62 protein-coding genes, 4 pseudogenes and 1 riboswitch are annotated in these 89,356 nt (G+C 41.5%); of the genes and pseudogenes, 46 read left to right on the forward strand and 20 right to left on the reverse strand.

Annotated elements, in window-relative coordinates:
* Window positions 1-246: 246 nt before the first annotated feature.
* The 6 genes from N482_RS21290 (at window position 247) to nhaC (ending at window position 5,939) form a co-directional block, all read left to right on the forward strand.
* On the forward strand, window positions 247-618 hold the full coding sequence (locus tag N482_RS21290) for a hypothetical protein (protein WP_063378981.1): 372 nt from the start codon (window positions 247-249) through the stop codon (window positions 616-618).
* Between the two features lie 127 nt (window positions 619-745).
* On the forward strand, window positions 746-1,204 hold the full coding sequence (locus N482_RS21295) for a GAF domain-containing protein (RefSeq protein WP_063378982.1): 459 nt from the start codon (window positions 746-748) through the stop codon (window positions 1,202-1,204).
* Window positions 1,205-1,483, forward strand: a complete 279-nt coding sequence (locus N482_RS21300; protein ID WP_063373515.1) for a hypothetical protein — start codon at window positions 1,205-1,207, stop codon at window positions 1,481-1,483.
* 12 nt (window positions 1,484-1,495) lie between these two features.
* Complete coding sequence (gene proQ, locus N482_RS21305; RefSeq protein ID WP_063378983.1) at window positions 1,496-2,149, forward strand: RNA chaperone ProQ; 654 nt, start codon at window positions 1,496-1,498, stop codon at window positions 2,147-2,149.
* A gap of 10 nt (window positions 2,150-2,159) precedes the next feature.
* Window positions 2,160-4,193, forward strand: coding sequence for a carboxy terminal-processing peptidase (prc, locus tag N482_RS21310; protein ID WP_063378984.1), 2,034 nt, complete (start codon window positions 2,160-2,162; stop codon window positions 4,191-4,193).
* A gap of 297 nt (window positions 4,194-4,490) precedes the next feature.
* Window positions 4,491-5,939 (forward strand): Na+/H+ antiporter NhaC, encoded by a 1,449-nt coding sequence (gene nhaC, locus N482_RS21315; protein ID WP_063379037.1) that lies wholly within the window; start codon window positions 4,491-4,493, stop codon window positions 5,937-5,939.
* A gap of 11 nt (window positions 5,940-5,950) precedes the next feature.
* On the opposite strand, the pseudogene N482_RS21320 reads toward nhaC, so the two are convergent.
* Window positions 5,951-7,188: pseudogene (locus N482_RS21320) on the reverse strand (transposase domain-containing protein).
* Window positions 7,189-7,484: 296 nt separating this feature from the next.
* On the opposite strand from N482_RS21320, the gene pepN reads away from it, so the two are divergent.
* The 14 genes and pseudogenes from pepN to N482_RS21390 all read left to right on the forward strand — a co-directional run bounded on the left by pepN (window position 7,485) and on the right by N482_RS21390 (window position 31,774).
* Window positions 7,485-10,070, forward strand: a complete 2,586-nt coding sequence (gene pepN, locus N482_RS21325) for an aminopeptidase N (protein WP_063378985.1) — start codon at window positions 7,485-7,487, stop codon at window positions 10,068-10,070.
* Window positions 10,071-10,073: 3 nt separating this feature from the next.
* Entirely contained in the window at window positions 10,074-10,295 is a 222-nt protein-coding gene (locus N482_RS21330) for a DUF2835 domain-containing protein (protein ID WP_063378986.1), read from the forward strand.
* 237 nt (window positions 10,296-10,532) lie between these two features.
* Window positions 10,533-12,650 (forward strand): DUF1302 domain-containing protein, encoded by a 2,118-nt coding sequence (locus tag N482_RS21335; protein ID WP_063378987.1) that lies wholly within the window; start codon window positions 10,533-10,535, stop codon window positions 12,648-12,650.
* An 11-nt stretch (window positions 12,651-12,661) separates the two neighbouring features.
* A complete protein-coding gene (locus N482_RS21340) occupies window positions 12,662-14,029 on the forward strand; it encodes a DUF1329 domain-containing protein (protein WP_063378988.1) in 1,368 nt (455 codons plus the stop codon).
* A gap of 123 nt (window positions 14,030-14,152) precedes the next feature.
* Entirely contained in the window at window positions 14,153-15,145 is a 993-nt protein-coding gene (locus tag N482_RS21345) for a WD40/YVTN/BNR-like repeat-containing protein (RefSeq protein ID WP_419555060.1), read from the forward strand.
* Window positions 15,145-17,475, forward strand: a complete 2,331-nt coding sequence (locus tag N482_RS21350) for an efflux RND transporter permease subunit (protein ID WP_063378990.1) — start codon at window positions 15,145-15,147, stop codon at window positions 17,473-17,475. The genes N482_RS21345 and N482_RS21350 overlap by 1 nt, the downstream gene beginning before the upstream one ends.
* Before the next feature lie 202 nt (window positions 17,476-17,677).
* The gene (locus tag N482_RS21355; RefSeq protein ID WP_063378991.1) at window positions 17,678-22,513 is read left to right on the forward strand and encodes an NAD-glutamate dehydrogenase; all 4,836 of its coding nucleotides are present in this window, start codon (window positions 17,678-17,680) and stop codon (window positions 22,511-22,513) included.
* Window positions 22,514-22,594: 81 nt separating this feature from the next.
* Complete coding sequence (pyrD, locus tag N482_RS21360) at window positions 22,595-23,605, forward strand: quinone-dependent dihydroorotate dehydrogenase (protein WP_063378992.1); 1,011 nt, start codon at window positions 22,595-22,597, stop codon at window positions 23,603-23,605.
* Window positions 23,606-23,725: 120 nt separating this feature from the next.
* The gene (locus N482_RS21365; RefSeq protein ID WP_063378993.1) at window positions 23,726-24,256 is read left to right on the forward strand and encodes a cell division protein ZapC domain-containing protein; all 531 of its coding nucleotides are present in this window, start codon (window positions 23,726-23,728) and stop codon (window positions 24,254-24,256) included.
* Window positions 24,257-24,320: 64 nt separating this feature from the next.
* Window positions 24,321-26,432, forward strand: coding sequence for a bifunctional 23S rRNA (guanine(2069)-N(7))-methyltransferase RlmK/23S rRNA (guanine(2445)-N(2))-methyltransferase RlmL (gene rlmKL, locus N482_RS21370; RefSeq protein ID WP_063378994.1), 2,112 nt, complete (start codon window positions 24,321-24,323; stop codon window positions 26,430-26,432).
* A complete protein-coding gene (locus tag N482_RS21375) occupies window positions 26,425-26,679 on the forward strand; it encodes a glutaredoxin family protein (protein WP_063378995.1) in 255 nt (84 codons plus the stop codon). Before rlmKL ends, N482_RS21375 begins: the two co-directional genes overlap by 8 nt.
* On the forward strand, window positions 26,657-28,573 hold the full coding sequence (locus tag N482_RS21380) for an ABC transporter ATP-binding protein (RefSeq protein ID WP_063378996.1): 1,917 nt from the start codon (window positions 26,657-26,659) through the stop codon (window positions 28,571-28,573). The genes N482_RS21375 and N482_RS21380 overlap by 23 nt, the downstream gene beginning before the upstream one ends.
* Window positions 28,574-28,581: 8 nt before the next feature.
* Window positions 28,582-30,318: a DUF3466 family protein gene (locus tag N482_RS21385; RefSeq protein WP_063378997.1), complete on the forward strand. Its 1,737-nt coding sequence runs from the start codon at window positions 28,582-28,584 to the stop codon at window positions 30,316-30,318.
* 176 nt (window positions 30,319-30,494) lie between these two features.
* Window positions 30,495-31,774 (forward strand): annotated as a pseudogene (locus N482_RS21390) (IS4 family transposase).
* 71 nt (window positions 31,775-31,845) lie between these two features.
* Here N482_RS21390 and N482_RS21395 read toward each other — a convergent pair.
* The gene (locus N482_RS21395) at window positions 31,846-32,358 is read right to left on the reverse strand and encodes a DUF2062 domain-containing protein (protein WP_063378998.1); all 513 of its coding nucleotides are present in this window, start codon (window positions 32,356-32,358) and stop codon (window positions 31,846-31,848) included.
* Between the two features lie 24 nt (window positions 32,359-32,382).
* Here N482_RS21395 and N482_RS21400 point away from each other — a divergent pair, with 24 nt between their 5' ends.
* From N482_RS21400 to tcdA, 7 genes are all read left to right on the forward strand, one after another.
* Window positions 32,383-34,602, forward strand: coding sequence for a DNA internalization-related competence protein ComEC/Rec2 (locus tag N482_RS21400; RefSeq protein ID WP_331245825.1), 2,220 nt, complete (start codon window positions 32,383-32,385; stop codon window positions 34,600-34,602).
* Between the two features lie 63 nt (window positions 34,603-34,665).
* A complete protein-coding gene (gene msbA / locus N482_RS21405) occupies window positions 34,666-36,402 on the forward strand; it encodes a lipid A export permease/ATP-binding protein MsbA (protein WP_063378999.1) in 1,737 nt (578 codons plus the stop codon).
* Window positions 36,403-36,404: 2 nt separating this feature from the next.
* Window positions 36,405-37,388: a tetraacyldisaccharide 4'-kinase gene (gene lpxK / locus N482_RS21410; RefSeq protein WP_063379000.1), complete on the forward strand. Its 984-nt coding sequence runs from the start codon at window positions 36,405-36,407 to the stop codon at window positions 37,386-37,388.
* Window positions 37,378-37,575, forward strand: coding sequence for a Trm112 family protein (locus N482_RS21415; protein WP_063379001.1), 198 nt, complete (start codon window positions 37,378-37,380; stop codon window positions 37,573-37,575). The genes lpxK and N482_RS21415 overlap by 11 nt, the downstream gene beginning before the upstream one ends.
* Window positions 37,563-38,318, forward strand: a complete 756-nt coding sequence (gene kdsB / locus N482_RS21420) for a 3-deoxy-manno-octulosonate cytidylyltransferase (RefSeq protein WP_063379002.1) — start codon at window positions 37,563-37,565, stop codon at window positions 38,316-38,318. Before N482_RS21415 ends, kdsB begins: the two co-directional genes overlap by 13 nt.
* The gene (locus N482_RS21425) at window positions 38,311-38,976 is read left to right on the forward strand and encodes a TIGR01621 family pseudouridine synthase (protein ID WP_063379003.1); all 666 of its coding nucleotides are present in this window, start codon (window positions 38,311-38,313) and stop codon (window positions 38,974-38,976) included. Before kdsB ends, N482_RS21425 begins: the two co-directional genes overlap by 8 nt.
* 1 nt (window position 38,977) lies before the next feature.
* Window positions 38,978-39,772 (forward strand): tRNA cyclic N6-threonylcarbamoyladenosine(37) synthase TcdA, encoded by a 795-nt coding sequence (tcdA, locus tag N482_RS21430; RefSeq protein WP_063379004.1) that lies wholly within the window; start codon window positions 38,978-38,980, stop codon window positions 39,770-39,772.
* Window positions 39,773-39,794: 22 nt separating this feature from the next.
* Here tcdA and N482_RS21435 read toward each other — a convergent pair whose 3' ends face one another.
* The 6 genes from N482_RS21435 to N482_RS21460 all read right to left on the reverse strand — a co-directional run bounded on the left by N482_RS21435 (window position 39,795) and on the right by N482_RS21460 (window position 46,821).
* Window positions 39,795-40,202 carry a SufE family protein gene (locus tag N482_RS21435; RefSeq protein WP_063379005.1) on the reverse strand — a complete coding sequence of 136 codons (408 nt, stop codon included), beginning with the start codon at window positions 40,200-40,202 and terminating at the stop codon, window positions 39,795-39,797.
* 2 nt (window positions 40,203-40,204) lie between these two features.
* A complete protein-coding gene (locus N482_RS21440) occupies window positions 40,205-41,416 on the reverse strand; it encodes an aminotransferase class V-fold PLP-dependent enzyme (protein ID WP_063379006.1) in 1,212 nt (403 codons plus the stop codon).
* A 133-nt stretch (window positions 41,417-41,549) separates the two neighbouring features.
* Complete coding sequence (locus tag N482_RS21445; protein ID WP_063379007.1) at window positions 41,550-42,101, reverse strand: DUF4136 domain-containing protein; 552 nt, start codon at window positions 42,099-42,101, stop codon at window positions 41,550-41,552.
* 114 nt (window positions 42,102-42,215) lie between these two features.
* The gene (locus N482_RS21450) at window positions 42,216-44,993 is read right to left on the reverse strand and encodes a hypothetical protein (RefSeq protein ID WP_063379008.1); all 2,778 of its coding nucleotides are present in this window, start codon (window positions 44,991-44,993) and stop codon (window positions 42,216-42,218) included.
* Window positions 44,990-45,541 (reverse strand): condensin complex protein MksE, encoded by a 552-nt coding sequence (locus N482_RS21455; RefSeq protein WP_063379009.1) that lies wholly within the window; start codon window positions 45,539-45,541, stop codon window positions 44,990-44,992. Before N482_RS21455 ends, N482_RS21450 begins: the two co-directional genes overlap by 4 nt.
* An 11-nt stretch (window positions 45,542-45,552) precedes the next feature.
* The gene (locus N482_RS21460) at window positions 45,553-46,821 is read right to left on the reverse strand and encodes a hypothetical protein (RefSeq protein WP_063379010.1); all 1,269 of its coding nucleotides are present in this window, start codon (window positions 46,819-46,821) and stop codon (window positions 45,553-45,555) included.
* Between the two features lie 158 nt (window positions 46,822-46,979).
* On the opposite strand from N482_RS21460, the gene nhaD reads away from it, so the two are divergent.
* The 4 genes from nhaD (at window position 46,980) to N482_RS21485 (ending at window position 52,104) form a co-directional block, all read left to right on the forward strand.
* A complete protein-coding gene (gene nhaD / locus N482_RS21465; RefSeq protein ID WP_063379011.1) occupies window positions 46,980-48,227 on the forward strand; it encodes a sodium:proton antiporter NhaD in 1,248 nt (415 codons plus the stop codon).
* 120 nt (window positions 48,228-48,347) lie between these two features.
* Window positions 48,348-48,520: riboswitch (Lysine riboswitch) on the forward strand.
* An 88-nt stretch (window positions 48,521-48,608) separates the two neighbouring features.
* Window positions 48,609-49,955, forward strand: coding sequence for a lysine-sensitive aspartokinase 3 (lysC, locus tag N482_RS21475; RefSeq protein WP_063379013.1), 1,347 nt, complete (start codon window positions 48,609-48,611; stop codon window positions 49,953-49,955).
* 168 nt (window positions 49,956-50,123) lie between these two features.
* On the forward strand, window positions 50,124-50,654 hold the full coding sequence (locus tag N482_RS21480) for a DUF924 family protein (RefSeq protein ID WP_063379014.1): 531 nt from the start codon (window positions 50,124-50,126) through the stop codon (window positions 50,652-50,654).
* A 124-nt stretch (window positions 50,655-50,778) separates the two neighbouring features.
* Window positions 50,779-52,104 carry a sodium-dependent transporter gene (locus N482_RS21485; RefSeq protein WP_063379015.1) on the forward strand — a complete coding sequence of 442 codons (1,326 nt, stop codon included), beginning with the start codon at window positions 50,779-50,781 and terminating at the stop codon, window positions 52,102-52,104.
* 63 nt (window positions 52,105-52,167) lie between these two features.
* Here N482_RS21485 and N482_RS21490 read toward each other — a convergent pair whose 3' ends face one another.
* From N482_RS21490 to N482_RS21505, 4 genes are all read right to left on the reverse strand, one after another.
* A complete protein-coding gene (locus N482_RS21490) occupies window positions 52,168-53,145 on the reverse strand; it encodes a 2-hydroxyacid dehydrogenase (protein ID WP_063379016.1) in 978 nt (325 codons plus the stop codon).
* Window positions 53,111-53,626 carry a glutathione peroxidase gene (locus N482_RS21495; protein ID WP_063379017.1) on the reverse strand — a complete coding sequence of 172 codons (516 nt, stop codon included), beginning with the start codon at window positions 53,624-53,626 and terminating at the stop codon, window positions 53,111-53,113. Before N482_RS21495 ends, N482_RS21490 begins: the two co-directional genes overlap by 35 nt.
* A gap of 241 nt (window positions 53,627-53,867) precedes the next feature.
* The gene (locus tag N482_RS21500) at window positions 53,868-54,743 is read right to left on the reverse strand and encodes an NAD(P)-dependent oxidoreductase (RefSeq protein WP_063379018.1); all 876 of its coding nucleotides are present in this window, start codon (window positions 54,741-54,743) and stop codon (window positions 53,868-53,870) included.
* 135 nt (window positions 54,744-54,878) lie between these two features.
* On the reverse strand, window positions 54,879-56,216 hold the full coding sequence (locus N482_RS21505) for a dicarboxylate/amino acid:cation symporter (protein WP_063379019.1): 1,338 nt from the start codon (window positions 56,214-56,216) through the stop codon (window positions 54,879-54,881).
* 177 nt (window positions 56,217-56,393) lie between these two features.
* On the opposite strand from N482_RS21505, the gene N482_RS21510 reads away from it, so the two are divergent.
* The 5 genes from N482_RS21510 (at window position 56,394) to N482_RS21530 (ending at window position 67,533) form a co-directional block, all read left to right on the forward strand.
* Window positions 56,394-60,995, forward strand: a complete 4,602-nt coding sequence (locus N482_RS21510) for a hypothetical protein (RefSeq protein ID WP_063379020.1) — start codon at window positions 56,394-56,396, stop codon at window positions 60,993-60,995.
* Window positions 60,996-61,250: 255 nt separating this feature from the next.
* A complete protein-coding gene (topA, locus tag N482_RS21515; RefSeq protein WP_063379021.1) occupies window positions 61,251-63,884 on the forward strand; it encodes a type I DNA topoisomerase in 2,634 nt (877 codons plus the stop codon).
* A gap of 285 nt (window positions 63,885-64,169) precedes the next feature.
* Window positions 64,170-65,666 carry an alpha/beta hydrolase gene (locus N482_RS21520; RefSeq protein WP_063379022.1) on the forward strand — a complete coding sequence of 499 codons (1,497 nt, stop codon included), beginning with the start codon at window positions 64,170-64,172 and terminating at the stop codon, window positions 65,664-65,666.
* Window positions 65,666-66,400, forward strand: a complete 735-nt coding sequence (locus N482_RS21525; RefSeq protein ID WP_063379023.1) for an ATP-binding cassette domain-containing protein — start codon at window positions 65,666-65,668, stop codon at window positions 66,398-66,400. Before N482_RS21520 ends, N482_RS21525 begins: the two co-directional genes overlap by 1 nt.
* Entirely contained in the window at window positions 66,397-67,533 is a 1,137-nt protein-coding gene (locus N482_RS21530; RefSeq protein ID WP_081228157.1) for an ABC transporter permease, read from the forward strand. The genes N482_RS21525 and N482_RS21530 overlap by 4 nt, the downstream gene beginning before the upstream one ends.
* A gap of 64 nt (window positions 67,534-67,597) precedes the next feature.
* Here the strand turns inward: N482_RS21530 and N482_RS21535 are convergent, their stop codons facing one another.
* The 3 genes from N482_RS21535 to N482_RS21545 all read right to left on the reverse strand — a co-directional run bounded on the left by N482_RS21535 (window position 67,598) and on the right by N482_RS21545 (window position 74,026).
* Window positions 67,598-69,523, reverse strand: a complete 1,926-nt coding sequence (locus N482_RS21535; RefSeq protein ID WP_196765368.1) for a diguanylate cyclase — start codon at window positions 69,521-69,523, stop codon at window positions 67,598-67,600.
* Window positions 69,524-69,671: 148 nt separating this feature from the next.
* A complete protein-coding gene (locus tag N482_RS21540) occupies window positions 69,672-72,845 on the reverse strand; it encodes an efflux RND transporter permease subunit (RefSeq protein ID WP_063379025.1) in 3,174 nt (1,057 codons plus the stop codon).
* Window positions 72,846-72,850: 5 nt separating this feature from the next.
* Window positions 72,851-74,026 carry an efflux RND transporter periplasmic adaptor subunit gene (locus N482_RS21545; protein ID WP_063379026.1) on the reverse strand — a complete coding sequence of 392 codons (1,176 nt, stop codon included), beginning with the start codon at window positions 74,024-74,026 and terminating at the stop codon, window positions 72,851-72,853.
* 325 nt (window positions 74,027-74,351) lie between these two features.
* Between N482_RS21545 and N482_RS21550 the strand changes: the two genes are divergently transcribed.
* The gene (locus N482_RS21550) at window positions 74,352-74,954 is read left to right on the forward strand and encodes a TetR/AcrR family transcriptional regulator (RefSeq protein ID WP_063379027.1); all 603 of its coding nucleotides are present in this window, start codon (window positions 74,352-74,354) and stop codon (window positions 74,952-74,954) included.
* Here N482_RS21550 and N482_RS21555 read toward each other — a convergent pair.
* From N482_RS21555 to N482_RS21565, 3 genes and pseudogenes are all read right to left on the reverse strand, one after another.
* Window positions 74,938-76,782 (reverse strand): annotated as a pseudogene (locus N482_RS21555) (ABC transporter ATP-binding protein). The gene N482_RS21550 and the pseudogene N482_RS21555 sit on opposite strands and share 17 nt — an antisense overlap.
* A 144-nt stretch (window positions 76,783-76,926) precedes the next feature.
* Window positions 76,927-77,391 carry a DUF3010 family protein gene (locus N482_RS21560; protein ID WP_063379028.1) on the reverse strand — a complete coding sequence of 155 codons (465 nt, stop codon included), beginning with the start codon at window positions 77,389-77,391 and terminating at the stop codon, window positions 76,927-76,929.
* Between the two features lie 48 nt (window positions 77,392-77,439).
* Complete coding sequence (locus N482_RS21565; protein ID WP_063379029.1) at window positions 77,440-78,444, reverse strand: endonuclease/exonuclease/phosphatase family protein; 1,005 nt, start codon at window positions 78,442-78,444, stop codon at window positions 77,440-77,442.
* A 232-nt stretch (window positions 78,445-78,676) separates the two neighbouring features.
* Between N482_RS21565 and thrS the strand changes: the two genes are divergently transcribed.
* The 4 genes from thrS to rplT all read left to right on the forward strand — a co-directional run bounded on the left by thrS (window position 78,677) and on the right by rplT (window position 82,000).
* Entirely contained in the window at window positions 78,677-80,587 is a 1,911-nt protein-coding gene (gene thrS / locus N482_RS21570) for a threonine--tRNA ligase (protein WP_063379030.1), read from the forward strand.
* Window positions 80,588-80,647: 60 nt separating this feature from the next.
* Window positions 80,648-81,211, forward strand: coding sequence for a translation initiation factor IF-3 (infC, locus tag N482_RS21575; protein ID WP_081228162.1), 564 nt, complete (start codon window positions 80,648-80,650; stop codon window positions 81,209-81,211).
* Window positions 81,212-81,424: 213 nt separating this feature from the next.
* Window positions 81,425-81,625 carry a 50S ribosomal protein L35 gene (rpmI, locus tag N482_RS21580; RefSeq protein ID WP_023398350.1) on the forward strand — a complete coding sequence of 67 codons (201 nt, stop codon included), beginning with the start codon at window positions 81,425-81,427 and terminating at the stop codon, window positions 81,623-81,625.
* A gap of 15 nt (window positions 81,626-81,640) precedes the next feature.
* Entirely contained in the window at window positions 81,641-82,000 is a 360-nt protein-coding gene (rplT, locus tag N482_RS21585) for a 50S ribosomal protein L20 (protein WP_023398349.1), read from the forward strand.
* A gap of 121 nt (window positions 82,001-82,121) precedes the next feature.
* On the opposite strand, the gene N482_RS21590 is transcribed toward rplT, so the two are convergent.
* Window positions 82,122-82,949 (reverse strand): SDR family oxidoreductase, encoded by an 828-nt coding sequence (locus N482_RS21590; RefSeq protein WP_063379031.1) that lies wholly within the window; start codon window positions 82,947-82,949, stop codon window positions 82,122-82,124.
* A gap of 140 nt (window positions 82,950-83,089) precedes the next feature.
* Between N482_RS21590 and N482_RS21595 the strand changes: the two genes are divergently transcribed.
* The 4 genes from N482_RS21595 (at window position 83,090) to N482_RS21610 (ending at window position 87,704) form a co-directional block, all read left to right on the forward strand.
* Window positions 83,090-84,883: a M14 family metallopeptidase gene (locus N482_RS21595; RefSeq protein WP_419555059.1), complete on the forward strand. Its 1,794-nt coding sequence runs from the start codon at window positions 83,090-83,092 to the stop codon at window positions 84,881-84,883.
* A 1-nt stretch (window position 84,884) separates the two neighbouring features.
* Entirely contained in the window at window positions 84,885-85,526 is a 642-nt protein-coding gene (locus N482_RS21600) for an MBL fold metallo-hydrolase (protein ID WP_063379033.1), read from the forward strand.
* Window positions 85,527-85,573: 47 nt separating this feature from the next.
* The gene (locus N482_RS21605) at window positions 85,574-86,035 is read left to right on the forward strand and encodes an Lrp/AsnC family transcriptional regulator (protein ID WP_063355950.1); all 462 of its coding nucleotides are present in this window, start codon (window positions 85,574-85,576) and stop codon (window positions 86,033-86,035) included.
* 112 nt (window positions 86,036-86,147) lie between these two features.
* Window positions 86,148-87,704 (forward strand): SulP family inorganic anion transporter, encoded by a 1,557-nt coding sequence (locus N482_RS21610; protein WP_063379034.1) that lies wholly within the window; start codon window positions 86,148-86,150, stop codon window positions 87,702-87,704.
* A 40-nt stretch (window positions 87,705-87,744) separates the two neighbouring features.
* Here the strand turns inward: N482_RS21610 and N482_RS25955 are convergent.
* Window positions 87,745-88,664: pseudogene (locus N482_RS25955) on the reverse strand (IS4 family transposase); the annotation flags it as partial.
* Between the two features lie 202 nt (window positions 88,665-88,866).
* Here N482_RS25955 and N482_RS21620 point away from each other — a divergent pair.
* Window positions 88,867-89,283, forward strand: coding sequence for a cupin domain-containing protein (locus N482_RS21620; RefSeq protein WP_063379036.1), 417 nt, complete (start codon window positions 88,867-88,869; stop codon window positions 89,281-89,283).
* The last annotated feature ends 73 nt before the right edge of the window (window positions 89,284-89,356 follow it).

Here is an 89,356-nt window from a genome sequence, read left to right on the forward strand (position 1 = left end):
AAATCCCTATCTCTCCGCCATATTTAAGCCCAAGTTAGTTACTAGCTTGGGCTTTTTCTATGAGCATTGCTAGCCAAGCCGCCAACCAGTGAACGCCATCGCAAATACGCAAAAGTAATGGACAAAACACAAGCGAGTACCTTTTAATTATATGTTGCGGGATATTGTGCGCGACTAAAGTCTCATTGACCCAAACTTACTTTACTCAAAAACTAAATCAAGACTTAATTTTGTAAGGTATTTGAAATGAAAAATGTGGCGACGGCAATTGGCGTATCATTCCTTTCTCCGGTAATTATAGGGACATTGTTAGGTACCTATTTTTTCATTGGATATGGAGAGGCAGAGTTATTTTGGCAATTATTTACAACAGCCATCGCAAATGCACACATAGTTGGAATTTCGATGGCTGTTTGTGTCTTGCCAACATATCATCTTCTTTATAAACGCGACAAGGTTAGTTACTCAGCAGTAATGACTGCTGCAATGCTGGGAGGGGCGGCTTTAACCTATGTATTTTCTGTCGATGGTGGGCCTATTATTATCGCAAATTCAGTTATGTGCAGTCTCGCGGCGGCCTTGTTTTTGTACAGTTTAAGAAGGCGTAACGTAGCTTGATGAGCGTTAATTGAACAGTTGATTAGAGATTGATCGCAATTTCTTACTTTTTCTTAGTAAAAGGTTTCATTTGTTAGCGTGAAAGAGTACCTTTACTCCTTATATGTAAGAATGTTTAGTATTGAAAATGCAAAAGCAAAAATTTTATGATCTGTTAAACCAACAAGCGCAAGGGTTGATTGGTGGCGAAAATAACTTTATCGCTAATATGGCAAATCTAAGCGCACTTTTATTCACAAACATGGAAGACATCAATTGGGCTGGCTTTTATCTGATGGACTCAGATCAAGAGCTGGTATTAGGTCCATTCCAAGGTAATCCTGCTTGTATTCGTATCCCTGTTGGAAAAGGCGTTTGCGGCACAGCTGTTTCTGAATTAAAAACGCAACTTGTCGAAGATGTTCATGCATTCGAAGGACATATTGCTTGTGATGCAGCATCAAATTCAGAGATCGTAATTCCTGTTTATAGACAAGGTAAAATATTTGCGGTTCTGGATATTGATAGCCCAAGTTTGGCAAGGTTTGATGAAAAAGATAAACTGGGGCTTGAAGCCGTTGTGAAAAGCTTCGAGGAAACACTTTAAATGAAAGATATGCTTAATGTACAAGATTACCTGTTCTCAACTTTTGATGTGGGAGACTGGGAAGGTGATGAAGAGCAAGTTGCTGAAACGCTTAATGAGTTGATCCATTTTGCGTGGGAAAAATTGCCTGATGATCTTGGAACTGAGCAAATCGACCACATTATAAATGGTATTTGGGAACATTTACGCGGTGATATGGCACTCATAGATACCGAGTTAGATGAACTCTTAGACTGGGTTACACACTACATTAATTCATCATTAGATGAGAGTATTTAAATAGGTTTAGACATGGAAACCACAAACAAGCTAAAAGATATTAATGAGGTTCTAGAGTTTTTATACTCTGAGTTTCCTCAGTGTTTTAAACAAAAGGATGGTATAAAGCCTCTTAAAGTCGGGATCTTTAAAGACATTGCTGAAAAGATCGAAGGCTCTGAGAAGGTGAGTAAGACACAAGTAAGGCAAGCATTGAGAAAGTACACTTCAAGCTGGCGTTACTTAGAAGCTGTAACCAAAAATGAATTCCGCGTGAATTTAGAAGGTGCTCAAGCTGAAAAAGTAGAACAAGAACACGTCGAACATGCTCAAAAAGCTCTTGAAGAAAGTCGTGCGAAAATGGCTAAGCGAAAGAAACCGCAGAGACCACGCAATGACGGTGACACAAAATCTTACAAATCAAAGGGCCAAGGTCACCCTCGTCACGCAAATAAAAAGGCTAAAGTTAATAATAAGAAACCTGCGCCTCAGCAACAGCGAAGAAGTTCAGGAAAAGTTGAACCTCTTCCAGCAAATGAGGTCAAGGTAAATAACAAAGTTAAAGTTAAACTTGGCCAAGCGCTAGTAAATGCAACGATTACTGAAGTAAATAAAGACGAAGTACACGTTGAACTTGTTACTGGTATGCAGGTTAAGACAAAGGCCGATAGCCTGTTTATTTTATAAGGAGTAGTGTATGAGTAAAAATTTACCACTCATAGGGGCAGTTGCACTGTTTGTTTCCGGCGCTTGTTTGGCAGCAAATGGAGCTGTAACAGAAAAAGATATACCAGTGCTTAAACCTGAATTACAGCACGCGACCGCTACAAAAAGAGTGACTAGTAAATTTACTCGTGAACACTACAAGCGCTTCAAACTCAATGAGGCACTGTCTGAGCAGATCTTTGATCGCTTTGTTGAGAATATTGATTACAACAAGTCACTATTCTTGCAGTCTGAAATTGACGCATTTAAGCACCATAAAGCAAAGTTTGATGAAGCACTGGTAAGTGGTAAATTGAACTTTGCTTTTGAAATGTTTAATGCAAGTATGAAGCGTCGCTATGAGCGCTTTGAATACGCAATTTCATTATTAGATTCAGAGATGAAGTTCGATAAACCAGACGAATTTTACTTTGATCGTGAAGAGGCCAGTTTTGCCAAAAATCAAGCTGAGCTAGACGAGTTTTGGCGTCAACGAGTTAAGTCTGACGCGCTCAGATTAAAACTGACCGGCAAAGATTGGCAAGGGATTAAAGAAGTTTTGACTAAGCGCTACAAAAATGCGCAAAAAAGATTAGTCCAAACAAACAATGAAGATGCGTTTCAAATTGTGATGAATGCATTTGCACGTAGCATCGAAGCCCATACATCATATTTGTCACCTCGCAGAGCTGAGCAATTTAAGATGGATATGGAGCTTGAGCTCGAAGGCATCGGTGCTGTGCTTGGCTACGAAGAAGATTACACCGTTATTCGTAGTCTAGTTCCAGGTGGTCCAGCGGATAAATCAGAAAAGATTAAAGCAGATGACAAAATTATTGGTGTTGCACAAGATGGCGAAGATTTTGTCGACGTTATTGGCTGGAGATTAGATGACGTAGTCGACCTAATTAAAGGCCCAAAAGGCACTAAAGTTCGCTTGCAATACCTTAAGGGGAGCGACTCTCACGGCACTCCAAAAGTCGTCGAAATAACACGCGACAAAATTAGACTTGAAGATAGAGCTGCAAAATCCTCTGTGTTTGACGCGAGTTACTCGACTTTAACAAGTAAAATTGGCGTGATTGAAATACCCAGCTTTTACAATAACTTGTCAAAAGATGTACTCAAGGAACTAACGAAGTTAAAGGCTGAAAAAGTTGATGGTATTATTGTTGACCTGCGCCAAAATGGCGGTGGCTCTTTAAATGAAGCAAGAAACCTTACCGGCCTGTTCATTGATAAAGGGCCAGTAGTTCAGATCCACACGGCAAATAATCGTGTTGATATTCTAAAAGATTTAGATGGTGTGACACATTATGACGGACCGCTAACTATTTTGGTTGACCGCTACAGCGCATCGGCTTCTGAAATTTTCGCGGCAGCAATGCAAGACTATGGACGTGGTGTGGTTATTGGTGAGCAGACTTTTGGTAAAGGTACTGTACAGCAGCACAGAGGCCTGCGAAAAACCTATGACCTCTTCGATAACCCATTAGGTAGCATTACCTATACTATTGCCAAGTTTTATCGAATCGATGGCGGCAGTACACAAAATAAGGGTGTGATACCAGATATTCTACTTCCTTCGTATATTGATCCAGAAGACTGGGGCGAAAGCCAGGAAGATAATGCGCTACCGTGGGATAGTATTGTAAAGGCGCAGTTTCGTACCTTGGAAGACTTAACGCCAAAGATTAACTACTTAAATGAAATGCACAAGAAGCGCGTAAAATCAGAACCTGAGTTCTCTTATGTCATCAGCGATATTGCGCGTTATAAAGAGAAAGAGAATGAAGTATCTATCTCACTCGTAGAAGCTGAGCGTAAAAAAGAGCGCGAAGAGAGGGATGCACGAGCGCTAGCTAGAACTAATGAACGTCTAGCGCGCTTAGGCTTGGAAAAAGTAGAGTCATTGGATGATATTCCAGATGTGATTTCAGATTTGGATCCGTACTTAGAAGAGGCTGCTCTCATAACACAAGATGTTATTAATTACGGTAGATTAGTCAAAAATAATATCAAGTAATCACAACATTGTTTTGTGATATGAAAAAGGGTGCTTAGGCGCCTTTTTTCGTTACTAGTCTTCTCAAATTTGTTATCATCGCCAGTCGCAACAAGACAACATTGGCTAGTTTTACCAATCCGTATTAATAATTAAAGCCAAAATTTAGAGCCTGAAAGTAAACCTGAGTTGGGTTTTTGTGTTCGAATAGTGGCCAGAAACAATCAAGTATTGTTAAACCGGATTGGTATAGGAAGCGTGCTCTGCACCGAGCTGAATAATAATACGCACCGTGACGAGTGCGAGGGGTACAGTAATTTGAAACAACCTAAAGTCGCATCCTCTTGGGATGCTTTTATACCAATAATAGTATTAGTAAGTTTACTAGGCGCCGCAGTTTACCTATATGGCGATAACTCGTCTTCGGGTCCAAACCAGATCGCGCTATTATTTGCCACATTTACCGCGGCACTCATCGGTCTCAAAAACGGTTTTACATGGAAAACGCTTGAAGAGGCGATGATTAAAGGTATCACAATATCCTTAGGTGCAATCTTGATCTTACTCATGGTTGGAGCACTTATAGGCACTTGGTTGTTATCGGGCACGGTGCCAACACTGATTTATTATGGGTTACAGATTATCAATCCATCTTGGTTCTATGCCGCTAGCTGCTTGATTTGTGGCATAGTTGCGATGAGCATTGGTAGTTCTTGGACAACTGCAGCAACAATTGGTGTTGCTTTACTTGGGGTCGCTAATGGGTTAGGCCTAGATCCTGTGGTTACGGCGGGAGCTGTGATTTCAGGCGCTTATTTTGGTGATAAGTTGAGCCCGTTGTCGGAAACAACCAACTTGGCTCCAGCAGTAGCGGGCAGTGACCTATTTGACCACATACAGCATATGCTTTGGACAACGGTCCCAAGCTTTGTGATTGCATTGATCATTTTTATCGTTATGGGCTTTAACGCAGATGCTGCTAGTGATGCAGGCAAGATTGATGCGATTAGTTCTATCTTACAAGATAACTTCAATATCAATATCCTGATGTTAGTACCGCTGGTGATTTTATTAGGGTTAGCCATCAAGAAAATGCCAGCTTTTCCGGCCATCTCTATCGGAGCGGTTGTTGGAGCTGTTTGGGCACTATTGTTCCAGAGTGATTTGATTGCAAGTCAATTGGATGCTAGCCAAGGGCAACTTGTCGGGCAATTTAAGCTCATATGGGCAACATTTTTTGATGGATTTAGTGTGCAAACTGGTGACGCCAAAATGGATGATCTGCTCAGTGGTGGCGGTATGTCCAGCATGTTAACCACAACTTGGTTGATCATGACGGCGTTGATGTTTGGCGCAATTATGGAAAAAACTGGCTTGCTAGAAGTTTTTGTTCGTAGCATTTTAAAAATTGCGAAGAGCACAGGTTCACTTATTGCGTCGACAATTGCGACTTGTTTTGGCACAAATTTGGTAGCGGCAGATCAGTATATCGCGATCGTGGTGCCAGGCAGAATGTTTAAAGAAGAGTATAAAAAGCGAGGCCTTCAAAGCGTAAACTTATCTCGCACACTCGAAGATGGCGGGACGATTACTAGCCCCCTTATTCCTTGGAATACGTGCGGTGCCTACATGCAAAGTGTACTGCTTATTAACCCTCTAGATTATGCAGTTTATGCATTTTTCAATTTAATAAATCCACTTCTAGCAATAGTTTATGGTTACCTTGGAGTCAAAGTTCTAAGGCTAAAACCAACAGAGCAAGAATAAAGCAAAAAGCCTCACTGAGTTGGCAATGCTGTCCATTTTAGAGGAGCAGCTTTGCGATTAACAGGGTAACGGCTTTTATTCACCTTAACGACCCTAGGTCTACTTGGCCTAGGGCGTTTTTCTTTAAAGAACACTGTTAAGTCCCTTCTAAGTGCAGCTAAACGCTTGGGTGTATATTGCCTGGAGAGAGCATTCGCCATCACTTTAAGCTGACTTCCAATGAATTGACATGCATATTTGAAGCTTATCTCGTTCAGTGCCCTTTTGTGTGGTACTGCTGCTAAGTTCGCTTCTCTCCTGACTAAGTTGTACCCCAACATCAGTCCCCACAACTCTTGATACACAAGCTCAACTGTCTTACTTCTTAGCGTAATCACATTATGTTGCATGGATGATTTTATATTGCGGTAACGCTGCTCTATCTCCCAGCGTTCATGATATAAGTTGGCTATGTCGTTCGCGCTAAACTTATCTCTAGGCAGTGAGGTAAAGACGGTTTTATCTTTTCCGTCAATTTGATACGTAACCGCTCTAACTTGCCACTTCTTTGGTAAATCCGGATTTTTCTTTCTAGCCTTTAGGGATACGTTCATTTCGATAAGCTTGTCGTTACTGTCATGTTCATCAAGCAAGGTGTATTTTTGGCCTGTACGAGCAGGTATCAGTCAGTGGCAGTTATCTCCCAACAGGTTGATAAAAAGTATAAATCTGCGCCATAGAACCCTTTATCTAATAGTGTGACTAATCGAAGCACTAGAAAGGGGGTGTCTATTTTTGATTGTATTGCCACTGCCAAAATGCCCTCTTAACTCATCATTGTCATGTGTTTGAATGGAGCACCATAAACAGCGAATACTTGTAGCCCACTCCAGTTATTTTGCGGGTAACGCTCTAATCCCCATTTATGGCTACATTGCTTAAAAAGCCATGACATTGCATTTTTACCAAGTCTTTTACGCGCTTCAGTTAAAGCACTGTTGGCGAGTAATTTTTCATCTGCTAAGCCTTTGGCACAAATATTTAATCGCCTTGCCACTTCAGCAATAGGTTCATTGCGAAAGAATGCCATACCAACCACTAACCAAAGCACCATATCGCTGGGAAGTCTGCGTCTCTGATTGTCGCTTTAGTTGATAATTCTGCGGTGTGCAACCCACTCAACAGGAATGTGTTCACAAAATGTTGACAGTTGAGCCAACTCTAGTGATGAATCATCGATAACATCGTTGAACAAATAAGTGTTTGCCATAAAAAATCCGTAATCAGAAACTCATTACGGATTTTTCATGATCTTTTGGGTCGGTCAACTGATCATTTTCTTAATAGATCAGCATTGCCACTGAGTTGGGACATTTTTATAGTTTAAACCGAGACTTAACTGGTCTAAACTTGTTTACATGCAACTCGAGCCTAATTTAAAATTATTAAATCTTGTCCAATAATATAACTGAGTCGAGAAATCTGGTTTCAGGGTTTACATTACTCAAGCGAAAAGTCGAATTAATAAATCGTATTTGAGTATGCTTAAGTTATGAAGGAATTTAAATGACGTATAAACCACAAGCAAAATATTTAAAAGATTACCAACCGCCTAGTCATCAAGTTGAACATATTGATTTGACTTTTGACCTGTCACCTCAAAAAACAGTAGTGACAGCAAAATATCAATTAGAAGCAAACAACCAGTCGAGGTCAGTTGAATTAGATGGTGTGGATCTTAAGCTTACTTCTTTGAAAGTTAACGGGTTACCACATACAAAATACGAGGTAATTGATTCAAAGCTAATAATTGATAATATACCAAGTAAATTTGAACTAGAAGTTGAGACTGAAATTGCGCCAGAATTAAATACATCTCTTGAAGGGCTGTATTTATCTGACGGAGCGTATTGTACGCAATGTGAAGCAGAAGGATTTAGGAAAATTACGTATTTCTTTGACAGGCCTGATGTGCTCGCAACATATACAGTAACTGTCATCGGTGATAATAGTTTTCCATATTTGCTATCGAACGGTAATAAAGTAGAAGAAGGCAAACTTGAAAATGGAAAGCACTACGTAAAATGGCAAGATCCTTTTAAAAAGCCTTCCTATTTATTTGCTTTGGTTGCAGGGGAGTTCGATTTACTGGAAGACACCTTTAAGACTTGCAGCGGAAGAGACGTAAAACTTCAAATATTTGTCGACAAAGGTAATTTATCCAAAGCGCCACATGCCATGGAATCACTAAAAAAATCCATGAAGTGGGATGAAGAGCGCTTTAATTTAGAGTATGATCTTGATATCTATATGATTGTTGCTGTCGATTTCTTCAATATGGGCGCAATGGAAAACAAAGGCCTGAATGTATTTAACAGCGCTTGCGTATTGGCAAACCAAGAAACTGCTACGGATAGAGACTACCATGTTATCGAGTCTATTGTTGGCCATGAATATTTCCACAACTGGACGGGTAACCGAGTCACTTGCCGCGATTGGTTTCAGTTAAGCTTGAAAGAAGGTCTTACAGTATTCCGAGATCAAGAGTTTAGCAGCGATTTGGGATCAAGAGCTCTTAACCGTATTGACGCTGTGAATGCGATGAGAACGCATCAATTTGCGGAAGATGCAGGGCCTATGGCGCATCCAATTCGACCTGAAAAAGTCATTGAGATGAATAACTTTTATACTGTTACCGTGTATAACAAGGGCGCTGAAGTTATTCGTATGATGCATACTTTATTGGGCGAACTAGGCTTCCAAAATGGTATGAAACTGTACTTTGAGCGCCACGATGGACAAGCTGTTACGTGTGATGATTTTGTCAACTCAATGGCTGATGCAACAGGAACTGATTTAACTCAATTCAAATTATGGTACAGCCAGTTTGGCACTCCAAAATTGAAAGTACGAACTCAGTACAATAAAACGCAAGGTGAGTATCAAATCGAAATAGAGCAAGTTCATGCTGCGCAAGACTCGGTTCAAGTACCACTGCATATACCTGTTGCAATCGAATTGTTAGACAACCAAGGTGTTAGAATTAATCTAGAACATCCAGAAGTGCGTCAAGGTCGAGTTATTGAGCTAAAAGCAGCAACACAGACATTCACATTTGAAGGTGTGTCTGAAGAGCCTACACTGGTATTACTCGAAGATTTTTCAGCGCCGTGCTTATTAGAATACGATTACACCGTTGCTCAGTTGTGCCATATAGCGATGTTTGCATCGAGTGATTATGCGCGATGGGAAGCTCTACAGCAACTGTATACTCAGCAAATAAGAGAGTATGTTAAGGGACAAGAAGTGGATTTTGTGCTTTCTAAAGAGCTGTCTGCGGTCCTATTGAGCTTATTTGCAAATAAGCCGAAAGATCTTGCTATCCTAGCAGAATATATCACGATCCCTAATTTCGATACTTTGTCAGCTGGCTATGAACAGGTGCCAGTAGAGGCGCTGTGTAACGCTATTGATGAATTAGAAAATCAAATTGCACACGTATTAAAAGATGTACTTACACAGTTTTATAGGGGCACTCAAGAGAGTGGAAGCTTGAGTGCTGGGGATGTTGCTATTCGAGCACTTAAAAATAGAAGTCTGTACTATTTGGCACTAACTGATGCGGATGTGTCAACATCACTGAGCATGCAAGCCTCATCTACAAACATGACCAACAAACTGGGTGCACTACGAAGCGCTGTCAACGCCAATCACAGCCTGCAAAACGAGTTAATGGAGCATTTCGATAAACAATGGAATCACGACTTATTGGTTATGGATAAATGGTTTGCATTGCAAGCTGCGAACAAGGTTGATTCATGTATCGACAATATTTTATCTTTATACGAGCACCCTTGTTTCGATAAGTCAAATCCGAATCGCGTACGAGCACTTGTTGGTACGTTTGCTAGGAGTAACCCAAAACAATTCCACAGAGAGGACGGTGCCGGCTATAAACTTTTGGCAGATCTTATCTGTGAGCTCAACCAGCTCAACCCTCAAAATGCATCACGAATCATTACTCCACTGCTGTCGTTTAAGCGATTCGATGAGAAGCGTCAAGGCCTGATGAAAGCACAGTTAGATAGGCTTTCAAGCATTGAGAATCTGAGTGACGATCTGTTTGAGAAGATAGACAAAGCACTGAATTGATAAATGCAAGAGTATTACTTTTATTTAAAGCTAACACATGAACAGTGCTTAGCTTACTACGAAGGTGAAGTAGAGCATATACAAGTCATTGAAGACGGGGGAAAGCGTATTCGCTTTCCTGCTCAGCACATTCGTAGGTTTGTATCAACTATCGGAATAAGTGGCCGTTTTAGACTGCAATTGGATAATAATAACCGTTTCATTGCGTTAGAAAAGGTCAGTTAGCATACATATTGTCATAACGAGATAAACTATTTTTGTTAATTCGGTTTGTTTTAAACTTAAATTACGTGTTATAACTATTCTGGTAAGACGTCTTACCAAGGTTAAAATACGGGCTAAAAAGTTAAAAATGCACCGAACGAACGCGTAAAATTTGTAATTTTCAATTTTCGCTTCTATCGTTACGACAACAAAAAACAATAACTTGATTAGATTTACCCGCCACAAGGGGGAGAAATAATGATAAAAAAAGCGCGCTTTACAAAGAACAAGATTATGCTTGGGCTTGGAGCAGCCATTTTTGGAACTGTTGGTTTGCCAGTGCACGCTGCCAACTTTCAGGTCGGTGATTTTGAAATAACATTCGACTCAACGTTTTCATATGGTCAAAGCATTCGTGTAGAAGACCGAGACTTTGGCATTATTGGTAAAAGTAACCATCCTAAATTTGATTGGACTGGCTATAACGCTTCGACTGGCAATACACTGTACTCTTCTTCTCAGGTTTGGAATCAACCAGGCGCATACTCAAATAATGGCGATGCTGGTAACCTTAACTTTGATTCTGGCGATACCTTTTCACAGTTGCTCAAAGGCACGCATGAATTTGCAATCACAAAAGATAACTACGGTTTCTTCTCGCGCTTCATGTATTTCTATGACTTTGCAATGGAAGACGGTGATTTCGCATATCGTAATCCGGTATCTGGTCAGTCTGTAGATCCATGTGACGATGATGAAACAAAAGAGCAGGTGTGTTCAGATCTGCGTTTACTAGACGCGTTTGTGTGGGCAGATTTTGATCTTAACGGTGGTAACAATCCACTTTCAATTCGTCTAGGTCAACAAGTTATCAACTGGGGTGAAAGTACGCTAATTTCACACGGTATCAATGTAAACCCAGTTGATATTGACAGACTTAGGGCACCAGGCTCAGAACTCAAAGAAGCGTTCATTCCTGTAGGCATGCTTTGGGCATCATTGGGTATTACTGAGAACATTACACTTGAAGCATTCTATCAATATGAATGGCAGGAAACTCGTTTACCTCCGTCAGGAAGCTATTTCTCGACAAATGATTTCGCCTCTTCAAATGGTTATGGACAAAATGTGCAATTAGGATTCACTTCTAATCCAGATATTGATTTGCACCACTTAACAGATGCTTTAAATGGTTTGCAGGCTAATTGGTTAGGCGCGTTGTCTGCTCAGGGGCTAGATGTTACTGATCAAAACGTCTTGCAAAGCGCCGAAGCAAGGCAAATGCTTTCTTCAATGTATCTAGCATACCCTACGAGAGTTGCCTTAAAGGGTAAAGGCGATGTTGGTAAAACGGATGCAGATGATGGTGGTCAGTTTGGTATTAGACTAGGAGTATTTGTCCCAGAACTAAACGACACTGAAATTGCGTTGTATCACATCAATTATCACAGTCGTAGGCCGCTTATCTCTGGTAAAGCTTCTAACTTTACACAACAAGCTATTCAAAGCGACCTTCAACTTATCACGACTGAAGGCGTTACAACTGACAATATCACAGAGTTGAATGCATTTACTCAGGCTGTACTTGTTTACCCAGAAGATATCAAACTTTATGGTTTAAGCTTTAATACCGCGATTGGCGAAACTGCATTTTCTGGTGAGTTTGCATATCGTCAGGACGAGCCACTGCAAATAGACGATGTTGAGTTGTTGTATGCAGGTATGGTCGAGCAATTGGCTGCCGCAGGCATTCGTGATGACTTTGCTGGGTTCTCTCAACTCAGTCAGGGCAATGATGTTGCTTATGTTGAGCCTGGTCAAGTAGCGCAAGGTTTTGTTTTAAAGGACACCCTACAAGCTCAATTTACTGCGACACACTTATTTGGTCCATCTCTGGGCGCGGATAGCTGGGCAGTAGTAGGTGAAGTAGGTGCAGTTACGATCAAAGATATGCCGACTTATGATGAGTTGCGCTTAAACGTAGCGGGTACGGGGCGAAGCGGCACAATTGAAGGGATAGAAGGCCGTAACTATGATCTAATTCATCAGGCAGTTTCAAATGGTCCTGAAACCAATCCATTCCCTACGGCATCGTCTTGGGGTTACCGTTTAATCGCAAAAGGGGAATACAACAACTTATTCTCTGGTGTGAACTTTTCACCGCGTATCGTATTTTCTCACGATGTGAACGGCACAACGCCTGATCCGATGTATTTATTCGTTGAAGACCGCAAGTCAATGGGTGTAACACTTAACTTCAGTTATCAAAATGCTTGGTCATTTGACTTAGGTTATAACACTTTTTGGGGTGGCGGCGCGACGAACACATTCTCTGATCGTGATTTTGTATCGTTTAATATTAAGTATTCAATTTAAGGGCTTTCGTTATGTTTAGAAAACCTACTATGTTAGCAGCTTCAATAATGACAATAATGGCTGCGCCAATTGCTGTTGCAAAAATGACAGCTGAAGAAGTGGCGCGTTTAGGCAAAGATTTATCTCCAATTGGCGCAGAGGTTGCGGGTAATGCTGATGGTTCTATTCCAGCTTGGACTGGCGGGATAACTAAACCACCGGCAAACTTTAAGCCAGGTATGCACCACCCAGATCCGTATGCAGATGATAAAATTCTTTTTACTATCGATAAAAGCAATTTAGATAAGTACAAAGATCAATTAAGTCCAGGACAAATTGCGCTCTTTGAAACTTATCCTGATACGTTTAAAATGAACGTTTATCCAACTCGAAGGAGTGCTGCTTACCCACAGTTTGTATATGATGCGACGAAACAGTATGCATCTACAGCAGAGTTGATCGAGGGTGGTAACGGTATTAAAAATACCGCCATTGGTATTCCTTTCCCGATTCCAAAAAATGGTCTGGAAGCTATCTGGAACCACCTATTAAGATATCGTGGCTTGTCAATTGCGCGTAATGGTGGTCAAGCTATGCCTACAGCGTCTGGCTCGTATAACATTATTGGCTTTGACGAAAAGTTATTGGTGAAATACTCTGATCCAAGTGCAACGCCTGAAGAGCTGCAAAAATCGAACGTATTGTTTAAGTTTAAGCAGAAGGTCACCGAGCCGGCCCGCCTTGCAGGCACAGCATTGCTGGTACACGAAACAATGGACCAGATCTTAACACCTCGTCAGGCTTGGACGTATAACACAGGTCAACGCCGTGTTCGTCGTGCTCCTAATGTTGCGTATGATGCGCCAGGAACAGCGTCAGATAGTTTACGTACAACTGATGACTTTGACATGTTTAACGGCTCTCCAAACCGTTACAACTGGACATTAAAGGGTAAAAAAGAGTTGTATATCCCTTATAATAGCTACAAGTTGCACAGTGATTCGCTTAAATACGATGATATTTTGAAAGCCGGTCATATAAACCCTGAGCATGTCCGTTACGAAAAACACCGTGTTTGGGTTGTTGAAGCGAATTTAAAAGAGGGTACACGTCATATTTATAAAAAGCGTGTTTTCTTCATCGATGAAGATAGCTGGCAGATCCATGTGGCGGACTTGTACGACAACAGAGATCAAATGTACCGCGTAGCGATGGCACATGGTATCAACTATTATGACGTACCGACACATTGGAGTACGCTAGATGTATACCACGATTTAAATTCTCGACGTTATTTGGCAATTGGATTAGACAACGAAGAAGAAATGTACGACTTCACACAGTCTTTCCAAGACAACGAGTTTACTCAAAGTGCACTGCGCCGCGAGGGAAGACGTTAATCAACGTCTTTGAGGATCAAGTAATTTGATCTATCAAGTTTATACCACCAAGACTGGGCATACCGATGCCCAGTCTTATCCCCCCAAGTCATTCACGACTTTTTTATTCGAGAATTCATAATGATTAAGAAGTTAATTGCAACCTCCCTTGCAGTTTTCGTTATGCAAAGTGAAGCCGTTAGTGGTGAATCAGCAGCGCTTATGGTGGCGCATCCTGAAACGACTCTACTTACAGATATCACCTACAGTGGCGAAAACCTTGTTGCTGTCGGAAAGCATGGCACAATTGTATTGAGTAAAGATGGGAATCACTGGCACCAAGCCAGTGTGCCAATTCAGTCTCTTTTAACAGCTATAGATTTTACTTCACCACTGCACGGGTGGGCGTGCGGACACGATGCATCAATATTAAATACAACTGACGGTGGTAAATCGTGGTTAATTCAACAGCATTTACCAAGCGTTGAAAAACCTTGCTTAGATATTGAGTTCATAGACGAAAACAACGGATTTGCTATTGGCGCGTATGGCATGATGTACCAAACCAAAGACGGTGGTTCAACGTGGAATAAACGCTTTTTAAATGAGTTTGTTCATCCAGATGATGTGGAATACCTTGAAGAATTAAAGCAGGACGACCCACAAGCTTACGAAGATGAAACACAGTTTATCTTGCCACACTTTAATCGCATGGCGATACATGGAAACACAATCTATCTGGCAGGAGAGATGGGTCTATTTGCTGTGAGTGAAGACCTTGGTGCAACTTGGCAACGATTTGACGAGTTTTACTCTGGTTCTTTTTTCGCAATAAGCAAGCAAAAGGAGCGACTCTTAGTAGCTGGTCTAAGAGGAAATACCTTCCAAAAAAACACTCAAAGCAGGGAGTTTTCTCTCATAAAAGTTGATAAATCAGCAACGATAAACAGTATTGTCAGTTATAAAAACAAACAAATTATGCTAGCAAATAGTGGGTTTATATTTACTATCGAAGATGACAAGGTGACGACAACTCAGTTACAAAATGGCAAATCCATTATGGCTGGCGTGATTCACGACAATAAGTTAGTGCTCGCAACAGAGCAGGGTATTCAAATAATCGAGGTTGAGCGCTAATGCAGTCAATACTAAATCAACTGGTTTACGTTGTTTTTCGCCATCGTTTTATGATGATTGCGTTGTTTGCGTTGACAACAGTATTTTTGGGGTTTAAATCAACTCAGATCCAGCTAGATGCGTCGTTTAACAAAAATATCCCGCTAAACCATGACTATATGAAAGTCTATTTGAAGCATGAGAAACAATTTGGCGGTGCAAACAGTATATTGATTTCGGTGTGTGATGCTGACGGAAACATATTTAATCCTGAGTTTTTTACTCAACTGAAAGCAGTCCATGACCAACTTTACTTTATCCCGGGTGTTAATAGACCACTAGTGAACTCTATATTCGCACCAAGTGCGCGTTTTGTTGAAGTCGTAGAAGATGGTTTTGCCGGTGGTCCAATTATTCCAGCAAACTTTACCGCCGATGAAGCGGGTCTTGCGGTAGTAAAGCAAAACATCGAGAAAGCTAAAGTAGTAGGACGGATGATTGCAAGCGACTACTCGTGTGCGATGGTATCAGCTCAGTTGATGGAGACCGATCCGCAAACTCAAGAGAAGCTCGATACATTGGCATTTGCTAAAAAGCTTGAGTCAGAGATACGTGGGCCATTGAGCACAAATAAAGTCTCTATTCATATCATTGGTTTTGCGAAAATGGCTGGTGATATTGCTGAGGGTGCGAAAGACGTGGTGTTGTTTTTTGCAATCGCTATTTTATTTACGTTTATCATGGTGTGGTTATTCTGCAAGAGTTTTAAGCTTACGCTATTACCCATAGTTTGTTCATTAATTGCTGTGGTTTGGCAGTTGGGTTTACTGTCTGTGTTAGGTTTTGGTCTTGACCCAATGTCAATTTTGGTACCATTTTTAGTGTTTGCGATTGGTGTGAGCCATGGCGTACAAATGATTAACGCCATTGGTAAGAAAGTCTCTGAAGGTGTAAGTAGTAAAGTTGCCGCTGAAGCCAGCTTTAAGGCGTTATTGATACCTGGCGGCATTGCATTACTTTCTGACACGATTGGTTTTATGACGTTACTTGCAATAGACATCGGGATTATTCGAGAGCTGGCTATAACGGCAAGTTTGGGTGTGGCTGTTATTATCTTCACCAACTTAATCTTACTTCCGGTTTTGGCCTCTTACTATAAGTCGTCAAAAATGAGTCGAGTTGATGATGGTGACTCTTCAGCCAACAATATTTTTACAAACCTCAGAGAAAGTTTGGTGCTTGCCACAGACAAGCGCTATGCAGCTTTAATTTTGGCGACCTCGGCGGCACTGTTTGCATTTGGCTATTGGCAATCAAAAGACATGCGAATAGGGGACTTACATGCAGGCGCTCCGGCACTTCATCAAGATGCGAGATATAATTTAGACACTTTCCTAATCTCAGATCGGTACGAAATCTCGTCCGATATTCTGAAAGTACTCGTTGAAGCATATCCAGCAGCTTGTACTGAGCATGATACAATGGACCGTATCAGCCGTTTTCAATGGCGAGTTGAAAACTTAGCTGGAGTGCAATCTGCAGTGTCATTGAGCTCTGTAGCGCAAGCCGTCAATGCAGGATACAACGAGGGCAACTTAAAGTGGCAGACATTACCTAGAAACGGTGCGTCATTGGTACAGGCGACATCTCGTGTAGAAACAAGCACTGGACTGTTAAATGGTGATTGCTCGGTCATGCCAATTATTGTCTTTATGGATGACCACAAAGCAGAAACAATCGATCATGTTGTGGAACAAATTAAGTTCTTTGCCACGGAAGAGGGAACAGATCGTGTCAGCTTTAAACTCGCTTCAGGACCAATAGGTGTTATGGCTGCGACGAATGAGTCGGTAGCTGCTGCACAATTGCCAATGATGATCTATGTTTATGGTGCAGTGATTATTTTATGTTTAATTAGCTTTAGAAGCATACGTGCAACAATTGCAGTGGTGTTGCCACTTTACATCGTGTCGACGCTGGCTCAAGCTTTGATGGTTAAATTAGAAATCGGCTTAACAGTATCAACCCTGCCAGTAATTGCACTGGGTGTTGGTATTGGCGTGGACTATGGTATTTATATCTTGTCTTCGATGATGAATCAGTTAAAGCAAGGTGTGCCATTAAGCCATGCATATCGCAATGCGCTAGCTGAGCGTGGAAGCGCGGTTCTATTTACCGGGATCACATTAGCAATTGGTGTGAGTACTTGGATTTTCTCTGCATTAAAGTTCCAAGTTGATATGGGTATATTACTGACCTTCATGTTCCTAGTGAATATGTTAGGGGCTGTACTGTTATTACCGGCTATAGGGACTTTTCTCTGGCCAGACCAGAAAAAAAAGTGTGAATAATTGTGCTCTTAAATGGCCTTAATTGGCCATTTATATCTACAATTTGTGAATATATGACCAACTGGCTGAAAAGCCTCAAATGTTTTTGTCAAAAAAGCTTTTTATTAGCGCCAGAAAGGTTAAAATCCTCTGGACTCCACGCTAATAATTGGCTGTACAAATAATCTACCGTTCAAAGGTGGTATAGATTAAGGAACACATAATGACACAAAGTGAAGGTCCTGCATCGGTTATCCTTGATAACGTTTGCAAGTTGATCCATAAAAAAGTTCATGCCGATAACGTGTCGCTCGTTGAAACATTTGCCAAAGCCTTGTACAGCAACATGTCTAAAGAGGACTTGGCACATCGTAACGACAGTGACCTCTACGGTGCTGCTTTAAGTTTGTGGAATTCTCTAGAAAAGAATACCTCAGACAATGCAGTAATCCGTGTATTCAACCCTGAAGTTGCAAAAGATGGCTGGCAATCGTCTCATACGATTGTTGAAATCATTTCAGATGATATGCCGTTTTTGGTTGATTCAGTGCGTATGGCACTTAGCCGTAAGAATATTGCATCGCATTTGCTTTTACACTGCCCTCTCAAAATCAACCGTGACAAACAAGACAAAATTTCTGCCGTTTCAGGATTGAAGACCGAACAAGAATCTTCATCTACCAAAACTGTTTTCTTTATAGAAATTGACCGTCAGACTGGCGAGTCGGTTATTGCTGACTTTAAACAAGAGTTAGAGTCAGTGCTAAAAGATGTATCAGTAGCGGTTGAGGACTGGTTACTAATTAGAGACAAACTAGTATCAGTTGGAGAAGATATTCCAAGCCGTAAGCATAACGCTTCAAAAGAAGAACTAAACGAAGCCGTTGAATTCTTAGATTGGCTAGCACGCGATAACTTCACATTCATGGGCTATCGTCAATATGATTTAGTACCAGTGCAAGGTGATTATGAATTAAAACCAGTGGCTGGCTCAAGCTTAGGTTTAATGAAAAACTCGACTGAAAGCAGCAGATTACTATCAGAATTGCCTGAAGTTGCACGTCTTGAAGCTCGTAGTAAAAACTTGCTTATCCTAACAAAGACCAATTCTCAATCTCGAGTACATCGCCCAGCACATATCGATTATGTTGGCATTAAACGTTTTGACACCGAAGGCAATGTAATTGGAGAAGACCGCTTTATTGGTTTGTTCTCATCAAGTTTTTACAATAACAGTGCAGCAGACGTCCCTGTTTTAAAAAGCAAAATTGCTCGTATAATGGAGCAGTGTGATTTTGCAAAAGGCACGCATGCATACAAAGCCGTACTCAACATATTAGAAACATATCCTCGTGACGAGCTTGTGCAGGCTCGTGAATCTGAGTTGTTAGATGTGGCCACGGGCGTTTTGCAAACTCAAGAACGTGACATGTGTCGCTTATTCATTCGTAGAGATGTTTACGGAAGGTTCTTCTCATGTATGGTTTATGTACCGCGTGAGCGCTACAACACAGCGCTTCGCCGTGAAACTCAAAAGTTGTTAGGTAATGCTTTTGGTTCTAACGAAAAAGTTGAGTTCACCACATTTTTCTCAGAGTCTACGCTAGCAAGAACGCATTACATTGTTCGTGTAGCTGACAACAACATTAAGTATAACGTGAAAGAAATCGAAAATAACTTGGTAGAAGCTGCCCGTACGTGGGAAGACAAACTACAAACTGCTTTACTCGCTAGCGATGGTGAAGCGCGCGGCAATGATCTTAACCGTAAATATGCAACAGCTTTCCCACGTGCATATAAAGATGAAGTATTACCAAGTGCTGCTGTAGTAGATATTGAAAAGCTTGAGAAGCTGAGCGATGAGAACAAACTAGAAATGTTGTTCTACCGCCCGCAAGAAGAAGCAAACTCGCAAATTGTACGTCTGAGCTTATTCCACAAAGATGAGCCAATTCACTTATCAGATGTTATGCCAATGCTAGAGAACTTTGGTCTACGAGTTATTGGTGAAACACCATATGCGGTTAAAACCAGTGATGGCCAAGTTAACTGGATCATGGATTTCTCTATGCTACTTGATAGCAAAGGTCTGGCTGATTTTGATAAAGTGTCTGCGCGTTTCCGTGCTGCACTTATTAATGTATGGAACAACCGTTTAGAAAACGATGGTTTCAACCGTCTAGTGTTAAAAGCTGGCTCAACAGGTCGTGAAGCGTCAATTCTGCGTGCATATGCTAAATATATGCGCCAAATCGGTGTGACATTCTCACAATCATACATTGAAAATACATTTGAGCACTACCCTCACATAGCTAACCAATTGGTTGAGTTGTTTGAGAAGAAGTTCTGCCCACAAAAGAAAGTTACGCAAAAGTCTCTTGATAAGCTAGTTGAGAAAATCTATCACGAACTAGAGAGCGTAGCTAACCTTGATGACGACCGTATTATTCGTTTATATGTTGCAATGATTGACGCGACATTACGTACTAACTTCTATCAAAAAGAAGCGGATGGTACAAACAAGTCTTATGTGTCATTCAAGATCCAGCCAAGTGCAATTCCTGAAATGCCGCTACCTCTTCCTGCGTTTGAGATCTTTGTTTATTCTCCACGCATTGAAGGTGTTCATTTGCGTGGTGGTAAAGTTGCGCGTGGTGGTTTACGCTGGTCAGACCGTCGTGAAGATTTCCGTACAGAAGTATTGGGCTTGGTGAAAGCTCAGCAGGTTAAGAATACAGTAATCGTCCCAGTTGGTTCTAAAGGTGGTTTCGTATGTAAACAGCTACCAAATGATCGCGAAGGTTTCTTCCGTGAAGGTCAAGAGTGCTACAAGATCTTTATCCGTGGTCTGCTAGATATCACTGATAACATCATCCATGGTGATATTGTTCCTCCTGTTGACGTAGTGCGTCATGATGAAGATGACCCATACCTAGTAGTAGCTGCTGACAAAGGCACCGCAACTTTCTCTGACATCGCTAATGGAATTGCTGATGAATACAACTTCTGGTTAGGCGACGCGTTTGCTTCTGGTGGTTCAATTGGTTATGACCACAAGAAAATGGGTATTACAGCAAAAGGTGCATGGGAGTCAGTTAAGCGCCACTTCCGTGAAATGGACATTGACTGTCAAACAACCGATTTCACCGCTGTTGCGATTGGCGACATGGCAGGAGATGTATTTGGTAATGGTATGTTGCTATCTGAGCATACTCGCTTGGTTGCAGCGTTTAACCACATGCACATCTTTATCGATCCAAACCCAGATGCAGCAAGTTCATACAAAGAGCGTGCACGCATGTTTGAACTACCACGTTCTTCTTGGGAAGATTATGATACAAGCCTAATTTCAGAAGGTGGAGGCATCTTCTCTCGTGCGGCTAAGTCAATTAGCTTAACACCTGAGATTAAGAAAATGCTTGGTACGAAGAAGGCAAGCATGACACCAACTGAGCTTATCAAAGCACTATTAATGATGCCAGTTGACCTACTTTGGAACGGCGGTATCGGTACATACATTAAAGCTGCTAGCGAAAGCGACGCAGATGTAGGCGATAGAGCAAACGATGCACTGCGTATCAACGGCTCGCAACTAGGTGCTAAAATCTTTGGTGAAGGTGGTAACTTAGGTGCTACGCAACTTGGTCGTATCGATTTTGCAGCAAAAGGCGGCCGTATCAACACTGACTTCATTGATAACGTAGGTGGTGTTGCGTGTTCAGATAACGAAGTAAACATAAAGATCCTGCTTAATGGCCTTGTAGCTGAAGGTGACTTAACGAAGAAACAACGTGACGAATTGTTATACGCAATGACTGACGAAGTATCTGAGTTGGTATTAGCTGACTGTTATCGCCAAACCCACACGTTGTCAGTAACTAAGTCGAAAGGTCCAGCGACGCTAAAAGAGAAGATCCGCTTTATTCACGCCCTGGAAAAAGATGGCAAGTTGGACAGAAGCATTGAGTTCTTACCAAGTGACGAAGAACTAGCAGAGCGTGCAGCAGCTGGACTTGACCTAACTCGTCCTGAGCTTTCAGTGCTTGTTTCTTACTCTAAAATGGTATTGAAAGAAACGTTGGTTGTTGACGAAATTACTGAAAACCCGTATTACCGTCAGCTACTTGTAAATTCTTTCCCAGTACCACTACGCGAGCGTTTTAACGCAGCGATGGACGAGCACCCACTGCGAAAAGAAATTATTGCAACCAAGTTGGCTAACAATATTGTCAATGATATGGGTCTTAACTTCATGGTACGTATGCATGAAGAGACTGGAGCGACAGAAGCAGAGATTGCACTTTGTTATTCAATTGCAAGCGCTACGTTCCAAATGTCAGAGACTTGGACTGCGATTTCAGATCTTGATAACAAGATACCAGCAGCGGTTCAAACTGAGATGCTATATCAATTACGTCGTACAGTACGCCGTGCTACACGTTGGTTCTTACGTCATCGCAATAAAGCACTGACAATTGAGCAGACGATTGAGTTCTTTGCACCGACATTCGCTGATTTAAGTGCAAACCTTGATAACTACATGGTTGCTGATGAAAGTGCACGTCTTGCTGAGAAAGCAGAAGAGTTAACTTCAGAAGGTGTACCTGCTGAACTTGCACAGCGCATTGTTACTTTGTCTAGCTTGTTCTCAGTGATGGATCTAGCTGAAGTTGCAAATAACGCGAAACGTGATATCTCAGTAGTGTCTAATACTTACTTCAAGCTTGGCGCGAATATGGGACTGCACTGGTTCCTAGACCAAATCACAGCGCAACCAGTAGCAAACCACTGGCAAGCACTAGCTCGTGCTTCTTACCGTGAAGAGCTAGACTGGCAGCAGCGTGCATTATCTGAAGTGGTATTAAACAGCTTTGAAGGTAATGATGATGATGTTGATACACTGATTGAGCAGTGGATGGAAAACCAAGCTTCGTTGCTTCATCGCTGGCAACAGATGCTTGCTGAATTCAAGACATCTCAGAGCCACGACTTTGCGAAGTTCTCGGTAGCACTAAGAGAATTAATGCTACTAAGTCACAACTGTGACACTTCCAAATAAATATTAAAGCGTTACAATACCCCGGCAATTGCTGGGGTATTTTTTTGCCTCAAACTGTTACCAGGAACTTAAGGAGTCACGATGTTTTACGATTTAGCACGTCGTTATATGTTTAATAAAGATGCGGAGTGGGCACACGATTTTGCATTAGGCAATCTACGCCGCTTCAAAAATACCCCGTTAAGTCTCGCATGGTCACAGTCACTCCCTAAGAAGCCAGTTAATTTCTTAGGACTAGAGTTTGATAACCCAGTTGGTTTAGCAGCTGGTTTGGACAAAAATGCAGAATGTATTGATGCATTTGGTCAAATGGGTTTTGGGTTTATTGAGGTGGGTACCGTTACACCAAGACCGCAGGCTGGTAATGACAAGCCACGGATATTTCGTCTTCCGGACGCACATGCTGTAATTAATAGAATGGGTTTTAATAACAAGGGTGTGGATAACCTTGTCGCAAATGTAAAGGCGTCGAATTATACAGGGATCCTTGGGATCAATATTGGTAAAAATAAAGATACACCTAATGAGCAAGGTAAAGACGACTACATTCATTGTATGCGTAAAGTGTTTGAACATGCTTCGTATATCACTGTAAATATTTCATCACCGAATACGCCAGGGCTTCGAGATTTACAATATGGCGAAGCGCTAGACGATTTACTACAAAGCCTTAAAAACGAGCAAGTAGATTTAATCGCAAAACACAATAAATCGGTACCAATGCTAGTAAAAATTGCGCCAGATGTAGATGCTGTGCAATTAACGCAAATATCTGAATCTCTTTTAAATAATCGCATTGATGGGGTTATTGCGACGAATACAACACTGGCGAGAGAGGCTGTCGAAGGGCTTGAGTTTGCCAATGAAGCTGGCGGTCTTTCAGGCAGGCCTGTACGTGAAAAATCAACTCATGTTGTCAGTGAATTGAAGCGTTTAACTGATGGAAAATTGCCAATTATTGGAGTGGGTGGAATTGACAGCGCAGAAACTGCACAAGAAAAGCTAAATGCTGGTGCAGATTTAGTGCAAGTATATACTGGTTTTATATACCAAGGCCCGCAATTGATCAAAAGGATCATAAACTCTTTATAAGGATCAGATATATTGCGAAATGATCCTAAATAAAAAGTTATTATAAATATTTTTACACTTGCAAAAATCGCGATATACTACTGATTACTGTTAGTTTGGAGAAGTAGTAATTCGGAGGCGATTTTGCAAGCATCAAAAGAGTGGCGTTGGTTACAGTGCCGCACACAGAATCGGTTGCTTGTTGACCTCGGAGACGAGCTACAATTGTGTACGCCTTTTAGGTTACGTCAACTAACAGCTGATTCTGAATTCAGCCCAACTTTCAGCGTTGAAGAAGCCGAGTTTTATCAGAATGTGTTCGATTACTTGTGCACTTATGGTGTTTGGTCAGAAGCACAGTGCTGTCAAATATCACTAAACGCTACAGCTGTAAAATTTCATCTACTTCCTATGCAAGCCAAAAGCTGGTTTTTCAGTCTTTATACAGGTTCAGATGTTCTATGTAATGCGGTTATCACTCTAGAGTCTAAAGAAATGACAGGTGAGTGCTTAATCGTAGATCATGACAGTGAAGCCAGTCTGTGTGTTAATCTAACTGCTGATTTCAAACTTGATGAAAATATTGTGCTCGAACAATTTCAAGCAATCAAGGTTCTTAACAATCGTATATACCCTCTATTAGTCAGCAATAAACTCGTCAGAAGAGCGTAATCCAATCCCAGTCTGTAAACAGCTGTGTTATACTCGCGTCAATTGAAATTATAGGGTTATCACATTGCAGTTTATTGCACTTACGTCGATTGGTATCGAGAATTTATTAGTTGAAGAGCTTCAATCTTTCGAAATTAAAGTAACTAAGCAAAGTATTGGTTCAGTGCGTTTTGATGCTGATAATTTAACAGCACAAAAGTTCTGTATGATGACACGCTACTCAACACGCGTAATGTTGCTGATTGATGAGCACGAAGATATTAAAAATAAAGATGACCTATATAAATTTGCACGATTTCAGGGCTGGCAGGAATGGTTTGGTCCTAAGCAAACATTTGCTGTTGAGTTTAATGGCACCAACAAAGAGCTGAAAAACAGTCAGTTTTCTGGACTTGTTATTAAAGATGCTGTTGTAGATTATTTCCAAGATCTATATGAACAACGTCCTTCCGTTGATAAGCAAGATGCCAACGTTCGCATCATTGCAAAGCTAAATAAACAGAAACTCGCTTTATACCTTGATTACTCAGGCCCAAGGTTGTCAAATCGCGGTTATCGAACCAAGCAGGGCAAAGCACCTATTCGTGAACATTTAGCGGCTGCATTAGTAACTCGCAGTGGTTGGTTAAATGACACATCTAAACCACTTTTTGATCCTTGTTGCGGCTCAGGTACATTGTTAATTGAAGCTGCGAGTATGGCATTGAAATTGCCAACTAACCTAAATAAAGCTTTTGCTTTTAAAAGACTTCCTAGTTTCAGAGAAGCAAAATTTAAAGAACTGCAACAAACACTTAAAGCTGAAAAAAATGAGTCGAAATTGTGGCTAATTGGACACGATATTGATACGAAAGTCATCGAAACAGCACAATCGAACGCTAATCGAGCTGGCTTAGGTGAGCAAATTCAATTTAAAGTTGCTGATGCGGGCAAGTTACAATCAGTCGCTAAGCGTCCTGGAACCGTTTTAAGCAACTTACCTTACGGTGAGCGCCTTGGTTCAATGGCTGAACTAATTAGTTTATACCGTAATATGGGCGCAAGCTTTAAGAAACACTTCCAAGACTGGAATGCGGCACTTTTGGGGACTGACGATGAACTGTTCAGGCTGCTTAAACTTGCGTCTAAAAAGCGATATAAGTTTAAAAATGGCCCGATTGATGTGACATTGTATCTTTATGAGTTAAATGAGAAACAAGTTGCTCAAAATCAGCAAGCGTCCGAACTGCACTATGAGCAATCTCGTGCTTTTGCAAATCGATTAAAGAAAAACAAACAAGGCCTTAAGAACTGGCTTAAAAAAGAGTCGGTATATGCTTACAGATTGTATGATGCGGATATTCCGGAATACAATGTTGCCGTTGATGTGTACGGTGACAACGCGGTTATTTTTGAATATGCAGCACCTAAAGAAATCAATGCAGACGTTGCGGACAAGCGTTTACAGGATGTTATTTCGCTAACAGCTGAAACATTACAAATTTCTCCAAGCAATCTTGCTGTTAAAGTTCGTAAGAAACAACGCGGCGATGAACAATATACTTCTTATGAAAAGCAAAACCGTTCACAAGTTATTGAAGAGTTTGGCGCGAAATTTAAAGTTAACTTGTATGACTACCTCGACACGGGTCTGTTTTTAGATCATCGATTAGCACGCCGCTTTATTCAGCAAAATGCGCAAGACAAGCGGGTACTGAATTTGTTTGCATACACAGGCACAGCGTCAGTACATGCGGCGTTAGGTGGTGCGAAAGCTGTGACAACAGTTGATATGTCAAAGACTTATTTAAAGTGGGCTGAAGAAAACTTTGCTTTGAATAACCTTAAAAACCCTCGTTTTAGATTTGAACAAGCGGATTGTCTTAAATGGTTAGAACACGCGAAAGGTCAATATGATTTGATCTTTCTAGATCCACCGACGTTCTCTAACTCCAAGCGAATGAAAGATGTATTTGATGTGCAAAGAGATCACATTCAATTATTGACTTGGGTAAAGAATATCTTGAGTCCGGACGGCGTACTTTTGTTCTCTAATAACAAACGCGGTTTTAAGATGGACGAAGTTGCTTTAATGGGATTAGGTTTGAAGGCAGTGAATGTTTCTACGCAAACGTTGTCACCAGATTTCAAGCGTAATAAGCAGATCCACAACAGCTGGCTAATTACCCATGGTTAAAGTGGCCTTGTATTACACACCGGGGTGTCATTTATGTGAAGAAGCGCTATCGTTAGCGCTTTGTTGCGTTCGTGAAAGTGATATTCTTCATCAAGATATTTTGGAGAGTGAGGCTTTGGTTGAAAAATTTCAAACCTCAATCCCAGTGTTAAAAAGTATAACAACTGGTAAATTGCTATATTGGCCGTTTACCCAACAACAAATTCAAGAGTTAGTACAAGAAGATGGATTTAATAAGAATAGCTAAAGCGCAACTTGCTTTTGGTTCTCATCCGTTATTAGACAATGCAGATGCTCTCATCGAAGCGGGTGAGCGTGTGTGTATTGTTGGTAGAAATGGTGCAGGCAAGTCAACCTTACTCAAAGTATTAGACGGTCAAGTCGTGCTTGATGATGGTGAAATAAATAGATTAACTGGCTTAAAAGTTTCTCGATTGGAACAAGACCCACCTAAAGGCGCTGAAGGGAGCGTATTTGACTATGTGGCCAATGGTTTACCAGAAGTTGCTAGTTTACTTATTGAATATAATCACGTTAGTGAAGCTCTACAAACAGATCAATCTAACTCTTTGCTAAATCGCCTAGAGCGTCTATCAGCCAAAATCGAAGCGGCAGATGCTTGGCGATTTGAAAGTAGAATTAACTTAGTACTGAGCCAATTACAGCTGACTGCGCAAATGCGTTTGGAAAAGCTATCGGGTGGTTGGTTGAGAAAAGTTGCGCTAGCAAAAGCACTTGTTGGTGACCCTGATTTACTATTGCTTGATGAACCCACTAACCATTTAGACATGGCGAGTGTCGAATGGTTAGAGTCGTTTTTAAAGGACTTTAAAGGTGGCATCGTATTTATTTCACACGACCGTGCCTTTATTAGAGCTGTAGCAACACGTATTCTCGATTTAGATCGAGGCAAGTTAATATCTTATCCTGGAAACTACGCTAAATACCTAGAGCAAAAAGCGCATGACCTCAAAGTTGAAGAAACCCAGAATGCGCTTTTCGATAAGAAGTTAGCTGAAGAAGAGGCGTGGATACGTCAAGGCATTAAAGCACGTAGGACGCGTAATGAAGGGCGAGTTAGAGCGCTTAAAGCCTTGCGTGTTGAACGCAAGCAGCGAGTTGAGCAAGTAGGTAAAGCAGATTTTAACATTGAATCGGCAGAACGCTCAGGGAAGCTCGTATTTGAAGCTAACTTCGTTAACCATGCGTTTCAAGACAAACCTATCGTTAAAGATTTTTCGACTCTGGTTATGCGTGGTGACAGAGTAGGGTTAGTCGGTCCAAATGGTATAGGTAAAACAACGCTGTTAAAGCTGTTATTCGGTAAACTTTCTGCTGACAGCGGCAAAATTAAACAAGGTGTCAATATTGAAGTTGCCTACTTTGACCAATATAGAGAAAAGTTGGATGAAGAGATGACCGTGCAAGACAATGTTGCCGAAGGAAAACAAGAAGTTTCTATTGGTGGACGTAGCAGGCATGTATTGGGTTACTTACAAGACTTCTTATTTCCACCAGCAAGAGCAAGAACGCCTGTTAAAGCACTGTCTGGCGGTGAGAAGAACCGTTTATTATTAGCAAAATTGTTTTTGAAGCCTTCGAATGTACTCGTTCTCGATGAACCAACCAATGACTTGGATATCGAGACCCTAGAGTTATTAGAAGACATCATCACACAGTATCAAGGTACAATATTAATCGTTAGCCACGATCGTGAATTTATCGATAACACCTGTAACAGTGTTTGGGCATTCGAAGGGGATGGTGTTGTCACTGAAATAGTCGGTGGTTACAGTGACTTTGAGGCCTATAGAGAGAACAAACTCGCTCAGCAAAAAGCACTAGAAAAACTAGACAAAGAGAAGAAAGCTGAGCCAGTAGCTAAGAGAGAGACAAATAAGAACAAATCAAGCAAGTTAAGTTACAAATTAAAACTTGAATTAGAAGGCTTGCCAAGTAAAGTAGAGGAACTTGAGGCTGCTCTAGAGAGCCAGCAAGAATTAGTTAACTCTCCTGAGTTCTTTAAACAGGACTCTGAAGTAACACAGCAAGCGTTGAACCAATTAGCAGAACTAGAGTCAAAGCTCGAAACCGCGTTTGAACGCTGGGAAGAATTAGAAGCTTTACAGAATCAGCAGTAAGGATTGAAATGAAATATTCACTTTTAGCCGCCAGTATCGGTTTGTGCTTTTCAGGGCAGCTGTTTGCTGTCACTTATGATTTAACCGAACTACCAACGAATGAAAAAACAAAGCATACCTATATCATGGATGCGAATGAGTCCGGCACGATAGTTGGTCGCTCAACAGAATTATTCAATCTGCCAATCGATGTAAGTTACATTGATATTGATGACAGTGGTATCAAGAGTGCGTATGACACTTGGAAACGAAACATAGAGCTTCGCGATGAAACTATCGACTTTACACTTGAGCAGATCAAAAATGATAACGCAGCTGCGACAAACGCTGATGCCAATTTATTCATGCGTAACTTCCTCGCAGCACGGGCTGGCAGTGCAGAGTACCAAAAGTTAAATTCAGGTATTGCCTCAATCTTTACAGCTACGACCGCTGGTGAAAAAGTATTATTTGATGCTAACCGAGGCTATACAAATAACGAACTATCTCGTTCAACAATTCAGTTGTTAACAGCGGTTGCGTCTGACGGTACTGCCGTTGGTTGGGGGACTGCACCATACGACCAAATTCAATTCAGGAAGAAAGACGAAAATGAAGACACAACTTTTTTCCAAAGAGCGCATTCATCACGCGCTGTATTGATAAAGCCAAGCGGCGAAATCATGGAATTACCAGCTAAGTTTTCAGATGATTATGGTAGTTACACTATTGCGACAGATATTAAAAAGTTAGATGATGGCGCTTACCTTGTTGTCGGTCAAAGTGCTGTAAGTGTTGAAAAAGACGCCCAAGACCGATTTAATGATAACTGTAAAAATGAAGATGAGCCAACCGCTGTATGTGCATGGGAACTACAAAATGCTGGGTACTACGATCTGCGTGCCTATCAATGGAAGCTTGATGCCAACTTTAATATCATTGACTCAGACACGAATGAATTGGGGATTGGCTTAACTCGAAACGATGACGAAGAACGTATCCATATTAGTTCTGCGCTAGCCGTTAACAATGCGGGTATTGCAATCGGTAATTCTAATACGCGTGAAGGGGAGGACTTCATCGTTAGACAGCGAGCTGGTTATTACCAGAGCGGCACTTTTAAACCTGTGGTTGACCATGACAAAGGCTATGAGTCTAGTAGAGCTGTTGCTATAAATGATAATAACATTGTTGTTGGTTATCGCATGGATGAGTTCACTATTGGTACCAACTCTAACGTAAAGGGTTATTACTACGAGATTGACACTTCGAAGTATGTGGAAATTGAGTCCTTCTACGAAGGTTCGGATATGTATGTTAGAGATATCAACAATGCGGGGCAAATTATTGGTCAAGCAGAGGTTGAAAAGAACGTTGCATCTCCAAGAAGAGAGGCGTTTCTGTTTGATAAAGTTACTGGCAAGCTAAACAACGTCAATGACCTGCTACCATGTAAGAGTGCCGAGTTCCCATATGATGTTTCTGAAGCGATTAAGATTACTGAAAATGGTAACATTTACGCAATCGCTACTAAGACAGTCAACAGAAAAGATGCGCTAGGCAATAATATGAAAGACAGTAATGGCAATGACGAATTCGAGTCAGTAGCTATTCCAGTTCTTTTGATCAGAAATAATAATGGTACTCCAGCAGAGTGTGCGCCTGATGAAGCTGAAACTTACGAACGTGGCTCAGCATCATTTGGTATGCTTAGTTTACTGGCCGCACCTTTGGTCATGTTAAGAAGACGCAGAAAAGCGAAATAATAAAAAATGCCCTTAGTAGGCAATGATGATCTATTAAGAAAATGATCAGTTGACCAATCCAAAAGGCCATGAAAAATCCGTAATTAGTTTTCTGATTACGGATTTTTTTATGGCAAATACTTATTTTTTCAACGATATTATCGATGATTCATCACTAGAGTTCATGTTGTGAACAGTTGGCTCAACTGTCTACATTTTGTGAACACATTTCTGTTGAGTGGGTTGCACAGGCAGCAGAATTATCAACTAAAGCGACAATCAGGAGACGCAAACTTCCCAGCGATATGGTGCTTTGGTTAGTGGTTAGTATGGCATTCTTTCGCAATGAACCTATTGCTGAAGTGGCAAGGCGATTAAATATTTGTGCCGAAGGCTTAGCAGATAAAAATTGCTAGCCAAAAGTGCTTTAACTGAAGCGCGCAACAGACTTGGTAAAAATGCAATATTATTGCTTTTTAAGCTATGTAGCCATAAATGGGGATGAGAGCGTTACTCGCAAGATAGCTGGAATGGACTACAAGTATTCGCTGTTGATGGTGCTCTATTCAGAACATATGGCAATGATGAATTAAGAGCGCATTCTGGCAGTGGTAATACAAGCACAAATAGACACCCCCTTTCCAGTGCTTCGATTCGTCACACTCATGAATGTAGGCTCTCATGTTATCGTTGATGGCGCTATTAGTCCTTATCGCAAAGGCGAAACCCCGTTAGCCAAGAGTTTCATGGAGCAACTGCCAGATAACTCAGTCACACTATTAGATAAAGGGTTCTATGGCGCAGGTTTATTACTTATTATCAACCCATTGGGAGATAATTGCCACTGGCTGATACCTGCTCGTAAAGGACTAAAATACACCTTGCTTGATGAACATGACAGCAACGACAAGCTTCTCGAAATGAATGTATCCCCTTAGGCCAGAAAGAAAAACCCGGATTTACCAAACAAGTGGCAAGTTAGAGCGGTTACGTACAAATTGACGGAAAAGATAAAACCGTTTTTACCTCACTGCCTAGAGGTGAATTTAGCGCGAACGACATAGCCAACTTATATCATGAACGGTGGAAAATAGAGCAGGGTTACCGCAATATAAAATCATCCATACAACATAATGCGATTACGCTAAGGAGTAAGGCAGTTGAGCTTGTGTATTAAAAGTTGTGAGGGTTGATATTGGGGTACAACTTAGTCAGGAGAGAAGCGAGCTTAGCAGCAGTATCACACAAAAGAGCATCGAACGAGATAAGCTTCAAATATGTATGTAAATTCTTTGGAAGTCAGTTTAAAGTGATGGCGAATGCTCTCTTTAGGCAATACACCCAAGCGTTTAGCTGCACTTAGAGGGGACTTAAAGTACTCTTTAAAGAAAAATGCCCTAGGCCATTTAGACCTAGGGTCGTTAAGATGTATACAAGCCGTTACCCTGTTAATCGCAAAGCCGATCCTCTAAAGTGAACAGCATTGCCTTTGTAGAGCCTTTTTTATTTCCGTAAATTACTTTAAACCACAAGTAATTCAACAGTATCTTAATCTACCTGATTACGCGCTTCCCACGCTTTATTGACTGAGCGTCTCCACAAGTAATCAATGCCAAAAAAGCCAATTACAGCTGCAATACAAGCGCAGATAAGTGAGCCGACTATAAATGCAGGGCCAATAGTCGAGATACTTTCGCTTAACCATGCCCACGTCGGTTCGAAATGAAAGGGCTGTAACTCTTGACCAAGCGCAAAAACGCCGACAAGATAAGAGCAATAAAAAATAGGTGGCATTGTCAGTGGGTTAGTTATCCACACAAGTGCTATCGACAAGGGTAGATTAACTCTAAACGGTATGGCAAGGGCAGCCGCAAGTACCATTTGAAAAGGAACAGGGATGAACGCAAAAAATAGTCCAACTGAAAAGGCACCTCTGGCTGAACGTCTGTTTAAATGCCAAAGGTTCGCATCATGCAATAAATTTCCAAATATCTTTAACGATTTTTGTTCTTTGATCTTATTGTGATCAGGTAAAAAGCGTTGGATCGTTTTCTTCGCCATATAGAGCAACCATCTACTTCACTATTGATTTGCTTTGGCATCATTTTTGGGAGCCTAATATCCGTGTTTTATCTGGATTCTTGGCAGTTACCCAGCAGTATTGCCATGCTTGTTTTTGTTAGCAGCTATTTTAAGCCTTTTTCAAATGTTTTGGCAGGTTTAATTTTAGGTATTTTTGTTACATTTTCTCATTACCTTCTTTTCTACCATTTGGATTGGGAAAGGGAAGTCGTGAAAAAGCCAATTGAGATACGTGGCAAGGTATCAAAAATATTAAACCGTGGTAGCTACTCATACATCAAGTTAGATGTAGCTGCACTCGATAAGTTTCATGTGCCGCCATTTAAAACAGTTTATGCAAACGTGGCGATTGCAAATGGAGCAGAAAGCTTAGCGCAAGGAGATGAAATTACCGGTCATGGGAAAGTACGGCTTTTTCGTTCTCGTAAAAACTTCAACGTGTTCGACGCTGAGTTATACGCGTTTCGTAATCATATTCACTTTAAAGGAAAGATGAATATTGACTCAATTACACCCGTTAAAATTGGTTGGCAGGAAGCATACCGAGCTTTTATTTTCAAAGTGTTTAGAAATTATGAACTAGGTTGGTTGTACTATGTGTTACTCAGTGGAGATAAGTCTCATATAACATCACAGGACATAGAAAGTTTTAGAGAGCTGGGCTTAAGTCACATCATGGCAATTTCGGGTTTACATATAGGTATTTTGTTTACATTGGGCTTTGCGCTCCTAAAAACTGCTGTATTCATATTGCCAAAAAAAATACATCAAGGAATTAACATTAACATTGGCTGTTTAGTTGGCGCGCTCTGTTTGGCTGGAATATATGTGATTGTAAGTGGTATGCAGGTTTCTGCCCAACGAGCTTGGTTGATGGCTGCACTTGGGGTTTTGTGTTATTTCTTGGGGCTGCGATTAAGCCTTATAAGGACTATTGTTTATGTGCTTACACTTATTGTGTTTTTTTCACCATTCTCTTTGCTGAACATAGGTCTCTATTTTTCATTTAGCGCAGTGATTGCAATTCTCTGGTTGTTGTCACAGCAAAAACAATTATGCTCCCGAAAACATAGTGTGCTATTTAAACTTAAGTGGTGGGTATTATTACAAGGAGTCGTCTTTTTATTTCTATTGCCGTGGAGTGTATATACCTTTCAGGGAGTGAGTGTTTCTGGTCTGATTATAAACCTAGTTATGATTCCATTTCTGGGTATGGTTCTTTTTCCCGCAATAGTGGCGCAATGCTTTGTGTCACTGCTATTTGATCTTCAACTCATAGGTGGATTGGATAGTCTACTATCCGCGTCCTATTACGTTATAAAAAATTGGCAGTACAACTGGTTGTCTATGGGCAACATAACGCTTCAAGAGTTGGCACTAACGCTACTCTTCATTTTACTCGTTCTGAGTAGAATCACTGCACGCTACGCCTGTATACCTGCCTTTATTTTAACGGCTAGGTGGCTAACGTTGTCATCACCAGAATGGCAAGTAGATTTTTTCGACGTCGGTCACGGTAGTGCAGTACTAATATCTCGAGATGGTGAAGCAATTCTTTACGATCTTGGGGCCAATTACTTTGGGACATACTCTATTTTTGAAAATGTCATTTTGCCTTATGTTCGGGCGAATAATATATCCCTTGTTCACACCATAGTTAGTCATGACGACGGCGATCATGCAGGAGGACTTACTCATCTTATAAGTAACGGGTATAGTGATAGTTTACATGCATTTCACGGTGGTAAATATCAACAACCCTGTGTCAATGGAACAGTTCGATTTGGGAAGTTAACCGTCACTGCAATCTGGCCGAAGGAGAAACAAAATAATGATAACAATAGTTCATGTGTTGTTCGTATAAGTGATGATCAATACAGTTTGTTATTGCCAGGAGACATCGAATCTAGTTCTGAAAGTAAGCTAATAAAAATGAACAGAAAATTACTGTCTTCAACGTTCTTATTGGCACCCCATCACGGTAGTAAAACTTCATCTAGTATTGATTTTGTTCGATCAGTTGGTGGTGAAGTGGTTGTTTTTTCGAGAGGGTTTCATTCTCCGTGGGCGTTACCGCATCAAGAAGTCATAGCGAGATATGATCAGGCTGGTTATAAAATGTTTGATACGGCTTTAGATGGACACGTTCAAATTCGTATGTTTTCTAATCACTATGAAGTTTTCTTGGCCCGAGAAGCGAAAAATCTATGGTTTTTAAGATAATGCATTCAGTTTTCGCGTCATGGCGGATACAATACAAGGGTTTTGAAGTTTTAGAGTAACGCTATGCAACAGTCTGGAAAGCAAATTTATAAAAGGCTTTTGACTTACACTTATGAATTTAAAGTTGCGGCATTTTTTGCTGTGTTTGGCATGCTTGGGTATGCGGCAATGGATGCGCTTTTTATCCAGTTAATGAAACCATTTATGGACGATGGATTAACACAGGGTAATCAAGATGTATTGGCAATGGCCCCAATCGTGGTGATTTTATTGGTAATCGGCAGAGGTATTTTTAACTATATGTCCTCGTATTGTTTGAGTTATGTGGGTTCTCAAGTCGTACGTAAATTGCGTCAACAGTTGTATGAACATATGTTATTTATGCCTGTTTCATTCCATGATAAACACTCAAATGGCGAATTAGTTTCGAAAATAACGTTTGATACCGAGCAAGTTCAACAGGCGGTTACGCGAGCTTTGCAAGTTGCAATCAGAGAAGGGGCATTTGTGGTGTTCTTACTTTGGGGTATGTTTGCGATTAGCTGGAAATTGTCTCTTCTCTTTTTAGTGATAGTTCCGTTTGTTGCGATTGTTGTGAGTGTTGTTTCTAAACGATTCAGGAAAATCTCAAAAAAAATCCAAGATGCGATGGGCGCAGTCACAAGAGGCTCTGAGCAGATGCTTTCTGGGCACAAAGAAATTCATGGATTTGGTGGCCAAGAAAAAGAAATTAAACACTTTTCGATGGTGAATAATCACAATAGGCAACAACGTGTGAAAATGGATGCAACTCGCGCATTGAGCGTGTCTGTTATTCAGCTGATTGCAGCCAGTGCTATGGCGGTAGTACTAGCAATTATTGCAATGCCTGATGTACATGAGTCGTTGACTCCAGGCGTGGTCGCATCGCTTATCACCGCGATGGTGATGATGTTAAGGCCTCTAAAGCAACTGGCGAATGTAAATAGTGACTTTCAACGCGGTATTGCAGCAGCAACAAGTATATTTGAAGTACTAGACCAAGACAAAGAGAAGGACACAGGTTCCTACGAAGCAAAGGCGGTTCGCGGTGAGATTAGTGTTGAGAATGTGACATTTACTTACCCAACTAAAGACGAACCCGTGATCGAAAATTTATCACTGCATGTTGAAGCAGGTAAAAGTATTGCGTTAGTAGGGCGAAGTGGCTCAGGAAAATCGACTCTTTCTAACTTATTGCCGAGGTTTTATGAGCTTGATGCAGGAAAAGTGACACTTGATGGTGTTGAGTTAACTGATTACTCTTTGGCATCTCTTCGCAAGCAATTTGCTTTGGTCTCTCAACATGTAACCCTATTTAATGACACTATCGCTAATAACATTATGTATGGACTGGATGAGCCCCTTACAAATGAAGAGCTTGTAAACGTAGCTAAGCAAGCTCATGTTTGGGAGTTTGCTAAAGACCTACCTGATGGATTGGACACGGAAGTTGGAGAAAATGGCGTCATGTTATCTGGTGGACAGAGACAGCGTATAGCCATTGCCCGAGCAATCGTAAAAGATGCACCTGTACTTATTTTAGATGAGGCGACTTCAGCGCTGGATACCGAGTCTGAGCGTTTGATCCAAGAAGAATTAGAGCAGCTGATGAGAAATAAAACATCTATTGTGATAGCTCACCGCTTATCTACAATAGAGAAATCTGATCAAATTTATGTGCTAAATAAAGGAAAAGTTTTAGAGCAAGGCAAGCATGAGGAACTATTAGCAAAAGACGGTGCATATGCCGCACTTTGTAAAATGCAATATGGTGAATAAAATTGAACAAAATTGAAAAAAGCTGGTATCAACCTATCGGCATTTTAAATATTGCTCTATTGCCATTGAGTGCTTTGTTTTGGTTAGTGAGTAGTGTTCGCAGAGTGTTATTTAAGTTTGGTATTAAGTCCTCGTATAAAGCACATGTACCTGTTTTGATTGTCGGTAATATCGGTATTGGCGGCAACGGTAAGACACCATTTGTATTGTGGTTAGTGCCTTATTTAAATTCCCTTGGACTAAAAGTTGCCGTCATTAGTAGAGGCTATGGTGCTAAGCCGCCTTATACACCCTACCAAGTCAGTGAACAAAGCACGCCAGAGCAAGCCGGTGATGAGCCTCTGCTGATTTTTAATCGCCTTGGCTGTGATATAGTGATTGGCGGCGATAGAAAAGCAAGTATTGAGTATCTGATAGAACATAATGAGCCGGATATTATTATTAGTGACGATGGACTTCAGCATTATCAGCTTGCGCGCGACATTGAAGTGTGTATTGTGGACAATGAGCGCCGGTTTGGTAACGGGTTACTGCTTCCTTCAGGACCGTTACGAGAACTTCCAGGGCGTTTAAAATCAGTGGACTTGGCGGTGTATAATGGTTCTATAAAAGAAGACGGCTATTCACTATGTACCTCTGGAATATACAGTGTAAAGACAGGCGAAAAGCTCAAAGCACATGCTACAAAAGGGATCGCAATAAGTGCGATCGGCAATCCATCTCGGTTTGAAAAGTCATTGCGAGCAAATGGAATTACAATTACGCAAACAAAACACTTTGCCGATCATCACCTATACGGTGAACATGATTTCGAACCATATACAAATCAACCGGTGTTTATGACAGAAAAAGATGCAGTTAAGTGCCAAAAATTTGCAAAAGAGAATTGGTACTTCTTGCGTGTAGACGCCGTTCCATCAGATGCACTTATAGAAAAGTTACATCGTTTATTAGAAAAGAAGGGGATTATTGGCCATGGCATTTGATACAAAACTATTGGAAATCATCGCTTGTCCAGTATGTAAAGGCAAGCTGGCATATGATAAAGAAAACAAAGAGTTAATTAGCACCGCGGCTAAGGTAGCGTACCCAATAAGAGATGACATTCCAGTATTGCTTGAAAATGAGGCACGCGAATTGAGTCTTGAAGAGGTTGAGAAGTGGAATTCATAGTTGTCATTCCGGCGCGCTACGCCTCAACGCGTTTACCGGGTAAACCACTTGTAGATATCTGTGGTAAAACCATGATCCAACGGGTTTTTGAGCAAGCTGAAAAATCTGGAGCTAAGGCGGTTTACGTTGCGACTGATCATCAAAAGGTGTTGGATGAAGTAAAGACATTTACTGATAATGTATTGATGACTAGAGAAGATCATCAGTCCGGCACCGAGCGTTTGGCAGAAGTAGTGGACATTTTAGGTTTGGATGATAAGACACTGATTGTTAATGTCCAAGGCGATGAGCCTTTACTTGAGCCCGAAAATATTACCCAAGTGGCTCAGCTGTTGTTTGCATCTTCTGCACCAATGGCAACGTTAAGTGTTGACATTGAAAGTGTCGAAGAAGTGTTGAACCCTAACGCGGTTAAAGTAGTCAGTGATGCAAATCATAATGCGTTGTATTTTTCTCGCGCATCAATTCCATTTCAGCGAGATAGCATGATGGAATTAGATGAGAATAAAATACCTCTTGTGCATTTTAAGCGTCACGTGGGTATATATGCTTATCGCGCTGGGTTTATTAAAACTTATTTAGCGCTTAGCGTTTCGCCGCTTGAAGTCCAAGAGTCTTTAGAGCAGCTGAGAGTACTGTATCATGGCTACCCCATAAAAGTGACTAAGGCAGTTAAGCCTGTTCATGCAGGTGTAGATACGCCAGAAGATCTGGCACGTGTCATAGAGTACCTTAATGGTTAAGTTTGACATTATCGCCCATCACGCAGATTTTGTTGTTGCTTATAAGCCTAGTGGGATGAGTTTTCATAGTGAAAATGAAGCGGGTTTTGTCGCATTGCTTGAAAAACAGCTCGATACTAGCCTTTATCCTGTACATCGCTTAGATAAAGTCACCTCTGGTTTACTCGTTTTGGCAACTTCCAGCGATGCCGCACGTGAGCTAACAACGCTTTTTACCGAACGCTTGATCAATAAATTTTATCTGGCGCTTATCACCGATAAGCCTAAGAAAAAACAAGGTTGGATAAAAGGGGATATAGCTAAGTCTCGACGCGGTACTTTTAAGTTATTAAAAACTCAAGAGAACCCTGCAATTACAAGGTTTTATTCGGTAAGTGTGCAGGCAGGACTGCGAGCTTGTTTGATGAAACCTTTTAGCGGCAAGACACATCAATTACGTGTCGCGCTGAAAAGTTTGTCTGCGCCTATACTGGGTGATGAAAGCTATGGTGGAAGTGATTCTGATAGGGTATATCTTCACGCTTTTTACATCGCTTTTGATTGGCATGGTGAGCACATGAGCTATAGTGCGATACCAAAAGAGGGTGAACATTTCATGCATTTGTTAAAGCATGATGTATTTATTTCGTGGCAACAGCCAGAGCAGTTAGAGTGGTAATATGACAGAGCAAGATACATCACTACGATTTGGTGGTATTGGTAGGCTATATGGGAATGAACAGCTACTTTGGTTAAATGAAGCCAATTTTTGTGTAATCGGGATTGGCGGAGTGGGTAGTTGGGCAGCAGAAGCGTTAGCTCGAACCGGTATCGGACATATTACGCTGATCGACCTAGATGATATTTGTGTGACGAATATTAACCGTCAATTGCACGCTGTCACAGACACTGTGGGTGAAATCAAAGCTGAAGCAATGAAAGCACGTTTAGAAAGTATTAACTCAGCTTGTAGGGTCACAGTAATTGATGATTTTATTACGCTTGAAAACATTAAAGAGCATATTCAAGGTTTTGATTACGTCATTGACTGCATTGATGCTGTAAAAGAAAAAGCAGCTTTGATTGCCCATTGCAAACGCAATAAAATTTCTGTGATTACAACTGGTGGGGCGGGTGGCCAAACGGATCCGAGCCAAATTTGTTTTGGTGATGTTGCTAAAACAACGCATGATCCACTGTTGGCTAAAGTACGCTACTTACTACGAAAGCAATATAATTTCACATCAAATCCAAAACGTAAATTTGCTGTCGACTGCGTTTACTCCACAGAGCAGCTGGTTTACCCAACTGACGACGGCAGTGTGTGTAAAGCTAAGCAACAAGCTGATGGCAGTAAAAATATGGATTGCGCAACGGGGTTTGGCTCCGCAACCATGGTAACGGGAAGTTTTGGTTTTTTCGCTGCTGCGAAATCTATTCGTAAATATTTAGATAAGCGCGAGAGAAGTCGCTAATACTAAGCGCATTTCAGTTGTTTTACTGAAATGCGTTAACTTGCGCTTTTATACGCTCTATGATGGCTTTTACACCATTGCCACGAGATGGGCTTAAGTGTTTTATCAATCCCATTTCTTCAAATAATTCATATGCGTCGACTTCTTTTGCTTCGTGAGGTAACAGATTATTGTAGGTTGCCAATATTATGGCTAAAAGCCCTTTTACAATGCGTGTATCCGAGTCAGCAATGAGCACTAATCGCTCTTGATTTTCGTCTAAGTCTAAATGTAGCCAAACATTACTCTCACATCCTTGAACGAGGGCGTCAGGAGTCTTAAGCGCTTCAGGTAAAGCTGGTAGTTTTTTTCCAAGCATCATAATTTCTCTGTACTTGGCCTGCCATCCGCTTAAACTGTTTAGACGGTTTTGAATTTGAGTGATGTCCATGATTATTCTTCCAACATATCAATAGTATCTTTCAAAGCATCGATAAATGTATCGATGTCTTGGTATGAATTGTAAAATGCCAAGCTTACTCGGACAGTGCCCGACAATGATAAGTGCTCCATTAAAGGTTGAGTACAGTGATGGCCACTTCTGACCGCAACACCATAGGTATTTAAAAAAGTGGCGATGTCGAAGTGATGCTCGTCTTTATATGTAAAACTAACAACACCTATATTTTGCTTAATGTCACCCCAAATTTTAACGCCCCCAATATCACTAAGTGCATCAACTAAATAGCGATACAGACATTGTTCATAGTGAGCAAGCGCAGAATCATCAATTGCATTCAGATAATCGAGGGCTGCACCGAACCCTATAACTCCGCTGATATTAGGTGTGCCAGGTTCAAACTTGCCAGGGGCATCTCTAAACGTAGTGCCTGAAAAGCTCACTCGCTCTATCATTTCTCCACCAGTTTGGTAAACCGGCATGTCATTCAGTAGCTCATAACGACCGAAAAGGCCGCCAACACCGGTTGGTCCAAGCGCCTTATGGGCTGAAAAGACGAAAAAATCACAGCCTAAAGCTGTGAGATCAGGCCTTAGATGTAAAAAGGATTGCGCACCGTCTACAACTGTAATGGTCCCACATCGACTTGCTATATCTATCAAAGAAGCTACGTCATGAATGTTGCCTAGCGCATTAGATGCGTGACACACACTGAGAATTTTAGGCTGCAACGTTTTAATTAATTGCTTTGAAGCTTCTAAATCCAAAATTCCTTGCGGGCTAATGGGCAGAGTTTCGATTCTGGCTCCAGTCCTGTGCGCGGCTTGTTGCCATGGAACAATATTGGCATGATGTTCAAGCGGTGAAATTAGAATTATATCCTCTTTATTCAGCTTGTCAGATAAGCCATATGCAATAAGGTTGAGGGAGTCTGTTGCGCCTTTAGTCCATACAACTTCCTTTGCAGCTACATTTAAAAAGTCGGCAAGCTTTGTTCTGACAGCTTCATACTGCGTTGTTGCGGCGGCGCTGAGGGTGTGTGCGCCACGATGTACATTCGCATTTTCTTGCTGGTAAAATTTATTCACCGCATCTATTACACTCTGCGGTTTTTGTGTTGTCGCAGCGGAGTCGAAGTAACAAAGAGTCTGCTCATCGACTTGAGTGTGTAACAATGGAAAATCTTTACGAAGTTGCTCGATCAATGTGTGTGCTCTGCAAGGACTATAAACGGCAGAATTCTACCTAAATGTAGGGGCCTTGCAACCCTGTACTAAAAATTATGTAAAGCAAATGCAAAAAAGGCAGCTTGAGCTGCCTTTCTTAGCTTATTAGAGTTTAATGTTGAGGCTCTGGTGGGAAGTTAGCCAGAATGTCTTTAACTGTATTATTGACCGACTCAGTTCGTTTTTCTGGGGACTGATTTTTTCTTAAACGGCCTTCTTTGGCACCACGCCAAACAAGCTGATTTGAAACACGATCAACGATGTCTATGACTAACGTGCCCACTTCATACTCCCTCGCTTGAGTTTGGGTATGCCAGCCAACGCCCCAGTAATTCCATCTTGCTGTGTAACTTGTATTAAAGGTATCAACATCGAGTTTTGTGTCTACAGAGGCATGAAAGTTAACCATGACATCCGCTTGCTGCGCATCAACTAACTTAAAACCATGCTGGCTCATTTCAGATTTAATCGCGTTACGAACTCGCTTCTCCATTAACTCGCTGATTTGATAATTTTCGGCACCGTTATCAAAGTCAGTGTCTGGTGACCAAGCAAACGTTTTATAGTTTGCGAATTTAACAGATTTATCATAATCCCAATCGGGCGTGTTAGTGCATGCGGTTAATACAAATAAACTCAAAGCTACAAGCAAGTTGCGAGTCATTTTTTACTCCTTAACTAAGGCGTAATGCCTTTTTAAACAAATTGGGGCCTAAATTTATTAAATGTAATCACTAATTTAGCAATAGATAGACCCTAACTCTAAGACCAAAATTTATTACGAATGTTCCACTTCAATCCAATCTTTTTCATCCACCCAGTTTTGGCTACCCTGATTAACACTGCGTATCGGAACTAAATAGTCGCAACTGATCTGCGGCTTAACCGACGCAAAAATTGGCACGAACCCAAAACTTAGTGCAGTTTCAATTATCGCCTTTTGGTTCTGAGGGTCAATATCCGCAGCTTCATCAATATAAATAGGTATACGGTAAAGAGCTTGCTCTTGATCAGAAAGCAAGTATCTGATGAACAACATGCCACATAACAGTTTGATTGTAATACGCGTACCATTAGAGCCTGCCGAGTCGATTTTATCGAAGTGCTCAGTTTCTCCTGCACGATTCATGACTTCAAAACGTATATCAAACAAATCAGTCAGTGTTAGACCCGCTTTTTCACTGGCTAGCTTAATAATATGATCTTTGGCTTCATTAACCGCTTTTTCGTCTGCTGGAGCGTCACTCAATAGGTCAAAGCTCTCACCTTGCTCATATTGTTCAGATGTACTGATGATAGTATCAATACTTTCAACCAACATCTTTCTTGGAATAACATTAATTTTAAAAGCTTTCAAGTTGGAGATGCGGTGCTGACTGATGCCGCGATTAAAGCTATTCATTTCGCGGCGCAATCGGTCCAAATCTTCACGTAGTCCTTTAATGGTTGCAGCAACCTCCGTTAAAGCAACACGAGCTTGACGCTCTACGGCATCTCTCTCATTATCAATGTTGTGATACGCGCTGATGAGTTTAGCGTATTTGGTTGATTCATCCGTCTCGTTGTCAAACTTGGTAATACCTGCATTGTATATATGCAGGTAAGTGTTGCGTACATTGACGTCTAAATTTCTCAGTTCTTGGCAGTCTTTGTTAAATTGGTGAACAGTTTCAGACAAGTTATCAAAATCCATGGTCACATCGATAGGGTAGGGGGTCTGTTTCCCTTCATAAATTGATAAAGTGTGATCAATACGTTCAGACTTGACCTGCTTTAGCCTATCACTTTGCCTTACAATAAGATCTTGTTTGCTCTTAATGATCGAGCGGCGATCTGAAATAGATCCTGCGTTTCTCTGAACATCTTGCAAGTAATCATCTACTTGCTCTCGCTCTGCGCCCAATTGCTCTTTGAGTGCCGTTTGCGCATCGACAGATTGCTGCATTGTTTGAAACTGCTCAAATCGTTTCAACGCATCTTCGGTTGCCATCAGCTCTTGATATAGGCTATCTCGCTCTTGTTGTTTGTCTGCAACGTTGGCGGCAACTTCACGTTGCTGTATCAACTCACCAAGGGAGCGTTGTAATGCATCTAATTGAGCTTGCAATTGTGATTTATTCTCGCCACTTTGCATCTGCACTGGCGCTAGTTTCTTGAGCTTTATTGTAGCCCCTGGTAGCTGTAGTTCTCCCCCTTTTACAGCTGTTGAAAGCGAAGACAGAAAATCAGCAAACGCATCTTCATCGTGTATATTCACTTCACCTTGTGACGTGGTTGCAAACGACAATAGATCTGGGTTAAGGATCCGAGAGATCTCTTCGACTTCTTTAAGTGATAAATCTTCGCGCATACGAGTAAACAAATTAAACTCAAGATTCTTAAGCTGAAGTTTCAAGCTCTTAATTTGTTTTTGTGTTTCACCAATACGGTAATCAAGTGTATGTAGGCTTTGACCTTGCGCGCTATTTATTGAAAATGACAGCTGCTCGTACTCTTTCTTGAGAAGAGTGAGGTTTGTTTTGAGCGTAGCGTGATTGGTCAGTTCAAACTCAGATTTAAGTGCACTATAGCCTGTAAACCATTGTTCAATTTGAGTTTGTTTACGTTCGATATCTCGAGATTGTTGAACAAACAACTGTTGTTTTTGTTCAAACTCGCGTTTTTCTTGCTCAATGTTTTCTAGTTGTTCATTCAGCTCATCAATCTGGGAAGTCTGGTACTCATCGAATGCGATAATAGCCTGATCAATCTTTGGTGCGTAAGCCGCTAATTTACCTTTGATTGTAGCTTCACTTTCAATCATTTGTTCAAGCGCACCAATTGGCTCTTGCATTGACTCGAGTGCACTTAGCTCACGCTTTGAACGGTTAACTTTGTCAAATGCACGTCGCCAAACGTCGTAAAAATCCACTTTTGAGTTAGACATATGGCGCTCAAATACACGAAGCATAAAACGCTTTACGTCGTGTGCGCCAAGCTTGTGTAAGTTTAAGATTCGCCTGAATATCTCTTTATAAATAGCCGCATCTTGAACATTGTTCAATGGGATCATTTTAAGGTTTATATCGCCATCATAAGGCGTTGCACCACCAGTCAATAGTGCATTCAGCTCAGCAGCCTTAAGTTCAATGGCTTTGTAACCTTTGCTGTCGAGATGATTAAACAGCTTTGTGTATTTAATAATGCTTTTACCTTCGGTAAAGTCATCTAGATTCAGTTTACCGTTATAGCAAAAAAACTGATGTGCATATCCTGCTATTTTACCAAGCCCTGCCACGCCAATTACCACATCACCATGGGGGAGGTTGGCCTCAAGCAATATATATGATTGGTCACTAGAGAAGTAAAATTTGCGCGTTTCTTCTAAATCGTGTCCATCCCACTCAGTAAGGCGCAGATCATTGACTAAAGGAAATTGTAAGGCATTGATGACTGAGCTCTTACCTGTATTATTTGGTGCACAGATTGAGGCGCTTTTATCCAGTGGTATAACGCATTTTGCATAACCAGCTGTGTTTAACAATGCCAACTTACTTAAACCATACAATTCGCTCATACTTCTTCCTCTAGCGCATCAAAATTTTCTTCATTTACTTCCATCAACGCGTCGATGTATCGGTATAGAGGGGCAAGTAGTAAGAACCCTTGCTCGGCTTCTTTACATAGACCCAAACGCAACATACGTAGAAACACATCTTTACGTAGGTCCGACCCTGAAAATATTTCCAGCTGATCAAATAGATGTTTGTTCAATTGAATGAGTGTTTGCATTAGCTCTAAGTCAATGTGCTCATCGAATAGGGCTCTAAGTGGGTCTTTGCCTTGGTTAGCGTAATATTCGATTAGGATAAAAACAGTAAGCGCAATCGCACGGCTGATTTTGCCCATATTTGGTGTGCTCTCGTCACTTGCAAGGTAATAAAACCCTCGTCCATCGTGCTGTAAATCGTGACCTAAGGCTGCAAATAAAGCCTGATATGATTCAATGTGTTGATCGAGTTCTTGCCATAGCGTCGTATCTTGCTCGCTAATGTGATAGCCACTGGCAAGTTTTTTATTGATGACTTGCAGCTGTGTGAGTTCGTTAAGGTTAATATTCGTCATGTGTTTCTTACTTATCCTTTAGTGTGTTCAGCGTCGTGTACTTTATTGTTAGTGGCGCTAAACGGATAAAGTTTAATTCTTGCGTTAGCCAGTTGCATTGTTTCCTGAGAATCAGATTGAGCAACCTTTAATTCGGGATCACTAATGAGTTTCTGATAAAGAAACAGCATTTCATCAGCCTCTAAATTTGGATATGTATCGCTCAAAAAGCCGAGTAGTGCAGTACGCTTTTTACCACTCGAGGAAAATGACTTTCTGACGTCGTTATAATCCGGGATATTCGGACTTTGGTATGCTGGTATATCTTGATGATCTGGCAATTGATACTCTTCGTGCTCAAACTCAGCGAGACTCGCCATATATGCGACCATATGCCGCTTTTGTCCCAAATTAAAGCGCTGGATATCCGATACAAACTCTGGCTGAACAGGGCTGAGCATTCGGTCTACACCGTTTTTACGGATGAGGCCTAGCACCTTAGCAGCTTGCCTTGTAATTAGCGTGTTTCGCCTCAACTCTTCACGCAGAGGCATGAGCATGTCAGCACTTTTACCTAGGCTTTCACGGCCTATTAAATGCATATCTAGAATACGTGTTCTCAGTTGTTCCAGCATACGTTTGTCTTGTGCGCCGCGACCAAGCTGTTCTATTTGATCTATTTGCTCACTGATAGAAGCTTCAATTTTTGTAAAACAGGCGTGAAACGGGCCGTGAATATCGACCATTTCAAGCATGGGTTCGATATACTCATCAAATGCCTCAATAACGGCCTGATAACGGCGTTTGAGTGATAAGTTACTGTGATCAGACTTTGCTTGCTCAACAAGGTTGAGAATTGCGCTCTCGTTGTGTTGATAAAGCTTTACAATTTTTCTGACTCGCTCGTCCATAATTCGGCTAAACCTTCTTAGCTCGCTGTGGTCGCCTTCATTACCGGCTTCTGTTAGCCGCTCACCTAATCGTTGCAAATCTTTGACTAATACGGTGATTTCTTCGGCTAAACCCAAGTGCTCTTCTTGCAACAAAAAGCTCGCAAAATCAGCAACAGCACGGTTGATTTCAAGCTGTGATGACTTTGCAAGAGGAATAATTATTTCCTGATTTAACAATCTATTTGTTTCTCTAAAAACGCGCTCGCTTGACCAGTTTGGATTTTTAAGTTTTATGATGTTTTGTACATCTTTTATACTGAAATCAGCCATTTTAAAGCGCTTAAATAACAGCTCTAAAACGCTCCAGTGCTCATTTAGCGTACTCAGTACTTTTTTAGCTGGGATCATAACTTTCCAGTTTGTATCATTTTTGTGACAGTCTGCTATCACAATTTTGTCATAAAGTGTAATTACTGATAGCAGTCACTCGCTCATAGTGTTAGACTCCGCGCCGATTTACATCACCCTTTACAAAAATTACATTTTATTACAGGTTGTTTACGCGTATGGTCACTTCCATAATCCTAACCCTAATAGCGTTAGCTTTTGTGCTTATCGTTATAGAGGATATTATCCATGTAAACAAGGCCAAAACGACCCTTTTTTTTGGCACTTTATGTTGGATTATCGCTTTTATATCTCCAATTCATGGCGAAAGCACAGAAACTATACAACATCAGCTAGACCATAACATTCTCGAAATAGCCACATTATGGTTATTTTTGATGGCAGCTATGACCTTTGTTGCGTATTTGAACTCAAAAGGATTTATTCAAAACATAGTGCATAGGATCATGCCTGAGCAAATAAGCGAACGAAAACTGATGTTTTTAGTTGGCGCTTTTGCTTTTGTTTTTTCTTCTATTTCTGACAATATTACTGCGACACTGATTTCATTAGCTGTCGTTATGTCTTTGAAGTTAGACACTAAGAAGTTAGTTAAGTATGCCACTCTTATAATTTTTAGCGTAAATTCTGGTGGGGTTTCTCTTATTACGGGTGATGTTACTACCTTGATGATTTTCTTAGCTGGTAAAGTTACTATCCCAAATCTACTACTTTTAGTTGTGCCTGCCATGGTCAGCGTATTTGCGCTTGCCGCAATGCTTTCAATTGGCATGAATGAGCAGCTACATTTTGCAAAACAAGAAGTGCGTCGCATTGAGAAAACAGATATCACCATTGCGGTTATATTCATGTCGACTGTACTCGCCACGTTGTTTTTAAGTGTCGAGTATCAAGTACCACCTATGCTGACTTTTCTATTCGGGCTTTCGTTTATGTTTTTAGTGGCGCAGTTTTTAATGCGTAAAAAGGACGTAAATAAAAAAATCATTGATTACATCAGAGAGATAGAGTATGACACCTTGTTGTTCTTTGTCGGAGTTCTGCTACTAGTGGGCGCTCTAAAAGAGGTTGGTGTATTGAGTATGTTCACGGAGTTATACCAATACTTGGCACCTGAATACGCAAACTATTTAGTTGGTCTGTTGAGCGCAGCGGTAGACAATGTGCCTTTAACGGCCGCTTTATTAAAAGCACAAATCGAAATGACACCGCAGCAGTGGCTTACTTTCACCTATGCGACTGGTGTCGGTGGTTCAATGCTTATTATTGGCTCTGCAGCCGGTATTATCGCAATGAGTAAAGTGAAAGCTTTGACGTTTATGAGCTACCTGAAAATGGCGCTGTATTTGTTGATTGCTTACACAATTGGATATGGGGGCTCGTTTTATATGGGCCAATTGATATAAAAGTTTTTAATGTTTAGGTACAAAAGTACTTGACACCTAGACGTCTAAAAGATAATTTTTAAAAGCCTGCTCACTATAGCAGGCTTTTATTTTGCTAATGTTCATGTTTAAACGCGCAAAATAAACAGAAGAGGTGCGATGCTTAGGTAGCTTGTTTGAGGACACGATTTCCTTAGACGACAAGCGAGGGAAGTATTCGCCGAGGAAAGTAATTGGTCGTGACAATGACTTTTCGGTTTTAGAGGTTGAATCCTCTGAACTGTCACCGGTTTTGGTGGAGAGCTTCTGGCAGTGGTCTTACAATAAGTCATTTCTTCCTCTTGCCATGTTAGTTCTCCTTATTTTTAAGGGTAGTCTTGTTGATTATCTAAAGGAGAGAAAATGAATTCCCAGTATGTTGTTGCAAAGTTTGGTGGTACGAGTGTGGCCGACTTTACAGCCATGCATCGTTGTGCCCAAATAATTAATGATGATCAAAGTGTTAGAGTTGTTGTTGTCAGCGCTAGTGCAGGCGTTACTAATCACCTAGTAACCCTTGTACAGCAAAAGTCAGACGAAGCACAAAGACTTGAACTGGTTGAATCTGTCATGAAAATCCAGAGAAATATCCTAGCACATGTGACGCTTGATAACGATCTGCAAGAAGGATTTAACACTACGGCTGAGCAGTTTAAACAACTGGCTCAATTACCAGCGTTAGGTCAACAGCAATGTGACGAGGTTTTAAGTTTTGGTGAGCGCTTCTCGTCATTTATTTTTTCTCAGGTTTTACGTGACTTAGGTGTAAGTACACAGCGTTTTGATATAAGAGATGTTTTAAAAACAGATAGCAGCTTTTCAAAAGCAACACCAGATGTCGCTGCAACAGAGAAAGCTGCTGCTGAACTATTAACACCGTTATTAGAACAACATGTTGTCGTGACACAGGGTTTTATTGGCAGTGATAAATATGGCCATACCACCACTTTAGGGCGCGGAGGTTCTGATTACAGCGCAGCTCTAATCGCCGAAGCGATAGGCGCAAAAAGTGTGCACATTTGGACGGATGTGGTTGGTATATTTAGCACTGATCCTAGGCTTTGCACTAAGGCAAAGCCAATTCCGAGTTTGAGTTTTGATGAAGCTGCTGAGATGGCAACATTCGGTGCTAAGGTTTTACACCCTGCAACCATTCTACCAGCAAGTCGTAAGGGCATTTCGGTGTTTGTTGGCTCTAGCAAAGCGCCCGAGCAAGGTGGTACTTGGATCGAAAAGGAAACCCAATCTCAATCTGGGATCAGAGCAGTAACACAACGTAAGAATCAAATCTTGTTGACTTTGAAAAGCCCTGAAATGCTCTTGGCAAGCGGATTTTTAGCGAGAATATTCACAATTTTGAGCAATTATAATATTTCTGTTGATCTGGTGACCACATCTGAAATTAGCGTGGCATTGACACTGGATAATGCGCCAAATGCGACACGCCCTGAATTAGAGCAGGCATGCCTTGATGAGTTAGGTGCTTTTTGCCATGTAACAGTGGAAAATAATTTGACATTGGTTGCAATGATTGGCTCAGAGATACAATTGCAAGGTGGTGAAAATTGCCTCGTTGACGTACTTTCAGAGTTTGATATCCGATTGATCTGTCACGGTGCAAGCCGTCACAACTTATGTTTTTTGGTCGAGCAAAGTAAATCAGACTTAGTCGTACAATCTATCCATCAAAAGTTACTAGAAGCTGCTTAGCATTAGAAGACATTTATTATAAGGCCAAGCACAATGCGTTAGTGCTTGGTCAGCTCTTCTTTGATTGTGTTTATACATAAATTCATAACAAAAATTAGTGATAAAGTTGCAATAATTTTGGTCTGGTGGCAATCTAGAAATTAGACCAATATGAGTAAGGAAGAGGGAATGCAGTATCAGCAAGTATATGAATTTTGGTTTGTTACCTGTTGTGAAGGTGACTGGTGGCAAAAGTCGACAGTGTTTGATCAAAAAGTGACGCAAGAGTTTTCTACATTACATTCAAAAGCACTGAACGGCGAATTGGCTTCTTGGCGTCATAATCCATTAGGTGCGTTATGTGAAATTATCGTTTTAGATCAGTTTTCTAGAAACATATTTCGCAATACACCAAGTGCTTTTGCGAGTGACACGCTAGCGCTTTGTTTAGCACAACATGCCATTGAAAAAGGCTATGATAAAGAGCTCAATGATACCGAAGTGAGCTTCTTGTATATGCCTTTTATGCACAGTGAAAGTCGTTATATTCATCAGCAAGCAGAAAAATTATTTCGTGACCTTCCAAACTATGAGTTTGAAATCGCGCATAAAAAGATAATTGATCGATTTGGTCGTTACCCTCATCGCAATGAGATTTTAGGGAGAATATCAATAGATGAGGAGATAGAGTTTTTGCAGCAATCTGGCTCTAGCTTCTGACTATTGATAATTTGTGCATAGAAAAAATTTGGAGGGTTCTTAAATCGGAACCTAGCTACTCGCAATTTTCGTTCAACAGGGTATAATCGCGGACCTAAAACAATAATTATATTAGCGTTAAATTATGGCTCAGGTACGTGATGGTTTTCAAAGTCGACTTGGCTTTGTTCTTGCTGCAGCGGGCGCCGCTGTTGGACTAGGAAATATTTGGGGTTTTCCCACACAAGCCGCCAACCATGGTGGTGGAGCATTTTTGCTTGCATATTTTATCGTCATTTTTTTACTCGCATTACCCGCTTTGTATACCGAGCTATACCTCGGTCACCAAGCTCAGGCTAACCCTGTCAAAGCGCTGAAAATAGCATGGCAAGAGAGAAACCCTAAAATAGGCGCGGGCGCTGGTTATTTGGGCTTAGCTGGTGCGATTGTGATGCTCAGCTTTTATTCCATTGTTGCAGGTTGGATGCTCGCCCACTCAATTGAGCCCGTAACAACCTTTGTTGGACTAGAATCAGCAAGTCAATTTCTAACTGGCGACTCGATGGCACGTAACTTTGTTTTTACGCCGCTCATGCTGCTTTTAACCGCCGCGATTATTTTGAAAGGGGTTAAGTCTGGTATCGAGGTTTGGTCACGCCGTTTAATGCCTGTATTACTGTTACTTTTAGTTCTTTTGATTGCATATATGGCAACACTTGAAGGCGCAAGTGAAGGGTTTAGAGCTTATTTGATTCCCGACTTTAGTAAAATTACTGATCCTGACTTAATTATTGCTGCGATGGGGCAAGCATTCTTTTCGCTCTCATTGGGGGTTGGCTGCATGATGATTTATGGGTCGTATCTTAAACCCAATGAAAATTTACCAAAACTTACATTTAGCGTTGCAATGCTGGATACAGGCGTCGCGTTTTTAGCTGGGCTACTCATTATTCCGGCGATTTTTGTCGCTCAACAAAACGGCGTAGAAGTGTTCCAAGACGGTAAATTAGTCGGCGAGGGTAGGCTTATCTTTGCTATTTTACCTGAGTTATTTGCTAGCATGGGACAAATTGGAATTTGGGTTGGCCTGACATTTTTTGTGTTAATGTCAATCGCCTCGCTAACTTCAACCATCTCATCTACAGAAATTCCTGTGTCATTCTTAGTTGAAAACCATGGTATGGTGCGTAAATCGGCTACTTGGGTTGTGACTTTGGTAATTCTTGTCTGTTCGAGTTTGATTATACTGAACTTTGAATGGCTGTTCGGTTTAGTGATAAATGTATTCACTCGATATCAGTTACCGCTAATGGGTTTATTTTACTTTATTACCGTTGGCTGGATGTGGCGACGCGGCAATCAACTGCTTTTAGAGACTGGTGGTAAGCAATATTGGTTTGCACAGTATCTGAAGTTCGTGTGTCCAATATTAATGACATCCGTGTTTGTAAACGTTGTATTGAACAAATAACGGTTAAAGAGTGTGGTTATAAAGCGCAGCTTCTGATAGCTGCGCTTTTTTGCTTGATGTATCTTAAACGCTATTAGGTGAGGCTTGACCACAATCGAGTGCGTTCAAATTGCTGATGGTTATTGAGGCTATTTCGGTCAACGCTTCTTTGGTGAAAAAGCCTTGATGACCAGTGATTAAAACATTGGGGAAACCACTTAAGCGAATAAAGTCATCATCTTGTATGATATCCTCACTCCTATCTTTGAAAAACAGCTCTGACTCTTGTTCATACACGTCGAGTCCTAAATATCCTATCTTTCTAGATTTGAGGGCTTTAATACAAGCTTGAGTATCTATTAATGCTCCACGGCTGGTATTAATTACCATAACGCCAGTTTTCATTTTTTGAAAAGCATCGTCATTTAATAAATGTTGTGTGCTTTCGGTCAACGGGCAGTGAAGGGTAATAATATCACTTTGCTCAAACAGCATTTGTAAAGAAACTTTTGTATAAGAACCTTCACCGACATTGGGGTCAAAGACTAATGTGTGTGCACCAAAGCCATTTAGAATCGATACCAAAGATTGGCCTATTTTCCCGCACCCGATTACTCCGACAGTCTTGTTGTGAATATTAAAACCTAGTAGCCCATTTAGGTCGAAGTTTTCTTCTCTCACTCGGTTATAGGCTTTGTGGGTTTTGCGTGCCAGTGTCAAAATAAGTGCAATACAGTGCTCTGCAACCGCTTCTGGGCTATATGCTGGAACACGAACAACTTGAATACCCAGAGCATGTGCCGCGTCGATATCAACATTATTGAAGCCCGCGCAGCGTAGCACGATAAACTTGACATTTAACTCAGCTAATTCACCCAATACACATGCATTCGCGTCATCGTTAACAAATACACATACGGCATCAAAACCGGATGCTAAGTACACTGTTTCCATAGTTAACGCATGTTCGAAGTGCGTAATTTCTATGTGTGGATAAGCAGTTACGGCTTCTGTAAAAAATGCTCTCTCATACTTTTGCGAACTGAATAGTGCTACTCTCATGGTGTAACTGGCCCTCAATAATCTGTTTCAAGGATTCAGGCTTAGTGCGCGGTGCATAACGAGACAATAATTCTCCGTTGCGGCCGATTAGGAATTTAGTGTAATTCCACTTTACGGCGCGATTTTGTGCTATGCCGCGCGTATGTGATTTTAAGTAGTTGAAGAGGGGATGCGCATCAGGCCCATTTACCAGAACCTTTTCGGAGACCCTAAAACTCAAATTGAAATGAGATTGATAAAACTCCCGGAGCATTTCATTTTCCAAAGGTTCATTTTTACCAAACTGGTTGCATGGAAAAGCAATAACCTCTAAGCCGCTGTGCTTATATTTGCGATACATTTTTTCGAGTGCGGCTAACTGCGGAGTAAAGCTACACTTGCTAGCAATATTGACTATCAGTACAGGTCTGTCTTGCAGTGACTTAAGAGAGAATGTTTCTCCACTAAGTAGCTTAACGCTGTATCTGTAAATATTATCCATATTGAAAGGCTCCGTGCATAAAACGAGTTTTATTAATGTTATTCATCTTGGTTCAACTTCAGGTCTCGCCTCATATTAAATGAGGTAATAATCCCTCCATTGTTCAAGCATAGCAGCCATTTAGGACAATTTTATGTCAGCGTAGGTTTAAATTTAATCAAAGTTAAATAATGTTGTAGAAATGAAATAATTTTGGGAGCATTGGGTACTGATTGCGAGTACCCAATGTTTAAGTGGCGGGTTAAGCTAAGCGCTTTAGCAAGCTGGAAGTGTCCCAGCGGTTACCTCCCATCTTTTGGACATCTGCATAAAACTGATCCACAAGCGCTGTAAGTGGCAAAGTTGAGCCATTTTTCTTCGCTTCATCTAGGGCAATGGCTAAATCTTTACGCATCCAATCCACGGCAAAGCCGTGTTCATAGTGGTCATCAAGCATCGTTTTATGTCGATTTTCCATTTGCCAGCTTCCTGCGGCACCTTTTGAAATGACTTCGATTACAGACTCGCAATCAATGCCGGCATTTTGGCCAAATTGAAGTGCTTCCGCTAAGCCTTGGACAACACCAGCGATACAAATTTGGTTCATCATTTTTGCAATTTGCCCCGAGCCTACTGCGCCCAAGAGTTTTGAGAATCTAGCATAGGCAGCCATGATGGGTTCAACCGCTGAATATATGTCAGAATTGCCACCGCACATAATAGTTAATTGACCATTGATAGCACCGGCCTCTCCGCCAGACACTGGAGCGTCAATAAATCCAATTTGTTGTGACTCACACAGTGAATACAATTCTCTGGCGACATCAGCGGACGCAGTTGTGTGATCAACTAGCGTAGTGCCAGATTTCATGGTTTTTAGTACACCATTTTCACCAGAAGTTACTTGACGTAAGTCATCATCGTTACCTACGCAAATTAAAACAAGATCAGCGTCTTGGGCTGCTAACGCCGGCGTTGTTGCAGACTTGCCCGTGTATGATTCTAGCCATAATGCTGATTTGCTAGAAGTACGATTATAAACAGTTACATTGTAACCTGCGTTAGCGAGGTGCCCAGCCATAGGGAAGCCCATTACACCTAAACCGATAAATGCTACATTTTTTGTGCTCGATGTCATGCTTAACAATCCAATTGCCTTAAGTGCATATGATTGTATCTTAAGTAAAATATTTGTGTAGCAAAAAGTTTATGAGGGGTTGAGAAAAGATGATTTAAGAGATTTAGGGCAGCAAAGACTGCCCTAAAAGAAGGATTAAGAAGCTTTTGAAGTAGACAAGTTTTCTTCTAATTCTTTAGCCGCGTTAGGGTCGTTGAATACCGAGTGACTCAGTTCATTCTCTGACTTGGCTACCACACACGTGACCATACAGTCACCAGTAACATTAACCGCAGTACGTGTCATGTCTAATAACCTGTCCACACTCATGATGATGGCAATGCCTTCAACTGGTAAACCAACCTGATTTAATACCATAGCTAACATGATTAGGCCAACACCAGGGACGCCTGCGGTGCCAACGGAAGCCAATGTTGCAGTAAGGATGACCATGAGGTAGTCACTTAAGGTTAAGTCAACGGCAAATACTTGAGCGATGAATACGGTTGCCACGCCCTGCATAATAGCAGTACCGTCCATATTGATTGTTGCTCCAAGAGGTACTGTAAAAGAGGCCACCGTGTTGTTGGCACCTAGCTTCTTTGTAGCAGTCTCTAACGTAACAGGCATGGTCGCACTAGAGCTTGAGGTGCTAAATGCAAACATACATGCATCTTTCATTTTAGTTAAGAAAGTAACTGGGTTTAGTCCTGTCAGTACTTTCAACAGGATTGAATAATTTACTAGTGCATGGAAAAACAGTGCAGCAACCACAACTAGGAAATACTTACCCAGTTCTAAGATAAGCCCCATTTTTATGTCGGTGAATAGTTTCGCCATTAAACAGAAAACACCATAAGGTGCGAGGTTCATCAATAGCGTGACGAGTTTCAGTATCACAGTGTTTAAGTCGTCGAAAACAGCTGCAACGCGCTTCCCAGCCTCACCACTTAGGGCCATTGCAATACCAAATAGCAACGTAAACACAATCACTTGTAGCATATTGCCGCTTGCCATTGCATCGATTGGATTGGTAGGGAACATACCGATAATTACTTGTGCCAATGTCGGTGCTTCGTTTGCATCGAAGCTAGATGTTGTAGGCATATCTATGCCGGAGCCCGGGCTTACAAGAAGCGCCAAAGATATCGCAACAGTAATAGCAACCGCGGTCGTTGTTAAATAAAGAAGGATTGATTTACCGCCAAGGCGACCGAGCTTCTTTGGATCACTTAAGCTACAAGTACCACATACTAGTGAGATAAACACCAGAGGTACTACGAGCATTTTCAAGCTGGCAATAAAGATTTGTCCACCGACATGAAAAAGGCCGTCTACAAAAAAGCCTCTGATCGGTAAGTCGAACAGACCGAGTGGAATTAAAAACTCAGGCTTTCCACTGAGTGCAAATTGAAACATTAGGCCTATGGCAATACCCGCTATCATGGCAATCATGATGCGTGTTGTTAGGCTAAATTTATTATTATCTGTCATAGTTTTGGACACGCCCTAAAACTTCTTGTTGTTAAAATCGTTATAGCCTAACAGGATGGTTCGAAATGAACAAAAAAAAATGCTATAGACTACGAAAAAATTGTGATTTTTTGCCAAGGTTTGGGTTAACATTGTGAAGATAACTCTAATTTAAAATTGTGCGAGGGAGAACTGCGGATGCTTTCAATGCGTTGGTTTAGCACCATATTTATGATATTCCTTCTGACTGCCTGTGGCGGCGGGGGTTCAATCGAACAAGACTCTTCAGGTGATGGTAGTGGCAACGACACAGATGATTATGCGTTGGAGCTTAGCCTAGAGTCGCAAAGCGGCACATTAGAATTAAGTGTCGGTAATCCGATTCAAGTTCAAGCCAAAGTAACAAAAGATGGCCAAATTCTAGCAGACAAGCTCGTTAAATTTGTTGGGGATGAATTCTCTGAGTTTAATGGTGCTGATTCTGCATTGACAAATAGTCAGGGGATTGCAGTAGTTGGTATTGTTGCAAATAGTAACGCTGGTGCCGGTACAATCCAAGCTTCTATTGATGTTAATAGTGAAACCATTTCAAAAAGCATAGAGTATGCCGCGGCAGGGGATGGGGGGATCCAAATAGCCGTGGCTATGAAAGATAGTTCAGGCAACGACATAAACGCTCAAAACCCACTTTCAGGCGAATTGCCTGCAACAGTAATGGCAACGTTGACCGACAATGGGCAACCCATCGCAGACAAAATCATTACTTTTACATTTGACGAACTGTTGAACACCAGCAGTAACGGTAAGATTGTTACAAATAGTAATGGACAAGCGAGCTTTGAGGTTTACGCAACACAGCAAACTGGTGCCAGCGAAATCACAGCAGAATATGAAGGAACCACTCAAACTCTGTCATATGAATCAGATGGTTATGAGTTCTTTGGGCTTGAAGTTTACGAGTTGTTGATAGCCGGGTTAAACGCACAAGGGCAAGAAACCAGCGAGCTTTCATTTAATACTCCGATTTCCATCAGAGCTTCTTTGACTCTAAATGGCAAAGCCGTTGCTGATGCGCCATTAACGTTTGTTGTTGATAAAGCATTGCTGAGCTCTGCTACAAATGTATTGAAAACGAATAATGAAGGGATTGTTACTGTTGCTTTATTAGAAAATAATGTTTCTGGAACAGGTAATGTCATAGCAAACTATACGATAGAAAATGGCCAAGAGTTAAGCCGCACATTTACATTTAATAGTGCCGGTGATGGCGGACTACAAATGACACTAACCGTTAAAGATGATGCTGGTGAGGCTATTGATATCAATAATAAAATTGATGCTGACAAGCCTGGGCGAGTAGAAATAACGGTGACAAATAATAACACACCAGTGGCTAATGGCATCGTTACTGTAACAAATGGTGGAAAGGCAGTAACTGTTCCGGCAGATGGTGAAGTTGAAACGCAAGCGGATGGCAAGGCGAAGTTAGACCTCATTGCGACTCAGGAGACAGGTCTTGCGGAAGTTACAGCAACGTTTACAGACCCAACCACGAATGGGACGGTCTCTCAAAACTACATCTACCACACTAGTGGTGACCCATCCTACACACCGTCAGCATTTGGCTTAACGATTTCAGGCAAGAATACTGCAGGCGATGAGACCAATGAGCTATCGGGCAATTCGCCTCTGACTATAGAAGCCACCTTACTGCAAAACGGTCTACCTTTCGAGAATCAACGAATTCAATTTACTGTTAATTCGTTTGGTACACTTGATCCTACGTCAGGCTCCGTTTTGACTGATGCTGTTGGCGTGGCAACTATTATTCTGAGGGATAACTCTGTTAAAGGGGCGGGAACCATAACGGCGACATTTACCTCTTCTGCAGGTGAAGCGGTGTCTCGAGACTTTAACTTTGAGAGTACTGGAGATGGTGGCCTGCTACTAGTCATTGATTCTATCAAGGATGATTCAAACAATGATATCAATGCAGGTAATCAAATTTCTAGAATTAAACCCGGTACTGTCACAGCGACATTAACACAAGATGGTGCACCGGTGCCAAATGCTTTAGTGACTTTTACTGTAGATAACGTCGCAACGATGAACCCAGAAAGCGGTCGTGCGGAAACCAATGCTCTGGGTCAGGCACAAGTTGGCCTTTTGGCAACCACTGTAAGTGGTGTTGGACAAGTCTATGCTGAGTATGAAAGCCTGCGTACCAATGAAGTGATTTTCCACTCTGCGGGTGACGCAGTTGTGATAGACGGCAATTATAGTTTTGATATTCGACTCCTAACAGGTTGTAACGATGGGTGGGATGCAGTAAGAAATGACCCGGACAACGAAATTGACCCTGTTGAGGGCGGCTGTACAGAAGTCACCAGCGTTGACTCAAGTGTTATTCCTGAGCTGTTTATCAAACTAGGCAAAGTGACCAGCGACGGCAAAGAAATTGACAATCAAATCATTGAAGTTGTTAGTGATAAAGGCCAAGTATTACCGAATTCTGGAAAGGTATTGACTGATGTCAATGGCATTGCCTTGTTAAAGCTTCAGCCTGGCGACAGTGATGGTGCGGGCACAGTAACGGTGTTATTTGACGGAGAAACGGCTTCAGAAAACTTTACCGTGGGTATCCAAGAGCTATATTTGCAATTGACGGCTAACTTGCCAGCATCGACTACGCCAGGTCAGACGCTGCCTGAATTAGACTCAGGCGATAGCTTTATCATCACTGCAAAAGTTTTTACGCAAAGTGATTTTGCTGAAAGCTCGCTATATACACAGCCTGTTGATGTTGGCTTTTCATCTATCTGTGTCAGCCAACAGCCCACTGATCCACTAGCGACGTTGGATAATCCAGTACGTACGCAGCGAGGTCTTGCGAGCTCGACATATAGAGCAAGTGGCTGTAAAGGTAATGACACAATTACTGCGAGCATTTCAGCGGCGGATCCTGCGTCATATAACTTCTTCGTAAATGATGCACCAGTACAGTCTTTAAAATATGTTAGCGCGAGTAACCGCTTTATTGGTTTACCACCAGCAACTGGTAGTGTAGCGGTTACTTCTGAAATAATTTTTGAGCTGATAGACACTGACAACCGACCTCTGATGCAAAAGCAAGTGGAGTTTAGGTTTGCAGATTTAACCGGTCGTGCTGACTTGACCACGTATAAAGGTAACACCGACGGCGATGGACAAGTAAAAACCCTCATTGAAGGGGGGGTGATACCTGGGGCACTTGTTGTTGAAGCGTGTTACCTGCCAGATGATAAAATAGCAGAAGCGGCGTTGACCAATCAGTTTCCAACTTGCTGGCAATCTAAAATTACGCAATGTACAGCAGATCCAACGCTAAAGTTTTGTGAGTTACCCGACGGTATCAATGGATTTGTTTTAATCTCAGGGGACGAGCAAGTGAACGCTGTATCGTCTGGTGTAATTCTGTCTTCAGGCGTACCAGATCAGGACAGCTTTGATGCTGCGCCTGAGAATGCAATTATAAACGCACAAAACTATGTAGGTGTGTTCACTAACATTAGCGTCTTTTTTGGTGATCAGTTTAATCAGTTAACAAGAGATGATCTAGTTGCCAATGTCCTTGCTGAGAGCGGCGTTGTAGGTAACATAGATGGCACTGGTGGTGCAGAAACTTATCAATGTTTTGCAGAGCAAGGCGTGTGTAATGTGCAGTGGCGAGCGCAAGGCACACTCCCATTTACCGAAGATAAATGGGAAAACAAAATCAGTGATGTTTGTGACACCTATCAAGGTCAGCCAGCTCCATGTATTGGAGATTTCCCAACTGAGGTTGACTTGCCAGGAGGCGGGACTCGAAAGGTGGTAAGAGGTGCGCGCGTTACGATTTTGGCAACAACTAAAGGTCAAGAGAACTTCCACGATAAGCCGTCGTCGGACACTGTAACAAGAACAAACGGTATATTTGATATCGGTGAATTCCAGCCGCTTAACGATGATTTGCCTGAGGCTTTTATTGATTTTAATGAAAATGGTGTTTTTGACGCTGTAGAGTGTGATGCAAGCAATGGCGTGGAAAATGATCCCTGTGAACCAACCCTGAGCAATGGTGGGCACAATGAATCGTTCCTTGATGCAAATAATAATGGCTTATATGATGGTGTACCCGCAGATCCAACCACAGGCATATACAACGGATTGCTTTGCGGAGAAGCTGCTGAAGCCGCTGGACAGTGTAGCAAGGATTTAGTTGATATACGCAAGCAGTTTGAAATTGTTGCATCAAGTGATGAAGTTTATGCGCGATTTGTTGTAAATAAATCACACTTTGTTGATGAGCCTGATGGTGTAAACACCGCGTGTACGAACCCTGTGGGACCTGTAGGTCCAGATAATGAAATCAAGACATTACCTGTGCGCGGGTTACTCGGGTTAGAAGCAACTGAAAGCTCTGACTATTGTGACATAAACGAAATCGTACTAAGCGATTTTGATGGTGATGAGAATAATGAGACTGAATTAGTAACCGTCGAGATATACTACTCAGATATTTACGGAAATAGCTTACCCGTAGGCACAGAAATCAACATTACAACTGAGAATGGCCTGATTACTGTTCAAGAGTTAGTCGGCACAGTATACGCCAGTGGTGGCGTAGAGAGAGGCAAAGCTGTTGTAAGGGTGACGCCGGAAAACGCCGCAAATAACCTTACCGAAGGAAATTTGATTGTAACATTTACAATCCCTGATCCGTTAAATGATGGTGAAACTATTGTCAGGACAAAGACAATCACTATACGAGACAACGGTTAAGTTTGATAAATGAAAGGGCCTTTTTTAGGGCCCTTTTTTATTAACGCTTGAATTTCCTCACATATCCGCTATATTCGCCTTTTTAACAAGTCCAGAGATACAGTTGAATAAATTTAGAGCAAAAATTGCTTAATTAATCGCTGTTCAGATAAAAGTTAGAATGAAAAGCTTGTAACAATAGGTGTTTGTGGATATACCTATAAATAATAACGCCCAATAGGGCACAACAGACAGAATTAGTAAAAATAGGCAAATATGGGCAAATCGCTAGTAATCGTAGAGTCTCCCGCAAAGGCCAAAACTATTAATAAGTATTTGGGCAAAGACTACATTGTTAAATCCAGTGTAGGTCATGTTCGTGATCTACCAACGTCAGGGGCAGGTAAAACCAAAGGTGTTGCAACCAAATCTCCGGCTGAAGTACGCAAAATGTCTCCTGAAGCAAAGGCGGCATACCGCAAACAAAAAGACTACGCCAATTTAGTTGCAAGAATGGGTATCGACCCCGAAAAAGGGTGGGAACCACACTATGAGGTGTTACCAGGTAAAGAGAAAGTTGTTCAAGAGCTTACTAAGCTTGCGCAAGATGCTGACCACATCTATCTCGCAACCGATTTGGATAGAGAGGGGGAAGCGATTGCGTGGCACCTCGAAGAGATCATTGGTGGCGATGCATCAAAGTACAAACGTGTAGTCTTTAACGAAATAACCAAAAATGCGATCACTCAAGCGTTTGAAGCACCGGGTCAATTAAATACAGATATGGTGTATGCACAACAGGCTAGACGATTCCTAGACCGTGTTGTTGGCTTTATGGTATCACCACTGCTTTGGCAAAAAGTGGCAAGAGGCCTGTCTGCTGGACGAGTTCAGTCAGTTGCAGTAAGGCTTTTGGTAGAGCGTGAAAGAGAAATTAAAGCATTTATCCCAGAAGAGTTTTGGGACATTCACGCAGATACAAAACTAGCCACGACAGATGTCCGCTTTGCAGTGACCAAATTCCAAGGTCAAGCATTTAAGCCAGTAAATGAAGTACAGGCGTTAAAAGCAGTTTCAGAAATTGAAAATGCCAGCTTGTCTGTTGTTAAAGTTGAAGAAAAACCAAGCAAGAGTAAGCCGAGTGCACCTTTCATCACATCGACAATGCAGCAAGCTGCAAGTACGAGACTTGGCTATGGCGTAAAGAAAACTATGATGTTGGCTCAGCGACTATACGAAGCGGGTTACATCACATATATGCGTACAGACTCAACCAATCTATCAAATGATGCCGTTGAGATGTGTAGAGACTACATCCAAGGTAACTTCGGAGATAAGTACCTTCCTAATGCACCAATTAAATACAGTGCAAAAGGCAATGCACAGGAAGCACACGAGGCCATCAGACCTTCTGACGTTAATGTACTGTCAGGACATGTTGAAGGTGTCGATGCTGACGCTAAAAAGCTGTACGAGTTAATTTGGCGACAGTTTGTTGCATGTCAAATGACGCCAGCAGAATACGACTTGACCAACATTACTGTTGGTGCGAATGATTACACCTTAAAAGCACGTGGTCGTGTATTGCGCTTTGATGGTTGGACTAAAGTACAACCATCTGTACGTAAGAAGACTGAAGAAGAGCAAGCATTACCAGCTGTAACGGTTGGGGATAATGTCGATTTAGTTAACCTAGATCCTAAGCAGCACTTTACTAAGCCACCAGCAAGGTACAGTGAAGCGAGTTTAGTCAAAGAGCTAGAAAAACGTGGCATCGGTCGTCCTTCTACATATGCTGCAATTATTTCAACCATTCAGGAGCGAGGCTACGTTAGAGTCGAAAATAGACGTTTCTTTGCTGAAAAAATGGGTGAAATTGTCACCGATAGGCTTGTTGAAAACTTCAACGACCTTATGAACTTTGACTTTACTGCGAAGATGGAAGGTCGTTTGGATGATATCGCAGAAGGCGAGCGGGAGTGGACGCAAGTACTCGACAAATTTTATGCTGATTTTTCTGAGCAATTAGAACTTGCTGGAAAAGAAGAAGTCGAAGGTGGAATGCGTCAAAACGTAATGGTCGAGACTGACATCGACTGTACTACGTGTGGCAGAAAAATGGGTATCCGTACTGCGTCAACAGGTGTGTTCTTAGGCTGTACGGGTTACAGTTTACCGCCTAAAGAACGCTGTACAACAACAATGAACCTTATCTCGGGTGATGAGGCCATTGATAAGGATACAGAAGACGCAGAAACAGAAAGCTTGAGGCAGAAGAAGCGTTGTCCAAAATGCGAAACCGCTATGGACTCTTACTTAATCGATGAAACGCGTAAAATCCACGTATGTGGTAATAATCCAGCGTGTGACGGCTATATCGTTGAGCAAGGCACATTTAAAATAAAAGGATATGATGGTCCAGTTATTGATTGTGATAAGTGTGGTGCTGATATGCAGCTTAAGTCTGGCCGTTTTGGTAAATACTTTGGTTGTACTAATGAAGAGTGTAAGAATACGCGCAAGCTTCTTAAAAGTGGTGAACCAGCTCCACCGAAGGAAGATCCAGTACAGCTGCCTGAATTAGAGTGCGAAAAGTCTGATGCCCACTTTGTATTGAGAGATGGTGCGTCAGGTATTTTCTTGGCAGCGCACACATTTCCTAAATCTCGTGAGACGAGAGCGCCAAAAGTTGCTGAGTTGAAGCGATTTAGAGACCGTATTTCTCCGAAATTCTATTACTTAGCAGATGCGCCTGAAAAAGACAGCGATGGTAATCTGGCTGTTGTAAGATACTCGCGTAAAACCAAGTCGCAATATGTCATGACAGAAGTGGATGGCAAGGCGACGGGCTGGAAAGCGACATACGCTGAAGGCAAGTGGGTAGAAGAAGAAAAGAAACGCAAGAAATAAAACCAAGGGCCAGCTAAAGCTGGCCTTTTTACTTTTGTTAGTCAGGGTTACGCAGCAGTTTGCTTGCTGTCATCGACGCCTTAGACAAACGTTGTTTAGCTAAAACTCCCTCTAAGTTACTTAATTCGCGATAAAAATAGCAGTGTACTGTACTTGGGTACGCTTGTTATTGACACGTAAAAGCTCGACCTCTATCCTAACGCGCATTGTGTTAACTGATTAATACACTCATTTATCTACCGCTATCTAGTAGGTTTGCTGTAGATTTTATAAAGGAAACAATTAATGAATAAGTACGGCAAACCGCTCATTAAGCTTATGCAGTCTTGCTTAATTCCTCTTGCCATAGCGTGTTCAGGCCTAGCGCACGCACAACAAAATCAAAAAGTGCTTACACCTTGCTACGTTGACGGCCTAGAAGATAGGCTTATGTGTGGGGCGATAAGTCAGCCACTTTCAAAACAAGATGGCGAGGGGGTTATTGAAATTCACTTCGCGGTGATCCCGGCTATCAAAGAAACGAAACCAACAGAAGCTGTATTGGCTTTTGCTGGTGGGCCCGGACAATCTGCTATAGAAGTTGCCCCAATATTCGCGCGCAACTTACGTTATGCTCGTGAAAATAGGGATATTATTCTTGTAGATCAGAGGGGAACTGGTAAATCCAATCTACTCCAGTGTGATACTGACAATTTAAAAGAGCAGTTTGCTTTCGATGATCAAGCTGTATCTTTATTTAAGTTAGCGAAAGAAGAAACGCAGGCTTGTATCAGTAAACTAAACGCCGATTTATCTCATTACACGACCGTAGCTGCTGCAAGTGACTTTGAGGCTGTACGTATTGCTTTAGGTTACGAAACGTTGCATTTATATGGTGCATCTTATGGGACACGTATTGCCCAAGAATATATGCGCCAATTCCCAAATTCAGTTGCAACAGCTGTGCTTGACGGGGTAGTACCAATGCAGCAAAGTTTAGTTGCTATTGGCGAAGCCATTGACGATTCATTAGCAGCTTTGTTTAAGCGCTGTGCCGAAGATCATATTTGTAAAGCGCAGTACCCGGGTTTAGAAAGTAAGTACAATGCACTCACCTCTAAGCTGATAGAGAAACCTATTCAAGTTTCAGTCAGGCACCCTCGTACATTTGAATCAATTGATTTAGTGATTACAGAGAGCAAGTTACGCGGCGCTATCCGGATGGCTCTGTATGGTCATACTACACGGACGCTTGTTCCACTAGTTATTGATGCCGCACACCGAGGCAACTATGACCCCTTGGTTGGTTTACTTGGCAACGAAAACACATTTGGCTCGATTGCCATGGGTATGCATAGTGCAATTACTTGCGCAGAAGACTGGCCGAATATAACAGGTGAAAACAGATTAAAATATAGAGCATCATATTTCGGTCGACTTATGATTGATTCTCTTGATGCAAGTTGCCCGCTATGGCAGATCAAACCGGTTAATCCAGAATTCTATCAGCCGCTTAATACAAAAGTCCCGACGATGTTGCTATCGGGCGGTTTAGACCCTGCGACTCCGCCTAGTTGGGCGGAGTTAGCTATGGTGAATATGCAGAATGCCAAACACTTGATTGCACCAACAGCAACGCATGGTGTTGCTGCACAGACGTGCGCTAACAAGCTCATCGGTAAATTTATAGATACACGCTCCTTTGAAAACCTAGATATAGAGTGTCTTGAAAAAGACAATACGAAACAGTATTTCATGAATATCAATGGACCTGTTACCAGTCAAGTTAGCGAGGAGCTGTAATGATAGAGGTTACTGAACTTAAGAAAAAAATCGGTAATGTAGAAGCCTTGAATGGCCTAAGTTTTCGGGCTGAAAATGGTAAAATTACAGGCCTGCTAGGGCCAAATGGTGCGGGGAAAACAACCTGCTTACGAACAGTATTTGGATTGTTGCAAGCCGACAGCGGCGTAGCCTCTATCGATGATGTGAATGTAGCAAAAGAGCCTATGCTGGCAAAACAACAGTTGGGTCTATTTCCAGATCCTTGCGGTTTGTATGAGCGATTGACTCCAAGAGAATATATTCAATTTTTTGCTGAATTGAGTGGAATGAGTAAACACGAGGCCAAATCAGCAACACAAACAGTGCTCGATAAGTTACAAATGAATGATATTGCTGACCGAAAGTGTCAAGGGTTTTCTCAGGGGCAAAGAATGAAAACGGCACTCGCGCAAGCCATTGTTCACAAACCAACCAATATCATCTTGGATGAACCTACACGTGGCCTTGATGTAATGAGTACGCGGATCTTAAGAGAGCTTTTGTTAATTCTCAAAGAGCAGGGACACTGCGTTCTGTTCTCCAGCCATGTGATGCAAGAAGTTGCAGCACTATGTGACCATGTTGTGGTTATGGTAAAGGGCAAGGTTGTAGCGCAAGGTTCACCTCAGGAGCTCTGCGTAAAAACTCAAAAAGAAACGCTGGAAGAAGCATTTATTTCACTGATAGGTTCTGATGAGGGATTGGCTGCATGATGAACTTGGTTAAAGTCCTTTATAAAAAGGAAATGCTGGATGCAAGCCGCGATAAGCGTTCGGTTATGGCTGGCCTGTATTACGCCATTGGAGCACCGATTGTTATGTGTTTACTGTTTACAGTGTTATTAAAGCAGTTAAGCTCACCGGAGGCGCTAGAGATCACCATCGAAAACGCAGATTCGGCTCCTAATCTTGTTCGTTATCTGGAAGGGCATGACATAAGTCATGGTGAATCTAGTAGCGTAAAAGCGATTACTTTGATTATCAGCGAAAAATACCTGCGCAATATGTCGCAGGGAAAAAGTGCAGAAGTGACTATAGTTGCAGATAAATCAGATAACAAATTGATCAAGTCAGTACGAAGATTAGAAGGTGTACTTGCAAGATATAACTCAGAAGTTGCCGGTTTACGCTTAATTTCCCGAGGGATAGATCCAAACATTATGCGAGCCGTAACTGTGCAAACGCAAGATCAGGCAACGCCTGACTCAAAAGGCGGAATGTTTTTAGGTATAGCGACGCTGTCCATTATTATTGCACTGTTTTATTCTGCGATGAATTTAGCTATTGACACCAGTGCTGGGGAAAGAGAGCGTAACTCACTAGCTTTATTGCTTAGCCACCCGTTGAGCAGCACTCAAATAGTGCTGGCTAAAGTAGCTGCTATTGCAAGTTACTCTATGATTGGGTTGGTGTTGGTTTTGGTTGTATCAAAATTTGCCTATGGCATGGTACCTTGGGAGCAGCTTGGATTTAGTATTAATATTGACGTCATGTTTATCTTATTTTGCACGCTGTTGGGACTACCCATTGCACTAATGTCGGCAAGCTTACTGGTATTTGTGTCATTCATGGCAAAGTCCTTTAAAGAAGCGCAATCATATGTTGCGTTTGTGCTATTTGTTCCGATTGGCTTGAGCATGATGACAACGTATGACATTGGTACTGATTACGTTCAGTGGATCCCGATTGCCGCACAACAGTACGCGATGATTGAAGTCATTAAAGGCAACGAGCTACCTATATTGCAGGTCTTACTGTCTTCATTCAGTACACTGGGTCTTTTTGCTATTTTTGCAGCTTTGAGTAGCAGAATGCTAAAAAGTGAAAAGGTAGTCTTTGGGCTTTAATATTTATTACTTGAGCCAACCAAGTTAAGGCTTGGTTGGCTCACGAATACCGCTGAACTAAGTCTTAGGCCTTAACTACGCGGTTTCTCCCACTTCTTTTAGCGTCATACAGCGCAACATCAAGTTTACTATAAATTTTATTCAAATTACTTAAGTGATTTTGATAGGCCAACGTTGAAAAACTTGCGGTCACATTAAGCTTTTTCTTCATTTCGTTGGTTATTTCATGCGTGCTGAGATTTTCACGAAATTGGTTGGTGAGTTGATGTAGCTCAACATCCGAAACGTTAGGAATGAACAGCATAAATTCTTCACCGCCAAATCTCGCAAACAATGTTGTTTTGGGGAAGAAATTATTTACCAGCTCTGCTGTTTGCTCAAGTACTAGATCACCGGTTGGGTGGCCATACACATCATTAACTTGTTTAAAATGATCTAAATCGAATAGTACTAGTCCATGTTTCTTACCTAGCGCAGGCGCACCAAAACGTGTTACGCGGCTCACAAACGCTCCTCGATTCAATGCGCCGGTTAAGTTGTCGTGTTGTGCTCTATACTTATGTTTGCTATAGCCTCGCAGTGTCAAAAATAACAAAAATAACAAAAATAATGAGAATACTATAATAACAGCTTGATATTGTTGCCTTTCTTCTAGCCGAGAAATTTGCTGTTGCTGTAAATTATTGCTTTTTTCAAGGCGCACATTTTCTAACTGTTGGGCCGTAACCTCTAGCTCTGATTCTAGAGCGATCATTGCTTGCATACTCTTTTTTGCATTCAATTTCTCTTTTTCCATCAATAACTTGGTGTTGAATTGGTAAGCTTGCTCAAAGTCGCCGAGCTTTGCTGTGAGCTCAGAAAGCAACTCCAAGCTTTGAATTAGGTGTGCCTTGTCGTTGACGCTCATTGCTAAGTCATGTGCAATTTGTGCTTGTTTTATGGCTTCATCCACTTTACCTAGAGTAAGCATATTTTCAGCGGCATGAATGCGGATGTCTGTAATCAAGTTTATGTTGTCGGTGACGCTGATAAGTGACAAAGCTTGATCGATTGCGTTTGTTGCTTTAGTTGTTTGTTTTAACTTTGTATAAACCTTGGCTTTTTGTACCAATGTATAGGCTTTACGGTAAGCGTTATCAAACTCAACGTAAAGTTGGTAAGCTTTGTCCAACCAAGTCAGTGCCTCATCGTGTTGGTTGGCTCGGCTAGCAACTATTCCCAAGTTAAGCATCGTTAAAGCAATTTTAAATTGGTTGTTTTGTTGCTTTCTTAATTTCAAAGATTTCTTTAGGTACTTAGTTGCGTCTACAAAGTTGCCTAAATCTAGATACGTTAATGCCAAGTTATTGTAGTATGGTGATTTATTTTCTTCATGCACCGTGTTTGCGATGGCTTGTTGGTACATTTCGATGGCCATTGCATGATCACCATTAAAATTGGCATTGAGGGCTTTTACATTGTGTAGTGAATTGACTCCCCAAAAGAGGTTATTCATTTGCTGAATATTGCGTTCTACTTCTTTGATATGGTGCGTAAGTTGGACATAATTAGCGAGCGATATTTTTACATTGATGTAGAAAAGTTCTACGGTGGCAATCACGGCAGGGTCTTCTAATGTATAAGCCTTGGAAATTGCTTGTTTGAACTCGCCTATTGTCTGTGAATAGACATTCTTGCGGGCAAATAAGAGCCCAGAAATGATGTGCTTTAATATTTCGTCGTTGATGTCATTTGAATATTGGATACTGGTTGCAAGAGATTTACCTTCTTGCAGCGCTATTGCTGTTCTCGCGAGCGTTGCTCCTACATAGATGCGCTCAGACCCCGGTTTAAGCGTATTTACTTGCTGTTGCAAAAACTGAAAAGCAAGTCGAGTATCGTCAGCCCTTAATTTATCGTAAATTGGTTGCCAGCTACTTTCTGAGTGAGGCGAAGACAAAAGGGGAAGGGGAGCAATAAGGAGCAGTGATAAGACAACGAAAATGTGCAAAAACTCAGACCTAAAATAAAGATAATTGCGTATATTAACATAATCGGTAGGTGATTTTACAGTCAGTAAGTTGTTATGATTTGTAATCGAAAGTCGTGTTAATAAAAACGCCAGCAAAGCTGGCGTTTTTAATTTCATAGTTTACAAGTTATACAAGGTCTTCTTGCGTATCCGTATGGTCTGTTTTATGGTGTTCCGCGATTTCTTTTGAGAGCTCCTGTTTTGAGCGTTTTTCAGTGAACTTACGCGCAGTTAACCAATAAAAGAATAAGGGAACAAAGAACACTGCAAGGAAAGTAGCAGCCATCATCCCACCCATAACACCAGTACCTACACTATGCCTTGCTCCTGCACCAGCTCCAGAGCTTAGTACTAATGGAACAACACCTAATATAAAGGCTAGCGACGTCATAATAATAGGACGGAACCTAAGCCTTGCAGCCTCAAGCGCCGCAGTGCTTGCACTCCAACCTTGTTGGTATTTCATGAGTGCGTACTCAACGATAAGGATGGCATTTTTACTTGCAAGACCAAGTAGGGTAACCAAACCAATCTGGAAGTAAACATCATTGGTTAACCCCGCTATCCAAATCGATACTAAAGCACCAAACGTACCAAAGGGCAAAGCTAACAATACGGATATAGGCAGCGACCACCGTTCATACAGTGCCGCAAGAATCAAAAATACCATGACAACCGCTAATCCTAATGCTAACCCTGTAGTACCCGTGCTGCGCTTTTCTTGAAATGCTGAGGCTGTCCATTCAAAAGTCATATCGGGCGGTAACACTTCCGCTGCAATACGCTCGATTTCTGCAATTGCTTGACCTGAGCTATAACCCTGAGCCGCATTACCCATCAGCTTAACAGCAGATAAGTTATTGTAGCGATGCAAGCTTTCTGGGCCTCGTGCAAACTCAATGTCAGTAAAGGCTGAAATAGGTACCATATCGCCTTGGTTATTTTTCACGTAAATACGACCAACATCTTGAGGTGTCATTCTAAACTGCGCTTCAGCAGATAAAATAACTTGCCATGAGCGGCCAAACTTATTGAAGTCGTTGACATAGTAATTACCAAGATTTGCAGCTAACGCATTAAATGCCGAATTGATATTCACGCCCATCGCTCTTGCTTGCTCTCTGTCCATATGGACTTCAAGCTGAGGCGCATCTGGTCTCCAAAGCGTCTGTAACCCTCCCAAAATAGGGCTTTGTTGCGCAGCATTCATCATCAGTTGCATGCCTTGCTTCAGCTTCTCAGGATCGGCTCCTGTTTTATTTTGTAGGTAGAATTCAAAGCCACCAGTGGTGCCTAAACCAAAAATAGCAGGTGGACTAAAAGCTAAAACTAACGCTTCATTGATATGCGCCGTTTTCATAAATAGCTCACCTACCAGTGATTTGGTATCTACTTCACGCTCATCCCAATGAGTCTGAGTGATAAAAAGCGTCGCAGCATTATTCTTATAGCCACCTCCCAAAAAGTCGAAGCCGGTAAATGCAACCACGTTTTCGTTTGCAGGGTTAGATTGTGCCGCTTCTACAACCTGTTTAGTAACTTCGGTGGTTCTTTCCAAAGAGGTGCCGTCTGGCAAAAATACAGCGCTGATGTAAAACCCTTGATCTTCATCAGGGACAAGTGACCCCGGTGTTTTTTGCCATAAGAAGATTGTAGAGCCTATCATCGTCGACATTAAAATAAAGCCAAGGGCACCTCGGCGGATCATGAAGCTTACTGAGCCAACGTATTTAGCCGTTACACGGGTAAACCAATCATTAAACCATAAGAAAAAACGGGCAGTTTGTTTGTCCTCATGCTTTAAAATCAGCACACATAAAGCAGGGGTCATGGTGAGTGCAACAACACCAGATAAACTTACTGAGATAGAAATTGTAATAGCGAACTGGCGGAAGAGTTCACCTGTCAACCCACCTAAAAATGCAATAGGAATAAATACGGAACACAGCACAAGCACTATAGCTACGACCGGACCACTTACTTCTTCCATCGCTTTATAGGCAGCCTCTCGAGCACTAACATGTTGTTCATGCATAATACGCTCTACATTTTCCAGTACAACAATCGCATCATCGACCACAATACCTATGGATAGAACCATGCCGAATAGAGTCAATGTATTGATTGAATATCCAAGCATATATAAACCAGCAAACGTGCCTAGTAAAGACACGGGAACGGCTAAAGTCGGAATTAGCGTGGCTCGCCAATTTTGCAAGAACAGGTACACAACAAGGAACACAAGTACCATTGCTTCGCCAAGCGTTATTAAAACCTCCCTAATAGACACTTCAACAAAGCGCGTCGTATCATAGGAATTCAAATGGGCCAGACCTTGTGGGAACTGTGTTTTGAGTGCTTCAATTTCAGCTTCTACTTCATTGGCTACATCCAGTGCATTAGCTCCAGGTTGTAGGAAAATACCGAGAAGTACCGCGTCTTTACCATTTATGGTGCCGTTGAAGTTATAGTCTTTAGAACCCAGTTCAACACGTGCAATATCTTTGAGTCTCAAGGTTGAACCATCAGAGTTTGCACGAATAATGATGTTTTCAAATTCTTCTGGCGTTGAAAGTCGGCCTTGGGCCGTTACACTATATACTAGCTCTTGAGAGCTTGATGAAGTTGGTGTCGCCCCGATGCTGCCCGCTGCATATTGAGAGTTTTGCTCACGAATAGCACTCGTAACTTCTTCGACAGTGACCTTCAGTTGACTCATAATATCAGGCCGTAACCATATACGCATAGCGTAGTCTCTAGCGCCAAATATCTGAACATTGGTAGTACCAGGAATTCGTTTGATGTTATCCAAAATGTTCATGGTTACATAGTTAGATGTCCATAAACTCGAACGACTGTTATCGGGCGAATAAAAAGCGTGTACTTGCAAGAAGCTAGAAGACCCCTTGGCTACAACAACGCCTTGTCTACGAGTTTCTTCAGGTAATCTTGCCTCGACCTGTTTAACTCGGTTATTAACGTCAACAGCTGCTTGGTCAACATCTGTACCAATCTCAAACGTGACTGTGATGGTTGTTGCACCTGAGCTGCTGCTAATTGACTCCATATACATCATGCCTTCAACACCTGTGATGGCATTTTCTATTGGCGCTGCAACAGTTTGCTCTAGCACATCGGCTGAGGCTCCAGGGTACACTGCTGTAACTTGTACTTGAGGCGGCGAAATTTCGGGATATTGAGCGACTGGCAGGGTTCGCATTGCGGCTAAACCAGCCAGTACTATCACAATTGAAATTACAAAGGCAAAAATGGGCCTATCTATAAAGTATTTAGAAAACATAGGGCTTATTCTCCTTCAGCCGCTACGTTAACCGGCATACCAGGGAAGAAAATTCGCGCTATACCTTCAACGATGACAGGTTGTTGAGGTTGTAGCCCTGAGCGTATTACCCACATGTTCTGACCGTTAAGTTGTACCCATTCACCTACTTGAACGGGTGCAGGAAGCGCTACGGTCATACCTTTTTCGTTTTCAGTTGCTACATAAACAAACTTGCCAGTGCCATTGTCTAAAACTGCACGTTGTGGCACCACGATGGCTTCGCTTCTGACTGCGCCACTTAGTTGTACTCGAACGAACTGGCCTGGTCTTAATTCGCCATTAGGATTGGCAATACGAGCTTGTAGCTCAGATGTGCCTGTGAAGCGGTTCACTCTTACATCTGAGAAATTAACTTTACCTTGTTGAGCGTAAATCGAACCGTCTTGCAATATGATGGTCGCATCAAACTCATTGTTTTTAGGTAGTGTTAACATTCCTGATTCAACATCTTTACGCATGGCTAGCTGCTCTCGCTCAGAAAAACCAAAACGTGCTCTCATTGTGCTGGTATCTGTCAACTCTGTGAGTAAAACGGTAGGCCCTGAAACATAGCTGCCTTGAGACTCTCGCTCTCGACCAATAATTCCGGAAACAGGCGCTTTTACTTGTGCATAATCTAAATCAAGCTTGGCTTCGTTTAGAGCGATTTTTGCCGACTCTAAGTTAGCGAGTGCAATGTCGTACGTTGAGACAGCATTATCAAAGTCACGCTTGGACACGGAACGTTCATCTTTCAGTGTTTCTAATCTGTCTCGCTCCCTTTTAGCTTGCTTTACATTGGCTTCTGCTGCATGCAAGTCAGCTTGGGCTTTTTCTAGTTCTAATTGAAAAGGTTTTAACTCTATTGTGAATAATGACTGGCCAGCAGTAATGTATTGGCCTTCATCAAAGTTTCTGGACTCTATCAAACCAGAAACCCTAGTTCGAATTTCAACTTCTTTATCACCTAGTAATGTTGCAGGTAATTCAATGTTGAAGGGAACACTTTGCGTCGTCACGTGTGTGACGCTAACTTTTGCTGGTTGCATCCCAAACCCAGTCTGTTGCTGGGGAGCTTCCGAACAGCCACTGATAATACCTGCTGTAAGTAATGTCAGTGAAAGGTGTTTAAGTTTGCGTTTAAATGATGCTGGATACATGAACACTCCAAATCCTATTTTATCTCATGCTTTCTAAACTAAACAGCAAAGACGATGCGTCTTTGTTCAGTTTAGCGTACTGCCTTGCATAAACTAGTTCACTGAGTATGAATTAGTGGGCACTTTGTCATTTGATACCTTCCTCACACCAAAGTAAAGGCTAAAAAGTCGACAATTATACAAGTAAACGCTAGTGTATACTTGTTAAGTGGAAAGGTAAACGGTATCGTATACTTTTATTTTTATTAATAAACGCGAGGGTTTACTTTTTATTGTCCCGAATATTGGTTAAACTTATGTTAATTGATAAATAAGAGAGAGATTGATGACACAATTATCAGCCAAAAAGCAGGCGATACTCAGTGCGGCAATCGAACAGTTTGCATTGATGGGTTTGCAAGCGACGACCATGGAAGCGATATGCCAAAAAGCAGAAGTATCAAAGCGTACGCTATACAAGCACTATCCAAACAAAGAAGCTTTGTTTGACGCGGTCGTAATTTCCCTTATTGAAAGAATCCAACCTTTGTCTGCTATTCAGTTTATCCCAAATTATGATTTTGAAGTGCAACTCAAACATCTGGCGAATAGTGCTGTAGGGTTATTGAGCGACCCAGATTATATTAGATTGTCACGTATTGTAATGATTGAATCCATGCGCAGTGAAGAGCAGGCGCAGAGGTTGAATGAAAAGTTCAGTGATTGCGAAAAGTCGATGGTTTTGTGGTTTGAAGAAGCCGCAATGGCAGGGTGCTTGGGTGATTGTGATGCTCATTTTGCGGCTGCTTTTTTCTGGGGCGGCCTTAAAAGGCTGACTTTTTGGGAGATGGCTATTCGCTGGCAACCGCCAATTGACGAACAGCAGCTCTCAGAATTTATATCGCAGGCATGTAGGCTATTTTGCAATGGCGTTAGTCCACGCCAATAAAGCCTCCAGTTTGGTGCGCCCATAGCTTTGCATAGATCCCCTGTTTATCTAATAACTCTTGATGTGTACCTTGCTCGGCGATGGCACCTTCATCGATTACAACAAGGCGGTCTAATTGAGCAATGGTTGAAAGGCGATGTGCGATTACGATTACTGTTTTGTTTGACATCAAGCTGACCAAGTTTTGTTGAATAGCCAATTCTGATTCAGAGTCTAATGCGGATGTGGCTTCGTCCAGAATTAAAATAGGCGCATTTTTCAAAAGTACTCTTGCAATGGCGATACGTTGTCTTTGACCCCCAGAGAGTTTAATGCCTCGTTCGCCAACGAGTGCATCCAATCCTGTATTGCCATGTATGTCCTCTAACTCCTTTATAAACTCTTATGCATGAGCTTGTTTAATTGCCTCAGTCAGGGCCTGCTCATCGGCTGCTGGGTTACCGTAGAGAATGTTGTCGCGAATGCTTCTGTGGAGTAATGATGTATCTTGCGTCACCATTGCAATTTGTCGTCGCAGACTATTTTGGCTGACGTCTGTAATTGGCTGACCATCAATGGAAATTTTGCCCTTATTAACGTCGAAAAACCTCAGCAATAAATTCACAAGTGTTGACTTCCCAGCGCCTGATCTGCCGACAATTCCAATTTTTTCTCCATGATTAATTTTGAGTGATAGATCATTGATAACATACGAGGAGGTCTTTTGACTTTGTCGCTTGTAGGCAAAGAAAACATGATCGAAGGATACTTCTGCGGTTGTAACAACTAAGTCCTTAGCGTTGGGTTTGTCTTGCACTTCAATAGGCTTAGAGAGTGTGCTCATACCATCGGTAACAGTGCCAATGTTTTCGAACAGGCAACTGATTTCACCCCGGATCCATTGCGCCATACCAGTAATTCTTAAAGATAGGCTAATGGCAACAGCAATAGCGCCGGTAGAAATTGTGTTGCTCGACCACAGAATCAATGACAGCGTGGCGATAGAAAACACTAAGCTGTAATTGATAATTTGAGTGCTCACATTTAAACAGGTAATTAATCGCATCTGTTCATAGACAGGTTGCATGAAAGAATCCATGCTGCCTTTCACATATTGCTCTTCACGATTGTTGTGAGAAAACAGTTTGACAATCGAAATATTTGTATAGCTGTCAATTATTCTGCCTGTCATTTCAGAACGGGCACCTGCTTGCTCTGACGCGGCCTTTTTTATTTTAGGTACGAAGTAATATTGCAGAGCTACAAAAAGTAATAACCATACAATCAAAGGAATTAAGAGACGATAATCGCCAATACTAAATAGTACCAAGATCGCTGTAAAATAAACGAATATATATACCAGCACATTTAGCAATCGCACAACGGCTTCTCTAATTGACAGTGAAGCCTGCATCATTTTTGTGGCGATACGGCCTGCAAATTCATCTTGGTAAAAAGACATACTTTGTTTTAGCAAATACCGGTGCGATAGCCAGCGAATAGACATTAGGTAATTCCCAAGCAAACTTTGATTCAGAAGAGAGCTGTGTACGTACACCACTATTGGAATCCCAAGTATGGTGAGGGCTGCCATCAATAGCAGCGTATTTGACTTTTCTGAGAACAGTCGTTCGGGCGGCTTAGATTGCATCCAATCAACAAGTGTGCCCATAAAACCGAAAAGAGTGACCTCTAAAATAGCAAGCAGTGCTGAACAAGTCGATGCTATCAGCAACGGAACGATCATGCCTCTCGAGTAAAATTGACAGAATGCAAAAAACGTATTGGGTGGGCAATGGGCATCGCGAGCAGGAAATGGGGTCGTAAAATTCTCAAATATTTTAAACATCTCAGTTCCTTGCTGGCAAAGCATATTGAACGTTAAACATATAAAATTTTTGAAACTTTTGCACCTTGTTCGTTATAGGGGGAGCGTATTGGTGCAGGGAAGGGGTGAGCGCAGTTGGCCCACCAAAAATGTCAGAACTTTGCTTTATTCAGCTTCAGCTTCAACTTCGTCATGACCATACGTTTTACGCATGATTAAGACATAGGCATTAGTAAATGCTTGTTCTTGATACTTTCTTAATCCTGTATCTGCATAATCAACAGGAACAGGGTTACGCTTTAATTGTTCTTTAACTTCTGTTGCATTCAATAAGTGAACTTCTGTATCTGAAATAAGTTGAAATGCCGCTTCCATTTTGAAGCCTGCTGCGCTGCCCGCAAACTTGCCTTTGTGCGCACGTTGGCGAATCGCAATGGTGTCTATTTGATAGTCTTCGACTAGTTTTGTTAAGTCGAAGTGAAACTTGCGCATGGTTTCTTGATCTTGGCCCATGTTTGGTAAAGTAAAGCGTGTTTGTCGAATGTCACGAATATCGAATACGTCGCTTTCTTTCGATAAAAGACAAAGCATCGCTTCGCTGCCTGTGATTTCTACGCCTAATGTTCTCATTATATTTTCCAATTTGTATCTATTGGCTGCGATCATAGCATAGCTTTTTCATTTAATCGTAATTTCTATTGCTATCGCAGCATGATCTGAATAGCGAATGTCCTCTTCGTCTCTTTTAGGATCTAAATGGCTGGCGTAATTATAGTAAGTTAGGGTTTCAACCTTACTGTTAGGGTGGGTGGGAGAGAACTCTTTAGAAGCTAATATATAATCGAGCACATTGCCTTGCCCTTGAAAATAATGGGTTGGTGGTTTGATATCAAATTCAAGTTGGTTATCTGAAATACTGAAGCTTTCGTACAACCCCACACTGTCAAATTTAGAAGGCTCAACTGCAATCGGAAACTGTTGCGTCATAAAAGATAGCGCAGGGCTTGATATATGTGCATTGAAGTCACCCATTACGAGTGTTGCGGCAGCTTTTTCGCGTTGAGTTCTCAGGGCATCGTAATAAACAATAGATGCTTCAAGTGAGCGTGATATTTGCGATTGCATTGCACCAACAGTTTGATTGAGTAGGGTTAAGAATGGGTCTTCTTGATCTGGTTCACCCAAAATATGTGCCATTGAATGAACACGCTGTGATTTAAAGTGAACAGCATAGACAGTTAGTGGACCAAACCCCTCAATATCGAACGTACACTTTATAGGAGTGCGATTGAATTTAAATTGACCTAGATTATTTAAATACTCAAGTAGCTCATGACTGGGCTCAAGTGGTTTGCACTGCTTAAATGGAATCTTTGACGCTATGGCCACAACAGGGTTAAACAGCACATTAGCATATACTGGATCTTGAGTGGGCGTATCGACAGTAGCAAAGTGTTTTAACCCTAATTCATCGCAAAGTGTAGCCAAAATATCTGGGTTGAATACTTCTTGAAACACAATCACAGAAGGGTCGATGTGTTGAATTAGACCAGTAATAAACTGTGTTTTAGTGACCCACTGTGTATCACTGTAGGATTCTTCTGGTTGATAAAACGCGTATGGGGGTGCTGCAAAATTCAGTAAATTGAAAGACGCAAATTTTAATGATTTTGGTCGCACCATATAATTTCCTCGTTTTTTGATAAATATTGACTATTTAATCTTAGTCTTTTCCTTGCAACTCGTCACGCATCACGTCACAATACCGTCAGGATTGTAAGACCCCAGTCAAATTTAGCATACCACTGAATAACCAATGCTTATTCGTAAAAGCGTTGATGGGCACACATTACATTAAGATAAGTTAAATGCATGTGACGCGGCGTAGGTGTCACCACTGTACATAGGATTAAAAATGCCAGTAATTACTCTTCCTGACGGCAGTCAGCGTATTTTCGAAAACCCAGTTACTACTTTAGATGTAGCCAAAGATATTGGCCCAGGTCTTGCGAAAGCAACCATAGCAGGGCGTGTTAATGGCGAGCGTGTTGATGCGTGTGATATCATTGAGCAAGATGCGAACCTTGAAATTATCACCGCTAAAGATGAAGACGGACTAGAGATTATTCGTCACTCATGTGCGCACTTAATCGGCCATGCAGTTAAGCAACTTTTCCCTGATGCGAAAATGGCGATAGGCCCTACTATCGACAATGGTTTCTACTATGACATCGACATGGAGCATTCATTAACTCAAGAAGATCTTGATGCAATTGAAAAGCGTATGTTGCAATTGGCTAAAACCAATTACGATGTGGTTAAAAAGAAAGTAAGTTGGCATGAAGCGAGAGATACGTTCGAAACTCGCGGTGAAACATACAAAATGGAAATCCTTGACGAAAACGTTGCTAAGGATGACCGTCCGGGTTTGTATCACCACGAAGAATATATTGATATGTGTCGTGGTCCTCACGTGCCTAACATGAAATTCTGCCAACATTTCAAGATTATGAAAGTAGCAGGTGCTTACTGGCGTGGTAATGCAGAAAACAAAATGCTGCAGCGTATTTATGGTACTGCGTGGGCTGATAAAAAGCAGCTTAAAGCATACCTTAAACGCCTTGAAGAAGCTGAAAAGCGTGATCACCGTAAAATTGGTAAAGCGCTTGATCTTTGGCACTGGCAAGAAGAAGCACCAGGTATGGTATTCTGGCACAACGATGGTTGGAGTATTTACCGCGAATTAGAAGACTTTGTTCGTGAAAAATTACGTGAGTATGATTACGAAGAAGTAAAAGGTCCATTAATGATGGACAGAGGGCTTTGGGAAAAGTCTGGTCACTGGGATAAGTATTCAGATGCAATGTTCACAACTGAGTCTGAAAAGCGTGAATATGCCATTAAACCAATGAACTGTCCTGGCCACGTACAGATTTTTAACCAAGGTCTTAAATCATATCGCGATTTACCATTGCGTATGGCTGAATTTGGTTGCTGTCACCGTAATGAACCATCGGGTGCACTGCACGGCTTAATGCGTGTTCGTGGGTTCACGCAAGATGATGCGCACGTATTCTGTACAGAAGAACAGATTATGGATGAAGTGTCATCGTGTATTAAAATGGTTTATGACACATATGAAACTTTCGGTTTCGAAAAAATCGTAGTTAAGTTGTCGACGCGCCCAGAGAAGCGTATCGGTGAAGACGAGATGTGGGATAAAGCAGAAGCGGCGCTTGCTGAAGCACTTCAAACAAACGACATTGAATTTGATTATTTACCGGGCGAAGGCGCTTTCTACGGTCCAAAAATTGAATTTACATTGTATGATTGCCTAGAACGGGCTTGGCAATGTGGCACAGTGCAGCTAGACTTTGCTCTACCGGGTCGTTTAGGGGCTACTTACGTTGCTGAAAACAACGAACGTAAGACGCCTGTGATGATCCACCGCGCGATTTTAGGTTCAATTGAGCGTTTCATCGGTATACTGACAGAAGAATATGCTGGTTTCTTCCCAACTTGGTTAGCACCTAAACAAGTTGTGATCATGAATATCACAGACAAACAAGCAGATTATGTCCATGAAGTTGTACAAAAACTGAATAAACTTGGAATAAGAGCTTGTGCTGACTTGAGAAATGAGAAGATTGGCTTTAAAATCCGCGAGCATACTTTAAAACGTATACCATATTTGCTTGTTGTTGGTGATAAAGAAATCGAACAACAAGAGTTAGCGGTAAGAACTCGCAAAGGTGAAGACCTTGGCAAATTCTCTGTAGATGACTTTGTAGCTAAAATTAGCGAAGAAATCAAAAACAGAGTTTAATTTAGAACCTGTGCGGCAAAACATTATTTCAAAGGCGCCGCACGTTTAATTTTGGATTTTTTGGAGGAACGTACCATTAGAGGCGGCAAAAAAGGGCAAACTACTGCTCAAAAGAATCGTATCAATGATGAAATCACAGCGAAAGAAGTTCGCTTAATCGATGCTGAAGGTGAGCAAGCGGGCATCGTCTCGTTACGAGATGCAATAGCGCAAGCAGAAAACGCAAGTTTAGACCTTGTTGAAATCAGTCCAAACGCTGAACCACCAGTGTGTAAAGTAATGGACTATGGTAAGTTCCTTTTTGAAAAAGCAAAATTACAAAAAGAACAAAAGAAAAAGCAAAAACAGATCCAAGTTAAAGAAATTAAGTTCCGTCCAGGAACTGATGAAGGTGACTATCAAGTTAAACTTCGTAACTTGCGTAAGTTTTTAGAAGCTGGCGACAAAGCTAAAATCACTATCCGCTTCCGTGGTCGTGAAATGGCTCACCAAGAAATCGCAATTGACATGCTTAACCGTTTGAAAGCAGATTTAGAAGAGATCGCACAAGTTGAGTCTTTCCCGAATCGTGTTGAAGGTCGTCAAATGGTAATGATGATGGCACCTGTTGCCAAGAAAGCATAAGTCAGGCATAATACGCGCCGATTTTTCAAAGAATTTAACACAGGTATAAAAGTACTCTGGCTTTTGTCATTGTCACCTGTGTTGACCGGCTATAAGTAAACTTTTTGATTTCATTTAGTTTCGCCGGAATAAGGGTGTAAACTAGGCCAAAAAAGTGATGTTCTCATCCGCCTACTTGCATATATTAACGCAATATCATTTGGAGTTATTGCAATGGCTTATAAGCTAAAAACACACAGAGGTGCTGCAAAGCGCTTCAAAAAGACTGCTTCAGGCGGTTACAAGCGTAAACAGTCGCATCTTCGTCACATTCTGACTAAGAAGTCTTCAAAGCGTAAACTACACCTACGTGCTAAGTCTATGGTTCATAAGAATGACCTAGGCCTTATCGATCGTATGTTACCATTCGCTTAATAGAGGATATCAGAAATGGCAAGAGTTAAACGCGGTGTTATCGCACGTGCACGTCACAAAAAAGTATTAAAGCAAGCTAAAGGTTACTACGGAGCACGTTCACGTGTTTACCGCGTAGCGTTCCAAGCTGTAACTAAAGCTGGTCAATATGCATACCGTGACCGTCGCGCTAAGAAACGTACTTTCCGTCAACTATGGATTGCACGTATCAACGCTGCAGCACGTCAAAACGGCCTATCTTACAGCCGCTTCATTAACGGCCTTAAAAAGTCGTCAATTGAAATCGATCGTAAGATCCTAGCTGATATCGCAGTATATGACCAAGTAGCTTTCACTGCTCTAGTAGAGAAAGCAAAAGAAGGTCTTGCAGCTTAATTTTTAATTAAGTTTAAGCGATTTAAAAAGGAGCCTATGGCTCCTTTTTTAGTTTTTAACTGAAGATAATAAGCAGAGTATTTATTGCTTACTAATATTGGTAAGCTGTGTCTCACAAGGGCTATCTATTTTTCAACAGGATTTTATCCAAAAGCGCTGAGCTTAAAATTCGCTTAAGGTATCCCATAAAATAGGTAGGAAATGTTACATAGTATCTGGCTTTTGCTTTAGGTGCAGTGATGGCATGCCGCAGTTTGTCATAAACAGCATCCGGGCCGAGGGTAAACTTCTGGGACGCTGTTTGTGCTTTTAATCTTGTCAATTGCGCTTGATATTCTGCCTTATGAAAGCTGTCATCAATGTTGATATGCTCTTCAAATGCAATTCGCGCATTTTTTCTAAACTCCGACAAAATTGGTCCTGGTTCTATTAGGCTGACTTGGATATTTGTGTCTGCCAATTCCATTCTCAGAGTGTCCGTTAGTCCCTCAAGAGCAAATTTACTGGCGTTATATGCACCACGATAAGGCAAAGCCACAAGCCCAAGCACAGATGAGTTTTGAATAATCCGACCTTGTCCATGTTTTCTCATGTGTTTTACCGCTAACTGAGTTATGGAATGCCAACCGAAAAAATTGACTTCAAACTGTTTTCTCAGCACGTCTGTTGGCAGGTCTTCAACTGCGCCAGGTTGGCCATATGCGCCGTTATTGAACAATGCATCTAACTTGCCATCACACAAAGAAAGCGCCTCATTGAAACCGTTTTGTATCGAATGTTCATCGGCAAGATCAAGTAAGACGCATGGAATACCTAGTGTTTCAAATTGCTTTAAATGCTCAGTGTTCCTCACGGAAGCGATTACTTTGAAACCTTCGTTGTGCAGTGTTTTAGCACAATATAACCCAATTCCTGTTGAACAGCCTGTAATTAATATGCTTTTACTCATTGGTTTAGTTAAATTTTCCTTAGTTCTGCAGTGATTAGTGCGATTAACTGTGAATTTTTGTTGAATCACCGCACATTGTAAGCTGTTAAATAAAATATTGATATAATCAACTTTATACAAAAAAGATACAAAGAATGTTTATGAGTTTAGGTATTGTTCTGCTTTCCGCAACACTTAATTTGAATAGTCATCTCCCTCCATTGCAGCCGTGGCAAGGCGCTAGCTTGAGCCTTATGCAACAAGATGGACCATTGACGACAGACTTTGAACTGAGTGCGGGAGAGGAATCACCCAACTATGAGCAAACTAATGCATTTATAATGCGCTTAGTCGCAGCAAACCCTACGCAGTTTAAATCAATCACAATCGGTAAAAGTGGTCAGGGTAGAGATATTAATATGATGTTGGCTGTAGAAGATAGTCAATTCTCTCCTGCAATGATGACAAACAATAAAAAGCCTACCATCTTAATCCAAGCTGGGATTCATGCTGGCGAGATTGACGGTAAGGATGCAATGTTTATGTTACTTAGAGATATTGCGACGGGAAAACGACGCGATATATTAAGTAAGGTGAATATCCTCTTTATACCGATTTTAAACGTTGATGGTCACGAGCGAAATAGTCAATTTAACCGCATTAATCAACGGGGCCCAGTGACTATGGGCTTTAGAACGAATGCAAAGAATTTAAACCTGAATCGTGACTATACAAAGCTCGATACACCTGGTGTAAGAGCCGTAATGGAGGTTATAAATGATTTCAAACCTTCATTATATGTCGATGTTCATGTGACGGATGGTGCAGACTATCAATACGATATTACATATGGTTTCAACCCGAGTTTCGCAAGTGATTCTCCAGCAATTGCAAAAGTACTTGAAGAGCAATTTTCGCCGATTATTGATGACAAATTATCTCAGCAAGGGCATATTCCAGGGCCTTTGATTTTTGTTATGAATAAACGTAATTTAAAGCAAGGCTTGGCGGGTTGGGTAGCGTCACCGCGGTTCTCTAACGGCTGGGGAGATATCAAAGGGTTACCGACTATCCTTGTGGAAAACCACTCTTTAAAGCCTTATAAACAAAGGGTTTTAGGCACTTATGTCTTTATTGATGGCGTAATTGATGCGTTGTCTAAACAGCATAAAGCGTTACACAAAGCCATTGAAACTGAGAAGCACAATTATCCTACTGAGTTAATTGTGGAAAGGAGTTATAGCCAGAGCCCTGCCTACATCAGTTTTAAAGGTATTAAATATAAGCAATTTGACAGTGCTTTGTCTGGTCATCAGGAAGTTAAGTACCTCGGTGAGCCTGTTGAGTACGAAAAGCTCCCCGTATTTTGGCAAAAAGAAGTAAAAGCTAAAGTCAAAGTTCCAAATGCATTCTATATACCGCCTCAATATAGCAAGTTAGTGCAGAAGCTATCTCTTCATGGTGTTGAGGTAGAAGTTGTGTCTAACGCTATGGAAGAGAGCAGTGGTCTTACACAGCTTAAAGTGTCTAGTTATGAATTTGCTAAACAACCTTTTGAAGGGCGTTTTCGTGTGAATGCTCAATTTGAAGAGTTACAGCTAAGCGAATCACCAGTAACTGAAGGGTGGTACAAGGTATCTACGCAACAACCTTATTCTGAACTCGTTACGCATCTATTGCACCCGGTTGCACCTGACTCATTTTTTGCTTGGGGTGATTTTTTAGAGATTTTCCAACGTACAGAATATGTTGAAAATTATGCACTTGAGCCATATGCTAGAAAAATGCTAAAAGAGAGTCCTAAGTTGGCGTTGGCATTTGACAAGCGTATAAGCGAAGATAGCGTGTTTGCCAAAAGTGATGAGCAGCGGCTTGAATGGTTATATGAAAAAACACCATATTATGATCAAGCATATTTGAAATACCCAATTTTAATGTCGTACCAGAGCAAATAGTATGAAAGTTATTACAATACCAGTAACCCCTTTTATGCAAAACTGTAGAGTTATCGCTTGCGATGTAACGGGTAAAGCTGCCATAGTGGATCCTGGTGGTGACGTTGAGAAAATTCTATCAGCCGTTGAAGAGCATAATTTAGCGGTAGAGTTTATATTACTCACACATGGCCATTTGGACCATGTCGGTGCGAGTAATAAGCTGGCTGATTCTCTAAATATAGAAATTGTTGGCCCTCATATTGAAGACAAATTTTGGTTAGATGGTTTACCAATGCAGGCGCAAATGTTTGGTTTTGCGCCACAAGCTGGATTCACGCCACACAAGTGGCTGGAAGAAGGTGACGTAATCGAGCTAGGTGAACTCAAGTTGGCAGTAAAGCATTGCCCCGGCCACACACCGGGTCATGTTGTTTTTTATGAGCCTAAAAGTGCGTCGGTGCTTGTAGGAGATGTATTGTTTAAGGGCTCAGTGGGGCGCACTGATTTTCCAAAAGGAGACGCCGCACAACTTAAGCACGCTATAGAAACTAAACTTTTTACACTTGATGATAAAACAAGGGTAATGAGTGGTCACGGAGAAGATACCAGTATAGGATATGAGAAGCGCAACAATCCGTTTATGAGCGGGCGTTTTGGATAGTACTGCGTGAATAGCGTAAAGTTTAACATTAAAATATAAAGATAAATATGTCATTAAATCAAGTTGATCGTCAGATATTAGCGTTGTTACAGCAGGATGCTAGCCTGTCTACAGCAGAAATTGCAGACAAAGTGGGATTGTCACAATCACCGTGCTGGAGGCGAATAGCTAAGTTGGAACAAGATGGGTTTATTAAAGGAAAAGTTGCGCTGTTAGATGAAAAGCAACTTGGCTTTGATATGCTGGTTTATGCTCATGTAAAGCTATCTAACCATGGTCGTAATAACCTCGCTGAGTTTGAAAAACTGATAATGAGCTATGATGAAGTTACAGAGTGCTACACCATGGCAGGTACGATGGACTTCATGTTGCGCATTATTTCTAAAGGAATTGAAGGTTACGAGCTGTTTGTAAGAGATAATCTACTGAATTTAGAGTACGTCCAAGAAGTGCATTCCAATGTAACCATGACGTGTGTTAAACGCTCGACTGCTTTACCAATCATTTAGTGTCATACAGACATCTCAAATTACCACTATAATGTATCATGTTTGTTAAAAGCGCTGGATTTTGTTAGGATCCAGCGCTTTTCTGTCGTAGTAAAAAACACTGGGGATATAAATGTTTAATCTTTTAGGCAAAGCGCCAAGCTCTGCTAAAAACGACGTGTTGTCAGGGTTAACCGTTGCATTGGCATTGGTACCTGAAGCTGTCGCTTTCGCATTTGTTGCACAAGTCGATCCATTGGTTGGTCTTTATGCAGCATTCATCGTTGGACTTATCACGTCAATATTTGGTGGTCGTCCAGGCATGATTTCAGGTGCTACCGGTGCACTTGCAGTAGTTATGGTAAGCCTTGTGGTTGAACATGGGGTCGAATACCTCTTTGCTACGGTATTATTAATGGGTATATTGCAAATTTTGGCAGGTATCTTTAAGTTGGGTAAGTTTATCCGAATGGTGCCTCACCCAGTAATGCTTGGTTTTGTTAATGGCCTAGCTATTGTGATTTTCTTAGCGCAACTAGACCAATTCAAAGTAATGGGGGAGTCTGGCACACTTCAGTGGATGCAAGGCTCTGCGCTATACATCATGGTGGGTTTGGTTGCTTTGACAATGGGAATTATTCACTTGTTACCTAAGCTTACCACTGCAATTCCTTCAAGCCTTGCGGCAATTTTAGTGGTATCAGGTATCGTAATCGGTTTAGATCTAGATGCGCGAAATGTACTTGATTATCTAAAAGATATGAGTGGTAATTCTGATGCGACGATTGCCGGTGGCTTCCCTGTTTTCCATATTCCTGAAGTACCTTGGAATTTAGAAACATTTAAAATTATATTCCCATATGCACTTATTCTAGCTGCAATCGGCTTAATTGAATCATTACTTACTCTAACGCTTATTGATGAAATTACAGAAACGCGCGGTAACAGTAACCGTGAGTGTGTTGGTCAGGGTGCTGCAAATATCACATGTGGTGTATTCGGTGCGATGGGTGGCTGTGCGATGATCGGCCAGTCAATGATCAATATAAACTCTGGTGGACGTAGCAGATTGTCGGGTATCACGGCTGCGCTATTATTACTTGGTTTTATCTTGTTTGCAGCTAATTTAATCGAAATGATACCTCTGGCAGCGCTAGTGGGTGTTATGTTCATGGTTGTACTAGGTACCTTTGAATGGTCTAGCTTCCGCTTAATGAAGCGTATCCCTAAAAGTGATGCGTTTGTAATTGTGCTTGTTTCAGGTGTGACTGTAATTACAGATTTAGCCATTGCTGTATGTGTTGGTGTAATCGTGTCTGCTCTTGTATTTGCTTGGGAGCATGCAAAGCATATCTATACCAGTAATTACATAGATGAAGAAGGCTCAAAAGTGTATGAACTTCATGGTCCACTGTTCTTTGGTTCAGTTAAAAACTTCGCCGAGCTGTTTGATATCGCAAATGATCCGGATGATGTTATCGTCGAGTTCAAATACAGCCGTGTGGCAGATCACAGTGCTATCGAAGCGATTGATGCTTTAGCTGAAAAGTATACTAAAGCAGGCAAAACACTTCACTTGCGTCACTTAAGCCAAGACTGCAAGCATTTACTAGACAAAGCGTGTGACTTAGTAGAAGTAAACGTGATCGAAGATCCAAAATACAAAGTTGCTTCGGATGAGCTAGCTTAAATTTGTTTTGATGGAAAGCCCGCTAAATGCGCAATGCTGTTCACTTTAGAGGAGCAGCTTTGCGATTAAAAGGGTAACGGCTTTTATTCATATCAACGACCCTAGGTCTACTTGGCCTAGGGCGTTTTTCTTTAAAAAATTGACATGCATATTTGATGCTTATCTCGTTCGGTGACCTTTTGTGTGATACTGCTGTTAAGCTCGCTTCTCTCCTGACTAAGTTATACCCCAATATCAACCCTCACAACTTTTAATACACAAGCTCAACTGTCTTACTCCTTAGCGTAATCGCATTATGTTGCATGGATGATTTTATATCGTGGTAACTCAGCTCTATTTCCGAGCGTTCATGATATAAGTTGGCTATGTCGTTCGCGCTAAATTTATCTCTAGGCAGTGAGGTAAAGACGGTTTTATCTTTTCCGTCAAGTTGATACGTAACCGCTCTAACTTGCCACTTCTCTGGTAAATCCGGATTTTTCTTTCTGGCCTGTGGGGATACATTCATTTCGATAAGCTTGTCGTTACTGTCATGTTCATCAAGCAAGGTGCATTTCAGGCCTTTACGAGCAGGTATCAGCCAGCGGCAATTATCTCCCAGTGGGTTGATAAAAAGTATAAATCTGCGCCATAGAACCCTTTATCTAATAGTGTCACTGAGTTATCTGGCAGTTGCTCCATGAAACTCTTGGCTAACGGGATTTCGCCTTTGCGATAAGGACTAATAGCGCCATCGACGATAACATGAGAGCGTACATTAATGAGTGTGACTAATCGAAGCTCTGGAAAGGGGTTTTGTCTATTTGTGCTTGTATTACCACTGCCAAAATGCGCTCTTAACTCATCATTGTCATGTGTTCTGAATAGAGCACCATCAACAGCGAATACTTGTAGTCCATTCTAGCTATTTTGTGGGTAACGTTCTCATCCCCATTTATGGCTACATTGCTTAAAAAGCCATGACCTTTTGGATTGATCAACTGAACATTTTCTTAATAGATCAGCATTGCGCCAAATGCGGGCTTTTTTGTGCTTTAGTGCCAAGCACTAAAGGGGTTAGCTTAGAAATAATATATTTGGATTTTTTTTCTTTAAGCTATAGCTTATTTATATTCGCTTGATTAAGGTGAACTCAAAATACATCAAGAAGTGAAAATTCAATATGAAAACAATCTCAGCGGCCATGATTTTGGCATCGGTGTTATTTTGTCATCAATCTGCTGCACAAGAAAAGCAAGTGAGCGTAAAAACGTTGGTAAAAACCAGTCAAAGTTGGGACGGCTCTTCTTTGCCGAATTACCCATCGGGCACGCCAGAAATAACCGTTCTCGATATTAATATACCCGCAGGGACAACGCTTCCACTTCACTTTCACCCTGTGATTAATGCTGGTGTCGTACTTCGTGGACACCTTAAAGTTACAAAGCCAAATGGCGAGGTTTTGATGTTAAAAGCTGGAGAGCCGATCGTTGAATTGGTAAATAAGGTTCATACGGGAAAGGCATTAGGCGAAGATGATGTGAGGATCATTGTGTTCTATGCTGGCGAAAAAGGCAAAGCCATTACAGTTAAAAAGTAGCAAAATACTAGGTTAGTTTAGATTAAGGCAAACTAACCTAGTGCAATTTAAACGAGGGCGTTCAAAATTCTGT

The sequence above is a fragment of the Pseudoalteromonas luteoviolacea NCIMB 1942 genome (assembly GCF_001625595.1).
In the GTDB taxonomy this organism is placed as follows: domain Bacteria; phylum Pseudomonadota; class Gammaproteobacteria; order Enterobacterales; family Alteromonadaceae; genus Pseudoalteromonas; species Pseudoalteromonas luteoviolacea_A.

What these genes read in the sequence shown, in the direction of transcription:
- N482_RS21445 (WP_063379007.1), bottom strand. Translation starts at nt 42,101, where the DNA reads ATGACTCGCAACTTGCTTGTAGCTTTGAGTTTATTTGTATTAACCGCA.
- N482_RS21620 (WP_063379036.1), top strand. Translation starts at nt 88,867, where the DNA reads ATGAAAACAATCTCAGCGGCCATGATTTTGGCATCGGTGTTATTTTGT.
- N482_RS21460 (WP_063379010.1), bottom strand. Translation starts at nt 46,821, where the DNA reads ATGATCCCAGCTAAAAAAGTACTGAGTACGCTAAATGAGCACTGGAGC.
- N482_RS21610 (WP_063379034.1), top strand. Translation starts at nt 86,148, where the DNA reads ATGTTTAATCTTTTAGGCAAAGCGCCAAGCTCTGCTAAAAACGACGTG.
- pepN (WP_063378985.1), top strand. Translation starts at nt 7,485, where the DNA reads ATGACGTATAAACCACAAGCAAAATATTTAAAAGATTACCAACCGCCT.
- N482_RS21300 (WP_063373515.1), top strand. Translation starts at nt 1,205, where the DNA reads ATGAAAGATATGCTTAATGTACAAGATTACCTGTTCTCAACTTTTGAT.
- N482_RS21520 (WP_063379022.1), top strand. Translation starts at nt 64,170, where the DNA reads ATGAATAAGTACGGCAAACCGCTCATTAAGCTTATGCAGTCTTGCTTA.
- N482_RS21385 (WP_063378997.1), top strand. Translation starts at nt 28,582, where the DNA reads ATGAAATATTCACTTTTAGCCGCCAGTATCGGTTTGTGCTTTTCAGGG.
- lysC (WP_063379013.1), top strand. Translation starts at nt 48,609, where the DNA reads ATGAATTCCCAGTATGTTGTTGCAAAGTTTGGTGGTACGAGTGTGGCC.
- N482_RS21505 (WP_063379019.1), bottom strand. Translation starts at nt 56,216, where the DNA reads ATGACAGATAATAATAAATTTAGCCTAACAACACGCATCATGATTGCC.
- N482_RS21525 (WP_063379023.1), top strand. Translation starts at nt 65,666, where the DNA reads ATGATAGAGGTTACTGAACTTAAGAAAAAAATCGGTAATGTAGAAGCC.
- N482_RS21375 (WP_063378995.1), top strand. Translation starts at nt 26,425, where the DNA reads ATGGTTAAAGTGGCCTTGTATTACACACCGGGGTGTCATTTATGTGAA.
- N482_RS21560 (WP_063379028.1), bottom strand. Translation starts at nt 77,391, where the DNA reads ATGAGAACATTAGGCGTAGAAATCACAGGCAGCGAAGCGATGCTTTGT.
- N482_RS21295 (WP_063378982.1), top strand. Translation starts at nt 746, where the DNA reads ATGCAAAAGCAAAAATTTTATGATCTGTTAAACCAACAAGCGCAAGGG.
- N482_RS21605 (WP_063355950.1), top strand. Translation starts at nt 85,574, where the DNA reads ATGTCATTAAATCAAGTTGATCGTCAGATATTAGCGTTGTTACAGCAG.
- nhaD (WP_063379011.1), top strand. Translation starts at nt 46,980, where the DNA reads ATGGTCACTTCCATAATCCTAACCCTAATAGCGTTAGCTTTTGTGCTT.
- thrS (WP_063379030.1), top strand. Translation starts at nt 78,677, where the DNA reads ATGCCAGTAATTACTCTTCCTGACGGCAGTCAGCGTATTTTCGAAAAC.
- N482_RS21590 (WP_063379031.1), bottom strand. Translation starts at nt 82,949, where the DNA reads ATGAGTAAAAGCATATTAATTACAGGCTGTTCAACAGGAATTGGGTTA.
- N482_RS21395 (WP_063378998.1), bottom strand. Translation starts at nt 32,358, where the DNA reads ATGGCGAAGAAAACGATCCAACGCTTTTTACCTGATCACAATAAGATC.
- N482_RS21335 (WP_063378987.1), top strand. Translation starts at nt 10,533, where the DNA reads ATGATAAAAAAAGCGCGCTTTACAAAGAACAAGATTATGCTTGGGCTT.
- rplT (WP_023398349.1), top strand. Translation starts at nt 81,641, where the DNA reads ATGGCAAGAGTTAAACGCGGTGTTATCGCACGTGCACGTCACAAAAAA.
- N482_RS21530 (WP_081228157.1), top strand. Translation starts at nt 66,397, where the DNA reads ATGATGAACTTGGTTAAAGTCCTTTATAAAAAGGAAATGCTGGATGCA.
- N482_RS21540 (WP_063379025.1), bottom strand. Translation starts at nt 72,845, where the DNA reads ATGTTTTCTAAATACTTTATAGATAGGCCCATTTTTGCCTTTGTAATT.
- N482_RS21510 (WP_063379020.1), top strand. Translation starts at nt 56,394, where the DNA reads ATGCTTTCAATGCGTTGGTTTAGCACCATATTTATGATATTCCTTCTG.
- N482_RS21435 (WP_063379005.1), bottom strand. Translation starts at nt 40,202, where the DNA reads ATGGACATCACTCAAATTCAAAACCGTCTAAACAGTTTAAGCGGATGG.
- N482_RS21355 (WP_063378991.1), top strand. Translation starts at nt 17,678, where the DNA reads ATGACACAAAGTGAAGGTCCTGCATCGGTTATCCTTGATAACGTTTGC.
- N482_RS21490 (WP_063379016.1), bottom strand. Translation starts at nt 53,145, where the DNA reads ATGAGAGTAGCACTATTCAGTTCGCAAAAGTATGAGAGAGCATTTTTT.
- N482_RS21545 (WP_063379026.1), bottom strand. Translation starts at nt 74,026, where the DNA reads ATGTATCCAGCATCATTTAAACGCAAACTTAAACACCTTTCACTGACA.
- N482_RS21595 (WP_419555059.1), top strand. Translation starts at nt 83,090, where the DNA reads ATGAGTTTAGGTATTGTTCTGCTTTCCGCAACACTTAATTTGAATAGT.
- N482_RS21425 (WP_063379003.1), top strand. Translation starts at nt 38,311, where the DNA reads ATGGTTAAGTTTGACATTATCGCCCATCACGCAGATTTTGTTGTTGCT.
- topA (WP_063379021.1), top strand. Translation starts at nt 61,251, where the DNA reads ATGGGCAAATCGCTAGTAATCGTAGAGTCTCCCGCAAAGGCCAAAACT.
- N482_RS21290 (WP_063378981.1), top strand. Translation starts at nt 247, where the DNA reads ATGAAAAATGTGGCGACGGCAATTGGCGTATCATTCCTTTCTCCGGTA.
- N482_RS21450 (WP_063379008.1), bottom strand. Translation starts at nt 44,993, where the DNA reads ATGAGCGAATTGTATGGTTTAAGTAAGTTGGCATTGTTAAACACAGCT.
- pyrD (WP_063378992.1), top strand. Translation starts at nt 22,595, where the DNA reads ATGTTTTACGATTTAGCACGTCGTTATATGTTTAATAAAGATGCGGAG.
- N482_RS21495 (WP_063379017.1), bottom strand. Translation starts at nt 53,626, where the DNA reads ATGGATAATATTTACAGATACAGCGTTAAGCTACTTAGTGGAGAAACA.
- N482_RS21350 (WP_063378990.1), top strand. Translation starts at nt 15,145, where the DNA reads ATGCAGTCAATACTAAATCAACTGGTTTACGTTGTTTTTCGCCATCGT.
- N482_RS21330 (WP_063378986.1), top strand. Translation starts at nt 10,074, where the DNA reads ATGCAAGAGTATTACTTTTATTTAAAGCTAACACATGAACAGTGCTTA.
- N482_RS21485 (WP_063379015.1), top strand. Translation starts at nt 50,779, where the DNA reads ATGGCTCAGGTACGTGATGGTTTTCAAAGTCGACTTGGCTTTGTTCTT.
- msbA (WP_063378999.1), top strand. Translation starts at nt 34,666, where the DNA reads ATGCAACAGTCTGGAAAGCAAATTTATAAAAGGCTTTTGACTTACACT.
- proQ (WP_063378983.1), top strand. Translation starts at nt 1,496, where the DNA reads ATGGAAACCACAAACAAGCTAAAAGATATTAATGAGGTTCTAGAGTTT.
- N482_RS21380 (WP_063378996.1), top strand. Translation starts at nt 26,657, where the DNA reads ATGGATTTAATAAGAATAGCTAAAGCGCAACTTGCTTTTGGTTCTCAT.
- N482_RS21480 (WP_063379014.1), top strand. Translation starts at nt 50,124, where the DNA reads ATGCAGTATCAGCAAGTATATGAATTTTGGTTTGTTACCTGTTGTGAA.
- N482_RS21455 (WP_063379009.1), bottom strand. Translation starts at nt 45,541, where the DNA reads ATGACGAATATTAACCTTAACGAACTCACACAGCTGCAAGTCATCAAT.
- tcdA (WP_063379004.1), top strand. Translation starts at nt 38,978, where the DNA reads ATGACAGAGCAAGATACATCACTACGATTTGGTGGTATTGGTAGGCTA.
- N482_RS21340 (WP_063378988.1), top strand. Translation starts at nt 12,662, where the DNA reads ATGTTTAGAAAACCTACTATGTTAGCAGCTTCAATAATGACAATAATG.
- N482_RS21415 (WP_063379001.1), top strand. Translation starts at nt 37,378, where the DNA reads ATGGCATTTGATACAAAACTATTGGAAATCATCGCTTGTCCAGTATGT.
- N482_RS21600 (WP_063379033.1), top strand. Translation starts at nt 84,885, where the DNA reads ATGAAAGTTATTACAATACCAGTAACCCCTTTTATGCAAAACTGTAGA.
- N482_RS21500 (WP_063379018.1), bottom strand. Translation starts at nt 54,743, where the DNA reads ATGACATCGAGCACAAAAAATGTAGCATTTATCGGTTTAGGTGTAATG.
- N482_RS21565 (WP_063379029.1), bottom strand. Translation starts at nt 78,444, where the DNA reads ATGGTGCGACCAAAATCATTAAAATTTGCGTCTTTCAATTTACTGAAT.
- rpmI (WP_023398350.1), top strand. Translation starts at nt 81,425, where the DNA reads ATGGCTTATAAGCTAAAAACACACAGAGGTGCTGCAAAGCGCTTCAAA.
- prc (WP_063378984.1), top strand. Translation starts at nt 2,160, where the DNA reads ATGAGTAAAAATTTACCACTCATAGGGGCAGTTGCACTGTTTGTTTCC.
- N482_RS21550 (WP_063379027.1), top strand. Translation starts at nt 74,352, where the DNA reads ATGACACAATTATCAGCCAAAAAGCAGGCGATACTCAGTGCGGCAATC.